Raw genomic sequence first — 115,343 nt, forward strand, 5'->3', positions numbered from 1 at the left:
GAAGGAAAGTATTAATATCGCGCATAAGAACGCCGGTTTGTTAGATGTGTTTGCTCGCACGAACATCATCAATCAAATCGGCGTTCTTGTTTCTGTATTTCCCGGGATTCCGTGAAGAACCTTTTTTTTAAGCGGGCGCAGGTGGCCGGAAGCCAGGACGCGAGCATGACGGCGGGGGCACAAACACTTCACGCCATTGTCGTCGGCGATCAAGGCAAGACATCGTAGCCACGTTGTTGCAGGCAGCTGCTGTAGACGGAGTTGTTGGCGGTGATGCTTTGTTCGCTCTCATTCATATTCTGCCGGCGCTCCTGGCGTTGCCTGGAGCCCCCCACGACGGCGCCGGCAACCGCGGCACTGTGTGCGCGGTTCTGGCGATAGTCTTGCCTGGTATCGTCGTCGATCTGGTCATAGAGGTTTTCATGTTGGCGGCCGCGAACTTCTGCCGCGGTCGCACCGGCTACCGCGGCGGTTGCGGCGCCCTTGACCCGACCACCGGAGGGTACGGTGCTTTGCACCGGATGTTGCGCGTTGGCCTGGGATTGGCAGGCACTGGTGTCCTGTTGGATGGTCTGGGAGGTTTGACCTTTGAGGGGAACCACGGTCGCAGCCAGGGCGCTGGTGCTCAGGGACAGCATCAGGATCGCCAGGGTATGGGCCAGAATTTTCATCATTGAGTCTCGCGTCAGGCGTTGGTACGGCTAACGGTTTGTCAGAGGGAAAACGCGGCGGGGTATCAGATTGAAACCCCATGCCGGTCTGCTTGCGATGGGGTTTGCCTGAACGTCAACGCTTGAGGAGGAGGGCCTGCATGTCGTCCGTCATGCCTTTGAGTGCAACCTTGAAGTCATTGGCAACAATCGGCTGTTCGGCATTCTTGATGGTCTCGCCGAATACCTTGCGCACGATCTTCGCGACCGGCATACCGGTTTTGGCGTCGATCAGGTTGGCTTCGATGTACATCTCGGCGGTCTGGTCCCGATGCCCGGTGGCTGCTTGTGTCGCCCCGACAATGGCGCCGATTGGAACAGCCTCGTACCAGTGCATGCCTTCATTGTTGGCGCTGACGTGAGTGATCGCCGCCTGCAGGATCAGCGACCGCGAATCGGTTGGCGCCAGCTGCGGATAAGGGACGATCGCATAGCGGCGGGCAAAGGCGGTTTTGACGCTGTTGCTGGCCATCAGTTGCAGGTCTTGCAGGGTCTTCAGGCTGACGCGCGCGGTCGGCTGCGGGGATGGATACAGTTCCATCTGCCGGAACACCACAGTGGAATACGCGCGTGGATCGAACCCTGGCGATACCCAGCGCAATACTTTCTGCTCACTCGGCGTAGTTTGCTCCTCCAGGCCCTGGTAATTGCCCAGGAAGCCCGAGTATTGCTCTTGCTGCGCGACTTTCGAGACACAGCCGACCTGAAATACACAGCTCAAAGCAATACCCGCAATCCATTTATTCGACATGCCCATGTTTTTGGTTCTCAAGTGATGAAAGTTGTCATTCGGGTTCCGACCTGGCCCCGGGCATTGGTCCGCGCGCCTTGTATTCAGGCACGGGTACTCGCCGCACGGTTACGCAAAGCAGGTGCTTGCACGCCGGTCAATGCGGGCCGAATGCTGCCTGTAGCAGCGGGATAATCCGAATCAATAACTCTCAAAAACTGTTAAACACGGGGCGGGGGAAATTGCACTTCGATCACAGTTGCCTACGCTAACCCTTTGCAGCGCCGGTTTTGGCGTCTAAAGGTGAGTGAGATGGATTTGAAAGAACAATGGATGGGTACCGCGTCGACACTCGTCGTTGCGTTGGGCTTCATCCCGATGGTTCAGGCCGACGATTCGGCAGAGTTGGCGAAGAAAGCCCTCAACCCGGTCGCGGCGATGTACAGCCTGCCGGTGCAGTACAACTGGGACCAGAAGATGGGACCGACCGGGGAGGGCATGCACAGTGTCACCAATATCCAGCCTGTACTGCCGTTTGCCTTGAACGAAGACTGGAACCTCATCTCCCGAACCATTCTTCCGATTATCGACCAGCACGGCCTGGCCCCCAATGGCGCGGCGGACAAATCCGGCACCGGGGATATCACCCAGAGTTTTTTCTTCTCACCGACCAAGCCCACGGAAAGTGGCTGGATACTCGGTGGCGGCCCGGCGTTGCTGATACCGACCGGCAGTGATGAATTGCTCGGCAGCGAGCAATGGGGCCTCGGCCCGACGGCGGTGGCGTTGAAGCAATCCAATGGCTGGACCCGAGGCATTCTGGCCAACCATATCTGGGGCCTGGACGACAGCCCGCCGGACGACAAGGAAAAGGTCAACCAGACCTTCCTGCAACCCTTCCTCTCGTACACCACTCATACATACACGACCTACGGGGTAAACACCGAGTCGACCTACAATTGGCAATCGCGCGAATGGGCGGTACCGGTCAACCTGACGGTGACTCAATTGTTGAAGATCGGCGGTCAACCGTTGACGGTGCAAGCCGGCCCGCGCTACTGGCTTGACAGTCCGGAAGACGGGCCGCAAGGCTGGGGCTTTCGCGCCGCCGTGACGCTCCTGTTTCCACGCTGATACGCCGTTTCGCACGGCCTGGAGGAGACATCGCATGGACCGATTCACCGGCGGTTGTTTGTGCGGCAAGGTGCGCCTTGTCGCGTCGGGGCGCCCGTTCCGGGTTGGCGTTTGTCACTGCCTCGACTGCCGCAAGCATCATGGGGCGCTGTTCCACGCGTCCGCGATATTTCATCAGGATGCAGTGACGATCGGAGGTGAAACCCGTGACTACGCCGGGCGGCATTTCTGTCCGCAGTGCGGTTCGTCGGTGTTTTCACGCAGCGCAGACGAAGTCGAGGTAAACCTCGGATCCCTGGATGCCCCTGATCAGTTGACGCCAACCTACGAGAGCTGGACGGTGCGCCGTGAGGCCTGGTTGCCGGCGTTCGCGCTCACCCGACGCTATGAACGCGATCGAGAGAGCGCGGGGCGTTTTGAGGACTAGCGGGCACATATAAGACATGCCCCTTTGAACTCAAGGAAGTCGAGTCGATTCTGCCCGAGCCTGGCTGGCCCGCAGCGCTCTGGAGACCTGTGCTTGAATCTCGTAGGCAGGCGCCTCGACGGCTTCGTAATCACGGGTATAACGAGTGGCAAACTCGCGATCGCCCCATTGTTGGTACTGCTGCACGTGCTTCAACTCATGCGCCCACAACGCGACATCGTTAAGTGCATCGTCGGGATTTCGAAAGACGATAATGTCTATCAGGGTGACCGCACGTACATCGGGATTCTGCAGCATGGTGTGTGCGGCGTTCAGCTCCACATCATCGCCGACCTTGTAGCGCGCCGAATCGAGCACTTGAATGTCATAGAAGGGTTCGAGCTGGGCCCGGATATTCAGCGGGATTGGCCGGATATCGCCCGTTGCCGCGGAGTTGCGCGATTGCACGATCCAGCTCTGCAATCCGGAGGCCGCCATCTGGTTCATGTCGTCGAAGATCGATCCAGCTTCCTCTTCGGAACCTGGAGCACAAAAACAAGCGACCATGCAGACCTGGGACTGCCCTGCCGGGCAGGCGAGTACCGAGGACGAGGTGCCTGCGCAAAAGAGCACGATCGCGAACCGGAAAACTTGACGCAAAAATACAGCTGACAATGGGTTCTCCCATGGGCAATGGCGGTCGGCAGGCGATACGTTGGGCATCTCGCGCCCATTGTCCTGCCGCGTGTTGGACCGCCGCGGCACCGTTCGATTCCCTGGGTTGCACAGTATTTTCAACCTTGCCTGAAAGGCCGTGCCAGGCCGAAAGCAGCACGTTTGCGCCGCAAACAGTAACGGGTGTTTAAAAAAATCGCTTTGGCGTGGGAACTTTAGTTCGAAAATCGCTTCCATAGGCTGTCCTGGTGGCCACTCGACATGCCTGCCAGGCCAGGCATGGAGCAACACCAGGGATATCTGGAAGCAACACACCATTCAGGGACTAAAGGACTTATCGAATGAACTCTACAGATCAAGTGCAAGGCAGCAGCAAGTACAGCGCAAAATGGCAGGCGCGTTTTGCGTTCTTCGATGCTCACGGTGCGCCCAATGCACCGGGTTACAAACCGGCACTGCAGCAACTTCCCCTGAAACAGAAGATGAGCATCAACGCAAACATCATTGCGTTCTTCTTCGGGCCGATTTACCTGTTTGTGCTGGGACTTTGGAAAAAGAACCTGACGCTGATTGCGATCATGGTTGCAATTTCCTTCGCTCTGGACGCTGTATTCGCACTGGTCGACTTTGGCTTCACCAAGCAGGTCAACTTTGCCGTGGGCTTCGCTTTCAATCTGCTTTATGCCCTTTCGACCAACTACGCCTACTACCTCAAGGAACAAAAGGGCGAACAGGGATGGAACCCGTTTAAAGGCATGCGCTGGTAAACAATTCTGCAAACACAACTACAGGGTCATGACAAAACATGGCCCTGTAGCTGAGTCGGGATCGAGTGCGTTTTCCTTATGCGCGCTTTCACCTACTTGATTGGTCCCTCATGACACTGACAATGTTCGTCTTTTTCTTTCAGTCCATTGTCGGGGGCATTGGTACTTGTATCGTGATGCCCAGCCCCGGCGTTATCCCGCCATCTACCAAGAACATCGACCATCCCTCCAGGCCATGGCGAATCTTTTACCGGGTCATGGCCATCTGCATGTGCAACCTGGGAGCGGTTGTGATGATCATGATTCCATTGGCCGAACTCGACAATAATTTCGGTAGCAATGACCTGTCGAACGTTACTCGCGCATTGCTGCTGTTGGTCCTGCCAATACCCTTGCTCCTCGTCCTCTACTGGCTGTTTGCTAAGGCCGCGCGCAAGCGGGCCAGGGATTCCAGGTAAGGCTGTCCCATGAAACAGCAAAAAAACGGTTGATGACCAGGCGCTAACGGAACCCAAAAGACTGACGCAACTGCACCGGACTCACACCAAGGCGTTGCTTGAAGGTGGTCGCCATGTGCGCCTGGGAGTTGAAACCGCAGGTGTAGGCGATCTCCGTCAGAGTGGCGGTCGAATCGCGCATCAGCGCGCGGGCCTTGGCCAGGCGTCGGTCGATCAGGTAACTGTGCGGGCTTTTGCCGGTGGCGTTCTTGAAGGCCCGCATGAAATACCCTTCGGACAATCCCAGCAGGCCCGCCATCGCCGGTACGCTCAACGGGCCTTCGAGGCCTGCATCAATGAACTCATCGAGCAAGCGCATGCGGCTGCCGGTTATCGAGCCATGGGGAGCTGTCGACACCGCTTCGCTACCCGTCGCCCGCTCGGACAATGCCAGTGCCCAGACTTCCCAATCATCCTCCACGGAGGGCTGCAACAGCGCGGCGCGCATTCGCCACGCGAGGGCAGTGGCCTGCTGGTCGATGCGATTGTTGAAGGCACGATCCCCGTCCAATGCAACACCATCGGTGCGCATCACCCGCAGGTACTCACCGCCCTGGGGTGATTCGGACAACACGTCACACCCGACGGGAACGAACGCCAGGCCGTTGGGCACGGCCTCGAAGGGGCGTATGCGGTCGCTGCCGATGGCGTGCAGGCCGCGCTGGCTGTCGAAGGCAAAGCCGATTCCCGCCTGGGTCGCGACATATCGGGTCGCGTAAGCGCAGCCGGGGAGCAATTCGATCGCCCAGGGGCCGGCCTCGATACGACGGACCGGTTCGGACAGGGGCTTTGGCGACAGGGGATTTCGAGCACTCATGAACACCATAGTAGTGAAGAGCGGGGACAAAAGTCAGGTCGGTTTTTTGAAAGCCGCAATACGGCATCGTTGTTCAGACTGGGCAAAACCTCAGGGGACCACTCATGCACACACTGACTCGCGAAGATATCGAACAGGCCGCTCGCCACGTTTACCAGGTCATGCCCGCCACCGCCCAGTACCCTTGGCCCTTGCTGGCTCAGCGGTTGGGTTGCACGGTGTGGGTCAAGCACGAAAATCACACGCCTACCGGTGCCTTCAAAGTACGTGGCGGTATCACGTTCATGCATTGGCTCAAACGCGAGCACCCAGGCGCGAAGGGCATTGTCAGCGCTACCCGCGGCAACCATGGCCAGAGCCTGGCACTGGCGGCTCGCACACAGGGTTTGCAGGCGTTGATCGTCGTGCCGCAAGGTAACTCGGTAGAAAAGAACAACGCCATGCGCGGCTTTGGCGCTGAAGTGGTCGAGTATGGCCGGGATTTCGATGATGCCCGTGAAGAGGCTGCACGCCTGGCGCAGGCCCATGATCTGTTCCTGGTTCCGCCGTTTCACACCGAACTGGTCAAAGGCGTTGCCACTTATGCGCTGGAGCTGTTCAACGCCGCGCCGGACCTGGACACCGTTTATGTACCGATTGGCTGTGGATCGGGGATTTGCGGGGTGATCGCCGCTCGCGACGCGCTGGGTCTGCGAACAGAGGTGGTTGGCGTGGTTTCCACGGAGGCGGCGGCCGCACAGTTGTCGTTCGATGCTGGCGCAATTCGCGAAACCGCCTCGGCCAACACCTTTGCCGACGGCCTTGCCGTGCGCAAGCCGATTCCCGAAGCCTTTGCCGTCTACGCGGCAGGTGCGGCGCGGATCGTATCGGTCAGCGATGACCAGATCGCCGAAGCCATGCGTGTGTATTACACCGATACCCATAACCTTGCCGAAGGGGCCGGTGCGTCGGCGCTGGCAGCGCTCATCTCGGAGCGTGAAGCCATGTCGGGAAAAAGGGTGGGGGTGATTCTGTCCGGTGGCAACGTCGACAGATCGGTGTATGCACGGGTGATTGCGTGAAGGGGGCATGACCCCGGTCACATAAATTTGAAATGCGCGGCATTGCTCGACAGAATCACGCCCCGATCCGGCCAAAGGCGCCGGACGTTCGTGGTGAAAGGGGCCGCAGTTGAACGAACAGACATTGTCCATGCGCCTGGAGCGCGTGGCGGCACATGTGCCAGCCGGTGCGCGGCTGGCCGATATCGGCTCGGATCACGGCTACCTGCCGGTGGCGTTGATGCGCCGTGGCGCCATCGTGGCCGCGGTGGCCGGCGAGGTCGCGTTGACGCCGTTCCACGCGGCCAACCGCACCGTGCGCGAGAACGGCCTGGACTCGCAGGTCAGCGTGCGCCTGGCCAACGGCCTGGCGGCAATCGAGCCGGGAGACGGGATTACGGCGGTCAGCCTCTGCGGCATGGGCGGCGAAACCATCCGCGATATCCTCGACAGCGGTAAGGCACACCTGAGCGGTCAGGAGCGCTTGATCCTGCAACCCAACGGCGGCGAGCAGTCATTGCGCCAATGGCTGATGGACAACGGCTACCGCATCCTCTGCGAGGACGTGCTGCGGGAAAATCGTTTCGACTACGAAATCATCGTCGCCGAGCGTGCCGGACCGGTGATCTACACCGCCCAAGAGCTGTACTTCGGCCCGTTGCTGATGCAGGCCCGCAGTCCGGCGTTCCTGGTCAAGTGGCAGCGCAAGTTGCGCCAGAAACAGAAGACCCTGAGCCACTTTGCCCGGGCGCAGCAGGCCGTACCCGAAGAGACGGTGCAGGACATCGCGCGGCAGGCTCGGTGGATCACCCAATTGCTGGCTTGAGCCAGGCCCGGGAGTTGTACGTGTCTGCGCTTACGCGGGTGATGGATCGACCTTTTTCCCGGCCCCATTGCCTTTAGCCTGACGGGCGCTGCGACGCAGTTCCTGTGGCGTGCGCCCCACGACTCGCACGAAGCTGCGGAGCATGTGATCGGCATCACCGAATCCGAAGCACCTGGCGATCTCCTCGAATGTCTGCTGCCCGTCCTCGACCAGTGGCCGCGCCGACTCGATACGCAGGCGCTCGATAGCTTTTGCCGGCGTCACCCCGACCGATGCCGCGAACACGCGGCCAAACTGGCGCACACTCATATGTGCGACGTCTGCCAGGCGTTCGACTGACAGATCGTCACGCAGATGATCGCGCACATAGCTCAACACCGTGCGGATCCGGTCCGAGCCAGGGTCGAAATCCAGCAACGAAGAAAACTGATACTGACCACCGGGTCGCCGATAGTAGACAACCAGCATGCGTGCGACGGAGCGTGACACGTCCTTGCCCAGGTCCTGCTCGATCATCGCCAGAGCCATGTCGATGCCCGCCGACATGCCGGCGGATGTCCAGACATTCCCGTCTTCGGTCCAGATTCGATCTCCATCCACGCGCAGTGACGGATAGCGTGCCTGCAATTGCGGCGCGTAGTTCCAGTGCGTGGTCGCGACACGACCGTCGAGCAGGCCGCTCTCCGCCAGCAGGAAGGCGCCAGTGCAGACGCTGGCTGTACGGCGAGCACGCGGGGACATCTGTCGTATCGCTGCTGCCATCGGCAGCATCCTGTCATCGATCGGCGCGGTGGGGGCGCCGACGATGATCAGCGTGTCGAGGTGTTCGACCACCTGCAAGGCGTCGGTCGCGACTTGCAGTCCGCTCGAAGCGCTGATCAATCCGCCTTCAAGGGAAGCGACAGTGAACCGATAGCCGGGAGGGCGTGCACGATTGGCGTTGGAGAAGGCTTCGAGCGGGCCACTCAGATCGAGCAATACGAAGCCCGGGTAGACCAGGAAGCATATGTGACGTTGCATGCACGGAACATCCACAGTCTGAATGGGGCCATGGTACGCGCTTGCTGTCGGGAAGGTCACGGGGCCGGGCATGTCGGCCGAAATCCAGGGATAAATGTCCATTTCGTGCCGTCTTCTCGCCGTACCGTAAATGCATCACCCCCACATTGCGGACATGCAAAATGACCTTCAAGCGAATTCAACCAGCCAGACTCATCTCCTGCGCCACCTTGCTGGGGGCGATCCTGATGGCGCCCGGCATCGGTTTCGCCGCCGAGAACCCCTACGCCGATCCAGCCAAACCCGCGCTCCCGGCTTCCACCTTTCAATGGGATTCCAGTCGAACCGCACTGGTCGTGATTGACCCACAGATCGACTTCATGAGCCCGGAGGGTGCGGGCTGGTCAATCTTCGGCCAGAGCGTTAGCGAGCAGAACCTGGTGCCGAATCTGACCCGGCTGCTCACGGCGTTCAAGCAGGCCGGAGCGACCGTCGCCATCTCGCCGCATTACTACTATCCCCACGATCATCAGTGGGAGTTTGAAGCGCCGGCGGAGACCGTTCAGCACAAGCTGGGCATGTTCGACCGCAAGGGTGCCCTGACGCTGGATGGATTCCGCAATTCGGGTGCCGACTTCATGAAGGAGTTCAGGCCCTTCATCGAAGACGGCAAGACTCTCGTCGCCTCACCGCACAAGCTGTATGGCCCGCAAAGCAACGACCTGATGCTGCAGTTGCGCAAACAGCGGGTCGACAAAATCATCCTGGCCGGCATGGCGTCCAATCTCTGCGTCGAATCGCACCTTCGCGAGTTTCTGGAGCGTGGTTTCGAGGTGGTAGTCGTACGTGATGCGGTCGCAGGCCCCAAGCTGCCTGACGGCGACGGATACGGGAGCGCGCTGGTCAATTTCCGCTACATCGCCAACGGCCTGATGACCACCGAGGAGGTCGTGAAAAAGCTGGAAGGGCGCTGATCATTGATCCTCCCTGATTTTTCAGCAGCTATCAGCGCGGCATGATCTTTCGCATTTTGATTGGCATCGGCGATGGATAACTCGCCGACAGCCTGGTCGAAAGAGTCCAGTTGGCCCATTTTCGAGAACTTGCACAGGCCTTCGCGGGAAGCAATTTTCGCCGTTGGTCGGGTCTGGCGACGAAAGTTCAGCGAAATAGCGGTATTTTTTTCGGCATATGACAAGAAACGATTCAGCCGCTTAACGCCGCGGGTTTCAGCCAAAGAGGCAGGGATCCCCAGGTGCTGGAAACAGTACCGTTTGTCGATGTTTTTGTTCAAAAATTGAACGATCGGGATATGCTGGGCTCTGATTTCCAGCAGGCGGATCCTTGGGGACGCGCTGCACTCACTAGAAAAATGGACGTATACCTCATCTGCATTGAATGGAATGCACATGGGGATTTTTTTTACCTGAGACCTGGAGTGATAGTATGCCGTCATCACTGACTCGCTGGGCGAGTCGCTCTCTCTTGTAATACCAAATTATTTAGTTGCTTCAATCTTTGCCAACTTGACCTTGCAGATGCGAATAAATAATTCGCATGCCTGGGGCATGGTCATTTTGCACTGCTGCTATAAGTGGAGATGTAAACTTGGATATTAATACAATGATCGGCCTTATCGGCCAGAAAGAATCCATGGAGCTGTTGCGTTTAGGCGTTGTGTACGTTCATCTGTTGGCTTGCTGCGTAGCTATCGGCCTGGTGTTTGCGAGCGATGCCGCCATGGTCAAGGATTTATTGAAAGGTCGTGTTTCGTCGGGACACGATAATGACCATATGGCCAGTCTGCAGAAGTCTGTTGCCAATGCGTTGATATTCTTGTGGGTCACCGGAGCTGCGGTAATAGGCATTGATTACCTTGAAAAAGGCATGACCTATTTTGCCAATCCAAAACTTCAAGCCAAAGTTATTATTGTATTGTTGCTGACGTTCAACGGCATGTTATTGCACCGCTATGTATTGCCTGCAATGTTGAAGGCCGGTTCGTTGCTTGATCTTCAGGTCAATGTACGGATGTTTGCCCTGTTCTCTGGCGCACTGTCGGGCGTGTCCTGGCTGTATGCCGCCATGCTGGGCGTCGGTCGACCGCTGGCCTGGAAGTATTCGCTCACCGAGTTGCTGATGGCCTATCCGGTGTTGATCGTGCTCGGCTTTGCGATGATGGTGGCGCTGACTCAGTGGGCGCGTAAGCGCAACGAAGCAACGCCGGTCCAGGAATCTACCTGGATGTTTGCAGGAATTCCTGCGCTGCGCTGAGCTGACGAGAGTTCGGGAAAGGACGGTTGAAACCGTCTGAACCGTTCAAACATCAAACCCCTCCTTGTGAGGGGTTTTTTGTGTGTGTGGGTATCCGCAAGTCAAAGAAAACCGGTAGGTGGGATTTACTTATTCCTGACGTTTGTGGGAGTCAAATGAGTTTCGGCGGATTTCGTACAGAGCCTAGCAGGTTGGACAGTGAACTGGAGTGCGCATTGCCTAATGTCAGGCTCGTCATCAACTCATGGATTAACCGCTCAGGCCACTAGCATGAGCCATAAAAAGTTCATGTAGGACTTTTCCCAAAGATATATAAGAAACGTCCCAAAAACATACCGGTTATGGTTTTTTTTCAGGCGATTCTTATAAAAATCTAATCGCTGCTGAGGAGGTCATTATTTTTTAAATGGATTGCGATAAAAATCTGGCATTCTTTCTGTGTGGGTATTACTCTTTGGCGGTTGGTTGCTGTTTCTCTATAAGCGCAGATCGGCGGGTTACGAATTGGAAGTAGATGTCATCGGGTCTTTATCCCTCTTTGATGGTTGGGTGCGTGGCCGATTCGTATCTCTTGCAAGCGTATGTGCCAACGGTCGGCAGGATAGCCGATAGATGCCAGGGGGATGCTTGAAGTGACTTGCTGAGGTTGTCTCAGGGGGCTGTGTCTGTTGTAGTTTAAAGGGAATTTATGTGCCGTGGCTGATACGCTTTTTAGTGGCGTCAGCTAACGGTGTGAATTCCAGTCTTGTTTGATTCTTGTGGCGGAAATTTTCTGTCGCGTAGAGTTGTGCCTGGAGGATTTATGGCGTCAAACAGTTTTCAGAGTGAAGTGCCCAAGGCACGAGTGAATATCAAACTCGACCTGCATACCGGTGGTGCACAGAAAAAGATTGAATTGCCCCTTAAGCTGATGGTGATGGGTGATTACAGTAACGGTAAAGAACAGCGTTCGTTATCTGAAAGAAATAAAGTTGGCATCAATAAAAATAACTTCGACAGTGTGCTGGCAGAGTTCTCTCCGAGCCTGAAATTGGCAGTGGAAAACACCTTGGTCGATGGCAGCACCGACACCGCTGTCGCGTTGAACTTCCAGAGCATGAAAGATTTCGAACCCGAGCAGGTGGCGCGGCAAATTCCGCAGCTGCGAGCCCTGCTGGCGATGCGCAATTTGCTGCGCGACCTCAAATCCAACCTGTTGGATAACGCCACCTTTCGCCATGAACTGGAGCGCATCCTCAAGGACGACGCGCTGAGTGACGAGCTACGAGCCGAATTGGCCGCTCTGGCCCCACAAGACGTTCGTTAATTGCCCCAGGTTTGTTAATAAGGAAGTTTTCATCATGTCCGCAGAACAATTATCCGCACCCTCGCAGCTGACTAAAACCCACGATGCAGACAGCGGCCAAGGTATCTATGGCGCCTTATTCGCCAAGATCAATCTCAGCCCGGTTACGCAACTGAGTGGCATCGAAGCGTTTCAACACTCCGAGGCTCTGTCCGAAGCGTCTGCGGATGAACGGGTCACTGCTGCCGTCAGTGTCTTCCTGGATTTGCTCAAACAGTCGGCACATAAAGTCGAACGTCTGGACAAAACCCTGCTGGACGAACACATCGCGTCCCTGGATGCACAGATCAGCCGTCAACTCGACGCGGTCATGCATCACCCTGACTTTCAGCGTGTCGAGTCGACCTGGCGTGGCGTGAAGTCGCTGATCGACCAGACCGATTTCCGTCAGAACGTGCGTATTGAACTGTTGGATATCAGTAAAGAGCATTTGGTCCAAGACTTCGAAGATGCTCCGGAAATCGCCCAAAGCGGTTTGTACCTGCACACCTACACCCAGGAATATGACACCCCGGGTGGCGAGCCGATTGCAGCCGCCATTTCCAACTATGAGTTCGGTCGCGGCCCGCAGGACATTGCTCTTTTGCGTAGTATTTCCAAAGTGGCGGCCGCTGCTCACATGCCGTTCATTGGCTCTGTGGGGCCTGCGTTCTTTGGCAAGCAGTCGATGGAAGAAGTCGCGGCGATCAAAGATATCGGCAACTACTTTGACCGTGCCGAATACATTAAATGGAAGGCGTTCCGCGAAAGCGACGACTCCCGTTACATCGGTTTGCTCATGCCTCGTGTACTGGGTCGCCTGCCGTATGGCCCGGACACCATCCCGGTGCGCAGCTTCAACTACATCGAAAGCGTCAAGGGCCCGGATCACGAGAAGTACCTGTGGACCAATGCTTCGTTTTCCTTCGCGGCCAACATGGTGAAGAGCTTTATCACCAACGGTTGGTGCGTGCAGATTCGTGGGCCGCAGTCGGGTGGCGCGGTCACTGACTTGCCGATTCACCTGTACGACCTGGGCACGGGCAATCAGGTGAAGATCCCCTCCGAGGTGATGATTCCGGAAACCCGTGAATTTGAATTCGCCAACCTCGGTTTCATTCCGCTGTCGTACTACAAAAACCGCGATTATGCGTGTTTCTTCTCTGCCAACTCGGCGCAAAAACCGGCCTTGTATGACACCGCTGACGCCACCGCCAACAGCCGAATCAATGCACGCTTGCCATACATCTTTTTGCTGTCGCGCATCGCCCATTACCTGAAGCTGATCCAGCGCGAAAACATCGGGACCACCAAGGACCGTCGTTTGCTGGAGCTGGAGCTGAACAAGTGGATTGGCGGCCTGGTCACCGAGATGACAGACCCTGGCGACGATCTGCAAGCTTCCCACCCGCTGCGCGATGCCAAGGTGACGGTAGAAGACATCGAGGACAACCCCGGCTTTTTCCGCGTCAAGCTGTATGCGGTACCGCACTTCCAGGTCGAAGGCATGGACGTCAACTTGTCGCTGGTCTCGCAGATGCCCAAGGCAAAAGCCTAAGTCGCGTTGTAGGGAAACAATGTCATGAAAATCGACCGCCCCCTATGGGCTGCGGGGGCTTTGCTGTCCCCGCAACAATTCCAGCAGCAAGCTCGCTGGGAGGCTTGGGCCAACGAGAGTGTGGCTCATTTGTCGCTGGTACATCCCTGGGGTGTCCAGGGGGTGGCGTTCGACCTGCAAGCCCTGCGTTTGGGCAAGCTCAAGGCCACCTGTGTGCGGGTGCGCATGCCGGATGGCACGCTGGTCGATTCCGATCATGTGGATCGGCTGCCTCCTGCCCTAGAGTTAGCTCACCTGCTACCCAACGATACCCAAAACGCAACATTGCTGCTGGCGCTGCCGCTGGAACAAGCTAACGGCAACAACTGTGTGTTCGACGGCGCAAGGGTCGATCGGCCGACACGCTATCGTCAGGATTGGCGCAAAGTTCAGGATATCTACGCAGACGACGTACAGTCGATGGGGGTGCTGGAGCACGCCCTGACCCTACGCCTGACCGACGACGAGAATGCTGATTATTTGACTTGTCCGGTCGCACGTCTGGTGCGTGACGGGCAAGGTGCCTGGGATCTAGATCCTGGCTATGTGCCGCCGTTACTCAGTTTCGCGGCTCATCCAGGGCTGTTGACCCAGCTTGATAATCTCTTGACTCAATTATCGGCCAAGCGTCAACGGCTGATGGGCATGCGCCGTGAAAGTAACCAGCGCATGGCTGATTTTGCCGTGGCCGATGTGTCGTTGTTCTGGCTGCTCAACGCCTTGAATACCTATCAACCGGTACTGGCCGACCTCAAGGCCCATCCTGCACGACACCCTGAGCAGGTGTACCTGGAGTTGATCAAGCTAGCCGGCAGTTTGCTGACCTTTTCGCTGGAACACGACATCGACAAGATTCCAGCCTACCGACATGACTGTCTGGAAAGTGTTTTCCCACCCTTGATGAACACCATCTCCACCTTGCTGGAAGCGAGCCTGCCGTCGCGAGTTATTGCCTTGCAGCTGGAGGAAGTGGGCGCCAACCGCTGGCAAGTTACGCTCAACGATGCACGCCTGCGTGAGCGCGACGGTGCTGACTTCTACCTGTCGGTGCGTTGCCGTATGCCGGCCGCACAGTTGCAGAGCCAATTCCCGCGCCTGTGTAAGGTGGGGACGCCAGACGATGTCGATCACCTGGTCAACGCTGCGCTGGACGGTGTGCCGTTGCAGCCGCTCAGCCATGTGCCAGCAGCCATTCCGTTGCGCCTGGAGAATCAGTATTTCGCCCTGGACCTTGGCCACGCCAAGGGCCAAGCAATGCTGGCTGAAGGAACCTGCGCGTTCTATGTACCGAGCACGCTGGTTGATATCAAACTTGAACTGTTTGCGGTACTGCGCGCATGAACCTGAACGTCTCGAACAAACATTCGGTCGCGGTGGATCTCGATGCACTGCTGCAAGACAGCTACCTGCTGGTTGTCGAGTTACGCCAAGGCGCTGCGGTACACGACAGCGCGGACCTGTGGAAGCGATGCGCGAAGCAGATCGAGCAGGTCCGTCAGAGCCTTAAGGATGCTGGCGTAAATACTCGCAGCATCGAGTTGATCAGCCATGCCCAGTGCGCCTTGCTGGATGAAACCGTACTTGGCTGCGCGAAGGGCGATGCCCATGCCCAATGGGCAAGTGAACCTTTGCAGGCCAAGTTTTTCAGTCGTCACCAGGCCGGTGAGTTTTTGTATGAAGACATGCGCGAGTCACTTCGTCAGCCCTCGCCTGACGTGCTGGTACTAACGGCATTTCAGCGAGTCCTGATGCTCGGCTTCCAGGGCCGATACCGCGACGTGAACGACCCCGAGCGTGAACAGCTGCTGAGCGCATTAAATGCGCGGGTCGCGCCTTTGGAACTCAATCACGTGGTCATGACACAAGGCATTGGCCAGCGCATGAGTTTCTTACGCTGGTTACGGTCGCCCCTGATTCATATCCTCATGGCGGGCCTGTTGCTGGTCGGCGCTTGGTGGGGGCTGGATCACTGGTTGAACGGTCTGATTTCCGCGCTTGTACCTGGCCAGGCGTGAAAAGTGTGATGCCGCTCAAGTTGATACGTGGCCTCTGGCTGTGGGCCGGTGCACTTGCCCTGACACTACTTGCGATCATACCGTTCGCCGGCTGGATAAGTGCGGTGGCTGCCCTGATCGTTGTGCTCATAGTGATCTGGGGCTGGATCCGGGTGGGACACCGTTTTGCTCAGCAGGGCGAGCGCATGGTACTGGCCGACAATTCGTCTCTACCTGCGCTGACTTACAGCCAGCCAGTGGTCCTGGTCTGTGGCGATGGTTTGACGGGGCTGTTCGGCGCGGTGCCTGCTGAGCAATTGGCGCTGCGCACCACCTCGCAAGGGTGTTATGTGCGCATCCCCAGCCTTGAGCAATTATTACCGATCACCACGGGCATTCAGGCTTTACGCCCGGAGTGGAATGGGCAACTGAGCGTGATGTTCATCACCAACCCTGGCGAGCACACTGACTCCGCAGCATTGGCCGGCCGGGTGCGCGCCTTCTGCCATCAGCTCACCTTGGTACGTAAACGCGGTATTGCGTTACCGCTGATGCTGGTGAGCTATCTGCAAGCCGCAAAAGGCGAGGGCGCCTGGTTCAGTTGGGAAGCCGGTCAGCCCAACCCACTCGTGCGCGAGGCCGGTGCCTGCGTCAGCTTGACCGACTGGCAACAGCAGGCCGCTGACGGCGCAACTTGCGCTTCACGTATGTGCAGTAGCGTGCAGCTAAGCAGTGCGGCGACGTGGTTGAAGGAAACGCTACTCCCGCACTTCGATATCCGTGACGCCCGCCATCCACTGGTCTGCGCCATTACCCAGGTACCGATTCTGCCCCAGCGGGTTGCCGGCAGTCTGTGGCAGCAATGGTTACGTGAAAAGGTGGGCTTGAGTGATGCCGGGCAACCTCTGGAGGGGCCAAGTCCCGCCTTGCCGTTTCCTGACCCCTTGCTCAGTTTGCTGCCGCTCCACTCCCGACGCTCCCCGATCCTCTGGGCAAGTGTTGCATCGTTGTGGTTGTTCGCGGTGACCAGCGTCGTGGCCTTGGCCAGCTCGGCCTGGCAGAACAATTTGCTGTTGCGCCAGGTCAGTGATGATCTGCGGCGTTACACCGCCATTCCCCCGGCCGAACGGCGTGACCAGCCGCAATTCACCTTGCGCGAAAACGCCGTGGCCGTGCTGCGCCAGGACGCGATGCGCCTGGACGACTACTACCGGCAGGGCGAACCAGTGGCGCTGGGCCTGGGGTTGTACCGTGGCGAACTTCTGCGACAACCTCTACTGGCGACTATTGCCAGTCATCAACAACCGCCTGCGGCCCCTGTGCTTGCGAAGATCCCCAACCCAGTGCGGCTGGACAGCCTGTCGCTGTTCGCCACGGGCAGCGCCGAACTCAAACCGGGCTCGACCAAGGTGCTGATTACGGCCCTGGTCAATATCAAGGCCCAGCCGGGCTGGTTGATCGTCATTGCCGGGCATACCGACGCCACCGGTAACCCTAAGCAAAATCTTGAGCTATCCCGTGCCCGTGCCGCGTCGGTACGTGACTGGATGCAGCGCATGGGCGACATCCCCGACAGTTGTTTTGCGGTCCAGGGCTTTGGTGCCAGTCAGCCAGTGGCCAGCAATGACACCGAGGTTGGGCGTGCTGCCAACCGTCGCGTCGATATCCGTCTGGTGCCGGAAGTGGGGGCCTGCGCGTTGCCCACGGCGGTGCTGGACAGACACCCCTGTCGCAACCTGCGGCATTCAAATTTTGAGAAAAGGAGCTTCACATGGCTATTCCCGTTTACCTATGGCTGCAAGATGACGGCGGCGCTGAAATCAAAGGGTCTGTAGATGTACAAAAGCGCGAAGGCAGCATTGAAGTGATTGCCCAGGACCACAGCCTGTACATCCCTACCGACAACAACACCGGCAAGCTGACCGGCACCCGGGTACATACCCCGTTCCTGTTCTCCAAGGAAATCGATGCGTCCAGCCCTTACCTGTACAAGGCCGTGACCACTGGCCAGACCCTCAAGAGTGCCGAGTTCAAGTGGTACCGCATCGATGACGCCGGTCAGGAAGTCGAGTACTTCATCACCAAGCTGGAAAACGTCAAGGTCGTAAAAGTCGCGCCAAAAATGCACGACGTCAAAGACCCGACCAAGGAAAAGCACAACCATCTGGAGCAGGTTGAGTTGCGCTACGAGAAAGTCACCTGGACCTACAAAGACGGCAACATCATTCACTCCGACTCTTGGAACGAACGCCAGAGCGCTTGATGTGAGAGGCCAGCAGGCGGGTTGCCGTCTGCTGGTTCGCAGTGTGCTGGGTTGAGCCTCCGTTCGCGGGCGCTGAGCCAAACACATTGAATGGCATGTGCCTTTGACGGCCCGTCGAAAATCCACAACAGGGATGTACCCCATGGCCCAGAACTCCACTCGTTTGCTTCGCCGCCTCAACCCCTATTGCGCCCAGGCACTGAGCGCGGCGGCCTCCTTGTGCCAGAGTCGTGCCCATGGGCTGATCAGTATCGAGCACTGGCTGCTCAAGTTGCTGGAGCAGGGCGAAGGCGACCTGACCCTTATCGCCCGTCGCTATGAATGGGATATGGATGCAATCTGGCGGGGGCTGCTCGACCACCTCGACACCTTGCCGCGCAGTGTGCAGAGCAAGCCGCAGTTATGCAGCAAGCTGCAACAATTGATCAAGAGTGCCTGGTTACAGGCCTCCCTGGACGGTAACAACGACACCCTGCGTTCGGCTCACCTGCTGGGTGCGCTGCTGGAGTCGCCCAGCCTGCTCGCCTGTGAAGCCGCCTGGCCGCTGATTAGCATCAGTAATACCCAGTTGCAGCGTTTGTTTGTGTCACTTGATCAACATTCCGAAGAGCGCCCACAGGTTCAACAGCAAGCGACCCTGAACAGCCTTGAACTAGTGCCAGGCTCACCCGGCACGGAACCGTCCGAGGCCTTGCACGCCATCCTGGAGAAATTCACCCAGGACATCACCGCCAAAGCCCGCACTGGGCAGATCGATCCGGTGTTTGGTCGCGACGATGAAATCAGGCAAGTCATCGACATCCTCAGCCGTCGGCGCAAGAACAACCCCATTCTGGTGGGCGAACCTGGGGTGGGCAAAACGGCTCTGGTTGAAGGTCTGGCGTTACGCATCGCCGAAGGCAACGTGCCGGACAGCCTCAAACCAGTCAGCGTACGCACCCTCGATCTGGGCCTCTTGCAAGCCGGCGCCGGTGTCAGAGGCGAATTTGAACAGCGTCTGAAAAACGTTATCGACGCCGTGCAGCGTTCGCCTCACCCGGTGCTGCTGTTTATCGACGAAGCCCACACCCTGATCGGCGCCGGTAACCAGGCCGGCGGTGCGGACGCCGCCAATCTGCTCAAGCCCGCCCTGGCCCGTGGCGAGTTACGCACCATCGCCGCCACCACCTGGAGTGAGTACAAACAATATTTCGAGCGTGATGCTGCCCTGGAGCGGCGCTTCCAGATGGTCAAGGTCGATGAGCCGGACGACGCCAGCGCCAGCCTGATGCTGCGTGGCCTCAAGGCGCGTTACGCCAGCCACCATGGCGTGCATATTTTGGACACAGCGGTCCAGGCGGCGGTCAACCTCTCACGGCGCTACCTGACCGGCCGTCAACTGCCAGACAAAGCCGTCGACCTGCTCGACACCGCCAGTGCACGGGTGCGCATGAGCCTCGACTGCGAACCCCAGGCGTTGGTCCGTCTCAAGGCCCGGAAAACCGCACTGGAGTTGGAACGTCAGGCCCTGGAAGAAGACCAGCAACTGAGCGGCAGCCCCGCCGATGAGCGTCTGGCGATTATTGCCGCGCAACACGCCGACCTGCACCACCTGCAACGTGAACTCGAGGAGCAATACCGACACGAACTCGACCTCACCCAACAACTGCTCGACGCTCGCCAGGCCGAACCCCCACGAATGGACGTCTGCCTGCAACTGCAACAACAACTGAGCGATGCCCAGGGCAACCAGCCCCTGCTGTCTCTGGACGTCAACGCCCGCAGCGTGGCCGAAGTAATCGCCGACTGGACCGGCGTGCCCCTGGGCAGTTTGCTCAAGGACGAACAAGCCAGCCTACTGGAGTTGGAACAACAATTGGGTGAACAGGTAATCGGCCAGGACCAAGCCCTCGGCGCCTTGGCCCAACGCCTGCGTGCGGCCAAGACCGGCCTCACGGACGAGAAAGCGCCTCTGGGTGTGTTCCTGTTGGTGGGCACCAGCGGCGTCGGCAAAACCGAAACCGCCCAGGCCCTGGCCGACAAATTGTTTGGTGGCGAAAAGTCACTGATCACGATCAACCTCTCGGAATACCAGGAAGCCCACACCGTCAGCCAACTCAAAGGTTCGCCACCCGGCTACGTCGGTTACGGCCAGGGCGGCGTGCTCACCGAAGCCGTGCGCCAGCGCCCCTACAGCGTCGTGCTGCTCGACGAAGTGGAGAAGGCGCACCGCGACGTCCTCAACCTGTTTTACCAGGTCTTCGACCGTGGCTGCATGCGTGATGGCGAAGGGCGGGAAATCGACTTTCGCAACACCGTTATTTTGATGACCTCCAACCTCGGCAGCGATGAACTGCAAGCCTGCCTGCAAGAGTTTCCCGGCGCGCCGGACAGCACCCTGCACGAGCTGCTGCGCCCGATCCTGCGCGAACATTTCCAGCCGGCCTTGCTGGCCCGTTTCCAGACCCTGATCTATCGCCCGCTGCAAGCCGATGCCCTCAAAACCATCGTCACGATCAAACTGGCTCAGGTCGCCAAACGTCTACAGCGTCACTACGGCCTGGATTGCCAGATCGACGCCGCCCTCAATGAAGCCCTGGTGGCTGCCTGCCTGCTGCCTGACACCGGCGCACGCAACATCGACAGCCTGCTCAACCAGCAGATCCTGCCGGTGCTCAGCCAGCAACTGCTGCAACGCCAAGCCGCCCAGCAGAAAACCTTTGGGGTGACCCTGGGCTACAGCGATGAGGAAGGCATCGTCCTGAACTTTATCGACGCCCAAGACACGGCATTACCCGTCGCCCTGGAGGATTGAGCATGCTCAATCAACTGCGTACTTTTTTTGATCACAGCCGGCACACACTCAGTGTTCGCGACCTTGATGCACGGCTTGACGTTCTCGCCTTCGAGGGCCAAGAAGGTCTTAGCCAACTCTTTAATTACCGCGTGGAGTTCACCTGCTTCGACAGTGACATCGGTGCCGAAAAAATCCTCGGCCAGAACGCCAGTTTCAGCCTGCACGGTGCACCGCACAACCTGCCATTCTTGGGTCTGAGTACGCCCACGGTGAAGCCGCTGCGCACGCTGCACGGCGTAGTCACCGGTTTCAAACGTTTGTCCGGCTCTGTTGACGAAGCCCGCTACGAAATCACCCTCGAACCGCACTTGGCCCTGCTGGGGCGGGGTAAACAGTTTCGTATCTACCAACACCAGTCGGTACCGGAGATTGTCGAAAACATCCTGCGCAGTCGCCACGACTTTGAAGGCCAGGATTTTCTCTTCAACCTGGTGCGCGATTACCCCAAGCGCGAACAGGTCATGCAGTACGGCGAAAGCGACCTGGCCTTTATCTCCCGTCTGCTGGCCGACGTCGGCATCTGGTACCGCTTCACCCGCGACGAACGCCTGAACATCGACGTGGTGGAATTTCATGATGACCAGCGCCACTACCAGTTCGACGTCGAATTGGCGTACCGCCCGCAATCGGGGCTGAGCAGCAGCGGACAGGATGGCGTGTGGGCCTTGCAATCCAGCCATCAAGTAGTAGAAAAACACGTCAACATCCGCGCTTACCATCACCGCGTTGCCACGGCCCACCTGAACGGCGATGTTGATCAAACCCGTGGCGCCAGCACCACCTACGGCGAGGCCTACCACTACGCTGAAGCGTATACGGTGCTGGGCGATCCCTATGCCCATGACGAAGACCTGCAAAGCGAAAGCGGTTTTTTCTATGCCCGCCTGCGTCACGAGCGTTACCTCAATGGCCAGACGCAACTTAGCGGCATCAGCAGCAGTGCCACCCTGGTACCGGGTCAGGTGCTCAAGATCTCCGGAGGAGCACCGCAGGCCTTTGCACCGGGTGCGGTGATCACCCAGTTGACCACGCGTGCCGCGCGCGACCGCAGTTTTGAGGTCAGCTTTGAAGCCATTGCCTACTCGGAAACAGTGTGCTTTCGCCCCGCGCTGCACAACAAGCCGCAAATCGCCGGCACCGTCCCGGCCCGCGTCACCAGCCCGCAGGAACACGATCCCTACGGTCATATCGATATCGAGGGGCGCTACAAGGTCAATTTTTTGTTCGACCGTGATACCTGGAAAGCCGGTGAAGAAAGCCTGTGGTTGCGCCTGGCTCGACCGTACGCGGGCGATACCCACGGTCTGCACCTGCCGCTGATTCCCGGCACTGAGGTGGCCATTGCCTTTGAACAAGGTGATCCGGACCGCCCCTACATCGCCCACGCCCTACACGACAGTCAGCACCCTGACCATGTGACCTTGCGCAATTACAAACGCAACGTGCTGCGTACGCCGGCTAATAACAAATTGCGCATGGATGACACCCGTGGGCAGGAGCACATCAAACTCAGTACCGAGCACAGTGGCAAGAGCCAGCTCAATCTGGGGCATATCGTCGATGGCGAGCGCCAGCCGAGAGGTCAGGGTGCGGAGTTGCGCACCGATGGGCATGCCGCTCTCCGAGCGGGCAGTGGCATTTTTATCAGTGCCGATGCACAGCCCAAAGCTCAGGGACAAATGCTAGAAATGGGGTCCGCGTTGGACCGGTTGCAGCAGGCCGGCGAGCAGTTGGAAGGATTGTCGGTCGATGCCGAAGCGGCCAAGGCCGATCCTGCGGATGTGCAGGCACAAATTTCCTTGATGCGGGACCAGATTGAGCAACTCAAGGCCTCGGTCATATTGCTCAGCGCGCCTCAGGGCATCGCGCTGACCAGCGGCAAGCATTTGCAGTTGGCGGCGAAGGACAACTTGATGCTCAACGCCGGGGCCGAGGCCGACATCAGCGTGGTCAAGCGGCTGTTTATCGGTGTGGGCCAGGGCTTAAGCCTGTTTGTGCGCAAACTGGGCATCAAGTTGATCGCCAACCAGGGGCCAGTGAGTGTCCAGGCACAGAACGACACGCTGGAACTGATGGCCCGGCATGGGCTAAGCATCACCAGCACTGAAGACGAAATCCACATCGTCGCCAAGAAGAAAATCACCCTCAATGCCGGTGGCAGCTACATCACGCTCGATCAGAGCCACATCGAGTCCGGTACCCAGGGGGACTACAACGTTAAGTCGGCGCACTTCGACTATCTGGGCCCTGCTCAGCAAGTACTGGAAATGCCACAGCCACCTCAATTGACCGAGCATAAATCCAAGTCCCTGGGGCTGATGGATTTCTCTGGCTGATCCCTTTGCAAAACCCGGAGTGAAGTACACCATGGCCAGCTTGTTCTCTCAGCTTTTTGATCTTTTCAGCAGTGACCGGGGGGCACCGATTTATGTGTCAGATGAGCCGGTCTTGCCGACGCCGGAGTCACCTCCAGTTCAGTCTCATGCACTTGCGCCCGCAAGCACCGCCACACTGCAACCGCTGAAGAACTGGAGCCATCCCTTCAGGGACAAAAATCCCCCGCTGCTGCAATTAACTCAATTGGCCAAGGCGGCGTCCGGTTACTACCCGTTGGGACGCAATGGTCTGTGGCACGGCGGAGTGCATTTCGACAGCGGCACCGCTGGCACAATGGAACAACAATCCAGCGTGCATTGCCTGGCGGATGGTGAAGTGGTGGCGTATCGCATCGACGAGCGCTCGCCGACCACGGCCTACTTCGTCAATACGCTGACTGTACAAAAGCCTTTCTCACGCAATTTTGTGCTGGTGCGCCACCGCCTTCAAGCTCCGAAGGTCGAGGGCAGTCAGGACGTGCCGCCCAGCCTGACCTTCTACAGCCTGTACATGCACCTACAGGACTGGGTGGTTTACCACAATGACCCCGCCATCGCTCGCCCGGCGTTTTGGCCCGAGGGGCAGACCCGTCGGGTCAAGGCAACGGTGAGAGACGTACTCCCTGGCCATCCTGGGCAGCAGGGCTTGAATGTGCGTAACCAGGCGCAGCGGGGCAAGGTGCTTGCTCTTCTGGCTCAGGGCGCGGAAGTGACCCTCAGCGGTGAGGGTGATTACCGCAAACTGGAGAACACCAACGGGCCTGACGTTCTGAAAAGTGCTGATGGTTCACTGCTCGGCTACCTTTCCATTAACTTTTTGAAACCCATCGCCGGGGGCGAGTATCAGGTCAAGGGTAATCCCTCGCTCAACGTCCGCGCCGAGGCGAGCGCTACCAGTACCATTATTACGACGCTGCCCAATGGCACGGAAGTGGCGGTCAGCGGTGAGGGCGAGTTTAGAAAGCTGGAGCGAGTGAACCAATACGTTTATTTCAATTCGCTGGAGGGCGCACGCGAGCCGTTGGCGGACCGCATCGTGGTTCTTGATCAGCCCATCGCTATCAAGGCTGGCGACTTAATCGGTCACATCGGTGAGTATCAAGACAGCGCAGCAGAGCGCCCAGAAAAGAAATTGCACTTGGAAGTGTTCAGTGGCGATGACGTGGAAACGTTCATCGAGGCTAGTCGGGCGTGGGCGCAGCGGCTGCCTGCCACGGGTAAGACCTGGCTGAAACTGGCCAAGGGTGCCGCCGTTGTGACGCATCAAGAGCGTTTCAACATCACACAACCGCCAACCCTGAGCGCAGCCAGCACACCCATCGATGCTACTCTATTGGTTCCCAAGAGCTTGCTCGATGGGCTACCTGCCGAGAATAAAATCGCGATCCCGGCGACGGCTGAGCGCAAAGCTTGCAACTGGTACCGCCTTGAGGGATTGCTCCACGACGCCGACCGTACGTTACTCGACGGCTGGGTGCGCGAGGAAGTGGGAGTCTCCTCCTGGGTCAATCCCTGGTCTTGGGAGGGTTACGACACAATCTTCAATTACGACACGCCTCGGCAAACGTTGGCTTCCTTTCTGCGAACGATTAACCGCTTCAGTGAAGATCAACTCGAACGTCACGGCGCCTTGGCCGACACCTCGGATAAAGGGCCGATGAAGAGTCGGCTGTACGACATCATCGACCGTGACCGTGATGGAAAAATTACGGCTGAAGAGTTGCAAGCCGCAATAAGCCTTCCGGCGCACGCGCAATCGCTTTCGCAGTTGATCATCCACTACGAAAGTGAATGGTGCTACACCCCCAGTAAATGGGACGCGTTGGACGAAGTGCTTGGCCATAGTGGCTCAACCCCGCACCTGAACTGGGTGGCGGAGAAAGAGCGGATCAAGCAGATGAGTTGGTGGAATGAAGTGGCACCGAAAGTTGGACTGCCAGAGAGTGGGCAGGTGTATCACTTGCATCCTGTGGGGTTGCTTGGACGTTTCATGACTAATGCGAACGGAGTCCTGAATTGCAAGAAGTGTGGCGCAACGATCAATTTAACGAAAGAGTTTCTTGAGGAAATATGCGATAGGGACGTCAACTTAGCTTTCATCGCCGCGATGGTGGAGGCGTCTGGAAGCATGTTCAAGAAGTACGGCATAGATAGCTGCGACCAGATCACGCACCTGCTGGCCCAGGCAAAAAAAGAAACTGGTGGATTCCTAAGTTTACGAGAGTCCCTGAATTATTCCAGAAGAACTTATACGGCTGCTAGGCTTTACAGGTTAGCTCCAACGGCAATCAATGCTGGATTCGTAAGAAAAGGGATACGCTTTGAAAATGATGCAGAAAAGTTGAAGTGGATAGATGAGCACTTGATAGGGAATGATGCTGGCTATGGTGAACACTGTTTTGGAAGCAGAGAACAGCCAGGAAAAGACTTTCGAGGTCGTGGATTGATCCATTTGACGCATTATGAAACATACAAAAAATGCGCCAAGGAAACCGGTCTAGAGATTGATTTGAAACCTGAGCTTTTGGAAAGTAGTTTTGCAGTAGCCATAGAGACTGCACTATGGTTCTGGAAGGGCAGGGATATAGCCGCGATTGCGGAAAATCTATCCCTTTCCGGAGATGCCGCTGTTACTGCGGTAACTCGGCCTATCAACACCGGTTTGGCAGGGTTGTCTGATCGCCAACGATACAAGCGGGAAATTACGCTAGCCTTCAAGCATTACTTTAATGGCGGATGCTAAAAATGTTTAAAATATTATCGATGATATTTATATTAGCTTCGATCGCGAGCGCGACTGCAAGTGGCCGCGAGTGCAATGAGCTCGGTCTCGTGCAGGCTTTTAGTAGTATCGATGTGCGGGAGGCGAAGGCATGTTTTTTATATACGAAAACAGGAGCGCTGCATGAGGGTCAGTTATCGCGCGATCCTGATGGAATATCTCTCTATTCAATGTCTAACCCCGGAAAGCCAGTGCTTGTCTATGATTTTCCGTACGCTGGGACAAAAGGAAAAATCAATGATGTCTTTCTTCTCTCTGTAGATGATATGTACGGCGAGATGCTCTTTGTTATTCATAGTGTTGAGACGCCAGGTTCTTGGGATGCGACAAGCGATATTTATGATGTGAGTGCAATGAGGCTTCAGAATAAAGCCTTAGTTAAAGATCAAGCGGTTTCTCGGTTTTTTGATATGGGTGGGGACTTGGTCGACGCTCAAGGAATGCCATCTTACATATATCCATACAAGGATAGAAAGTCTGTGGAGGAAGCGATCCGTTCTCCCATATTTCAAACTGTCAATTCATCCAATTCAATCAAAGGTACAATCAAGGAAAAGACTTTTCTATATGGCGGTGACACCGAGCCGGCCATGCAGGATCCAAGCAAGATGTATTTGATCAAGGGTGACCAGATTACAGTGGAAGACTCAATGGCAGGCTGGTGCAAGGTCTCGTATGCGGTGAAGACAAAACTGATCACGATGTGGGTGCAATGCAAGTCGATAGTTTTTCCAAAAAATTAGCAACACCCCATGAGTAGGGATGTTCGTATTAACGATAAGCGCAGCGACTGTGGCACCGATTTATCAGGTTCCACAGACTTTGGCGTGGTTCGGTAAGGTAACCCGCTGAACAGTCGGATGCAGTTTAGAAAACTTTCGATGACGGCTCCGCTCTTGGGAGTATTGAGTAAAAAAATTCCCGATGGGTAAGTAACTGAATCGTTTTTTGGGGGGGGGGATAAAGCATGAAAAATATCATTCGTATCGGTGATAAAACCACCGGTGGTGGCACTGTTCAGTCGGGCTCCACCGTCATGGTTTTCAGGGGTATTGGCGCAGCACGCCAAGGTGATCCAGTTGATTGCCCAGTTCCCGGCCATGGTCGAACAGTGATTGCCGAGGGACATCCGGTGTTTCGTGATAATGGCGTCCCGGTTGCGTTTCATGGCCATCGCTGCGCTTGCGGTTGCACGTTGATTTCGTCTTTGCCTGAAGCGAGCGCGAGCTAGCCATGTCGGTCAGATTGGATCAAGTCCCTGATCTGGCTCCACGGCCTGCGCGACCGAGGGGCTGGCTTTGGCTAGGCGTATTTCCTGTGCTGCTTTTGCTGCCGGGAGTGTGTGGGACGTTTTTGTTCGGCACTCACGCATTGCGCCAACAGCCATTGAGTTTTTGGGGGCTTGCCGTGGGTGTGCCACTCCTGGGGTGGTCCCTACTGGGTTTTGGGCGTGTTTTGCTGTATTTCGGTCAACAGCAAGTCGCTGATGGGTGGGATCAGGCGCGCGAACACGATTTGATGCGCAAGGTCCGGCGCGGTCGACGCGTTCAGCAGGTGCTGGGTGTAAGTCTGTACACGGCCCTACGAGCGCGAGAGGCGTCACCAGCCACACAACTGAATGCTTTGCTCAGCGGGGTCAAGGCGCTCAAGGCGCAACCGTCCAGACAGGACCAATCTGTGTTGCGTCACAGCCGCATTGTTGGCGACGCGGGTGAAGTCCCCGAACTGGTGCTGCGGCGGGTACTACGACAGCTGCTTTCCGACCTAGCACAAACCCTGACGCAGCTACCTGACGATATGCCGTTAGCTTTGTTGCTGGAGATCGATAGCGCGTTGCCGGAGAACGTGCTGCAACAGGCATGGCGACAGGCCTGGAGCGAGTCCGGTATCCGCCAATCGACCGTGCCTGTTGAGAATCATGGGTTAGAGGTCGTGGATCAGTGGCTTGATCACCGCGTTGCTGATCAGGCGTTGCTGTTGGTGGTGGCGTTCCAGTTTATGCCGCAACAGCCTGAGGGGACGGCTGAGGCGGCCGTTGGACTACTGATGGGCAACCGTTTGACGCAAAACACGTTGCCATCCATGGCCTACCTGCATCGCCCGGAGCAGGAGCGCGAACTGACCACAGATGCCTTGCTCTATGCCGCGCAGCAGGCCCTAGACTGGGTGCCGCTGGATCCGCAATTAATCGAACAGACGTGGCGGGTGGGGATTGACACGCAACGTGATGCCGCATTGACCACGGTCTTGGCTGAAGTGCCCATCCCGGCGAGGCACGGCCAGGGGTTTTATGACCTGGATACCCAGTTAGGGCACCCGGGCAAAGCGTCACCGTGGCTGGCGATTGCCGCTGCAACGCAGGCCATTCAATGCGGCGCTGGGCCGCAGTTCATTTTCAGCGGGGGCGACTGTGTTGATACAGGGCTCTGGAGCACGGTCTTGACGCCTGTGTCATCGCTCTCGAAGTAGGAATTTCGAATGCAGTTTCGACGTGTTGTGTGGTTGACGGTTCTGGTCGTCGTATTGTTGCTGATCGGTACGATCTTGAGTGTATTGGTTTGGCAATACCCAGAAGTCTTTGGATTCAGGCCCGGTAGTGATCGCCAAGCTGTAGGGTTGTGGGTGACATTCGCTACGACCTTAATCCTGGTGATGTGCGTCGGCGGCTACCATTTGTTGGGGCATCAGTTGGGGCGTTCGGCTTACCGCCTGCAGGAGGCGGATGATTTGCCTCTGCCCGTGCAGGTTAGCGCCCCTGAATCTCGTGATGGCCAGGCTGCTTCGATCAATTCGATTAAGGTGCACCTGCGCGACCGCTACGGCTTCTTCTGGCGCCGCAAAGTCCGCCTGCTCTTGGTCGTCGGCGAACCCGCGCAAATCGAAGCCATTGCCCCGACCCTGGCCAAACAGCGCTGGCTGGAAGGCCAAGGCACCGTCCTGTTGTGGGGTGGCAGTGCCCAGGCGTCGCTGGATCAGTCATTCCCTCAACAATGGGCAGGGCTGAGTCGCTCGCGTGCGCTGGACGGCGTGGTCTGGGCGTTGAACACCACCCAAGCCGCCGATGATGCCGCAATGGGAGCGGGCGTTCGCCAGTTGCAGCGTCTGGCCCGTGGCTTGAACTGGCAGTTGCCGCTGTATCTGTGGCAGGTTTGCGACAGCGGGTGGTCACAGAACACCCGTAAGACCCAGCCGGTGGGGTGCCTGTTGCCGGCGCGTTTTGATGCACAGGCGTTGCAAGGCAGTCTGAATCGTTTGCTCGAACCCCTGCGCCGTGAAGGCTTGGCGCAGATAGGCGGTACGCTGGGCCATGATTTCCTGCTGCGCTTGTCCCGGGATTTGCAAGGCGAGGGCATTCATCGCTGGCGTCATACGCTGGTGCCCTTGGCGGGTGAGTTTGCCCGTGGTGTGCCGCTGCGTGGGCTGTGGTTCAGCCTACCGGTGCAGCGCTCTCAGCATGACCTGAAACATGATTGGCCTCCTGCCCCGGTGTGGAGCGGTGTGCTCGGTGATAACGCCGGCAGCCGTCGGCTGGGCTGGAGTGTTCCGCGAGTCGGTTATGCGTTGGTACTGGGATTGGCGACGCTATGGGGGGCGGGATTGTTGCTGTCGTTTGTCAGCAACCGGGTGCAGATCGCCCACGTGCAGACCGCGTTGGCGGCATTGGAGCAACCGGACAATGGCGACGAACAACTGAGTGCCCTCAATGATCTGGTGCGCGAACTGGCACGTCTGGATTACCGCGCCGCACACGGCGCGCCCTGGTATCAGCGTTTCGGCCTGAACCAGAACCAGAACCTGCTCGATACCCTGTGGCCGCGCTATGTCGAGGCCAACAACCGTTTGATCCGTGACCCGGCGGCGGCCAATTTGCAACGCCAGCTCAACGCGTTGATCAGCCTGCCACCGGGCAGCGAGCAACGGGCTGAGCGTGCCCAAGAAGCCTACGAGCAACTGAAGGCGTACCTGATGATGGCGCGCCCGCAAAAAGCCGATGCGATCTTCCTGAGCAGAGTGCTGGGCAACGCTGAGCCGCTGCGCGACGGCGTGTCGCCGGGGCTCTGGCAAGGCCTGTCGCCAACCCTGTGGCAGTTCTATGGCGAGCACCTGGCAACGCACCCGGACTGGGCCATCAAGGCTGACCCGACGCTGGTTGTTCAGATCCGACAGGTGTTACTCGGCCAGTTGGGCCAGCGCAATGCCGAAGCCAACCTGTACCAACAGGTCCTCGACCTGCTCGCTAACCAATACCCAGATATGGGTGTGCAAAACATGGTCGGTGAAACCGACGCCCGGGCGCTGTTTTCCACCGATGCGAGCGTGCCGGGCGTCTTCACCCGCCAGGCCTGGGAAGGGCAGGTACGCCAGGCCATCGAGGACATCGCCGAGGCACGGCGCGAGGAAATCGACTGGGTACTCAGCGACAACCAGACCGACATCGCCGCCGAGCTGACCCCGGAGGTGCTCAGGGAGCGCCTCACCGAACGCTACTTTCAGGATTACGCGAATGCCTGGCTGGATTTTCTCAACAGTGTGCGTTGGCATCAGGCCGACAGCCTGGCCGATGTGATCGATCAGTTGACCCTGATGACCGATGTTCGTCAGTCGCCGCTGATTGCCCTGATCAACACCCTGGCCTATCAAGGGCAGGCGGGCACTCGCAGCCAAGCCCTGGCGGACTCGCTAATCAAGTCCGCACAAAAGCTGATCGACCAGGACAAAGTGTCGGTGATCGACCAGCAAACCCTGACACCACGCAGTCCGCTGGATGCCACCTTCGGTCCGCTGCTGACCCTGCTGGGCAAAGATGCCGAGGGCAAGGCCGATAACGATCGGTTGAGTCTGCAAGTGTTCCTGACTCGGGTCACGCGTGTGCGTTTGAAGCTGCAGCAAGTGAGCAATGCGTCCGACCCGCAGGAAATGACCCAGGCCTTGGCGCAGACCGTGTTTCAAGGCAAGAGCGTCGACCTGACGGACACTCAGTCCTACGGCAGCCTGGTCGCCGCCAGCCTGGGGGCAGAGTGGAGCGGGATCGGCCATACACTGTTCGTGCAGCCGCTGGATGACGCCTGGCAGCGGGTCTTGCAGCCCTCGGCAGCAGGGCTCAACAATCAGTGGCAGCGTGCGATTGTCACGAACTGGCAGGGCGCCTTCGCCGGCCGCTACCCCTTTGCAGACACTGCCAGCGATGCTTCTCTGCCCATGTTGGGGCAGATGATTCGGGCCGATTCCGGACGCATCGAGCAGTTTTTGCAGCGCCAACTCAGCGGTGTATTGCGCAAGGAAGGCAGCCGTTGGGTGGCCGACCCACGGTATAGTCAGGGGTTGCGTTTTAATCCACAGTTTCTGGCAGCGATCAACCAGCTCAGTCAATTGGCGGATGTCATCTACACCGACGGCGGCATGGGGCTGAGTTTTGAACTACAGGGCAAACCGGTGCGCGATGTGGTGCAAACCACCTTCATCCTCAACGGCGCGCAACATCAATACTTCAATCAGAAAGAGCTCTGGCAGCGCTTCAGTTGGCCGGGGCGCGGTGACCATCCGGGTGCCAGCCTGAGCTGGACCAGCATCCATACCGGCGAACGTCTGTTTGGCGACTACCAAGGCACTTGGGGCCTGATTCGCTTGCTGGAAAAAGCCAGGATCACCCCTCTGGACGACGGCGATAGCCGTTACCGCTTGACCCTCAAGGCCCCCGATGGCCTGAACCTGACCTGGAACCTGCGCACCGAACTGGGTGCGGGGCCGTTGGCCTTGCTCAAGTTGCGTAACTTCACGTTGCCGTCGCAGATTTTTCTGAGCGAGGGCGCAGCAGACGTTCCCTATGCGCAACATGGGAGCTTTGAATGAGCCTGCGCACCTTGATCAGTCAGTGCCTGGGCGAGCGCGACGCCCAGGCCTTGGCCCGCAGTCAGGCCGAACGTTGGCAATCGTGGCTCCAGCCCATCAGCGCGGGCTCGCCCGTGGGCGAGGACCCTGGGTATGACGATGACTTTCAGCGCATGCGCGAGGAGGTCAACAAACTGTCCGGAGCGGACGCCGAACGGGTGGCTCAACTGGCAGAGAAGCTGCTCACCCAGACGTGCAAGGATCTACGGGTGGCCACCTACTACTTGTGGGCGCGTTTGCAGAAGGACGGTGAGGCCGGATTGGCTGACGGGCTGACCTTGTTGGCCGCACTGGTGGAGCGTTACGCCGATCAGGTGCTGCCGGCGCGCGCCAATAGTCGCAAGATGGCGCTGGAATGGCTGGCCAGCAGCAAAGTGCTGGACAGCCTGTCACTGTACCCCGAGGTGGTGCGCAGCGAGGCGGAACGTACCGTGGCGGCCCTGGCCTGGCTGGAGCGCGGATTTGCGGTTTGGCCGCAGGATCAGCGTCCGGCCCTGGGCGCGTTGTATGGTGCACTGTCCGCCCGGTTGACCCAGTCCGGTGGGGTGGATGCGCTGGTGCCGCAGCACAGTGCCAGTCATGAAACCAACCTGCACACGGCGGCACCACCCCCCACGGCCATCAAGTCCGGACGTGATTTATTGGACAATGGCCGGGCACTGGCGGGGTATTTACGCGAACAGCCCCAGGGCTGGTTGGCGGCCCATCGGCTGATGAAGAGTTTGCGTTGGGACACGGTGCACCAGGCACCGCCCGAGGAAGCCAGCGGCAATACGCGTCTGGCATCACCTCGTGGCGATTACCGGGCGCAACTCAAGCGCTTGTACCTGCAACAGAGTTGGGCTGAATTGCTCGATCAGGTCGAACGGGTGTACGCCGAAGGGGTGAACCATTTCTGGCTGGATTTGCAGTGGTACCTGTATCAGGCGCTGAGCAAACAACCAGCGCCGTACGACAGCTGGGCCGACATCGTCAAGCGTGACCTGGGCATGTTCATCGAACGCCTACCGGGCCTGGAACTGTTGCATTGGAACGACGGTACACCCTTCGCCGACGAGACCACCCGCGACTGGATCACTCAGCACGTCAGCGGCAATCAACCACAGCAATGGCTACCGGCACCCAAGGCAACTCTGACCACGGCAGATGCCGACATTCTGTCACTGGAGAGCGAAGCACTGGTCCAGGCCGACAGCGATGGCATCGACGTAGCACTCGCCTGGTTGGCAGCGCGGCCCGGTGTGCAAACCGGACGCCAGCGTTGGTTGCTGCGCCTGCTGATGGCACGGGTGGCCGAGCAATACGGCAAGAGCGATCTGGCTTTGCACCTGCTGGGTGAGCTGGACGCTACCGCGCAGCACCACGCATTGGCGGTGTGGGAGCCGGAGCTGAATTTCGAGGTCAAGGCCCGGCTGCTCAAGCTACTGCGCTTGAAAACACAGCGTAACGATGCCGACAAACCCACCCTGGCCCGGCGCATCGAGACGCTACTGGCTGCGCTGGTGGCGATTGATCCGGTACGTGCGGCCGTGCTCTGCGGTTAACCCTCATTCATCAGGACACTTTCTGTGAGCATGGACAATTTGACACTGCGTTACTTTGACGCCGAGATGCGCTACCTGCGCGAGGCCGGCAAGGAGTTCGCCGAAGCATTCCCGGATCGGGCGGCCCAGCTCAACCTGGACAAACCGGGCGCGCAAGATCCGTATGTGGAGCGCCTGTTCGAGGGCTTTGCCTTCTTGATGGGGCGTCTGCGAGAAAAGCTCGACGATGACTTGCCGGAGTTGACCGAGGGGTTGGTCAGCCTGCTGTGGCCGCATTACTTACGCACCATTCCTTCGCTGTCGGTCATCGAGTTGGTGCCCGAGTTGGCACAGATGAAGCGTAGCGAGTCGATCGGCAAGGGTTTTGAGGTGCTGTCGCAACCCATCGGCCCGCAACATACCCGCTGCCGGTACACCACCACCCAGGACCTGACGTTGCAACCGCTGGCCCTGGAATCGGTGCGCCTGGCCTACGAGTCAGACGGTCGTTCGCGGCTCAGCCTGCGTTTTGCCTGTGGCGCGTTGACTGACTGGAGTCAGATCGACCTCAGTCGCCTGCCGCTGTATCTGAATGCCGATGCACCGCTGGCCAGTGCCCTGCACCAGGCGTTGACCCTGAACACTCAGGCGGTGTACGTACGCCTGCCGGGGGAGCAGGAACGCCATGCGATGCAGGGCCATTTTGCGCCCAAGGGCTTCGCTGATGAGGATCGCCTGTGGCCCAAGGGTGACAGCGCGTTCAGCGGTTATCAGTTGCTGCTGGAATACTTCACCTTTCGCGAGAAGTTCATGTTCGTGACCCTCTGTGGCCTGGAGCACCTGAACCTTGCTGCCGGTACACCCTGGTTCGAACTGGAGGTGGTGCTGCGCGAGGCATGGCCTCAGGAATTCAGTGTGAGCAGCGAACACATTCGCCTGCATGCCGTGCCGGTGATCAACCTGTTCCCGCTGGAGGCCGACCCGCTGACCCTGGCGCCACTGCAAACCGACTACCTGCTGCGGCCCATGCGCTTGCAGGATGGTCACACCGAAATCTATTCGGTCGACCAAGTCACCTCGTCAAAAAACGCCGTGCGCCAGGACTATGTACCGTTCACCAGCTTTCGTCACAAGGGCGGCATGCTGCGTGACGATGCCCCTGAGCGCTATTTCCATACCCGTTTGAAACGCTCTGCCAAGGGGTTGCATGACACCTGGCTGATCCTGGGCGGTGATGGCTTTGACAAGGATCAGCTGCGTGACAGTGAAAGTCTGTCGTTGCGACTGACCGGTACCAATGGATTGCTACCGCGTAAAGCGCTGCAGAGTACCTTGCTCGACACCCTGTCGCAGTCCACCCAGACCGGCCTGCGGGTACGCAATCTGTGTGCACCCAGCTTGCCGCGCTACCCGCCCAACCGTGAGCGTTTTCATTGGCGCGTGCTCAGTCATTTGGGATCGAACTTCCTGCCGATGCTCGACAGTGCCGAAGTGCTGCGAGGCACTCTGGCCTTGTACGACTGGACTGGCAGCGAGCTGAACCGACGCCGCTTGGAGGCGATTGTCGAGGTTCGCCATCATCTGGTTCAGCGCTTTGAGAAAGGCTTTCTGCTGCGCGGGGTGGATATCGAAGTCACCCTGGATGCCAATGGCTTTTCAGGGGAGGGCGACATCAGCCTGTTTGGCGAGATGCTCCATCGCTTCTTTGGCCTGTATGCCGACATTCATTTGTTCAACCAGCTCACGCTGATCCTGCAACCTACTGGAAAGTGCCTACGATGGAACGAGAACCACAGTCAGCGTATTCCCGGCTAAAAGCCGCGGGTTTATTGCAAGCGCTGGACGGACGGGTCGCCGAGGCCAACCTCTACCGCTTCTGTCAGTTGCTGGAACAGGCGTTGCCCGATCATCCACCTTTGGGCAGCACCGCCCACCCGGCGGATGATGCGGTGCGCTTTCGGCCCGATCCTGGCATGGGGTTTCCTGCGGGTGAACTGAAAGCCATCGAAACCGATGAAGCCCATCCTGAGCGTCCTGCGACGGTACGCACTCGCTTGTTGGGCCTGTACGGCGTCGACTCGCCGATGCCGACGACCTTCCTGGACGACATCACCCAGCGTCGTGAAGGCCATGAGGCACTGGAAGCGTTCCTCGATATATTCAACCATCGGATGTTCACCCAGTTTTATCGCATTTGGCGCAAGTACTCCTACCCGGCGACGTTTGAAACAGGCGGTAGCGACGCGACCTCGCAATGCCTGTTGGGGCTGATCGGTCTGGGCATTCCCGGCACCGCCCAGCAGATCGCTACGCCTGTATCGCGTTTTCTGGCGTTGCTCAGCGTGATGCGCCTACCTACCCGCAACGCCGAAGGCATCAGCGCGCTGGTCACGTTACTGGCTCCCAACACCCATGCCCGGGTGACGCCGCACTGGCCACAAAAAGTGGCCCTGGCACAGCCGGCCAGTTTGTCCACTACTCATCCGGTGAGCTTGTCCCAGGGCACGCCATTGGGCAGCGCCGGCTTCGATGCCAACAGCCAGTTGCACCTGGCACTATTCACCGAGGACACCAAGGAGGCACGTGGCTGGTTGCCAGGCAATCAGTTGCACAAAGACTTGTTGGTGTTGCTGCGGGTGTATCTCGGTTGGCGCTGCACCGCGAAATTACAGCTGTCCCTGCCGATACACAGCCTGCCTGAACCGGTACTGGGCGGCGGCCCTGTGCTGCTGGGCATGACCGGCGTTTTGGGCCTGGGCAGCGAGGCCTGGCAGGTCGGAGAGCACGACACCATCACCATCAATCTGGGCCGCTACCAAGGCCTGCACAGCAATCCTCAGTACAGAGAGACGCAGCATGTCACGTACCGTTTTTAATCTATTGAAGGTAGCGCTGCTCAGTGCGTTGTTGAGTGGGTGCGGGCTGACTCAGACCCTAACCGACGGCACTGCGTCCATGGTCAAGGCCATCTTCTACAAACAGGTCAAAGTCCTGCACCTGGATTTTACCGGTCGAGCGGCGATGAACACCGACGTGACGGACATGAGTGGCTTATCAGTAGCCACGGTGGTACGTGTGTATCAATTACGTGACAACAACGCCGTGGACAAGGCCACCTACGATACTGTGCTGAGCGATGCGGATAACTTGCTGCGCGCCGATCTACTGGATCAGCAAGCGCTAGTGGTTAAACCCGGAGAGGGCGCAGAACTGAATGTGTCCCTGAATAAAGACGCGCAGTTCGTGACCGTAGTGGCATTGTTTCGCACGCCTGATACGCAAAACAATACCTGGCGCCTGACGTTGAGCCGCGATGACCTGGACCCAGACCGGGCACGGGTGATCGAGCTGGGCAACAACCGCCTGACCCTGCACCCCCTGGAGAAGGAGTAAGCCGTGAGCGATCTGAACCCTTCGCTCTACGAAATGCTGCTGCAGAACTTCGACGGCGAGTTAGACCTGTACCGTGTCCGGGAAGAAGACCAGCACACCCTGTCGGTACTGGACAACCTGCAACGTATCCTCAACAGCCGGGCGGGATCGATCAGTCACTTACCGGACTACGGCCTCCCGGACATGGGTTTGATCCTGCAAGGACTGCCCGCTGCTGCGCATGGGCTGATGGGCACGCTGAAAAATACCTTGCTCAAGTACGAGCCACGCCTGGCTGCCGTGAATATCGAACTGCTGCCGCAGACCCAGCCGGGTCATTTGGAATATGCCCTGGACGTACAACTCAAAGGGGGCGAGCGGGTGACCTTCGGTACGACCCTGGCGCCCGAAGGCAAAGTGTTGGTGCGTCACTTGAAGCGGCAGAACTACCTGCCCAAGCCGTAAACCTGTACGGAAAGGAAGCTGGATGACGGCGTTATTTGAAATGCGTATCCGGGTCGGCGGTGACCCGTCCGGCTTCGGCGAATTCACCGTGCTGCGTGACGAGCTGGCCAAGCTGAGCCATCCGGCGTGCCCTGATGTCGACTGGGCGAAGGTCGAGCAGTTGTGTCTGACGTTGTTTCACAACAACGGCGCAGAGCTGCAAACTGCTGCGTCTTTTGCTCTGGCTCGTAGCCAGCTCCAAGGCCTGGAGGGCATGGCGCAAGGAGTGGCATTGATTACGGCGCTGTGCGGCGAATGGCCGACCGTGTGGCCGCCCATGGCCTCGGTGCGCCTGGATATTCTGGCCTGGCTGTTTACCCAACTGCAGCCGTTGCTACGCAGCCTGGAAATGACGACACAGACGTTATTCTTCCTGGTGCGCCTGGACAGTGAGCTGGCACGTTTAAACGCACAACTGGATCGTAAGACGCACGCTCCGCAGGTCACGTTGCAGGCGTTACGTCACCAAGTGAGCGTTCTGATGCAGCGTCTGGAGCAAAAAATCCATGCAGGTGAAAGGGTGCCGCAACCCGGCAGGGTACCGGCGCTTACGTTTGTGATGCCCGTGGTGATTCCGCCCGTCCGGCCTATACCCGAAGTACCGACAGTGTCTACGGGATCCAAGTGGCACCGTATCGCCCTGTTACTGTTTACCTTGGCCGCGACGCTTGCCCTGGCGGGTGGGCTCTGGGGTTGACCAATACAGACAAGCACCTGATTAAAATCATCCAACAAGCGCCGATAGCGCCCTATCCGGTGTGGCTGGACAGTTTGTTACTGTTTGATGCCGGCAGTACTGAACTCAAGCTCGACTCGATTAGTACCGCAAGCCAGTGTTTGGAGGCAGGGCCGACGCGCAGCTACCAGGACAGCGGATGTACGTAGATAAATCGCACGTCTAATCGCTGTCCGGTGAAGTAAAACCCCAGCCACGGCTACCGGACTCGCAGGCATCCACTACTCGCACCTGATGTTCGGCTTCGATGAGCCCCGGATGCACCTTGATATGTTCGCGCATCGCCGGATCGATGGGGGGGATGACTGTCGTGTTCGTTAATCGCGTTCATGCGTCCATTCGGTCGACCAAGGACAGAGAGTAAGTCGTATCGAGTAAAGTGATTGGGCCGGGATTTCCGAGGGGTACCCCGCAGAGAAGCCCTGGCCCTCCCGTCTGACACCCCCCCGATTTCGGAGTGAGCCCCCCCACTAATGGGTTCTATTGCTCCGCGTTATTTGCATCTTCATTAGCCAGTTACTTCAGTCGCTGGCCTATGTCTGCGGGTCTTTCAGGTCTCCGCGCACATTTTATACAACGCTGGCAGAGTAATTGCTGAGTGAGCTTGCCCCGTTCATGCAAGGTGCAGGGTCGGGATGCTGTGGGACTGTCAGTACGCCATTGAGTGATTGCCTGTAACCATCGGTTTGCATCACGAAGTAGCTCTGGCGACTCGAGACTTGGGCTACTCAATAAAAGTACCGCGGGCAACCATCCAGGGGAAATGCTCATGAGCCACTCCAGACATACGTGTGCGCAGGTTGTGCTGCACCGGTTGTGCTTTCTAACCTGCCTGCTCGCGGTAACACTGGTGGCGGCGGACGAGCCTCAGGGCAATGACAATCAAAGCAATGAGAAGTGGCTGGAGCCGGCACGCTCCAGGCTCATGCATGTGATTGGCGGGATGCCGTTCTTTCCCCATCGGGCCAATACCACCGGCAATCTGGTCTTGAATGTGAAGGACTTCGACAATGCCCAGGTCTGTGGCGCTTGCCATACGGAGATCTACAAACAGTGGCGTTCATCGATGATGTCCCAGGCCTGGGATGAGCCCATCTATCGGGCCTTGCTCAAGCGTGCGAGTACGGCCACCGAGGGTAAGGTCGATAACTTCTGCACCGGCTGTCATACCCCGATCGGTCTCACGACCGGGCAGATCACTTCGCAAGTCAACCGCTCCTCGATTGAAGACAGTGCCAGGAATCATCCGATGCCCGGGGTCGATTGCGAGACCTGCCACAACATCAGTGCCCGCACGGGCCTCGATAATGGCGCCTATGTCCTGAGTCCGCGAGCGAACGGTAAACCGACCAAGTTCGGCCCGCGCAAGGATGCGGTTTCGCCTTATCACGACACTGTGTATTCCGCTCTGCACACCCGCTCGGACTTTTGCGGCACCTGCCACAACGTCACGCACCCCTTCAGCAGCGTGGCGGTGGAGCGCACCTATGACGAATGGCAGGAGAGCAGCTACAGCCTCAACAATGTGACTTGCCAGAGTTGCCACATGCCGGGTTTTGCGGGCAAGGCCGCGATCATGGGGCCAGATCGCGAAGAGGTTGCCTCGCATTGGTTCAGCGGTGCCAACGCGATGATGCTCAAGCATCTCGGTCAGGAGGAGGGCGCGCAACGCGCACGCGACATGCTTGCGCGTGCCGGGGACATAAAGTTCGAGCAAGTGCCGGCAGCCATGACGCCTGGGCAATACACCTCGGTAGCCGTCAAAGTGACGAACGTCGGCGCCGGGCACAAACTGCCGACCGGCTTTCCCGAGGGCCGGGAAATGTGGATCGATTTCCGGGTGCAGGATGCCAATGGTCGTCAGATCTATCGTCTGGGGTCGATCAAGGATGGCAAGACCGAGGTCAACACGCGAAACTTCAAGGTGCACATCGGCGACAAGGACGGCAATCCGTTGGACGTCGAGGTCTGGAATGCCACGCAGATTCTCTCGGACAACCGCATTCTGCCCAAGGGCTACGATATCGGAGAGTTTTCCTTCCTGGTGCCGGCCGACGCCGTCGGACCGCTGACCCTGACAGCCGATCTGAACTACTGGCCGTTTTCCCAGAAACTCGCCGACTACCTGCTCGGCAAGGATAAAGTGCAGGTGGAAATCACCCGGATGGCCAACGTCACGCAGAGCGTACCCCTGTCGACCGGATCCGAGACGGCGAAGCAGGCGGTACCCTCGAAGTTGAAACTCGACGACGCCAGCGCTTACTACAGGGAATGAACATGTCGTCGTAATGCCTAAAAATCCGGCGTGATTCAAGTTTCCTCAACCAGGGTATTCACAGTCTCGCCGTGTTCAAACCGCCTGCCACAGCAGTGGTCATTAAGTGGCACAACCTTCGGGATGAAACTACGCTGATGAAACACTTATTTCCCCCCTGTGGAGCTGGAAAATGAAAAGGATTTCTGCTGCCACTATCGTGCTCACAGTGCTCGTCGCGCTTTCAAATACAGTGTCTGCTGAAACACCCTCTCATAAGGATGCTCGCACATTCGTTGCCCAGGCACAGATAGGCAGAAACCTCTCTATCCTTGCACTTTCGGCAGCGAAAAGAACGAATACCTACGTGATGATCGCCACGAAGCTGGGAAGTGCAGATGCAAACCGTGCCGTGTCTAGTGAAATCAAAGCATTGCTGCCGCAGTATCAGCCTGAGTGGGATGAGAACCTTGCAGCAGCCTATGAGAAGTCATTCTCTCAAGAAGAGTTGTCATCACTCGTATCTGAAGGCCGTGCATCAAAATACGCGGTAAAAGTGATAGAACAGCAATCCGAAATTGGTAGAGATATGCAGTCGAGCTCCGAGCCAATTCTGATTGCTCTTGTTACCGAGGCACTTAAGGCGACCCTGTCCAAATACGTCCCGAAATAGATTGTAAAGCAGGGCGGCCGGCATCGCGGCCTCTATGCTTTTGGGGTATGGGTTTGCGCTGTTTTATTGGTGCCTGGCTAACTTTTCAAGAGTTTTTTCTGTGGGGAGAGAAAATGAATAGCCAGGAAGTTAGTTGTTCTGATTTTGAGACTCATGGATCTATTACAGTCGACGGTTTTCAAGAACATCTCTTTTTGGCCAATTGTCGCCTGTTGTGAGGAGCAGCACTGGACTCAAAATTGGCAGATAGCGACCAAGTGGGTCAACATAATTTAATGGAGTGTCTTTGACATAGAAACTATCCCGCAAATGTTATCGTCGCATCCGTTCGGATTCCATCAAGGCATTTGCAGCACGCTGCCGAATAACCCTGCAAAGTTTTTCCATGGCTGTATTATTATTGCATGTATTGGAATTTAATATAATCCTATTCAGATCATCATCTGAGACAGTCGCGTCGATATGTCGTATTGCCCAACTTTTAAAGTCGGGGTGTGTTTTTGCAAGTGCGACAAATGTACTAAACTGATCCCATTTTTGGGCGAAGAGGTTCGCCACGGCTTCAGAGTAGCCCTCGCCAAGCTCACCATCATCACAAGAAGCGAAGACGCTCTGATGCTTAAAAAGGGAAGACCAATCTCCGCGTACATCAACTAACAAAGCCCCCTGCTCGGCTATTCATCTCGGGAGGGCAGTTTTCGTACGCCGAAGCCTGAGAGAATGGCACACATCCCAATCCAAGCCCGAACAACAAGACGAGGAAGGTCAGGGGGCGAGTACATATAAATCTGATGAAAATCATGATTTTAGCTCTATCGATCACACTGCTGTTGCGTACCAAACCAATGTCTCCTCATGGCGGTTTTCCACCACCCTGATATCCAGGCTATCTGGTCGTATGGCAGTTACCTTGGTAAGGCACGATACGGTCAGCGGCATCGACGTCGAAAATAGAGCGCCAGGGCTCGATGTCTGTATAGGTGACCAGTTTGCCCATATTAACGGGATCGGCTCGGCTAGGACCTGCGATTGGCTTGAAACTGGAAGCAGGCTGCAGCTTCCGTTTCCCGGATGCTGACAGTTCAGTTGGAAGAGTTGTTCAGCCGCTGAAGTTCAAGTTGCTTGGCAGCACTGGCTTCGAGGTTTGTACGCTCTTCATCCAGATACTGATAAATGCTTTGGAGGTTGGCGATTTTCTGTTTGATTTCTGCCATCTTCTTTTCAATTAGCTTAGCGCCGTCAGCACAATCGATCAGCTTGTTCCGCTGCGCATCCAGAATCTCGCCTATTTCCCCCAGGGAAAACCCCATGCTTTGCGCGCGCTGGATAAAGTCCAGATCCTGCAGAGTTTGCACTGTGTAAACGCGATAGTTGTTATTTTGCCGCAGCGGTGAGATCAGGCCGATTTGCTCGTAGTAACGCAACGTATGGCGGCTGGCGCCGCTTCGGGCCTCGAGTTCGCCGATTTTCATGAAAACACCGCTTGACTGTAGAGTTGGGTCGATAGTTTACGCTTGATTTCTCACCTTAAACAAGGAACAGGGAAATGAGCGTGGAGTGCTTTGTTACGGGGGGTACCGGCTTCGTCGGTCAACATTTGGTGGCGTACCTGAGTGCAAAAGGTCACACCATTCGGGTGTTGATGCGTCGCCCGGAGCGACTGGCTGCGCTGCGGGAGCAAGTCGATAATTTGGGAGGATGCGCAACCCGGGTATTTGCCGTAGCTGGCGATCTGGAACGGGACAACCTGGGGCTGAGTCTTGCTGACCGAGAAGTGCTAAGGCGCGCCAGAGTCATATTCCACCTGGGCGCCCACTTCGCATGGGGGCTTTCAGTGGAGCATTCTCGTGCGGTAAATGTAGAAGGGGCAAAGCGCGTGGCGTTGTTGGCGGCTGAGCAAAAAAGCCGTTTGGTGATGATCGGCGGCTACATGCTGAAAAATCATGAACATCTGCAACGCATCGGGATTGATCCTCGTTATCCGGAGCTGACGAATTGGCCTGCCGTCTACCGGCATGTCGGTGGTTACGAGGGGAGCAAGCTGGAGGCGCATTTTGCGACCCTGGAGGTCATGTCCGCCAAGGGCGGGGAGATTACCGTTGTCCACCCCGCGACGGTTTGCGGCCACAGCCGCACGGGGCATATCCTTGACGGTCAGCCACTGGTGGAGCTGATACGCAACCTTGTACAGGGAAAGCTGACTGCGGTGCCCGGTACCGCCGAGCACTGGCTGCCATTGGTCACCGTGGATTATCTGGTTGAACTGGTGGCAGTTTGTGCTTTTGATCCTGCCATGGTGGGCCAGGAACTGCTGGCGCTTGATGACCAGACTCCCAACTTGCGAGAACTCCTGATACAGGTGGCACAACCTTTGGGCTTAAAGTCTCCCAAGCATCACATTTCACTCCGATTGCTGAAATTACTACTGAGTATTCCTCCCGTCGCGTGGTTTTTGAATACAAAACCCGAAGCCTTGGACTTTATCCAGACCACTCGTTTTGATACAGCAGCGGTCGAGCAATTTGCCAACAGGCATGGAATAGCCAAACCGGATATACGCCAGTCTTTGCAGCACACCGCAGCGTTCGTCAACTCATATTGCATAGCCAAGGGCAAGGCCCGCTGACTTCGCCCTTGGCGGCGACACGAAAGCGAATAGCGGACTACTGGGCGATCCAGCGCTTATGCCAGAATAAATACCGGGGTTGGTGGGATCTTCGTATCCTCGAACTTTGCGCCGTCGATGTGGGGCGGCATTCCATCGAACGACAAATCAGCGACAGGGATCGTCATCCATGCAATCTACTTTCAGCAAAGGCGTCATATTTGCACTCTCCGCTGCGGCACTGAACGCAACGATCGGTGTACTCAGCAAAGTACTCATGAGTAATGGTTTCACCGCTAGCAGTGTCGCCGTCATCAAGACCGTACTGGGTTGCGTGCTTCTCTCGATCTTACTGTTTTTCCTCAAGCGCCCGGCGGCGTCGACCAAGTGGACTCAGGCGGCTATCTGCGCATTCCTTGGCATCTTTGTGCTGTTCCATTTCGAAACGTCCGCCTATCGACACTACGCTGCAGCAGGTGTGGTGGTGGTGCTGATGGCCAGTGCCTCAATTTCCTCGATCATTCTGGGGCGCATTTTCCTCAAGGATGCCATCACCGCGAACGCTACCGTGGGCGCCGCACTGGCTATCGCGGGGATCTCGGTGATCTTCGGCGGCGACCTGCAGCAGGGCTTTACCCTGCAAGGTGCTGCGCTCGCCTCCATGGCCGGCTGCGGCTATGGGGCCTTTTCGGTTGCCATGAAGCGTATGGGGGTGTCGGGGGGGCTGCACTTCACCCGACAATTGTTGTTCTTTGGCAGCCTGTACCTGCTGATGCCGGCTGCGGCCGATGGTTTCGCGATGGGCGAGCTATCGCCGCTGGCGATCGCCGCGCTGCTGGCGCTGGCCACGCTGCCGACAATCCTGGGCTTTTTCTGCACCACCAAGGCCATCGAGTATCTCAAGCCATCCCAAGTGCAGGCGCTGGAGCTGACCGAGCCACTGTTCGCCGCGCTGCTGGCGTTTGTGGCGCTCAATGAAGTACCGCGCGAAAGCCTGTACGCGGGAGCGGCACTGATCATCGTCGGCCTGTGTTTCTCCAATGAACTGATCCGCTTGGGCAGCAAAGCATCCGTCCCTTCGACCGAGTGAGCTATTTTCGGATCCTGATTACTTTAGCAATCAGTGGTTTTTAAGTGTTTTGAGCGACTGACCGCTACTGACCGATTCTGTTGAAAAAGTAGCTCCTCTGTCTGGCCTGCGGCAAAATCTCTGCATTGGCCAGCAGGGAAGCACACAGCATGATGGGACAGTTATCGAGTGGGCAGGATCGACTGTTTTACTCGTTCAACCTTGAAGATCACATCCCAGCCAATCACCTTCTGCGCAGCATTGATCAGTGTCTCGATCTGAGCGACCTGCGCCATTATCTTGCCGATTTCTATAGCCCGATTGGGCGTCCGTCGATTGATCCTGAACTGATGATCCGCATGCTGATTGTGGGCTACTGCTACGGCATTCGCTCGGAGCGGAGATTGTGCGAAGAGGTCCATTTGAACCTGGCGTATCGCTGGTTCTGCCGGTTGAGCCTTGAGGATGAAGTCCCTAATCACTCGACCTTTTCCAAAAATCGACACGGCCGTTTTCGGGACAGCGATCTGTTTCGGTGGTTGTTCAATGAAGTGCTGCGTCGCTGTATGGACGCCGGACTGGTTAAAGGCGAAGGATTTGCCGTGGACGCCAGCATTATCAAAGCGGATGCGAGTCGGCAGCGCGGCGTACCAGGTGATGAACCGGTCAACTGGAGCGATCCGACCCTGAGCACCCGCGCCGTGCGTGAGTACCTTGAAGCCCTCGATGAAGAGGCTCTGGCCGAAACGCTACCGAAGCGCCTGTCGCTGACGGATCCTCAGGCCCGCTGGACCGCTGCTCCAGGCGGCCCAGCTTTCTACGCTTACTCCACGAATTATCTGATCGATACCGAGCATGGCGTGATCATGGATGTGGAACCCACACCGGCTCATCGAACCGCAGAAGTCGAGAGCACCAAGACCATGATCGATCGGGTCGAAGCGCAGTTCGACATCAAGCCGGAACGCCTGATTGGCGACACCGCTTACGGAACCGCGCCGATGCTGGCCTGGATGGTGGAGGAAAAAGACATCGAGCCGCATGTGCCAGTGTGGGACAAAACTGAGCGCAAGAACGGCAGCTTTTCGAGTAACGACTTCCATTGGAATGAAGAGACCGAAGAGTACCGCTGCCCAGCCGGCAACGTATTACGCAGCGAATGGCGAGCCTTCAAGAACGAGCGTTCGCACGTCACCAAAGCCAACACCATCATCTTCCGATCCCGACAGACTGACTGCGCTGCCTGTCCGATGAAAGCCAAGTGCTGCCCGAACACTTCGATTCGCAAGATCGTCCGCAGCGTCCATGAAGCCGCGCGTGACGTGGCTCGACGCATTGCCGCAACGCCGGAGTACGTGTGCTCTCGCCACGAACGCAAGAAGGTCGAAATGCTGTTTGCCCACCTCAAGCGCATCCTGAAACTGGATCGCTTGCGCCTACGTGGCATGAGTGGTGCGACTGATGAATTCACCCTGGCCGCCGCAGTGCAGAACCTGCGACGGCTGGCCAAATTTACCTCTCAAGGGCCGCCGCTCACGGGATAGGTGCGCCTGCACGAAGTAAAACCCCCAAATTAACCCACTAACAAAGCAGCAAAGATCAACGAAGGGCCGAAAAACCACTCAATGTGGTGAGTAGGTTCTCCGGTGGTGGTCGTACCTGAGTTCAGGCCGGCTGAAAATCAGACTTTTTCAACAGAATCGACCGGTTTCTGCCTCTGACGAGGGGCAGCTACCGCCCCATAGCCGACCGTGATGACAGTCGGCTATGGGATTGAAACGATCATGCAGCCGGTTCTTTGCGTTTGCTGACGACATGACCAGCCGTTCGACAGACGACGCTAGCCTTTGTCTCCGCTGTCTCCGCTGTCTCCACTGCCGCTGCTATCTTCCTGGTTATCGTTGACCCCCGACCTGTGGCCCGACACCATCTCCCGTACGGAATGTCGGTAGCGCAACCGAGTTCACGAATTTCACGCCGTCCCAGCTGGGCAAGGGTGTGGGCATCAATTGGATCTGGCCCGGGTGCTCGGAGTCCCAGCGCAGCAGCATCGCCGTGTCCTCATGCTGGGTGTTGTGGCAGTGTTCCATGTAGGTACCGGCAAACTCACGGATGTGTAAGGCTATTTCCACATTGTCGAGACTCTCGGGATGGCGGCCTATATTGTAGATATCCTTGCGCGCGCCTTTTTCCCATTCGGGCGGTGGTTTGCCACCTCGAGTGAGAATGATGCCTTCCTCGAAATGCACATGCACCGGGTGACTCCAGCCATTGCCGCCGTTCTGGATCTTCCAGACTTCCAGCGTGCCTTCGCCCTTGAACCCCGCCGGTGTCGGGCCAGTGGCCAATTGCGGCGCGGCTGAAATCCGCCGCGGGTCCATGTTGAAGCCTTGGCCGCCATCGGTCTTGATCGTCCAGGGTGTAAAATCCGTGCCGTTGGAGCGGCCAAAGATAAAGGTGCGGTGCCGCGCCTGGGCAAGCCGGGCGATATCGGCGGGGTCATCACGGTGCAAGGGCAGGGGGATCATGACCTTGCCCTCGGGCTTGCCGGGCTTGGCGGGCTCGAAGTCGACCGGGTTCATGCTGACATCCTGGCCGGTGTAAGGCTGGACGTTCAGTTGCAGGAACAGGCCCACGCCCGGATCACCGTTGACCCACTGTGGCCCCTGGCTGGTTTGCCTGACAACGGGCAGGTAGTTCCCGGAGAGGACATCGGCCAATGGAATGTCGCGTTCGGGACGCTTGCCGTTTTGATGTTCTTCGATGTTGACGAAGAAAATCCTGTCGCCCGGGCTGATGCCATTTTTCGCGAAGTCGATGACGATGTCATAGCGTTCGGAAATGCCCTGTATCGGCAGGATGGCGTTATGGTTCTGTGTGTCACCGTCGCCATCGAGGTCCAGGCTGCCATCGAACGGCACCGCGTGCTCCATGATATTGCCGTCGTTGGCAATCATGTGGAACGGCACCCGGTCATAGGAAACTCCGGAGCCGTTCAGGCCTGGAAACTCGCCACCATTGCCATTGACCTGACGCACCACCGCCAGCTTGAAGTAGCGAGAAACCGATCCGTTGAGAATGCGGAAACGGTAGCGGCGGGCGCGTACGTCCAGGAAGGGCTTGTACTCCCAGTTGGTCAGCACCTGGTCACCGAGAAAACCGTCGGTGTTGAAGGGGTTGAACCACAACTGACCGGCCTGGTCCCAGGCCTTGTCGGTGATCATCAGGTTGACGTCATAGTCACGGTTACCCCAGCCCAGCCCAGAGCCGCTGGGCAAGCGCAGATTGACCCCGTCGTCAACCGCCTCGTTGCCACGGTCCACGGCGCTGTAGTAGTTCATCATCGTCGCATTGCCCTTGTAGACATTCTGCGCGGTGAAATCGAGCATGTGGTCGTGGAACCAGTGGCTGCTCATGGTTTCGCGCCAGTCGCCACGGATCTTGATGGTGCCGTTGTTACACGTCTTGAGGCCTGGCGTTGCATCGTTGACGAACAGGGTTTCACCGGGGTCGCACGGGAATGCTGCCCGTGGGTCCTCGGCGGTGGTGTTGATGGTGTCGTAACCGGCCAACTGGATCGGCCAGCGATAGTCGTAGTACTGGCCCGGGAAGAAGAACGCGTTGGTAAAACCGTCGCTTTCCGCGGGCGTGTGGCCGTTGTGTTCATGGGTGGTGAGAGTGTGCAGGCCAAAGCCCCGGTTGGCGGACGGGTCAATGGGCAAGGCATCGTAATGACGCATCAGCATCGCCTGGCCATAGCGTACCAAAAGCAGTTTGGGCGGAAAGGTGCCGTCGAAGGTCCACAACGCATTATGGTCCTGGACAGGGAAGTTGGCGTGAAACTGCACTTGAATACCCTTGGTGGTGCCCTCGTTGTTCGGGTTGCCGTTGGTGTTGTGGTAGAGCCCGCCTGGCGCAAATTCCCCCACGGCGTAGTTATGCCGTTGCATGCGATCACGCAGGCCGCTGTTGACGTGAGCGCCGGCTTGCACAGTCTTGAAGGCGTCGCGCGGGAAAAACTCATTGAAACGCTGGTGCGACCAGCCTTTTCCCGGTGGCCGGCCTTCTGCGGGCGAATCGACCCGGCGATTGAGGAAAAGCTCGATCTGCGCCTTCCAGGGGTTGCGGTCCAACACATTGGAGAACTCTGTCGGGAAAGGCGTCAAGGCCGGCTGCCTGAGAAAGGCATCCAGTTCCGCCGGCGACGGGCCGCTTCGCGCCACGTTCAACGGGTCTTGCGCCGGTGCGGGTCCCAGCGTCGGAACCGGAAACGGAACGGGTGATGGCGGGTCGGTCGCATCCAGTTTGTTCGAGCCGAACTCCTCGAACAGTTCAAGCTTCTGGGTGAACGGTTGAACCCCGAACACCGGGCTGGCGTTCCCGTTGGTGGGGATATTGAAGCTGGGCTGCAGATCGGGTGGCAGCACATTGTCGACCAAGGGGGTCCGGCGGTTACCGACCACACCATTAGGCAGGTCGAAGGCCCCGACGTTTGCGAGAGGCGGCTTGAGCAAGTCCCGCAATGCGGCATCGGTGTCGGCGGGCGGGTTGGTGAACGCCGATGGGTCGGTGGGCGGCGGTGGATCGGTGTTGTCGAGGGGGGCTGCCCGGGTCTGGGACAAACCCAGCCCAAACACGATCACGGCAGCAGAGATACTCAGCGCCAGCCTGGTTTTGGACAATGGACTAGGTTTGAGCCTTCCGGCATCTAGTTTCATCGCAAACACCTCTGACGTGTTCCTCGGAGTGTGGCAGTACCTGGGTTACGAGCCACTGCTTCCAGTCCCGGCTGGTAAAACATTTGACTCCGAGCCGGGATGAAAACGATGCAAATTTCCCACCAAAATTGACAGGAAGCGACTAGTGGCTCTACGCCACGCCCCCATTATCCGCTGGCTTTACGCTTGCGTAGGGTCAGCCAGGATGAATGCCCCAATGACGGGGTATATCCCCCAATACCGGGTGCAAGTGTGCGGGGCCGGCGGGGCTTGAGGCTGCGGCGATTTGAAATGACGCAGGTCACCTTCAGAAAATACAAATGAGAATACGTATCAAAACGTGATGACGTGGTATACCATGCGCCGCAATTTGTTGGCATGTATGCCGCCCCATTTGGCTATTTTCACAAGGTTTCCTAGATGCGTCGTACTCTGGTGTCTATTTGCGTGCTTCAGGCATTCTCCGCTGCCTCTTGGGCGGAGCAAGCAACTACCGATAAATCCAGTCTGGAGTTGCAAGCGACTGACATCGTTGGCACAGCAGACTTTGAAACCGCCATGGGACCCGTGGACGGGTATCGCGCGACGCGTTCGGCCAGCGCCACGCGCACCGACACGTCGATCCACGAAACGCCCCAGTCCATCAGTGTGGTGACCCGGGATGTTGTGGAGGACATCAGTGCCACAAGGTTGCAGGACGCCCTCGATTACGCCGGCGGGGTGGGGCGGGCCAACAATTTCGGCGGCCAGGGCCTGACGACCTTTACCGTGCGCGGCTTTACCACCGGGGAGTTCTATCGCAACGGGTTTCCGATCAACCGTGGCTATCCGAACATGCCCGATGCCAACACCATCGAGCGACTGGAAGTGCTGCGAGGGCCGGCGACCATGCTCTATGGCCGAGGCGATCCGGGCGGTACCTTCAACGTCATTTCCAAACAACCCCTGGCCGTGCCCACGGTGACCCTGGGCAGCCAACTCGATGACCAGGGCATGAAGCGCGGCACGCTGGATGCCTCCGGCCCGTTGGACGAAGAGGGGCGCCTGGCCTATCGCCTGAATGTGGTGGGCGAGGGCGGAGATACCTTCCGCGATCATGTCCAAACAGAACGTTACGGCGTGACACCGGTGCTGTCCTGGCAGGCCACCGATGACACCAAGGTGATTTTCGAAGGCGACTTCATGCGCAACAATCACCCGCTCGATCGCGGCCTGACGCGCTTTCCAAACCAGATCGGCACGGCCTCGCGCGATACCTTCTTCGGCGAAAAAGACGCTGGCAAATTGCACAACGACAACAACATGGCGCAACTGCGGTTCGAGCATCTGCTGAGCGATAACTGGACGTTGGGCGGCGGATTCCAATGGCTCGACGGGACCCTCGAGGGTAATGCGGTCGAAGCCAACGGTGTGGCCGCGGACGGACGCACCCTGGGCCGCAACTTCAATTACCGCAAGCTGGAGTGGACGGACAAAGACACCCAGCTCAACCTCACCGGCCATTTCACCGAGGGCGGTTTCGATCACACCCTGCTGACCGGCGTCGAGTACGAGGATTACGACTACCAGTCGATCATCCAGCGTTCGAGCGGCGCGGTGAGTGCCTACCCGATCGATATCTTCAACCCGGTGTACGGCCAGCCGCGTCCAGCCTTGACCCGCACCCCGACCAACGACAAGGAAAACCTCAAGACCTACGCGGCGTTCGTCCAGGATCAGGTCGCCTTGACCGAGCGTTTGCGAGTCCTGGCCGGGGCCCGTTTCGAGCGCTTCGAGCATGACTACCAAACTTTTGTGCCAGGCGGCAGAAGCTGGGAGGCCAGCGACAATGCGGTGACCCCGCGTGTCGGGGTGACCTATGACCTCACCGACACCGTGGCGATCTATGCCGACACGGCGCGCTCGTTCAAGCCCAATGCCGGCGCCAGTCGCCAGGGCGGTGGGTTCGAACCGGAAAAGGGCAAGTCCTATGAGCTGGGTATCAAGTGGGAGGCGCTGGACAGTCAGTTGAGTGTCGACGCGGCGATCTACCAGATCGAAAAGCGCAACGTACTCACCACCGATCCTGTGGACTCGACCTTCAGCGTGGCGGCAGGCGAGGTGCGCAGCCGTGGTTTGGACCTGAATATTGCCGGCAACCTGACCCCGCAATGGCGGGTGATCGGCGGTTACGCCTATGTCGATGCCGAAGTGACCAAGGACAATGTCATTCAGTCCGGGACCCGGCTGATGAACATCCCGCAGCACAGCTTCAGCCTGCTCAATGTCTACGAATTCCAGGATGGCGCGCTCAAGGGACTGGGGCTTGGCACCGGGCTCAAGTACGTCGATGAGCGTGCAGGGCAAACGGCCAACACGGCGTTTTCGATGGGCAGCTACACCGTGGTGGACCTGCTGAGCTACTACAAGGTGAACGACAGGATCAGGCTCAACCTGGATGTGAAAAACCTGACGGACGAAGATTATGAAGAGGGCGCATTCGGCAACGTGTACGCCTATCCAGGGGCGCCGAGAACCGTGCAGGTTGGTGTTTCCTACACGTTGTAGCCCGGCGGAATGTAGCACTCCAGCGTCGTTCGACATTCCTTGTACCGGTGCCTGCGGCGACTATTGTTTTGTCAGCTTCAGACTTCGTTAAGAAATGCCTTTGATACTTCTCCCCCAATTGATCCGGGGGAGATGATTTTCAATGTCCGATTTCAACTGGAACGTTCAGTTGCCGCTGCACTTTGGCCTGGCCGAAGCGCAGCAGATGTATCTCGTCAAGGCCTTGCCGGACGCCCCGCAACGGAGCGCATTCGAAGCCTTTATCCAGCAACGTTTTCGTAAGGCCCACGGTGCCGATATTCGCCATTTCATGCCGCAGCTGTTTGGCATGAGCGATGCGTCCGGCGCGCTTTGTGCGGTGGTCGGGGTACGTCTGGCGAGCGCCGGGCCGCTGTTTCTGGAAGGTTACCTGGACGAGGCGATCGATCCGCTGATCAGTGCCGCGGCCGACCATACCGTAAGTCGCTCAGCCATTGTCGAGGTAGGCAACCTGGCTGCCAGCGACACCGGCAGCGCACGGATGAGCATCATCGCGATGACCTACCTGCTCGCCATGGGGGGGCTGGAATGGGTCGCCTTCACCGGGAACCTGGGGCTGGTCAACAGCTTTCATCGCCTTGGCTTGAAGCCCGTGACGCTGTGTGCTGCCGACCCGGCGCGTCTGGGCGAGGACCGCCACGCCTGGGGCAGTTACTACGAAAGCAAGCCGTGGGTTCATTTCGGCAATATCCGCTCCGGTTTCATCCATTTGCGCAACATCGGCCTGTTCAGTCGCCTGGGCTTGCCAACCTCTATTGAAGGGTCTTGCCATGTCGCCTGAAATGGAGCGTTTCAAACAGACCCTGCGTCATCATGCCGAGCAAAAAACCAATGCCATTGCCTTGTGGGGCGATCATCTGAAGGTGGACTACGCCACGCTGTATGCCCAGGTCATTTATCGCCAGCAGCGCCTGCGCGATGAACAGGTCAGGGTGGTCGGCCTGGCCCTGGACAATGGCGTCGAAGCCATGCTCTGGGACCTGGCCGCGTTGTTCGAGGGTTTGACCTGCGTGGCCTTGCCGCCTTTTTTCAGTCCGGCGCAACGCAAGCATTGCCTGGAGCAGAGCCAGGCCGAACTCGTCATTGCCGAGCCGCAACTGGACGACGAACTGCTAGCGACCGGGTATGAGAAGCGCGGCGAGTTCTGGCACCGCACCGTCAGTGGCCCGAACCGGATGCCTGAAGGCACCGCCAAGTTGACCTTCACATCGGGCACCACAGGCACACCCAAGGGCGTGTGCTTGAGTGGCGACAGCATTCTGCGGGTCGCTCGCGAGCTCCACCTGGCCAGCCAGCCCACCGATCCGCAACATCACCTGGCGCTGCTCCCGCTGGCCATTTTGCTGGAGAACATCGGTTGTTACGCCGCATTGTATGCCGGCGCCACCTTGAGCCTGCCGGGCCAGAAAACCCTGGGGATTGAGGGCGCCAGTGGTGTGAATGTGCCGACATTGTTGGGTTGCCTGGCCAGCCGATCGCCCCAGAGTCTGGTGTTGGTACCGCAGTTATTGCTGATGCTGGTCAATGCTGCCGAGCTGCAGGCCTTCGATCCACAGCACCTGCGCTTTGCCGCCGTGGGCGGTGCCCGGGTCAGCGAAGATCTACTGAATCGCGCTCAACGGCTGCGCATCCCCGTCTATGAAGGTTACGGGCTGTCCGAGTGCGCGTCGGTGGTGTGCCTCAATCGCCCGCAAGCACGGCGTCCCGGCAGTGTCGGACGGCCATTGCCCCATGTGGAGATTCGCCTGGCGGACGACGGCGAAGTGCTGATCAAGGGTTCAACCTTGCTGGGCTATCTGGGAGAGGCGCCGCACACCGCCCAATGGTGGCCCAGCGGCGATCTCGGCGAGTTCGACGCCGAAGGTTTTCTCTACCTCAAGGGACGCAAGAAACATCAGTTCGTCACCAGTTTCGGTCGCAACGTAAACCCCGAATGGGTGGAAGCCGAATTGACCCAGCGCGGGCCTGTCGCCCAGGCCTTCGTCCATGGCGAGGCCATGCCCCGCAACCATGCGCTGCTCTGGCCCCATCGCCCGGACTGCACTGACGAACAACTGGCCGCCGCCGTGGCTCAGGCCAATGAGGCGTTGCCCGAATACGCCCAGGTCCATCACTGGAGCCGGCTCGACCAACCCTTCACTGCCACCAACGGCATGCTCACCGCCAATGGCCGGCCCCGCCGTGATGCCATCGTCGAGCGCTACCGGGGGCAACTGAGCGAATCTGCATTTTCCGAGGAATCCGCACCATGAGTTTTTTTGACAGGCTGCAACAAGCCACTGAGCAAGAACGTATTGAACTGTTCAACCTGCCGATCATTCGTGATGCGCTGCTGGGCGACGTCAGCCTGGAAAGTTACCGGGCGTTTCTGGCACAGGCCTATTACCACGTGCGCCATACCGTGCCGTTGATGATGGCTTGCGGTGCGCGCCTGCCATTGCGTCTGGAATGGCTGCGCAAAGCGGTATGTGAATACATCGAGGACGAATACGGCCACGAACAATGGGTACTCGATGACATTCAAGCCTGCGGCGGTGACAGGGACGCTGTACGCGACGGGCGCCCGTCATTGCCGATCGAGTTGATGGTCAGCTTCCTCTACGACCTGATCGCCAGGGACAATCCGGTGGGATTGTTCGGCATGGTCAATGTGCTCGAAGGCACGAGCATCGCCTTGGCCACCCACGCCGCCGGCAGTATTCGCCAGCGCCTGGACTTGCCGGAAAGCGCCTTCAGCTACCTCAGCTCTCACGGCTCGCTGGATATCGAACATATGCAGACCTACCGTCGACTGATGAACAGCCTTGAAGACCCGGCCGACCAGGCTGCCGTCATCCATGCCTCCAAAGTGGTGTACCGGCTCTACACCGATATGTTTCGTGGCTTGCCGCGTAACGGGGAGAACCTGCATGCGCCTGTCTGAAGCTCGCGTCGTATTGACCGGTGCCAGCGGCGGCATCGGCCTGGCCATCGCCACCGCACTGTGCGCCAGTGGTGCCCAGGTGCTGGCCGTGGCTCGACATCGGGAACCCTTGGTGCCGCTGCTTGAGCTCTATCCCCGGAACCTGTGCTGGGTCCGTGCGGACCTGACGCTGCTCACCGACCGCCGCGAGGTGCTGGCGCGGGCCCAGAGCATCGGCGGTATCAACCTGCTGATCAATGCCGCCGGGGTCAATCATTTCGCCATGCTCGAACAGCTGGACGACAGCGAGATCAATTCGATGCTCGCGGTGAACATCAGCGCGCCGATGTGCCTGACAAAACTGATGTTGCCACTGCTCAAGCAAGCCGACAGTGCCATGGTGGTGAACGTCGGTTCGACCTATGGCTCCATTGGCTACCCCGGTTACGCCAGTTACTGCGCCACCAAGTTCGCCCTGCGCGGGTTCTCCGAAGCCTTGCGCCGGGAACTGGCAGACACCCGGGTCAGTGTGCTTTACGTTGCCCCGCGAGCAACCCGTACCAGCATGAACAGCCCGGCGGCCCAGGCACTGAACGATGCGCTCAAGACCAATGTCGATGATCCGCAAACCGTGGCGGCCGCGGTGATTCACGCCATTGCCGGTGAACGTCGCGACTTGTACCTGGGCTGGCCCGAGCGTTTTTTTGTACGGCTGAACAGCCTCCTGCCCCATCTGGTGGACCGTGGCTTGCGCAAACAATTGCCACTGATCCGCCGCCTGAGCCAGAAAACCGACCAGGAGAATCTCGAACCATGAAAACGATCATCGCTTGCCTGCTGCTCGGCGCATTGAGCCAGAGTGTCTGGGCGCTGGATGCTGCCGACCAGCAGCGTCTCAACGGTATCCAGCAAAGCTGGGCGCATATTCAATACGAGTTGCCCGAAGGGCAACGAACCGCGGCTTTTGAAAAACTGGCCGCCCAGGCTTCGAGCTTCAAGCTGGAACGCCAAACGCTGGCTGAGGCCTGGATCTGGTCTGGCATTGTCACCAGTAGCTGGGCGGGCGCCCAGGGAGGGCTTGGGGCGCTGAGCAAGGTCAAGGATGCCAAGGCAGACCTTGAAAAAGCCCTGACACTGGACCCCAAGGCATTGCAAGGTTCAGCCTATACCAGTCTGGGGGCACTCTATGACCGCGTACCGGGTTGGCCCATCGGTTTCGGCGATTCGGACAAAGCCGAACAGTTACTCAAGCTGGCATTGCAAATGAACCCCAATGGTATCGACAGCCTGTACTTCTGGGGCGATCACCTCTACCGTCAGAAGCGTTATGTCGAAGCTAGGGCAGCGCTGCAAAAAGCCTTGCTGGCTGCGCCTCGACCTGGCCGCGAGAGCGCCGACACCGGGCGCCGCAAGGAGATCGAGACACTGTTGGTGGATGTGAACAAGAAACTCGGTTGACGGGATAATGCTGGAAAATGCAGGAGCGAGCTTGCTCGCGATGGACTCATGAGCGCCGCGTTTAGCCAGTTAATACGCGTTATCGTTAACGACCATCGCGAGCGAGCTCGCTCCTACAGAGGACCACATTCGCTTAACTGAACAGCATTACGGCTAACAGGAGACCCTGTGCGCTTATTACTCATAGAGGACGACGTGGCGCTCGGCGAGGGCATTCATCAGGCCCTCGGCCGTGAAGGTTATACCGTCGACTGGTTGCAGGACGGCAATAGCGCTTTGCACGCGTTGCTCAGCGAAATCTTCGATCTGGCGGTGCTCGACCTTGGCTTGCCACGCATGGACGGTCTTGAAGTGCTGAGGCGCTTGCGGGACAGCGGTTCCAATCTGCCGGTGTTGATCCTGACCGCGCGCGATGCCACCGAAGACCGCATCGCCGGCCTGGATGCCGGCGCCGACGACTACCTGATCAAGCCTTTCGACCTGGCAGAGTTGAAGGCGCGCATACGTGCGTTGCTTCGGCGTAGCGCCGGGCGTGGACAATCGCTGATCGAGCACGCCGGTATCAGCCTGAATCCCGGTACACAGCAAGTCAGCTACAAAGGCGAGCCGGTGGCCCTGACACCCAAGGAATACCAGTTGCTCCACGAACTGCTCTCGCCACCTGGCCGGGTAATGACTCGCGATCATCTGATGCAGTTGCTGTACGGCTGGAACGAGGAGGCCGAAAGCAACACCCTGGAAGTGCACATCCATCACCTGCGCAAGAAGTTCTCCACCGATCTGATCCGCACCGTCCGTGGTATCGGTTATCTGGTGGAGGAGCGTCGATGACCTCGATCCGGCGTCGCACCCTGACCCTGATCATCGGCCTGATGCTCGCCGGCGTGGCCGTGATCAGTGTGTTCAATCTGCACGACAGCAACCATGAAATCGCCGAAGTCTATGATGCCCAGCTGGCCCAGAATGCTCGCCTGCTGCAAGGCGTCATGCGTATGCCCATGGTGAGCAAGGACCATGCGGATCTGTACAAGGCTTTCAACCAGGCCCTGAACGAGGCGACGCCCGGGGGCGGGGGGCATCCGTATGAAACGAAGATTGCGTTTCAGGTGTGGAACGCCAGGAACGAAGTGCTGGTGCATACGGCCAGTTCTCCGTCCTTCAGCACACCGGCGGTCACACCAGGCTTCAGCGATGTAGTCGACCTGAACGACCGGCATTGGCGCGCCTTCCTGCTTGAAGACAAGCAGAACAACCTGCGCATCTGGGTGGGTGAACGGGACGACGTGCGAATGGACCTGGTGGACCGGATCGTACGCCACACGCTGTGGCCCAATATCCTGGGGAGTCTGTTGCTGGCCGCCATGATCTGGCTGGCCATCGGCTGGGGATTGAAACCGCTGGTCAATATGGCTGCAACGCTACGAGCCCGTAAGCCCGGCTCGCTCGAACCCTTGCAATTGACACCACTCCCCACTGAACTCGAGCCCATGCAGGCCGCCCTCAATCGCATGCTCGCGCAAATTCAGGAAGTCATGGGGCGCGAGCGACGCTTTATCGCTGACGCCGCCCACGAAATGCGTACACCACTGGCGGTGCTCAGGATCCACGCGCAAAACCTGATGGAGGCGGGGAGTGAAGAGGATCGTCGCGCATCGCTCGAATTCTTGATTGCCGGCGTGGACCGTACCAGTCGACTGGTCAATCAATTGCTGACGATGGCTCGCATAGAGCCTGGAGCAGGGACTGAACCGCCTGCGTCCATTGATCTGGCCAGCACCGTTCGCGACAGTCTGATTCAGTTGACGCCCTGGTTGCTGAGCAAGGGGCTTGAATTGGTTTTTGATGTCAGCGACGACATCAGCCTTGCGCGAGTCGACCCGGCCGCGATCGATATTGCCTTGAACAATCTGGTGACCAATGCGGCGAATTTCTCCCCCCGGCATGGAGTCATCACTGTCAGGCTGGTCGAAAAGGAAAATAGCTACGAACTGTCTGTCGAGGATGAAGGGCCGGGCATCAACGAGCAGGATCGCGATCGGCTTTTCGAGCGTTTCTACAGCCGAGGAAATGCTCAGGGTGCAGGGTTGGGGCTGACCATCGTCAAAGCCATTGCCGATCACTTGGGTGGGCAGATCAAGCTGGAGAACCGCAGCCCTGGAGGGTTACGCGCCACATTGGAAATTCGTCGTTCCTGACGTTGCTCCTGGTATTGCCTGATGGCCCTGGAGGAGGCGGGTTTTGCATTTTGATGGCGGTGCCAGTGCGGCGGTCACCGAGAAGCTTCGGTGACCGCCGCAGCGCATACACCCACCTGTTTTCAGGCTTGCGCGGCGCTGACCTTGCCAGTGATCGTGGCGTTTTTGCGGACCGCTTGATACAGCAGGCTGGACACCATGAACCCGACAATGGCCAATACGCTCATCAACGAGAACACGTAGTTGTAGCCTTGTTGACCCGGGAAGTGGTCAAGGATGGCGCCATAGATGACGTAGGCAAACATGCCAGGCGCATAACCGATCAGACAACCGATCCCGAAGGCTGAACCGGTGATGTGCTGGGGAATGCCGACTTCACCCATGGGGGCCCAGAACACGCCGCGCATGGAAAAGACAATCAGCGCGAAGGAGAGGGTGGCCGCCATGCCTGCGTAGATGTAATCCGGGCTTTTCGGGATGAGCATGATGACGCCCATCAACGGCAACAACGCCAGGAATGCCCACTTCAGATAGCGGCTGGAACTCTTGAACTGTTTGTCGGCGATGAAGCCACCGGCAGGGCCGCCCAGGATCTTGAGGAAGTACTGGTTGATGATGCCGTAGGCGCCTATCAGGGCCACGGGCAGTTCGTACATTTCCTTGAGGTAGGGAATGAAATAGGTCAGGCCGCAGTACACGATGTAGACCATGAACACGTTGAGGCTGACCAGCCAGATGCCCGGCACCTTGATGGCTTCGAACAGGTTCGACAACCCGTTCTTCGGCTTGACGGTCGACTGGGTTTTGCCGCTCTTGAGCAGCAGCCAGGTCAGGGTACCGGCAAGAATGTCGATGACCGAGTAGAACAGGATCGCCGACTTCAGGCCGTTTTCACCGGAGCCCATGGCGACGAAGACACCCAGTGCAGAGAAGGCGACCAGGGTATCGATGACGCCACGTCCGCCTTCGAGCAGGCCGAACAGGCGACCCTGTTCCTTATCGTCGCCCAGGTTGCGGATGGCTTTGAGCAGCGAAGGCCAAAAGAGGCAGTCGGCACACACGGCCAGCAGGCAGAACACCACCAGCAGATTGCTGAAGGGCGGAAAGGTCGCCAGGTAGAGCCCGAGGCCGCCGGTACCGATCAGGCCGAGGGGGATCAGCTTGCGCGTGTCATACCGGTCGGCGAGCATGCCGCCCACCACGAACAACGCGGTGGCGATGATGGCGTTGGCGCTCAGCAGCACGCCGATTTCAGTGTGGGACAGCCCCATGAATTCTTGCATGGGGATGTAGAAGGCGTCTTTGAGATTCGCCAGTTTGTAGATGGTGCCGCCACCGAGGATGAGAATCAGGAATCTGAGCCATTTGGCCTTGTCTTGGGATGTCATTATTGTTCTCCAGGCGTAATTGGGTAGGCAGTGCTGGTCGGCACGCCAGGTTCAGTCGTTAGCGCAATGGGCCAGGGTCAACTCGGCCAGGGTGCGGAACTCGGCCAGCAGACCGCGTATGTAGGCGACCTGGTTGTTGGCCCAGCGGTGTTCATCGGCCAGCATTCGTTCCAGCGAGAAGCCTTCCGGCAGCGCTGTTTCACTCATTTCCCGGTACGCAATGAACGGGTCGGCGGCTTCGTCGAGCTGGCGGAACGCCGGGGCCACGTAGTGGTTTTCCTGCTCGAGAATGAAAGCGATCACTTGCGGGGTTGATTCGCCGAGCATCAGCAGTTCGAACAACATGCGTGCGCTGGGCAGGTCGTCTTCGTTACTGCCTTGCAGCACGCCGTAATGCCCGAAGCCGTTTTGCTCAGGCACGATGCGCACACCCTTGAGGTGGGTCTGGCGTATGTGCGGGGCCAGGGCGCGCAGTGCCGCCAGGGGCTGTTCGCAGGCATTGATCATGTTGCCGAAGTCGAACAGGGCGTGCAGGCGAGGGTGGTTCAGCCGGCTCAGCAGTTGCGCGATCTCGCCGCTCTTGAGTTCTTCATGCTGCTCGAAGTCGAAGAACAGGTCGTGCTCGTCTGCCTGTTGCGCGAGGTAGTGCAGGTCTGACTCGATCACGTCCATGACCCGGGACAGCGCCCCTTCGTAGCGTGAGTAGACACGGATGTTGCGGGTACCCAGCGCCTTGGCGATGGCGATCACTTGGTCGACATCTTTTTTCAGGGTGCTGCTGATTTCCAGATGCACGTCCAGCCCGAGGGCATTGGCCTTGGCCGCGAACGCCTGAAGCTGCGCGACGGTCATTTGGCTCAGGCTGTTTTCCTCGCCGTCGAGCAGGTGCAGGCTCAAGCCCTGCAGTTCATGGCGATAGGCGAAGTCCAGCAGGTCGCCAGGGGTGACACGACCGTGGGTCAGATTGGTCAGCAAGGGGTAGGCATGGGCAAACAGGCGCAGTTGCGCCAGTCGGTCGAGCAACTGGCGGGCCAGTGCCTCGGTCAGTAGGGGGGGAGCCTCGGCCTCGACAGCCTTATGGCTGAGCAAGGCGTTGAATCGTTCCTGGATCTTATTGTTCATTCGAGTCGTTCCTGGTTCAGACACCGGGTCTACCGGCGCAGCCTTTATCGCGCCAGTCAGGAACTCTCGATAGATCCATTATCAGTTAATTCATAAGACCACTTGCCTTGGATCAAGTGGCCGGTTGCAGGTAGCCCATTTCGTCCAGGGCCTGGGCCAGCGCTTCGACACGCGCTTCGGCCTGGTCCTCCGGGGTGCTGGCAAAGCCGATCAGCAGCGCCGGCGGCAAGACATGTTCGACGCAGTAGTCGCTCAGGGGATAGGTATGAATGTCATGCCGGCCGAGTTCCCTGGCAAGGGCGTCGTCATCGAGATGCGCGGGTAACCAGGCGATCAGGTGCATGCCGGCTTCCACCGGCGTGATCCTGAAGAAAGTCCCCAGCCGTTTCTGCAGCTGTTCGACCAGTGCCTGCTGGCGAGCCTGGTACAGGGCGCGCATTCGACGAATATGGCCGAGAAAGTGGCCTTCGCGCATGAAGTCCGCCGTGACGGCCTGGAGCAGTGTGGGCGGGCTGCGATCCATGACCGCCCGCAGGGTGCAGAAGGGCTCGATCAAGGCGTTCGGCAGTATCACGTAACCCAGTCGTAGCGAGGGGAAGAGCACCTTGCTGAAGGTTCCGGCATAGATGACCCGGGCCCATTGGTCCATGGCATAGAGTGCCGGCAGGGGACGCCCGTTGTAGCGAAACTCGCTGTCGCAGTCGTCCTCGATGATCCAGCTTTGATTCTGGGCGGCCCAGTCGATGAGTTCCTGGCGCCGCCCATAACTCATGGTGACGCCCAGGGGATGCTGACGCGAAGGTGTGGTAAACACCAGGCGGGCGTCAGGACACACAGCCAGGCCTTGCCGGACATCGATCCCCTGTTCGTCGATACGCAACGGCACGACCCGGCCACCTTGGGCCTGGAGCGCAATGCGCGCCGCGATATGCCCCGGATCCTCCATCCAGAAACTGTCCTGCGGATTGAGCAACAGCATGCCCAGCAGGTTGAAGGCTTGCTGGGCGCCGGACACGATGACCACCTGATCGGCACTGCAATCAATGCCCCGGGCATCGAAGACGTACTCGGCAATCGCCTCGCGCAGGGCCAGCAATCCCTGTAGTTCGCCATAGCCGAGCATGGCCTTGGTGGGTTTGTGCAGGTGGCGGTTCAACAGGCGCTTCCAGACCGATTGGGGGAACGCATCGTAGGCGCAGTGGCTGGGCAGGAACGAGGTAGGGCTCCCGGTCGCCCAGCCGGCATAGGAAACACCGCGGAAATGATCGCTGCGCAACGACAGCATGGACTGGCTCAAGTCGGACAGGCGAGGGGGCTGGCGCTTGTGCTCATCGTCATCGATACTGCGGTTTTCCCACTCATGGCCGACATAGGTCCCGGCCCCGGTCCGCGACGTCAGAAAACCTTCGGCAATCAGTTGATCGAACGCATTGAGAATGCTGATTCGCGACAGCTGCAGCTCCTTGCTCAGGGTCCGGGTGGACGGCAGGCGCACGCCTCCCTGAATCCTGCCACCGAGGATCTGTTTGCGAATCTGCAAGTAGAGTTGGCGGTACAAGGGGATGGAACTGGCACGGTCCAGCTCGATACCTGACAACAACAAACCTGCGGAGGATTTCATTTTTGGTTCGTCTGGATGAAGTGTGGTTTGGCCTGAATTGCCGTCAGGCACCCGGGTGCGAAAGGGTATCGAGGGGTGCTGGATAAGTCATCCACCACAGCGTCACAATGATAGGGCTGCTGAGTACGGCATTGCACTAACCGATCTTGTCATGGTCCATACACCTCGCTCGACCCTCGGCCGTCGTACCCACCGGCCCGCATCGATAACTTGATCAAGGACAGCGAAAGCATGAACGCCGCCACATAGTCAGTAACGCCCTCCACCCGGTTCCGTGAATCGGGCCCGCCGTACGTTTACCCCTCAATTCCTTTCGAAGATTTAACCCATGTACCTACGCAAAATTGCAGTTGGGCTGTCGGCCCTTGTTTTGCTCTCGTCCGGGGCACAAGCCCGCAGTCTGCTGGACATCCTCAAGCCACCCACCGCGCAACATGAGCAAACGTCCCGCTCCGGCTCGATCAGCCGGAACGCGGCACTGGACCTCTATTCAAGCAAACAGAAACAGGCCTCGTTTGATGGCTGCGCCGATCTGTTCCCGGCAGCGAAACCGATCAACACGGCCACAGTGCCTGCATCGATGAAACCCCTGGCGCTGTGTTCCGACAACTTCGCGGTGCTGTACTCGCAAACCAGCAAGACCCCGCTGGTGGTGGTCGAGCGCCTGAATGCCGCCCAGTTGCAGGATGCCAAAGGGGAGGAGCGCACCAATCAATTCTACCCGGACCCACGCATTCCCAAGGGAGGGCGCGCCGAGTTGAGTGACTACCGCAGCCAGCATCCGGCCGTGGACCGTGGCCATCAATCCCCGGTAGCCGATGCCCCGAGCCCCAAGGCCATGGCCCAATCCTTTGCGCTGTCGAACATGGTGCCGCAAGACCCGACCAACAACCGCAAGATCTGGAGCAAGGTCGAGTCTGATGTGCGCAAGTTTGCCAAGCGCGCCGATGGCAATGTGTTTGTCTTCACCGGCCCGCTCTTTGATCCCGGCTACTCGACCATCGGAGACAACCAGGTCTGGGTGCCGAGCCGCCTGTTCAAGTTGGTATACGACGCATCGTCCAAACGTGCCTGGGCCTACGTGCTGCCTAACGCAGAAACCCGTATTCAGAAACCCATGGACTATGAAACGTTCGTGAAGAGTACCGGGCTCAAGCTGCTCGGGAACCTGCCCGTCACCGGTTCGGCCGGGCGTACCTGATGGCTGGATGAGCAGCGCCCCCAAAACCTGCACCCTCGACCAAATGGAACAATCGTTCTTATTTACGCATAGGAATGATTTTTATTTACTTACAAAAGATAATCGTTATTATTCGCGCGATAATTCATACAAAGGTGTCCATGGTGGCTCGATCGCGCATTTACCCAGCCTCTCTGTCTTTGCTGGGTGTTCTGGTTGTACCTGATCTACAGGCAGAAACGGAGTCTGCTCTAACCCTACCGGCAACCGCTGTGAACAGTGAGTACAACGAGCTGAGTTACATGCCGACCGAGAGCAGGAGCGCACTGAAGATCGATGCTCCGCTACGTGATATCCCGCAAACCGTCAACGTGGTTCCCCAGAGCGTCATCAAGGATCAGGGGGCACGGTCGATGGAGGACGTGCTGAAGAATGTCCCTGGTATCGGACTGTCCAATGGTGACGGACAGCGCGACCAGGTCACCATCCGTGGATTCAGTGCCATTGGCGACATGTATGTCGACGGCATTCGTGACGATGCGCTGTATTTCCGGGATCTTTCCAATGTCGAGCGGGTGGAAGTGATCAAGGGGCCGGCTGCGGTGCTCTATGGCCGCGGCTCTTCGGGGGGCCTGATCAACAGCATCAGCAAGGCACCCAACTTCGCACCCAGGCAGGAGGTCGGCGTCAGTGTCGACAGCGAGGGCGAAAAACGCACTCAGTTCGATGCCGGTTGGGCCGATCAGCAGCACGGCGATAAGGCCTTTCGTGTGACAGGCGCACTGGAGAACAGTGACACCTACCGGGATGACGGCTACACCGACCGCAAGGCCATCGCGCCTTCGGCCTACTTCAAGCTTTCGGATGATCTGGAACTGAACCTGGGCGCTACCTATCTGTATGACAAGCGTCTGATCGACTTCGGCATCCCGGCATTCGGCGACCGTCCGGTCGATGTGGACCGCGACAAGCGCTTCGGTGCCGCCGACCCGGATGATGACTACACCCGCAGCGAAGTGTTCTCGTTCACGGCGGGTGTCGATTACCGCATCAATGACGACTTCACCCTGAGCAATACCAGCCGCTACTACCACTACGACCTGGATCGCAACAACACACTGGCTGACTCCAGCCCGACACGTTTCGTCACTGCGCCCAATGGTGAGCTGCTGGTGAAACTGAACCGCGGCAACGTACAGCGCAAGGAAGACGGCTGGTTCAACCAGACCGAGCTCAAGCAGCGCGCCGTGCTCGCCGGGATGAATCATAACCTGCTCTATGGTGTGGAACTGGGGCGCCAGGTAAAGGATCAGTCCGTATTCAACCAATCCAATGTGGCCAGGGTGCCGGTGTACCGCGATGGCCTGGTCGACGTGCCGTTCCAGGCCAATCGGCAAACCGCCAAGGGCACCAACACCCAGGACACCGCCGGCTTTTACGTGCAGGACATGATCGAACTGGCACCACAGTGGAAGGCTCTGTTGGGTGTGCGTTATGACGTATTCAACCAGGAGTACGCCGATGACCTGACGCACAGCGAACTGTCCCGCACCGATACGACCTGGAGCCCGCGAGTCGGCCTGGTCTACCAGCCTGATCAAGTGCAGTCCTATTACGTGTCGGTGAGCCGTTCCTATCAACCCTCCGCCGAGATGTTCGCCCTGAGTACGACGAACCAGGACCTTGAACCAGAGGAGACCACCAACTTCGAGATCGGCGGCAAGTGGGACCTGCTCGATAATCGCCTGGCGTTGACGGCGGCGCTGTTCCGCCTGGAACGCACCAATATGAAAACCAGCGATCCGGCGAACCCGACCAAGCTGGTGCTTGCGGGTGAGCAACGCACCGATGGCCTTGAGCTGACCGCCAGCGGTCAGTTGAGTGACAAATGGCAGGTCTATGCCGGTTACGCCTTTCTGGATGCCGAGATCACCAAGTCCAACAGCTTTACCAATGGTGTCGCCAACGAAGGCCAGGTACCCACCTTGACGCCGCGCCACAGCGCCAACCTGTGGCTGGTGCGTTCGCTGACCCAAACCTGGCGTGTGGGCATGGGGGCCAACTATGTCGATGATCGCTATACCGCGCTGGACAACAATGTGGTCATGCCGGCTTACACAACCGTGGATGCCGCGCTGCTGTACAACGAGCCGAAATGGGACATGGCCCTGCGGCTGCGCAACGTTTTCGACAAGGACTATTACGCTTCGGCGCATGGTTCAGTGGATCTGATCACACCCGGTGCTCCACGGACGCTGGAGCTGAGCACCAACTATCGCTTCTGAGTGCAGACCTGAAGTACAGGCGCCCGGCATTGTCGGGCGTTTGTTTGGGGGGATTGCCCCTGAAGGGATAGTCAGTTTCTCAGGGGGGGCGCTTTCAAAAAACGCTGTTCATGATCAGGGTCCGGCAACAGGCAGGAGTCGTATTTCCCGAAGAGCCGATAACGATTAAGCGCAATGCGGTCGTATGCCCAATCTCGAAGCTTGCGAGGGACGATGCGCAACAGGTTCACAGGGCGCCAGAGTGCGGGAAGCAGGGCGATGATTTCGAAAAAAGCTTGCGAACGCTCCCAGTAGCGTCGATCGCGGATCACCAGCATGGTGTGGAATTGATCCACGGGCAAACCTGCCCACGCAAGCAAAGCCTGCCCCTCGGGTGACTGAACCGTCGCCAACCGCAAGCGCCGCTGGCGGTCATGGCGAATCAAGAACCTCACCCAGCCATTGCATAGCTTGCAGACACCGTCGAACAAGACCACGGTCTCTCCTGGCTTGAGCAGTGGCGCGGGGGAGGGGAGGATTTGCGAGGCGTCCATTTGAGCCTTGAGGCCGCACATTTCAGTTAGCCGAGGGGACGCTATACAGGTCAGCCTTTGACGCGGTCGGTTGCCTTGGCCTTGCTTTCAGCGACAGCGCCTTCAGTCTTCTGTTTCTGCGCGACCTGGTAGGTTTCCATCGAGACTTTCCGGGCCGCTTCCATGCGTGCGAAGGTCTTGTCACCGCCGCCTGTGGCCATGGCCAGAGAAGAAGCGGTCAGAGCGGCAATAACGAAGAGAGTTTTCATGGATTTCATTTGGGTATCCTCAGATGAGATGTTGATAACAGCTAAAACGTGATTCATTTACTGACGCTGAACGTCCTTGTTCAACCTGGCTTCACCATCCAGCCAGGGCAGCGTTTCCTGGTGACCAGGTGCCTTGTTCCATGCGCGCTTGAGCGTCTCTGCTTTTTGCCCAGGCAGTGAGCAGTACCATCGCCCCGAATCCACCGACGATGAGCACCGGATAGGCGGCCAGCAACTCCACCAGCGAGTACTTCCAGGCCAGCGGACGACCCACACCGAGCATGGCGGCATAGAACCACGACACGGCCGAGAGGGCGCCGGAGAACAGCGCCAGCATGCGCAGGCTGAAGGAAAGTTTGAGCAACGAACCGGCTTTTTTCAGCGCCGGCAATACAGCGCTATGCAACAGGAAACCGTTAAAGGTCAACAGCACAACGATGCCGATTTTGGCTTGCAATTTTGGATTGAGGAAATACTCCATCCCTTTGCCGGCATAATCGATCCCGACAATGCCAATGCCCGTAATCCAAAGCGCTACAAGTGCAAGTGATACGGTTTTTTGAAGGCTTTCCATGTGCGCGTCATCGTGGTGACCTGACGCATCCCCCTTCAGGAGTTGCTTGACCATTGCAATGTCACTGGTCAAAACCAGTCCGATTGCCACACAGCAGGCGATAAGATGAAAATATACAACGCCCAAACGCACATATTCCACGGTGGACGAAGAGAACATACTAAGTTCCATGGTTGCCTCTTGATTGTAATGGTGAATCAATTGACTCTCAGCACGGCTTGATTGGAGTTTGCCGCTGCTGATTTCAATTAATATCCAGCAATTACTATTAATTAATCTTGCGACATGACGCCGCCAAGATAACGGTGAGTTTCTCGAATGAACTTTTAGTCATTCGATGATGTCCATTTTCAGGTAACAAAAAACATCATCCGCACTGAGTGCATATGAGGTTTAACTTCCGCTTCTGGGGGGCAGACGAGGCCCGGAACGCTATCGACGAGTTGATCAGACAATGCTGGCGGGGTTGGCCGGGCTTGCGCCCCATTCGAGGAAACGAATCTTGTGAACCTCGCCCTCGCTGTCTTCGTAGACCAGGGTCACCGGCACTATGCCGGTCTTGTCGGATGTATCGGTGCGCTGCAGTACCTGCTTCACATCGATGTCCATTCCGTAGTGGTAATCGACGGCCGAAACATGCGCGCCGGGCTCTTGCAGGCCGTTCTGGTCGAAGACGCTTGGTGCGAGACTGGAAATCACGGCACTGACAATTGTGGCCATGCTCATTAGGCTGTACCTCTGCTGAAGTTCGCTTGACGGGGACCTAATGTGACACGTCGAGAAGGTGAAGTTCACTTTACCGCGACGAACGCGCCCGCCTGAAAAGCCTGTAGTGGCTGCAAACTCCCGGCAATTCCCCGCGCTTGACGCCTCTCGACCATTCGTCCTTTAAACCCCGTATTTGTTGGTCAAAGTCCATTTTTTGAGGGAGGTCATGACATGTCATGATGGATTTTCACGCAAGGTGAATCCGTGTTTCAACTCAGTCGGCTGAGTCCTCGCGATGCGAACGCCTGCTATCTTGCCACGGGAGAAATGTCGGATATTGGACGGATACTGCCCTTTGGCGAGAGGCAGAAAACGACCCAAAGTTGACTGTCGACAAACAGCTGAATCCGCTCAAGCAAACAGCAATTTTTTGCTCCATGCATTCCTTGCAGGAATACGCCACATAAAATTAATGAATTTTTATTATTGCTGTGTCTGGCGTAGCTTGATTTCAGGACATGGAGAACCGCCTTGAAATCATCCCCTCTAAACTCAGCTGAAAAATTTGATACCTCACGAGCCAATGAGTACGGACGACAGAGCCGTATTGCACTAGCTGGATATGACGCCTGCCAAGACTTGGCTGCGTGCATGTTGGCGGCAAGCCTGGGCAATACAAGTTCGGCAAAAATACTTGTAGTTGGCGCTGGCGGTACGGCGCAGGAAATTGTTGCTATGGCCAAGCTTGAGCCGGGTTGGCGCTTCACGGCGGTTGATCCATCCGAGCCGATGTTGGAGGCTGCGAAGCAGCAATTAGAGGCAAACAAACTGCTTGAAAGAACGACCATGCATCCTGGGCAAGTTGAAGACCTGGCAGCAGACGAGTCATACGACGCAGCGACCTTGATTGGTGTACTCCATCATCTCGATGGAGATGAAACCAAGCGACAAATTTTACGATCCATTCGAGCTCATCTAAAACCGGGTGCGCCGCTGATTGTCGCGGGGAATCAATACGCATATGCCAGCCAGCCGTTACTGCTTGCGGCTTGGGGGCAGCGGTGGCGGCAGCATGGAGCCAGCGCGGATGAAGTGAAGGTCAAGCTTGGGAAAATCCTTCAAGGTGCTGACCCTCCACATTCCGAGGCGGCGGTTCAAAAACTCTTGCATGACGCCGGATTTGGAGACGCTACCCGTTTCTTCAGCAGCCTTTTCTGGGGGGCGTGGTTGACGTGCAAAGTGGTCTGAACTTGGCTTCGAATGACTGCTTCTGGCCGATTCTGTTGAAAACAGTCGCTCTGCCCAAACTGCCTGATCATTGACTGGTTAAAACGTTTTTTTTTGCACGCTGCTACGAGAAATCCGAGATTGCCGAGGGCAACACTGCGACCATCGGCAGGTCACAGGCCTGGGCGGTTTCCCAGGCCGCGCGTTCAGAGAGGATTTTCGAGCGGTAGTACGGGTTGTCCTGGTCGTTGTTCCAGCTGCTTTCATCCAGGTGCTGGCCGTTGTGTCCCACCGCTGCCACGGAGCTCACATAGACCACGCGCCGGACCCCGGCCTCTGCCGCGGCCCGTAGTACATTGCGCGTGCCTTGTACGTTGACGTCGACGATCTCGGCCTGCGGGTTCCTCGCCCAGTGCTTGAACACTGCCGCTACTTGATACAGCACGTCCACCCCTTGCAGGGCTTGGCGCAGGGAGTCAGGGTCCTGCAGTTCGGCGCGTACCACCTGGCAGTCGAGCCCGTTCAGGGCTGCGCTTCGCTGCGGGTCACGGACCCCGGCGCGCACCTGTTGCTCCCGGGCGAGCAGTGCCCGGATCAGGGTGTTGCCCAGATGCCCATTGGCACCGGTGACCAGCGATAACGTATTCATGGATTGCCTTATCCGCTGACGGCGGAACCTGAAATGGACAAGGCAGGGTAGGGGTTGCCCCAAGGGGCAGAGTCAAGCGCTGGCGTCAGGACCAGGCACTTTGAAGATCATCGTTTTTGTGAAATCACACCACTCATGTATTGATTCAAATCGCGCAGATCCTTAACGCTCCATGAGTGCGGCGATAGCTTTACTCCATTCTCACGCAAGGTTCTTGGAATCAAGTCGCCATTTGGGCGAAGTATTATCGAAGAGACAATCACGCCCGGATAATCATTCAATCGCTTTTTGAAAGCGGACGTTGTCAGATCAGGCGTAGGCGGATTGCTTTTTTTGGCCAGTGGTCCTGTTGCCTTGAGACCTGTTCCGTGGCACATGCTGCATCGCTGTAGATAGAGATTTTTTCCATTGGCATTATCCGCGAAGGCCAGTGAAGTTTGAGTCAGCGATAAAATTCCTAGCGAAGCGATGAATAGTATTTTCATTGTTTTTATCTTCCTTGATGGGCTCAGCGTCGATCGGACGCGATCTGGTGCGCGGGAAAGATATCAGCCGTCGCGTCGGCCCCCAAGCGGTCTGATCGACCCTTGGCTTGGGTCGATCAGGGGAGTGTCCTAAAAACTCCATTCCTTAGCCTGGACGACTCGGCAGAATGGCCCCGCCAAAGTTGCATTGTGGTGGGCAATGATGGCCTCTGCTTTAAGCGTTGGAGTATCAGAGCAGGTATGCCCATCGGCGATGAGTACAGCATCGAAGCCCAAATCGCCCCATTTGCCCCGGCTGGGTGACCGTCTGGACGGCCATGATTGCTCCGTGTATGGCGCTGGGCCACACGATGAACCAGATCAGGCTCAGATTGGCTAATGGATCACGTGCGGCCAGGATCAAGAACACGCCAAGTGTGGCGTAGATGCCAACGATCATCATCGGGTAGTCCGAGTGACCGACGTGCCAGGCCCAGCCGGACGGCCAGAACAACATAAGAGGGTAGAGAGCAAGGCACGCGAGCCGGTGCCTCTATAGAATCTTAGGTGTCGAGTGCCGCTGTCCACCTATTCAAGACAGGTTTGAGGGCATTGGGGGCAAGTTATCAAGAAATACGGCAATCTGCCGGCGATGCCGCAAGTGCACCGTAGGAATCTGAAGGCCCAAGGCCAGACGCACCGCCTCGATACCTGGGCGGTAGCCTCGATCGAAATTCCATACGAAGCTCAGAAAGGTAAAGAACGCTCGGTCGAGCTTCTCTTTACAACCTGCTGCAAGGTCGGACCGAGGGCGATTCAATATGCCGCGCATGATCACCCGGGTGAAACAGGTGAGTCGCGGTGTATCGAGCCAGATGATCAGGTCGGCACGGGGCAGGCGAAGATCGAAGGTACGCCGGGCATAATTGCCTTCGCAAATCCAGGCAGTCGGTGCGATCGCTTCGCTGACCCGTGCGCGGAACTGCTCGGCGTCGGGCTCGACCCAGTCGGGCTCCCAGAACAGTGTGTCCAAGTGCACTACGGGCAGGCCAAGGCGCTTACCGAGGGCGCGGGCGAGGGTAGATTTGCCGCTACCAGCATTGCCCAGAATTACAATCCGTTGCATGGTCGGACTTCCTGTCGCGAAAATAGCCGGCAATTGTGCAGGTTTCGAGGGCATTAGTTAAAGGCTAAAGATATCAATCTCGGACGCATACGTTTTGCTGCGCAAACCATGGCCGACTTTCTCAACAGAATCGGCCATAGGCAGCCAGTCGCAAATGTCCACGAAACCATGGGCGATTAACTCTGGGGTACACAGGCATTCAGCTTCCCTCCGCCCTCGGTTCCCGACCGGGGGCGCGGCGCCTACAAAGTTGCCATTATCATTTGTCGTCCTTCCTTGTCGACGATTGTGGTCGGCGGTCAGTGCTCTCTTCGGCATTGGGCGCTTCTGGAAAACTCCCTGGCGTGAACACATGGGTCTGCAGGTCGCTGGCATCGACGTCGGCGACACCATGAACCGAACGGGCCAGACCAATGGCCTGTTCACACTGTCTATGAGTGTTGACGCGACCGCTTAACTCCACTTTGCCCGCATGGGTTTTGACATTGATATGCAGGCTAAGGGTCGGATCGGAAAATGCCAGGGCCGACTTCACCTTGGCGGTAATCCATGCATCGTGAACGGCCATTTCCAGACCATGAGAGTAATGCTGGAAGGAGTGAATTTTCATGGCTGAACCCTCTCTCGCGTAATCAGACGTACTGTCCATCCCATTTGCTGTGCTGCCCAGTGCCTGTCAGGTGAACGCTATGGATACCTGGTTGGTTTTGGAGCGCTCGCCACGCAGACATTGACAGACATTAATTATAGTACGGCCGTTGCCTGCGGTCAGAGCGCTGTCCCCGTGAACGTTCGCCTTTGCGCCAGGCGCAACACCTACAAAGGGCCTGTTGCCCGAATGCAATAGGGTCAACAGGCGCCAATGGCTATCGGCTGAAACGTTCGGCCAGGCTGTGCAGGTAATCGGCCATGACTTCCAGATCCTGGCTGATGGCGGCACCTTGCTTGGCCTGCCCGGCACTGTGATCGCACAGTTGGGCAATGCGGGTGATCTGTTGATTGATGTCTTCAGCCACGTGACTTTGTTCTTCAGACGCCGAGGCCATCTGCTGGCTCATGCCGGTTATCCGGGTGACGGCCTGGCTGATGCCGACCAACGCCGACTGCACCGCCTCGACACTTTGCATGCTTTCGCGGGAAATCTGCTCGCCACGATTGGCCGTAGATACAGCGCGATCGGCACCGACATACAGTGAAGCGATGATGCCGTGGATCTGTTCGGTGGAGGTGCGGGTGCGTTGTGCAAGGGAACGCACCTCGTCGGCAACCACGGCAAAACCGCGTCCTTGCTCGCCGGCCCGGGCCGCCTCGATGGCGGCATTGAGCGCCAGCAGGTTGGTCTGTTCGGCAATGGAGGTGATGACGTCCACGACACTGCCGATCGATTGCGTTTCGCTCGCCAATGCATTGACCGCCTGGCCAATCTCGTTGACTGCCTCGTGCATGGTTTTCATGGCGCTCAGGCTTTGCCGGGCCAGTTCACTGCCGTCACGGGTCAACTGGTCAGCCTCCGAGGCGGCATGTGCGGTGCTGATGACGTTTTGCGTGACCTCCTGAATGGTGGCGGCCATCTGTGAAATGGCGGCGGCAGACTGATCGGTTTCACTGCGCTGGCGATCCAGCGACTGCGCCTGGGAACCTGAAAGCTCGGATGACTGCGCCGCCTTGGCCTTGACGTTGACCCCGGCATCGACGAGCCGGCTCAGGGCTGTCTGCAGGCGCGCTTCCTCACTGACCATGGCCATGTCCAGTTGCCCCTGGGGGCCGTGATTATCGCTATAGGTGAGTGCGACCAACGGATCGGAAAAGGCTTTCGGATGCTCGGCCAGGGTGCGCTCGATGACCCTGCGATTTCGGGACTCGATCAGGTACCAGGCAACACCAAGGCTCGCGACCAGGAGCCCTTGTGCCGCTGTTTGAGGTAGCCACTGACTCCCCAGCAGTGAAACCCCGCCAGCCATCAATATTGGCCAACCCTGTTGCAGTGGCCGGAAAATCCGTGCGTTCAGCGAAACGATCGGCTTGCCGGCCCGCATCCTTGAATAGAGCGCTGATGCCCGGCGGACCTGGTCGCGGCTGGGCACCGAGCGGACCGACTCGTAACCACTCATGCGTCCGTTTTCATAGATGGGCGTGACGTAGGCACTGACCCAATAGAAGTCACCATTTTTCGAGCGGTTTTTAACAATACCCATCCAGGGTTTGCCTTGCTTGATGGTGTGCCACATATGCACGAATACCCCGGGTGGCATGTCGGGATGTCGAACCAGGTTATGGGTCTGACCAACCAGTTCGTCGTAGGTGAAGCCGCTGATGGCAACAAAGGCGTCATTGCAGTAAGTGATTCGGCTATCCAGATCGGTCGTGGAGATCAATCGCTGTTCGGTGGAGAAAACTCTTTCATGCTCGGTTACGGGTAAATTCACACGCATACACTGCGACCCCTCGAATTATTATTTTGCTGAGCATATAAATCGCAAAGGCGCCCAGTTGTAGCGCCAACTGGGCCTGGCATCAAATCGCGGGATTCAACGCGTGGGCCCGAAGAGGAATTTATGGACGGGGGAGGCGGTGGACCCTTCATTCGACGACAATTTCTTTTCATTTCATGACAAGTCGGCGATATCAAAGTGGAATCATGACTGTAGCCAGCTTTGAGTCGCGCTGCGCATGATCACCGGGTCCAGCAGACGAGTGGCTGTGTGTCGAGCTATATGATGAGGCCGGCCCGAGGTCGAAGGTTCGCCGGGCCGGCTCGTTCGTGTTTCAGGCGGATGCGCCTACGCCTTCGGCTTTCTCCTGCGACGCAACGTCATGCAGGGAAATCCTTGAAGTCTCCGGTAATGCCAGCCCGCCCGCCAATGCGAGCAATGCAATCGCGATCAGATAGAACGCCGGCGACAGGTTGCTGCCGGTGGTGCTGATCAGCCACGTCGCTACCAGCGGCGCGGTGCCGCCGAACAGGGTGTACGCCATGTTGTAGGTAATCGCCGAGGCGGTGTACCGAGTACGGGTAGGGAAGGTTTCCGAGAGCAAGGCCGCGGTGACCACGCCACACAACACCGCGCCAATCGCCAGGAGCATGACGCCGACGATGGACGCGGCGAACGAACCGGAGCTGGCCATCAGGAACGATGGATACACGACCACGATCAACAGCGCGCAAGCGGTCATTACCGTGATCCGACGCCCGACCCGGTCCGAATACAGCCCGGCCAGCGGGCAGATCGCCGCAGCGAACAGCAATGCAATCAGTGACACCAGCAAGGCTGTGGCGCGACTCAGGCCACCGGCGACTTGCAGGTAGGTCGCGAAGTAGGTGGTGAACATATAAAACGAGAGTGCCGTGAGTGACACAAAAGCGCCCAGGCAACAGATCGCCGCACCATGGTTGCGCAAAGTTTCCTTGAGAGGAGAGTGTGCGACAGCGTGTTCCTGAGTCACCGCCTGGAATGCCGGTGTCTCATCGAGCTTCCAGCGCAGGTAAAGCCCCACCAGGCCCAGGGGCGCGGCAATCAGGAACGGCAGGCGCCAACCCCAGCTCCCCATTGCTTCGGCCGACAATGAAGCCTCGAGCGCGTAGGCCACCACGGCGGCCGCGGCGAAGGCGGAAAATGTCGACACCGGAATGAAGCTGCCATACCAGGCGCGTTTATCACTCGGTGCATGCTCCATCAGGTAGGCACAGGCACCTGCGTATTCCCCCCCGGCGGAAAAGCCCTGGGCGCAACGGATTAGGGACAGAAGAATCGGCGCCATGACCCCGATCGCCGCATACGTGGGCAGCAGACCGATCAAGGTCGTGGCACCGGCCATCAGCAGGATGGTCATCGCGAGGGTGCGCTTGCGGCCGATCCGGTCGCCCAGCATGCCGAAGAAAATCCCGCCAAGGGGCCGAAACGCAAAGGCCACGGCGAACACCGCAAAGGTCTTGAGCAGCGCGGCACTGGCATCGCCGCTGGGGAAGAATTGTTGGGCGATGGTCGTGGCCAAAAAGCCGTAGACGGCAAAGTCGAACCACTCGACGAAATTGCCGATCCCGGCGGCCACAATCACTCTTCTCAGCGTTTGTGGGCTGACTTGTTCCATAGTTGCGCTCGTCATGCTTGACCTCGACAGTTCGTCAGTAAGCTATCGATTATCGGGGCTGGCCCTGAGGTGGCTCACTTCAAAAGTGTCATCCACATAGTCAGTACCGACTTCATGCCGTTGAGTCAGGCAGGATTCGCGCCAGATTGGCCGAGGGAGAGAAAAGGGCGATTTTTTCGTAAATTTGAAAAGCGTTGAGGGTATTGTCGGTCGCAGGGATCAGATCAATCAGAAGGGATGAAGATGACATTGACTGCCGAAAGCCTGCTCAGGATCGCAATGGCCAATCCGGTAAACGCAGAAATTTCCGCTCGCTTGCCTGAGCTCGGTTTGAACCAGTGCATGCTCACGGCCGGTTGCCTGTTCCAGGCCGTCTGGAATCATCAGGCACAGCGCCCGCCGGAGTGGGGCGTGAAGGATTACGACGTCTTTTACTTCGATGATGACCTGTCGTGGGAAGCCGAGAATGAGGTCATCCAATCAGGTCAGCGTCTGTTCCGCGACCTCGACGTGAACATTGAGTTCAAGAATCAGGCTCGCGTCCACCTATGGTACGGCCAGCGCTTTGGCGGGGACTATCCAAGGCTACAGTCGGCAAAAGACGGGATTGACCGCTACCTGGTTGCCGGCACCTGCATAGGCCTGGATATCGAAACTGGCGAGGTCTATGCGCCCAACGGCCTGGCCGACATAGAGCGCGGGCTGCTTCGAATCAATCCAAGGAATCCGAAGCCGGAGCTGTTCGATCAGAAGGCGAAAAGTTATCAGGCTCGTTGGCCCTGGCTCAGGATCGTGGAACACCAACGTTGAATCGGGCCAGTAAATTTAGCTGGTATCATTCAAAAATTACTGGCTGAGTAGAACAACATGAACCGTCAAAAAAAACTGAAGCAGCTGTTCAAGGCAAAGGCCAAAAAGGCCAGTGCCAAACTGGCACCGAAAAGCAAACCTAAATACATTTGTAAAGCCGACCGATTGAAGCTGGCGACTGAATCCAGTCATGCCCCAGTCATTTGCGCTGAGAGCTGATCTTTGTAGCTCGCGCACCACTCGAAAACTCAAGCCCCTGGTTCTTTAGAACCCGGGGCTTTGTCTTGTATCGGTCATGCATCATCGATGCGTTGCATCACGGCAGACCTAGCGGATACCGGCACCCGCCATGGACTCAGGCACCCACTGCGCCGTCGATAGCGGCTCGATGTAGCGGATGCCGCCATGCGGGCCCACCACGCCGTTGATGTTGTAGGTGCCTTTGGACAGGTCGTAAGTCATGAAAGGGGTGGCGTCCGGGACCTGCTGGTCGTAGCTCTGGCTGAAGAACGCGAAGGAGCCACGGTACAGCTGGCCACGGGTGTCGTACTGATCGGAGGCCACCGCGGCCCAAGTGTCTTCATCCAGGTAAAAGCGACGCTTCTGGTAGATGTGCTTCGCCCCGGGCTTGAGGTTGCCCTCCACGACGTAGACCCGGTGCTTTTCCCAGCGTACGAAGTCCGGGGCAACGAAGTTGGGCGTGGTCAGCGACTTGGCGGCGCGGGCGTAGGTGAGTTTGTACGTGTTGTAGGGCACGATCATTTCCTGCTTGCCCACCAGTGTCCAGTCGTACAGTTCCAGCGCACGGGCAGTACCGGGGTTGGGGGTGTCGTAGGCCAGGATCGAGATCTGTTTGACGCGGCGCTGGGCAGGCATGTACTGCCAGGCGCGGCCAGGGAACTGCGTCGGGTTGGTGGCGTTCTTGAGCATGATCGACTCGCCGGCTCGGCGCGCAGGTCCGGTATAGGACAGTTTCAACTGATAGTAGATGTCGGAGCTGTTGAACGGCTTCGACAGGTTCTCGTAGATCGGGAAGGAGATGAATGCTTCGCCGGTGACCGCCAGGCTCGGTACGCCCGCCGTGTCGACGCTCCAGGAGTCGTACTTGGAATGGATGTTGACGCCCTGGTAGCGCAGCAGGAAATTCCACATCGCTTCGGCGCCGGACTGCGGGATCGGGAAAGGCACCCCGGGCATCACATTGTCGATGGCGATCCCGCCGTTGAGGGACCTGGCATTGGTGGCATTTTTGCGGCTGTTGTCCAGTATCGCCTGTGGCAGCGATGCCGTGCGGTGGGTCGGGTAGACGTCGATGCGAAAGTCGGGGTAGCGCTTGGCTAATGCCACCGTGGTGGCGGTCAGCATGCTTTTGTACGCGTCGACGTTCCTGCCGTTGATCACCAGCAACGGTTTTTCGCCCGCAAAGGGGTCCGGCCGCATGCTGTCGCCGGTCTTGAAGCTGGAGGGGGCCGTGGTCAGGCCGCCGTTGTAGGGCGGTATGGAACCATCGGCATTACCGGCCTTTTCGGCTCCCACCCACGTCAGGCTGGTGCCCAGCCGGGTGGCTTCCTGGTTCGATACATAGGCTTGGGCATCGATGGCCAGCGCCATGAGGGGGACAGCAGCCAGAAGACTTTTCACGAATTTCATATTGTTATTCTCCTGCCTGGCGTACCAGGCAACTCGTGACTCAGGCGCAGCGTCGCTTACGTCGACTCATCGCCAGAGACCTTTTCAGTTCTGCCATTAGATAGCCCCCGTATCAGGGGCGCTTTTCATTTGACGACAGCCCCTTGGCTATTGATGACAGGCCTGAGTTGCCTCGGCGCGCACCCGATGGGGAGAGCGACCATCACTTGATTGTATTTCTCAAAGGAATCATCGGGTTACTGAATGGTCATAGCCATGACCCTTCCATACTTCCAACGTTTAGGACGTTCTTATGAATCGCGCAGCAATCTTGATCGTGGCCATTTCCAGCGCCGTCTTGTTGGGAGGCTGCGGCCCGCATTGGGATGACGGAGAACGGTACGGCCGATATCACGATCATGACCATCGACGTGGTTACGACCAGAGAGGGGACGATGATCGAGGTTATGACCGTGACTATGATCGTCGTGACTATGATCGCGACCACCGTCGCTACCGTGATCGCGATGACAACGACGACTGATACGTTAGCTTCGAGTGATAGACGCCAGGTCTGGACAACACAGCGAATAATTTGCAGCCCGTCTCATACCTGGCACTAAAGTGAACAAAATCATTGAAAAAAACCGCCATAAGCTTTAAACGGAAAGCCAAATGGCACATTGCAAGCAATCAGCCAGTGAGTTTCAGCAGTTTTGGCTCAGGGAGCGCTGATGAGTTTTCGTACACTGACCGGCTCCCCGCGGCAATCGAGCAATGACGCAGTTGCCGCATTTCACTCCCCAGGGAAGCCGGATACTGTCGGCAGGGTTTGCGCCGGCAACGACGACAGGATCGGACAACTGCTGGACTCGGCGCGCAACTGGGCCCATACCACCGCTTGGGCGTTTTACCGCGCCGGTGAACAGTTGCATCGGGTTGGCCAGGGAGACCCACGGGTACATTGGCCTTTAAGCGTTGCGAATGATGAGTTTGAAGCCTTTTGCCTGGCTTCGAACCTGCACCGCTGGCCCACCGGCAGGGGCGAAAGTGAGCTGGGTTGGCTGCTCGCGCCAGCCGCCGATGCCGCGGAACCGGCGCTTGCTGAACTTGCCCAGCGCCTGGGCATTGAGCTACAGACCAATACCCTGGCCCGTGCGCAGATCACTCAGCGTGTGCTGTATGAAATCACCTATCTGGCCAGCTCGACCCGTGACCGGTCAGAGTTTCTGGTGGGGGCTCACCGGCTGCTGGCCAGTCTGATCGACGCCGAGAACTTCTATCTCGCGTTGTATAACCCGCACACTGGCAAGATCGACTACCCGTATTACGTCGACATCATCGACGTTGATGCCCTGGAATCCGAAAACTACGAATACCTTGATCCTTCGCGCCTGTCGCTGACGGGCCAGGTGTTGACCTCCGGCCAGCCGTTGCTGATCGATGCCGCCGGTATTCTCGCGGCCCAGGCCGAGAACCGTTTCCACTGCGTGGGTGATCGTCCCGAGTTCTGGATGGGCGCGCCGTTGAAAAATGCCTCGGACGAGGTGTTTGGCATGCTGGCGATGCAGGTCTACGACGTTTCTCGCATCTACAGCGCCGAAGACCGCGCGCTGTTCCTGGTGGTCGCACGCCACGTGGCCATGGCGCTGGACCGGATTCTGCACCGGGAGGACCTGGAAGAAACGGTGTTGCGTCGCACCCTGGAGCTTTCGGCAGTCAACGACGCATTGCGCCAGGAGGTCGCAGACCGGGAGCGCGCCGAACATCTGCAAAGCGCGCTGTTCCAGATTGCCGAACTGTCGAGCCAGCCGGGTGACATGACCGAGTTGTTCCAGACCCTGCATGGCATCGTCGGTGATCTGCTGTTCGCGCAGAACTTCTACATTGCGCTCTTTGACGTCTCGACCGGCGAAGTGACGTTTCCCTATTACGTGGATGAACGCCAGACCACTTGCCCGGCGGCACGCCGAGGGCGCCGGGGCTTGACCGAGTACGTCATCCGTCAGCGCCGCCCTTGCCTGATTGACGTCGGTGAAGCTGAGCGATTGTCCGCGCAGGGTGAAATCGAAATTGCCCAGGAGTCCGTGCGTTCCTTCTCCTGGCTGGGCATACCCTTGTTCGAAGACGACGCGGTACGTGGTGTGCTGGCGGTGCAGAGCTATACCTCGCAGGTGCGCTATACCCTGCGTGACCAGGAACTGCTGACATTCGTGTCACGGCACATAGACACCGCGCTATCGCGACGCACGGCCGCCGAAGCGATCCACGTCGCCAACCTCAAGCTCGAAGCCCGGGTGCAGAGCCGCACCCGCGAACTCGATCATGCCAATGCCAAGTTGCAGCACGAAAACTCCCACGATGCGCTGACCGGGCTGCCCAATCGCACCTATCTGCAGCAGCGCCTCAACCTGGCCTGGTCACGGTTCGGCAGAGAAGGCGGGCACCTGGCGGTGATGTTCATCGACCTCGACCGTTTCAAGATGGTCAACGACAGCCTCGGCCACCATTTTGGCGATCTGCTGTTGATGCAGGCCGCCCACCGTTTGCGCGGTTGCCTGCGCGGCACCGACATGCTGGCGCGCCTGGGAGGCGACGAGTTTTCGGTGCTGGCTCCCGAGGCGTCGCTGGAGGTGGTGATAGAAATCGCCGAACGGATCCTGGTGGCATTCGATCTGCCGTTCTTCATCAATGGCCATGAAGTTTTTTCGTCCTGCAGTATCGGTATCGTCAGCGCCGACAGTCAGTTTCATCACGAACCCGCCGACTTGCTGCGCGATGCCGATGCGGCGATGTACCGGGTCAAGAGTGCCGGACGCGACAGCTACGCGGTGTTCAACCAGGAAGTGCGCCGTGAAGTCTCGGACCAGGTCGAGCGAGAAGGGGCCTTGCGCAATGCACTCAAACGCACCGACGAACTGCTGCCGTATTTCCAGCCGATCGTCAGCGTCGAAACCGGCGAACTGTTGGCCCTTGAAGCGCTGATCCGCTGGCACCAGCCGGGCGGCCGGGTGATCGCACCGGGCGAGTTCCTGCCGGATGTCGAGGGTTTGCGCCTGATCGGTCGACTGGACCTGTACATGCTCACCAGCATTGCCACGATCCTCGCACAGCCCGAACACGCCGACTGGCCGCCGGTGCACGTCAATTGCTCGAGCTACAGCATGACGCGTCCGGATTTTGCCGCCGAGGTGCTGGCACTGTTGGCGCAGCACCGGGTCTCGCCATCGCGAATCTGCCTGGAGCTGACCGAAGGGGCACTGGTAGCCGAACCGGCGATTGCCCGCCAGACCATGCAGCAACTGGCCGACAACGGCATGACGGTGGTGCTCGATGACTTCGGCGCAGGGTTTTCATCCTTGAGCTATGTGCATCAGTACCGTTTCAGCGGCTTGAAAATCGACAAGTCATTCATCTTCGAACTGACCACCAGCCCCCGCAGTCGCGCGATCGTCCGGGCCATAGTACGGATGGCCGAATCGCTGGACCTGAGTGTGGTGGCCGAAGGCGTCGAGGATCAAGCGACGCTGGAGTTGCTGCGTGAAATAGGGGCAGGGCAGGCCCAGGGTTATCATTTTGCCAAGCCGATGGCCTTGAAGGCACTGTTGGCCAGTTCACTGCTCGGTCCCCGGGGTTGCTGACAAAACCACAGCACGAAGGCCGCTGCACTGATCAAGGCACCCAACAGGCTGACGGCAACCCAGCCCCATAACGCATACACCTGGGTCGCGGCGGCGGCACCTAGTGCGCTGCCCGCCGAGTAAAAGCACATGTAGGCGCCGACCATGCGACTTTGGGCGTCGGGTCGCGCCGCAAAAATCAGGCTCTGGTTGGTGACGTGTACGGCTTGCACCGCGAAGTCGAGCAAGACCACTCCGCCAACCAGCGCGATCAGTGACGACGGTGCAAAGGCGATAGGCAGCCAGGACAGCGTCAGGATCGCCAGCGAAATGCCGGTGACCCGTTGCCCCAGCCCCTGGTCGGCCCAGCGTCCGGATCTTCTGGCAGCAAGCGCGCCGGCGATGCCAGCCAGGCCGAACAGGCCGATGACCGTGTGTGAAAGCGACAGCGGTGGGGCGCTCAACGGCAGCACCATGGATGTCCACAGCACGGAAAAAGCGGCAAAGATCAGCAAGGCCAGCAGCCCTCTGGTTCGCAACACCGGCTCGGTCATGAACAACGTGAAGACCGAGCGGATGAGTGCAGGGTAGGTGTATCGACTGCATGGCGTCACTGCGGGAGGCAAGACTTTCCAGAACACCGCCGCGAGGGTCAGCATCAATCCCGAAGAAACGAAATACACGGCGCGCCAGCCCGCCAGATCGGCGATCAGCCCGGAGGTGAACCGCGCCAGAAGAATGCCCAGGACAATGCCGCTGGTGACGGTCCCCACGGCCTGGCCACGTTGTGACGGCGTTGCCAGCGCGGCGGTGCAGGCCACCAGCACTTGAACCATCACGGCCAGCAAACCCACAGCAATCATGGCGCCCAACAGGGTCAGCCATTGCTGCGCGGCACCGACTCCCGCCAGCGCAATCGCAGACAGCAGCATTTGCGTCAGAATCAGCCCTTTACGGTTCAACAAGTCGCCCAGAGGGACGATGAACAGCAAACCCAGCGCGTAACCGGCTTGAGTCGCCGTCACCACAAACCCGATCATGGATGGGGCAACATCCAGGCTCCGGGCCATTGAGTCGAGCAAGGGTTGGGCGAAGTAGACGTTGGCGACGGCGAGCGCGCAGGTGACCGAAAACAGAAACGTGAGCTGCGCAGAAAGCCCCGAAGCCTGCGCGACGAAAGGATGGGTGGCTGAATCGGTATCTGCTTTCACGTGAGCCTCCGTGGCGCTAAACTGGTTTCAATTAGCAACTTGATTCATTGTTATCGAATCAGGTTTCATATTGCAACCACATTGCTCAAGGCCAGGTGACAGACCTGGCAGTCCTTATCCGAAAGGTAAACACGATGGTCGTAGACCCTACCTCGCAAAACAGCGAATGCCCGGTGGCACGAACACTGGAAGCCATTGGGGATCGTTGGTCGCTCATGATCATTCGCGACGCATTCGACGGCATTCGCCGATTCAGCGAATTTCAGAAAAGCCTGGGGGTGGCCAAGAACATTCTGGCATCACGCCTGAAGACGCTGGTTGAGGTCGGTGTGTTCGACGTTCAACCTGCGTCGGATGGAAGTGCCTACAAGGAATACGTCCTTACAGAGAAAGGACGGGAGATCTTTCCTGTGGTGGTCAGTATGAGGCAGTGGGGAGAACGGTTTCAGTTCACGCGGGAAGAGACGCGTTCGGTGTTGCTGGACAATGCGTACGGCCAGTCCCTGATGCCGATGGAAGTTCGCTCCGCGAGCGGCCAAAAACTTGGACCGTCCGACTGCCACAGAGTGAGGGTGGTTGCCGACGAGTCGTGAATCGAACGGTTGAAGGCGAATCAGTCGAGCAGCGACACCAGCCGCGGTTCGATTGACTGGGCAACCACTTCCAGCACCGCCAGAGTGACAGGCAATTTGAAACGTCGGCGCCCGGCGCTGCCTGGATTCAGGAACAGCCGTTCACCGCGCCAGTCGATGCAGGGTTTGTGCGAGTGACCGGTGATCACCAGCTTGATCCCGTCATCAAGATTGAGCGCCACGTCGGCGATGTCATGCACCAGCAGAACCGCCCAGCCATTGAGCTCCAGGCGCAGACAATCGGGTAACTCCCTGGCCCAGGTGGCGTCCAGGTCATTGTTGCCACGCACCGCATCCACCGGCGCGATTGCGGCCAATTGTTCGAGGATCATCGCGCTGCCGATGTCGCCCGCGTGAAGGATGCGATCACAGCCTTGCAGGGCGGCAATGGCCTCGGGGCGGAGCAAGCCGTGAGTGTCGGAAATGACGCCGATTTTCATCGCGGGCGGCTCGAGCGGCATTCTGTTTCCAGGTTCAAAGGGATGTCTCCTGAGCGGAGCTTTGTTGACCGAAGCGCTCAATCAACCACCTCGCAGCCGGCCCCGGCGGCAAATCCGTGCGGTAGATCACGTCGAAGGGGTAAATTCCGCTTTTGTATTCCGGTATGTTCAACTGAACGAGTCGGCCGCTCTCCAGGTCTTCCCGGACCATCGGGGCTGGCATGTTCCCCCAACCGATGCCTTCACGCAGCAGCATGTGTTTGGCGCCAAGGTCCGCCAGGCGCCAGGTGCGGTTGCTGAGCACGGCGAAATCCTTGTCCTTGGTCAAAAGCGAGCGATCGGACAGCACCAGTTGCGTGTGCTCTCGCCCGGCACCCGGAACATTCGCGTCGTTTGAAGCCAGCGGATGATTCGGGGCCGCCACGGGAATCAACTCGACACTGCCGACCCCCATTCTCTCGATACCGTCGATGCCCTCGTTCATGGGGCCGCTGACACCGATGATCGCACCACGGTTGACCACACGCTCAGTGACGGCGCCGAGGGCTTCCATGTGCAAGTGCAGGGCAACGGTCGGAAACTCTTCGCGAAAGGATTTGAGTGCGTCGACCACACGCTCGGGGGGCAGCATGACATCGAGCACCACGTGCACTTCGGCTTCGAGCCCCTGAAGCAGGCCCTTCACTTTGGCACGTAGTCCATGAACCCCGTTGGCGATGGTCCGGGCTTCGGCCAGTACGGTGCGACCGGCATCGGTGAGCTGGGGTTTACGGGTTGTCTGGCGGTCGAACAGCGACACACCGAGCTGCATTTCCAGGTTGGCGATCGAGTAGCTGACAACCGAAGTGGCGCGGTGCAGTTTTCGGGCGGCCGCCGCGAAACTGCCGACTTCCACGACCGTCAGGAACACTCGCAGTTGGTCCAGTGTCGGTGTTCCCGGGTCAGAGATCATGCCTGTTTCCTTGATCCAGACGTCGCTCGGAAAATTGCACGATTGATTTCTCCTTACCGGTTGAGCGGGTGTGCTTTTCTAATAAATCGAACTTAATGATCTAAATTAGTCAGCTATTCAGATTAGCTGATGCAGCGCAACATTTCCTCACTAAGGCGGTTCCTGTTGAATCGCACCCAACTGAAGGAAATACCCCATGACGAATTCTGCAAACATCGCTCAAACAACCACGTCTGAACAGAGCCGCTCCGACGTCACCCAAGCCTCGGCCTCGTTGATCGGCCGCGTACTGCTCAGCGCAATCTTCATCCTTTCCGGTTTTTCGAAACTCGCCGCTCCGGCAATGATGGTCGGCTACATCGGTTCGGTCGGGCTTCCGTTTCCTCAACTGGCACTGGCGGTGGCGATCATTGTAGAGATCGGCGGTGGCCTGGCACTGATTGCCGGATACCGCACCCGCACGGTCGCCGCCGTACTGGCCGTGTTCAGCGTGTTCACTGCGCTGGCGTTCCATAACGCACTGGGCGATCAGAACCAGTTCATCCACTTCTTCAAGAACATCGCCATGGCCGGTGGCCTGTTGCAGGTCGTGGCCTTCGGTGCCGGTCGCTTCAGCCTCGACGCCCGCCGTGGGCGTTGAGGTGGCCGGCACCGTGGTCGCGCTGGGCAAGGGCGTCACTGAACTCAACATCGGCGATGAAGTGTTCGGCTTCATCAACATCGTCGGCGGTTACGCGACCAAAGCCGTTGCCCAGGTTTCCAAACTGGCGTTCAAACCAAAATCACTCAGTGCCTTGCAGGCTGGCGCTGTCCCGGCAACGGCCCTGACGGCCTGGCAGGCGCTGATCGAACACGCTGGCGTGCAACGTCGCCAGAAAGTGTTGATCCATGCCGCGGCCGGTGGCGTGGGCAGCATGGCCGTGCAGATTGCCAAGTACCTGGGCGCTGAAGTCTACGCAACGGCCTCGGCACATCATCATGCCTACCTGAAGAAAATCGGAGCGGACTACACCATCGACTACACCACCCAGGCTTTCGAGGAACTGGCATCCGGCCTCGATGTGGTACTGGATCTGGTGGGTGGCGAAACACAAACCCGTTCGTTTGCGGTACTGAAAAAGCACGGTGTACTGGTATCGCCGGTGAGTGCCCCAAACATGTCGCTGGCCAATGACTACGGCGTAACCCCCGTGAACTTCGCCACCCGCTCGGATGGCCGGCAGCTTTCGCTCATCGCCGAACTGTTCGATAAGGGACACCTCACGGTCAATGTAGAGACTTACCCCTTGAGCGAGGCGAAAGTCGCGATCGAGAAAAGCATGGGTCGTCACTTACGAGGCAGGCTTGTTCTCGATACCGCGAAGTAAGTGGTTGCCAGTGGTAGTTCCTGGAGTTGGGCGTCGATACTGGAGACGCCCACCAATCCCAGTGCTGGGTGGCGAGTGTTACTCGCGTTCCCGATCTATAGCTTGCCTCACCTGGTTCAACAGGTGATCGACATCCTCGGCGGTGGTGGCGAACGAGGTGACAAAGCGAACGACGTTCGGTCCCCAACGATCGTGATAGAACCCGAAGCCGGCCTTTAGCAGCGCATCGATCATTGCCGAGTCCAGCCGACAGAACAGGATGTTCGCCTCGGTACCGCCGAGCACCTCAACGCCGCTCAGGCCAGCAAGCCCTTGCGCCAGGCGCTGGGCGGCAGCGTTGGCCTTGCATGCGTTGCGCAGCCAGAGATCGTCGGTCAGGTACGCATCGATCTGCGCCGACAGAAATCGCATCTTGGAAGACAGATGGCCTGCGCGCTTGCGCCGATAACTCATCTCGGCGGCCAGGGAGGTGTTGAACAGGACGATGGCTTCCGCCGCCAGCACGCCGTTCTTGGTGGCACCGAACGACAGGGCATCCACGCCGGCCTTCCATGTCATCTCCGCCGGGGAGCAGCCAAGCGACACCAGGGCGTTGGCAAAACGCGACCCATCCATATGCAATCCCAGGGAAGAGGACTTGCAGACGTCACCAATGGCTGCGATTTCATCCAGGGTGTAGATGCTGCCGACTTCGGTGGCCTGGGTGATGCTGACGCAGGCGGGTTGAGTCGTGTGCACGTCGCCGACTTTGTCGCGAGTGCGCTCGCGCAGTCGAACGATATCCAGTTTGGCCGCCGGGCCGTCGACGGTCATCAGCTTGGCACCGTTGGAAAAGAACTCCGGCGCGCCGCATTCATCGTTGTTGATATGGCTGGCCGGATGGCAGTAGATGTTGCCCCAGGGTGGCGTCATCGCGCTCAGGCACAGGGCGTTGGCGGCGGTGCCGGTGGGCACGAGAAAGACCTCCACGTCGCGTTCGAAAATCTCGCAGAACTTGCGCCGGACCTGTGCCGTCAACTCGTCGGTGCCATAGGGGCTCGCCTGGCCCGTGCTGTGTTTGACGAGGGCTTGTACCACCTCCGGTGATGCGCCGGCAATGTTGTCACTTGAAAAACCCAGCGCGGGCGGTCTGTTTGTTTCACCGTTCATCTTCCAGTTCTCGGCTGCGCAGGCGAAGGTGTTTCGCCCGGATTGGCGCATCCTATGGAGAGGGAAGGTTGTTGCGCTTGTAAAAAATTGACGGCCGACGGACTAAGTCCTGTAACGCGATGGCGCGACGCCGAATGCCTGCCGAAAGGCACGGTTGAAATGGCTTTGATCGTAGAAGCCGACGGCGTGGGCGACATCGATGATCGGTTGCTCGCTGCCAGACAGCAGGCCACAGGCCCGTTCGAGACGCAATCGAAGCAGCCAGGCGTGTGGCGTCATGCCGATGGTCCGCTTGAACTGCTTGAGGAAGGGGAAGCGGCCCAGCCCGCACAGGCCAGCGAGATCATCGAGGGTGATTCGCTGATCAATGTGGCTGAAACAATAGTCCCTGACGCGAGACCATTGCAGCGGCGATAGCGTCCCTGTCACCGTTTCGGGCCTGATCGCCCGTGACTGGTTCAACAGGTGTTCAAGCAGGGTGAACCATTGCGTCTGCACCGCAAGGGTGCCGGGGCCGACGACCTGCTGCATCGCTTCGTGAAACCCCCGCAGGTTACCGACAAGCCCGGTGTCTTCGAGCAGCACACCGGCCAATTCAAGCTCTTTCGGTTGACCGCTGATCTCCTCGGTCAGGCTCGCGACCAGCGCCTGGGACAGACGGAATGTCTTGAGCGTATAAGCGCCGCCGCCCTCGGACACGCCATCGTGGATTTCGCCCGGAGGCATCAGGGCAACATTTCCCGGACCCAAAAGAAACGACTCGCCCTTCGAACGATGACGCTGGATGCCTTCGGTGACAAAACCGATGTGGAAGTCGAGGTGGTAATGGCGATCGAAGCCGACATTCGCAAAACGTGCGGACCCCAGCACCAGGCCTGGTACTTCGGGCACGTGATGGTAATTGGCATGCTCAGTCATGAAACCCGTTCAATAATCGGCGAGGAGGGCAGGGAGCACAAAGTTTAGGTCCACAGGACACATAGATCCAAGGGTTGCCAGCAACTGGCATGAGTTCGTGCATGACTCATTGAGTGTCAACCGAACTTGCTCGACATGATGATGTTGCGCAGCAAGTGACTACGGCCACTTGTCCGCTGCGCAACATCCTGTAGCCGCCCCTAGCCTTGTGGCACCACCCGCGCTTCGTTTCCGGCACCCTCGACATACACGTTCATGCCTTTTCTCAGCGCCGGATTGATCGGCTGGGTCACCTGAACCAGTACGCCGCTCTGGGTGCGAACGATGATCTGCTGTGCGTCCACGGGCTGATCATATTTTTTCTTTTCGACGTAGTTGCCGCCTGCCGCACCCGCGAGGGCACCGGCGACCATCGCCACATCCCGGCCGGTGCCCCCGCCGATCAGGCTACCCAGGGCCAGACCGCCAATACCGCCCATTATGGCACCGACACCGCTATCGTGATTGGTCTGCATCTGGGTCTGTGTAATCTGCTCGATTTTCCCCGAGCGAATTTCCATCTCGCCAGCGCCCCCGCTCCCGGCACCCACCGCGGCACAGCCGCCAAGCACCAGACCAAAAAGCGTAATCGTCAGCCAGGAAGCGATTGTTTTCATCGTCGAACTCCATTTTCAGAGGAAGTGGATCATGCAATTGCATCCAATGACGTTAGACGAAAATGGAGAATCGGTGCGATTCAAGTGGGCTCTACGTCTACCGCGAGGTTTAGTGAGATAATGGCAGCGTAAGACTTCGGACTTCCCTTTTTCTGCATGGATTGCACCTCGTTTGAAAACCATAGCCTTTGCCTTCGCTTTACTTATTCCCATCGGCACCCTGCACGCACTGCGCATTGAGAAACCCGAATGATGTTTACCAAGCGACGCAGTTCGCTGGTGGGGTTCATTCTTTTGGCGGTCGGACTGGTTGGTTTTTCGACCCTGCTACTGCTTACATCCGAGACGGAACGCCGGGAAACGCGTTTTTCAGAATACGTACAGAACATCTCTGGCATCGTGCGCAACCAGCTGGATACCAATGAAGCGGTATTGGCGGGTTTTTCAGCATTTCTCCAGGCCGTCGACCAGAGCGATACGGAAGCAGCCGTTCGTTATGCTGCAGCGGTTTTATCCGCGTACCCTCATATTTACATGCTCGAGGCGGCGAGGGCGGTACCCATTGCCGAGCAGACTGCATTTGAAGAGCTGTTGAGACGCACCTGGCGCCCGGACTTTGCACTCAAGGATTTCCCGAGCCTCGCTCGGCAACCCGCCCAGCATCAGGTCCATCTCAATGAGACCTGGCCCGTGCTGTTCATGTACCCGCCACTCCCGGAGTCCAGTTCAATCTATGGTGTCAGGCTGGAAACCGTTGGGCATCTTTCATCTGCACTGGCTCGAGCCCGTAGTCACCAGAAACCCGTCGTATCACCCGTTTTCTCGATGTTCGAAGGTGGTAATGCCTACATTCTTATGCAGTCTGTCCGTCGAACCGAGGACGCAAGAGAGAGCACGCGCCCCAATTTTTTCGGCAGCACGATGTTGTCCTTACTGTTGATCAGAACGGACTCGTTATTGGAAGCCGTGAACGATGCGAACGTTGATCCTTTCGTCCATATCAGCGCTGTTCTGAAAACCGGTGCCGGTTCAGAAAACAACGTGTTTTCTACGGACACAGAACAGGCTGGTTTCCTGGATCAACTTTTCCTGCCGCGCCTGACCGATCGGGTCGACATTAAAAACGCTTCACAACCCATGACGTTGCTGTTTGAGCGTCAGCTGCGGTTTGGGGATGTTCTGACTGCCGAAACGTTGGTGATCCTTGCCGTGTTGGCCGGGGCGCTTGTCCTCATGCCGCTTGTGTTGATTCGGCATTTCAAGGCGATAGAAAGGGCTGAAGTCGAGCACGAACGAGCAACGTACCTGGCAACCCATGACGTACTCACAGAATTGCCCAACCGCTACCTCTTTGCCGATCGTTTTGAGCAGGCCATCGACAGCTGGAAAATGGATGGGACACAGTTTGCCGTGTTGTTGATCGACCTGGATCACTTCAAGGAAATCAACGACGAATGCGGCCATGAAGTCGGCGATCAAGTGCTTCAAACAGTCGCAAGTCGCATGCTTCAGGCAACTCGCTCGCGTGACACCGTCGCACGCTATGGCGGGGATGAATTTGTCATTCTGCTTACGGACATTACCAGCGCTGAGAGTGCTGAAAAAAAGGCGGGGAGGTTGTTTGAAGCCATCGCGCAGCCAGTCATGACAACCGCTGGAGAACGATCGCTCTCGTGCAGTATCGGGGTTTCGCTATTTCCTGTTCACGGCCAGAGTCTCGACACGTTGCTCAAGGCGGCGGATCAGTCCATGTATGGCGTCAAGCAATTGGGTCGCAAAGGCATTGCAATGACGGAAACGCTAGAGGCCTGATCTCTTCAGCCCAGGAACAAGTGCGATGATCGTCCGCCCGGCAACGCCTGACGATCTGTCGGTTCTGCTGGATTGCGTTTGCCTGATCAGAAAATCTCCTGAAATGGATGTGGTCAGCGCTCGTTGACCACAGCTGTGCTATTGCGCAACGTCAACTCAAACGGCAATACCACATGACGCTGTGCAATCGGTTTCTTCTCAATCAGAGAGATCAGCATATCGACGGCTTTCTGGCCGAAGACTTCGGCGGGTTGCGCGATGGTCGTCAGAGGCGGATCGCAGTACGCCGCGAAGGGGATGTCGTCGAAACCCACCAATGAAATATCCTCCGGTACCCGCAAGCCCTGTTGCTTGATTCGCTTCAACGCACCGATGGCCATTTCATCGTTTTCGCAAAACAGCGCGGTGGGACGATCAGACAGCTCCAGCATCGCTGCAGCACCGTCATGACCCGCCTTCAAACTGAAATCACCGTGGCAGATCAGGGCGGGATCGGACGCGATGCCGGCTTGGCGCAATGCATCCTGATAGCCGGCCACACGGTCGCGGGTCAGCGGGCTGCTTTTCGGGCCTTTGATCAGACCGATCCGCCGGTGGCCCAGTTCGATCAGATGCTCGGTCATGGCCTTGGCGGCCGCGCGGTTATCGAGGCTGATCGTCGGATGGCGGCCGCCTTGAATCACCTCACAGGCGTTGACGATAGGTGGTAGCTCAGCGCTGGGGAAGGGGGCTTCAAAAGGGTCGTAGGCGCGCAACTGAATCACGCCGTCGGCCTGATGGGCGTACACCAGCTCGGCGAATTCCCGTTCTACTTCCTCGCGGCCCTGGGTGTCGCACAGCAGCAGTCGGTACCCGGCGGCCTGGGCAGCCTGTTGGGCACCGCTGATCACCCGGGCGAAAAAGGTATTGGCGATGGTCGGCACCAGAATCACCAGATTGCCGGTTCTGCGCGAGCGAAACTGCACCGCCATCAGGTTCGGTCGATAACCGGCCTTTTCCACGGCGGCGTTGACCTTGTCCCGAGTGTCGGGGAGCACGCGCTCAGGCGACTTCAGTGTTCTGGATACTGTGGCCACCGAGACGCCGGCAAGCCGGGCTACTTCACGGATATTGGACAAGACCACCTCATTATCGAACTGTGTGGTTGGCGAGCTTAGCGCAGGTCGGCCGAGCCCTGAAATGTTCGTGGATTTTAATCCGGGTATTTGACACCTCGCACAACTGCGCCTAAATTCTCGCCATGATGTAACCGGTTACATCGTGGTGAAAGATAAGCCTGACACCGCCTCAAACAGAGAAAAGTCGCGATGAATGTTCCAGTGCCAAAAATAAGAATGGGGTTTGTCGGTGGCGGCGAGGGCGCCTTCATTGGCAAAGCCCATCGTCAGGCCGCCGCGCTCGACAGTCGTTTTGAACTGGTGTGCGGTGCGTTTAGCCGAGACGCCCGCAACAACCAGGACACAGGTGCGGCGCAGGGATTGCCCGCTTCGCGCTGCTACAGCGACTGGCAGCACATGCTCGATGCCGAGCACGCGCTACCCGCCGATCGGCGAATGGAACTGCTCGTCATCGTCACCCCTAATCACCTGCATGCCCCGATTGCCGCTCAGGCGCTGAGCGCAGGGTTTCATGTGTTCAGCGAGAAACCCGCGGCGCTGAATCTGTCTGAGCTGTTACCCCTCAAAAAGCTGCTGGAGAGTAGCGACCGCCTCTATGGATTGGCCCACACCTACCTCGGTTATCCGATGGTCTGGCAGGCTCGGGAAATGGTTCGCGACGGTGTGATCGGCACGGTGCGCAAGGTCATCGTCGAGTATCCCCAGGGCTGGTTGAGTCAGGATGTGGCCGGGCAGGGCAACAAGCAGGCGGGCTGGCGCGATCAACCCGAACAGTCAGGGTTGGGAGGCTGCATTGGCGATATCGGTACCCATGCCTTTTCATTGGCCGAATTCGTGGCAGACCAACCCATCAAGCACCTGTGTGCGATGTTGAATACGCACCTTGCAAGCCGGCAACTGGACGACGACGCCGCGATGCTGTTCAAGATGGCCGACGGCGCGAGCGGTGTATTGATCGCCAGCCAGGTCTGCGCTGGCGAAGAGAACCCGTTGAAGATCCGCGTCTACGGTGACAAGGGCGGGCTGGAATGGCGTCAGGAAGACCCGTCGAGCCTGATTCATCGCTCTATTGATCAACCCTTGCGCATCCTGCGTTCGGGTGTCGGTCAACCCTGGTTGTGCGAAGCCGCGACCCGACGCATGCGTCTGCCCGCCGGACATCCCGAAGGCTATCTGGAGGCCATGGCCAACCTCTACGGCGACTTCGCCAGCGCAATCCGCAGCAACGTCGAAGGCAACGATGCCCCCGGCGTACCAGGCATCGAAGTTGGACTGCGCGGCATGGCGTTCATCGAAGCCGTGATCGCCAACCATCGTGGAGACACCAAGTGGACCGAACTGGTCTGCCATCCGTGAACCCGGAGAATCCCCCCGTGAACCCTACGCCCCAACCCCCGACAGGCTTGCGCGGGCCAGGTATTTTCCTGGCGCAGTTCATGTCCGCTGAAGCGCCATTCGATACACTGGCCAATATTGCTCGTTGGGCGGCGTCCCAAGGGTACAAGGCCATTCAGTTACCCACGTCGGGCACGCAATACATCGACCTGGCGCGCGCCGCCGACAGTCAGGACTATTGCGACGAATTGAAAGCCATCTGTGCTCAAGCGGGCGTTGAAATCAGTGAGCTGTCGACGCACTTGCAAGGCCAACTGGTAGCGGTGCATCCGGCGTTCGATGCCTTGTTCGATGACTTTGCCCCGGCGCACTTACGTGGTCAGCCGCAGGCGCGGACCGAATGGGCCATCGACCAATTGAAGCTGGCGGCCCGCGCCAGTCAGCGGTTGGGGTTGAAGGCCCATGCGACCTTTTCCGGCGCGCTGCTCTGGCCGTATCTCTACCCTTGGCCGCAGCGGCCGAGCGGTTTGGTCGAACAGGGTTTTGCAGAATTGGCCAAGCGCTGGTTGCCGATCCTCGAGTGTTTCGAAGAGGCCGGCGTCGACCTGTGCTACGAGATCCACCCCGGCGAAGACCTGCACGACGGCGCCTCGTTCGAGCGTTTTCTAGAGGCTGTCGACCATCATCCACGCGCCGCCATTCTGTATGACCCGAGTCATCTGCTGCTCCAGCAAATGGACTACCTGGGTTTCATCGATCGCTACCACGACCGCATCCGCATGTTCCACGTCAAGGACGCCGAGTTCCGGCCCGATGCCCGCTCGGGTGTCTACGGCGGGTATCAGGCATGGGTCGATCGACCGGGCCGCTTCCGTTCTCTGGGCGATGGCCAGATCGACTTCAAATCGATCTTCAGCAAACTGACGCAATACGACTTTGCCGGTTGGGCCGTGCTGGAGTGGGAGTGTTGTTTGAAGGATTCGGCACAGGGTGCCGCGCAAGGAGCGGCGTTCATTGAGCAGCACATGATCACCAAGACACAAAAGGCGTTTGACGACTTCGCCAGCGTGACGTCCGACGAAGGTTTCAATCGTCGACTGCTGGGTTTACCCGATGCCTGAATAAAACGTTGCTCGTTCCTCTCTCCAAAAAGAAAAACAATAAGACGGTGATTGTTATGACCATGATGACCGCGCGATTAAGCGCCATGATGTTCCTGCAGTTCTTTATCTGGGGCGGATGGTTCGTCACCCTCGGTACATTCCTCGCCAGTAATCTGGGCGCCAGCGGCGGGCAGATCGGCATGGCATTCTCGACACAATCCTGGGGCGCGATCATCGCGCCGTTTGTGATCGGTTTGATCGCCGACCGTATCTTCAATGCCGAGCGCATCCTCGCCGTGCTGCACCTGGTGGGCGCTGTGTTGCTATATCAGCTTTATCGAGCGCCAGATTTCAGCACGTTCTATCCGTTCGTACTGGCCTACATGATGACCTACATGCCGACCCTGGCATTGGTCAATTCGGTCGCGTTCCGGCAGATGAGCGACCCGGCCCTGGAATTTTCCCGTATTCGCGTGTGGGGCACCCTCGGTTGGATTGTGGCCGGTGTGGTCATCAGCTTTGTGTTTGCGTGGGACTCTCAAGTCGCAATTTCATCAGGCGGATTACGCAATACCTTTCTGATGTCGGCGGTTGCTTCTCTGGTTCTGGGCCTTTACAGCTTCACCTTGCCGCGCACCGCACCCCTGAAGCCAGCGTCGGGCAGCGGTGGCTTCAAGCAAATGCTTGGGCTGGACACCTTGGGCTTGCTCAAAGACCGCAGCTACCTGGTATTCTTCATCGCCTCCATTTTGATCTGCATTCCGTTGGCGTTTTATTACCAGAATGCCAATCCGTTTCTGGCGGACATCGGCATGACCAACCCCACGGCGAAAATGGCCATCGGTCAGGTCTCGGAAGTGCTGTTCATGCTGCTCCTGCCGCTGTTCATTCAGCGCTTCGGCATCAAAATCGCGCTTTTGGTGGGGATGCTGGCGTGGGCCTTGCGCTACCTGTTGTTCGCCTACGGAAACAATGGTGACTTGGCCTTTATGCTGTTCACCGGCATCGCCCTGCACGGCATCTGCTACGACTTCTTCTTCGTTTCGGGCCAGATCTACACCGATGCCAAAGCCTCGGAACACTTCAGAAGCTCTGCCCAAGGCCTGATTACCCTGGCGACCTATGGTCTGGGCATGCTGATCGGCTTCTGGGTCGCCGGGCAAGTGACCGATCACTACGCGTTGGCGGACAGCCATGACTGGAAAAGCATCTGGTTGTTTCCGACAGGTTTTGCCTTAGCGATTTTTTTCTGTTTTTCGCTGGCGTTCAAGGGACAGAACGTTGAGACGCCAGGTACTTCGCGCGCAGACGGACGAACCAGTAGGGTGCCGCTGCACAAACCCTAGCGTCTCGGAATGTTCGTTCTGAGTATAAAAAACTGACTGGTGAGGGCAGGGGAGAGAGCTGTTGGATGTGGCGATAGCTCATGAGATAGTGCTCGACGTACTCGTCTCTCACGCTGATCCGCTGCAAATCTCCCATTGTTGGCCGCCAGTTATCACGGCCGACCAGATGGAAAAAAAACCGTATATCAATCGTTATGTGAAGAATGAATCGTCCGCTGTTTGTTTCTCTAGATGGGCCCAAGGGCGCCGGCAAAACCACACTGTTGGAGGCCGTTACGAAAGTACTGAGGGCAGACAACAAAAAGGTGATCCGACTTTGCGAGCAAAAAAGCGATCCCTATAGGGGTGAAACAATGGCCCTCGTGAACAAACTCGTGAGAAATCCCACCCGGGATTTGGAGTTGGAGGTTTGTGAGCGCTTTGCCGATAGCCGTACCTGGATTTCCCGGCACGTGCTGGCTAAACAGCCACCAGACAGCATCATCTTGATCGATCGCTGGTACCCGTCTGATGCCGCGTTTCGCCGGATAGTCCCGTTTGCAGAGATTCTACAGTTGAACATTGATCGAAACGTGCGAGTGCCAGACCTGCATGTCGGGGTTGTCACCACGCCTGAAATTTCATGGGCCAGGGCCGCGGCACGACGGCGTGGGCTGAGCAGTACCGTGATCCATAAGCTGGAAGAACATGTCGCTTGTACCAAGGCGTTCGAGCGAGCGATTGCAGATCAAGGCTGGGTTTTATGCCGTAATGAAGGAACGATCGAAGACGCAACGATGCAGGTGGTTTCTGAGATCTATAGAGTCCTTCGATGCCCCGTAGGCGAAGTTCGCTGCGCCGGTCTTGTCGCCTTAGGGTAGCCGGCTGATGTTTTGTAACGCTTCGGGAAAGGGCATTCCTTTTTTATCGAAAGCCACAATTTTTTGAGAATGTGGACCTCTGAACGTGAAGCGGGGATCTGCCTCAATACACGATTTAACATAATATACATTATGCGTAACGTCCAATACGGATGTGGGAGCATCTGGTGGCCAGATTTGAAGCACGCCCAGGCCTCGATCACTACCGGGTCGGAAAATTTCCGCTGCTCGACTCATACCGATACCGGCTGTTGGTGAACACGTCGCGGAATCTCTCAAAGGAACCTTCCTGGCTGTCCAGGGCCAAGCTGCTCCGAATCGCTTCGAGCATCGCATGGAACAACGTCAACAGATCGTGCTTATCAGGAGTTTTACGGCTGGCTTTGTCGGCGCTTTGCAGATGCTGGTGAGCTTCGGCCAACGCTACGGCGTCGAGTTTGTAGGTCTCGCCGGATGTACCTTGATGCTGGTACGGAAATAAAGCTCTTGAGCAGGATTTCCATGCCAATCGCCGCATTGACCTGGACAACGTGCGGTAGGTTTTGCGCATTCAGAACCTCAGCGGCTTTCAGGTAATTGTGAGCGCGTTGAAGCATCCAGCTAGGAAAATGATCCATTGCATACTCCTTTGAATGGCCGCCGTGGATGGCTGGAGCCATTTATTTACGGGGCTTGTTATCGATTACACCTGTGCTTTGAAGATATCGCACATATTTGGAAGATAGCGAATAAGGATGAGTTACCTCTGGATCATCTGGTCAACTCCCCTCCTTCATTAATAACCAGAAATTATAACTAAACTAAACAACCATTTAGTTGAGCTAAGTTATAGGTCAGTATCGATGGTATTCGACTGGAGCTTCCACTCTTCCTCTTCCTAACTAATAGCCTTTAGACCGATCAACCACATTCAACAGAGGCATTCCTTCACGCTCTCTTCGAAGATTCTCAACTATCACTGCCACACCACCTTCAATCTGCACATCGCTTGCAACATGAGGGGTCAGGAGCACTCGAGGGTGTTTCCAAAGTGGGTTGTCTTGAGAAGGAGGCTCTTGTACCAGTACATCCAGTACGGCTCCTCCCAAACGGCCTTCATCCAACGCGGAAAGCAAAGCCGTTTCTATAACGTGGGCGCCACGTCCCACGTTAATCAGTCCAGCTCCATGAGGCAGGCAATCGAGCCTCGCGGCATTGAGTATTCCGTCTGTTTCGGGGGTCAGTGGCAACATGTTCACTAGGATGTCGCACTGCCCTAAAAACGCCTCCAGTTCGTCCGGGCCGACGTAACAGTGACCACCGGGCACTTCCTTCAAAGAGCGATTCCAGCCACTGAGCTGAAATCCCAATGGCTGAAGGCGATCAAGCGCGGCGCGTCCGAGATTGCCAACCCCCATGACACCAACACGCCGCTGTGAAGCATGCACGATTGGTCGAGGTTGCCAGCGACCACTGCGCTGATCCACTTGGTAAGCGAGGATGTCTCGATGCAAGGCAAGAACACCAAACAGAACATACTCGGCCATAATGTCAGCCATCGAGCTATCTACCAGCCGTATCAGCGACACGTTAGCAGGCAAACGAGCCAGATCGAACTGATCAACTCCAGCCCCGGCAGCGTAGAGGAGTCGAAGATTACCAAACTGCTCCGCAATGTCGGCAAGAGGCACCCAAGCCAGGATGTAGTGCACCTCTGCCGGGTTACCGATATCAGGCCATTGGCGGAACTCTAGTTCGGGGGCGAGCGTTGACAGGCAATCTCGCCATTTCTGCGCATCGGCGGGGTCGGCCATATACAGGATGCACATAGAAAACGCCCTATTCGACTTTCAGATGCGCATAGCTATCAACGAAACGCTTAAATTTGTGTTTACCACAAGTGTACGCTTCATACTTCGCGGGTAGAGCCTCACTCACGCAGGTTGGCACAGGCTCAACAACCGCATCGAAGTCCAAATCAATAAAGAAAGGAATTGAATAGCGCTCTAGACCGCTCGTATTGATGACGCGATGCATTGTCGAGGTGTAGCGATCGTTGGTGAGGGTTTGAACCAGATCACCAATGTTGACGATAAAAGTGCCTTCAACGGGTGGGGCAGTAACCCACTCCCCTGCTCGGTTCTTGACTTGTAAACCGCCAACTGTGTCTTGAGACAGGACTGTCAGGAAGCCGTAATCCGTGTGTGCACCAATACCGATCTCTTCCAGGGAGACCTTTCCTGTCTGAGGCGGATAACGCAAAACGCGCTGAATAGTGATGGGCTTGCGTTGGCGTTGTTCAAAATAATTGTGCGGCAAATCCAGACTCAGCGCGATGCCGCCGATGAGCGTTCTCGCAAGCGCCAATACAGCTGAATGATAAGCCTCGGCAACCGTTTCGAATTGCGGCAGTCCGGACGGCATTTGATTAGGGCCAAAAAACGGAGAAACTTCATCGTAATGGGCGCCGTAATCAAAGCACTCTTTGAAGTCGCGCGTATTGGCAGGATCTACGTTTTCCGCATACATCGGGATGTAACCACGTAGCGTTAGCCCGGAGTTCACGATATTAAGTGTGTTCTTCTCTTCGGATGGAAGCTTGAAAAAAAGTTTGGTGAGCCTGTACATCTCGTCTATCAGTTGCTGCGAAACGCCATGGTTTTTTATATAAAAAAAACCCACCTTTTCACACGCTTCGCCTATCTGGCTTGCCACCCGCAGCGGATTTTCGCCGTTTATGAGTGGCGAAATATCTATGACCGGGATTTCAGTGAAGGCAGTTTGTTTGCTGGCCAAACGAATATCAAATAACTCAGTCACGCTTCTCTCCTTCTAAATGGATGACAGACGCGGACGAGCTACATTCGTCCTTGTTTGGGCGGATGTTAATCCTGGTTTTTTCGGCACGCAAGCAAAATGTACACCTGTGTCATCGATCGTTGACACAGGTGTACATTTATCCTAATTTTAAGTCACCGAGCCTGATGAAGCCCACTTTGGAGCGCACCACGATGTCCAGCGATCCCTTGCTGCAACCTTATAAAATCAAGAATCTGACCCTCAGAAACCGGATCATGACCACCTCCCATGAACCGGCCTACCCTGTGGACGGCATGCCCAAGGATCTCTATCGCGCCTACCACGTGGAGCGCGCCAAAGCCGGTGTCGCCCTGACCATGACTGCCGGTTCCGCTGCCGTATCCCGAGACAGCCCGCCGGTGTTCAACAATGTGCTCGCCTACAAGGACGAAGTAGTTGGTTGGTTGAAGGACCTGACCGATGAATGCCACGAACATGGCGCGGCAGTGATGATCCAGTTGACTCACCTGGGCCGTCGCACTCGCTGGGACAAGGCCGACTGGTTACCGGTGGTGTCGCCGTCACACCGTCGCGAGGCGTCGCACCGCTCCTTCCCGAAGAAAATGGAGGAATGGGACATCGAGCGGATCATCAAGGACTATGTAGACGCCGCGGAACGCATGAAGGCGGCAGGTCTCGATGGCCTGGAGCTTCAGGCTTACGGGCATTTGATGGACCAGTTCTGGTCGCCGTTGACCAATGATCTCGACGGCCCTTACGGCGGGTCGCTGGAAAACCGCATGCGCTTTACCTTCGACATCCTGCGTGGCATCCGCCAGCGTGTAGGCGAAGATTTTCTGCTGGGCGTTCGTTACACCGGTGATGAAGAACTGCCTGGCGGCTTCACTGCCAGCGAGGGCATGCAGGTTTCTCACATGCTCAAGGACAGCGGACTGGTCGACTTCCTGAACGTCGTGCGCGGTCACATCGATACGGATGCAGGGCTGACCGATGTCATCCCGATTCAGGGTATGCGCAACTCGCCCCATCTCGATTTCGCTGGCGAGATCCGCTCGTCGACAGGCTTTCCGACCTTCCACGCGGCGAAGATTCCCGATGTCGCCACCGCGCGCTACGCGATCGCCTCGGGCAAAGTGGACATGGTGGGCATGACCCGCGCGCACATGACCGATCCGCACATCGTGCGCAAAATCATCGAGAAGCGCGAAGAAGACATTCGCCCCTGCGTGGGCGCCAACTATTGCCTGGATCGCATCTACCAGGGCGGCGCGGCCTACTGCATCCACAATGCAGCGACGGGGCGGGAAACCACCATGCCTCATGACATTCCCAAAGCCGCCGTCAAGCGCAAGGTGCTCGTGGTCGGTACCGGCCCTGCCGGGCTGGAAGCGGCGCGGGTCGCCGGTGAGCGCGGTCATGACGTGACGGTGCTTGAGGCCGCTGACCAACCCGGTGGGCAAATTCGTCTGACCGCGCTGAGCGAGCGTCGTCGCGAGATGATCAGCATCATTGATTGGCGGATGGCGCAATGCGAACGGCTGGGGGTGAAGTTTCACTTCAATACCTGGGCCGAAGCCGACACTGTGCAAGCCTTCGAGCCTGACGTGGTTATCGTCGCGACCGGCGGCCTGCCGGATACCGAGGTGCTCAGCAAAGGCAACGAACTCGTGGTTTCAACCTGGGACATCATTTCCGGCGACATCAAGCCCGGTCGCAACGTACTGATCTTCGACGATGCAGGGGATCATGCAGCCCTGCAGGCCGCCGAGGTCATCGCGCAAAGCGGTGCGAGAGTCGAAATCGTCACCCCTGATCGCTCGTTCGCACCTGAAGTCATGGCCATGAACCTGGTGCCCTACATGCGCAGCCTGCAGGATCTGGACGTCACCTTCACCGTGACCTACCGGGTCGATACCGTGGAAAAACGTGATGGCGGGCTCGTTGCAACCTTTGGCAGCGATTACGGACAGGTTCACAAGCAGCGCGTGGTCGATCAGGTGGTCGTCAACCACGGCACCCTTCCGCTGGACGATTTGTACTTCGACCTGCGTCCTCTCTCCACCAATGGCGGCGCAGTAGAGCAGCATGACCTGATCGCCGGCACGGCACAGAACATCGTCACCCATCCCGAAGGACGCTTCCAGCTGTTCCGGATCGGCGACGCCGTGTCTGCTCGCAACACCCACGCGGCCATCTACGACGCTTTGCGCCTGGTGAAAGAAATCTGAATCCCTGGCACGTCTGGCGCGGTCAAGGGCCGCACGGAGCGTCCCATGACGCCTTCTGCAGTGAAGGCCCTTCAGCGGGCCTTCACTGTATATCCCCTGCCCCGGCTACATTCCCCGCCGCGCAACCTCAGCGCCTGCATTGACTGCCCGCCCCACAATGGATTCGATATCCTGATCGGCCATCGACTGCAGCGCTGCTGCCGTCACACCACGGTAAGCCATCAACGACTCAATCATTTGCCGCGGATCGCGGCTGGCAAGCATCTGGCCGCCCCCCACCACCACGCCTTGTGCAGCGCGCTGGGCGATGGCAAGGGGAATTCCCGCAGCCACCGCCTGATTAGTCAGTGCCATTTGCAACATTGCCGGAAAGGCCGGCCCAGTCCCGGACAGCGCGCTGAGGTAATCGATACAGTCTTCATCAGGCACTTCGTCCGCTGAACCCACGCACTCGAACAGTCGTTGCACCCACTGGCGATCGCGTTCAACAAGGTTTCCGGTACAGTGCCAGGGCGTGAACGACTGCCTGATGTCCACGGCCGCATTCGGCATGGCCCGCACCACTGCATCCGCACCGGTGGCCGCGCTGATGGTTGCCGCCGGAACTCCGGCCATCAGGGAAATCACCAGCTTGCCGCGAACGTTGATCCGCAGTTCACGAAACTGCTCCGGCCGAATGGACAGCACGACAATATCGCTGAGGTCCACCAACTGCTGGTTGTCGGCCTGCAGTCTCACGCCTGGCTCGAAGGTACTGACGCCGGAGCGGTTCGAGATCAGCAAACGGTCAGGCCCGATGAACCCGCTATCGAGCAGCGCCTGGGCGATAGCGCGGCCGAGCCAGCCGGTGCCCCCGATGATGCCCAGAGTTCTATTCTCCATCGGCAGTCGACTCCTCGAATGTATCGACCAAGGGAACGAAAACGCCAGGCTCTTTTTCCGCGTAGCCGAACTTTCCATAAAAGCGGTCCAGCTCGCGCCGCTTGGGTACTTTGCCGGTAAACACACTCACGTACTGAGGAATCCGTCGAAATCGTACGACGATATCTTCATTGGTTTTCATGGAGATGTAGCCGATCTGCGTGAGGTAGATCGTCCTGGCCCGAACATCGGCCCCCTCGCCGTCGTAGCCAAACCGTCGAAACATCGCGGCCAGGGCATTCATCCGGGTTTCATCGGCCAGAGCGATTTCAGCAGTGACCTCGTCCGATTGCAGCGCCCAACTGCGCACGGCAAATTCGAACTGCGAGTCGAACAGTTCAGGGTTCACCCAGCATTCGAAGACATTTAGAATCGCTTCGGAAATACTTTCTGCGTAACTCTCGCATTGGCTGACCATACCGCCGGTGTTCTTGTCCCGCCATCGAGCCAGGAGTGCCGCGAGCAGCTGTTCGCGATCTTCATAGAACCAGTAAAAGCTGGTACGGGACAAATTCAAGCGTTTGGCCAGCGGCATCACCCGCACAGCATCCACACCCGACTCTTTAAGAGCATCGTAGGCGGCGTCCAGCCAAACATCGACGGAGCCTCGCCAGCCGGCATCCTGCGCTTTGGTTTTCGCCCTTCCTGTCTGTGACATTCGGGTGCACCTTTATTTGAAAATTCTTCGCCACTGTACACCTCAGGATCCGTGGCGTACACGGCATGTACAGGGGCGTACATTTTCGAGACGATCAATCGCCAAATCAATTGAGCACGTCATCAATGATCCGAATCAATTAACTTTTTGAAAAAGTGCGGACACTTTTATCAAGACTTCGCGGACACCAGAAAAAACTATCGAGTCAAAAATTTCAGGATAACGCCACGTTATCTTTGGCCCTGTAAAAAAGTTATTGGACGCTGCATTCCATTGAAATTAAATAATGGCTGCACCAAAAACTATTAGGTTGCCCTATGAAATTCAATAATAAGGTGGTGGTCATTACCGGCGCTGCTGGCGGTGTCGGACAGGCATTGGCGTTATTGTTCGCCCGAGAAGGCGCAAAGCTTGTTTTATCTGATCTTGACGAAGCCGGTTGCAAATCAATCTCAGCCAAAGTTCGTGACCTGGGCGCCGAAGTGCACTACGTGGCAGGCGATTTACGCCGAAAAGAATATTGCGAAGCGATTGTCCAAACGGCCGTCGATGTTTTTTCGGGGATCGATATCGTATTGAACAATGCGGGCATCATTCCCCGCGGCACGATAGAGGAAACCACTGACGACATGTGGTTCGACGCCATGGGCGTAAACCTGAATGCGGTGTTCTTCATCTGCCGTGCCGCGATACCGCACATGAAAAATCGCCCGGGCGCCGCAATCGTCAACACATCATCTGTCTGGGGAATTTATCCAGGCCCCGCCCACGTGGCGTATTGCACAAGCAAAGGGGCCGTCGCGGCTTTGACCAAAAATCTGGGCCGCGATTGCGCCCCTTTGGGCATCCGTGTCAACGCCGTGTGCCCGCACGAAATCAATACCCCGATGATACGCAGCGGCTTTGAACGTCGCGGCCTGGATCCGGACAAAGCCGTGCAAGAGTTAAACAAGAGCGTGCCGCTAGGCCGTATCGCCGAGCCCGAAGACATTGCGGATGTCATCGCATTTCTGGCGTCCGACGAGGCCAGGTACATCGCCGGTGAAACGGTAGAAGTCACAGGCGCCAAGCCGGTGTCCGGCTAAGGAGAAGTAGCTATGCTCAACGGTAAAAATGTAGTGGTGACCGGGGGCGGCAGAGGGATTGGCCGAGGCATCACCGAACAATTGCTTGTGGCGGGAGCTACGGTGTTGATCGCTCAGCGTCAGGCACTGGACGCCGACTTGCAAAATCACCCTCAGGTCTATTTCGTCGAGGCAGATCTCGCTGCGGTGGAGTCCCCCGGTTTGATCGCGCAAATAGCCCGGGAGCAGCTCGGCGGAGTCGATGTCCTGGTGAATAATGCAGGGTTCATGTTCGAAAAATCGATTGATGAGATGACCGAGCAGGACTGGGATCGCATGATGGCTGTCAATCTGCGGGCACCAGCGTTCTTGTGCAAGGCGTTGGTGCCTCAGATGCGTCAGCGAGGCGGTGGCAGCATCATCAACATCGGGTCGATCGAAGGAATAGGCGCCAACCCTGAACATGCCGCGTACTGTGCCTCCAAGGCTGGCATCCATGGGCTGACCCGAGCCTTGGCAGTCGATCTCGGACGGGACGGCATTCGCTGCAATGCCATTGCTCCAGGGTGGATAAACTCCGAGTTGAGTGATGCATATCTCGCCGCTCAAGCTGATCCGCACGCGGCGCGCCAGGCACTCCAGCGCCTTCACCCGGTCGGACGCACCGGGTTGCCGGCGGATGTCGGCGGGACAGTCGTTTTCCTCGCTTCGCAGTCATCGGCCTTCATTACCGGGCAGGTGCTCGTGGTGGATGGGGGGCGCACAGCGAAACTGCCACTGCCGTTTTGATCGAATCAGCCTGACAGCCTGACTTGCAATGGAGGGAGTCACTGACTCTCCTGCGCTGCAAAATTTCGTGACGGGCACGCGTTGAGTGCTCACGCCTTGGCTTTAATCGCATACAGCCCACCGATAATCACCAACGTTGCTCCGACAACTACCCATGTGTCGGGGCGCTCGGCAAAGACGATCACACCAATCAAAGTGGCGAACACCAGAAGCGCATAGTTGAAAGGCTGCAGGGTAGAAGCGGTTGCGTATTTCAGTGCTTGAATGAACAGAATCTGAGCGACTACGCCCGTCAATGACAGGATCCCCATCAAGAGGCCCTGGACCGGAGTCGGAGAAACCCATGCGGGTAGCCCCGCAAATGTGACTGTCAGGGCACCCACACTTGCCATAAAGAGCATGTTCGTAGCAAAGGCGTCGTGCTGGCTAATCCGGCGCGTCAGTACGTTGAACACCGCGAATGCTAAAGCAGCCAGCAGGGGAATCAGCGCCGCGAGTTCAAAAACGCCCGCGCCTGGTCGAAGGATGATCAGTGTCCCGGTGAACCCTATGGCGGCGGCAATCCAGCGCCGCAGACCTATGAACTCCCCAAGCACGGCCCCCGCCAATGCCAGTGCCATCAGCGGAAATACGGCATAGAGCGCATGCATTTCGGCCAGGCCCAAATATCGTAGCCCCACTGCAAACAGTATGGTTTCACCCACGGCTAACAGCGCTCGAATGATTTGGAGCCAAGGGTGCTTACTGCGAAATGACTCTTTGCCCCTACCTTGGTAGGCGGCATATCCGAGGGCAAAAACGACAAACACCCAATAGCGCACCATGACCAGTTGGGCAACCGGGAAGTCATTGACAAGCAACTTGGTTATTCCGTCCTGGCTCGCAAAGATAAGCATTGAAAGCAGGCATAAAAAAATCCCGAGTTGGGGCCTTGCGACGCCAGGACTCGCAGCAACGGTGGGCGCGGCATTTTTTGTTCGGTCACACTTCAATCGCAACTCGGTCATGCCCTCCTCCCTGATTTTTTTTCGACAGCCCGGTTTTTACTTCACCATCCGCGTTTCTCTCGAAGGCCGGTAACCGAAGTACGAGCTGTAGCATTTACTGAAATGGCTCGGTGAAACAAAGCCGCACGCAACCAGCACGTCAACCTGAGACAGCTCTGTGTGCTGAAGTAATCGCCGTGCTTCGGTAATACGCAATTCCAGGTAATACCGTTGCGGCGTGGTACCCAGTTGCTCTTTGAACAAGCGCTCTATTTGTCGACGGGAGCGTCCGGCATAGACCGCCAGTTGGTCCATTTGCAACGGTTCTTCCAGGTTGGCGTCCATCAGCTTGACCACCTCTTTGAGGGGGGCACTCAACGAGATATTCTGTGTCGGTTTGATACGCCGATACCGCGACTCTTCGAAAGACAGAATGTCTTCGATGCCCTCGACAAGTGCCTTGCCGTGCAGTCCTTTGATCCACTCGAGAGCCATATGATAGGCACCCGCCGGACTCGAAGCCGTCAGCCGGTCTCGATCCATGACAAATGCTTCACTGGTGACATGCGTGACTTTTGAAATTTCTGCGAGCGCAGGTCGGTGTTCGGGATGAATCGCACAACGATACCCCTCAAGCAAACCTGACACGCCCAAAAACCACGCCCCATTCCACAGTCCGGCCAGGGTGATACCCAGTTCCGATGCCGTTTTAAGGATGCTGATCAGCTCGTGATTGACTTTGAGTTCGGTGCGATAGCCGCCGCATATCACCAGCAAATCAAGGTCTTTGAGTGCCGCCACGTCCAAACGCGCATCCGGTCGAATGACCAGGCCAAGGTCGCTGGTCACCTCTCCGTCCTGCACCCCGAAGGTTCGTGAAGAGAACAACGTTGGACGCAAAAGGTTGGCAGTGACTATCGTATCGAGCGCTTGCGTAAATGCAGGCAACGAGAAGTGCTCGAGCAGTAAAAATCCTGCCCGGGCATGGGCCGTCGGCTCACTCCGGGTCTCTTCCACATAGCGCAGGTTTTTACCTTTCATACACCCGCTGAAATCTCGTCGTTCGATCACTTTACGTCTCGCTTCTTTACCCTGACCTGTTCTTTGGTACACAGGGTAACAAATGGCCAAGAGCGCTGCGTGCAGCTTATGGCTCCTCCCCTGCCATTCTTGACCTCGGCACCCATCGCAATGATGTCCGTGATAGGCACATAAACACTGGCAGTTCACGCACGCGGATCTGAATCGAAAAAATGCTCTCCATATAGGAAAAGCCGCCAACTTAAACTTGTTAACCTTCTCGCCCGGCCCAAAATTCATGCCAGCGAATGACCGAACTGACACCCAGCTTCGTTATTATTTGGGGGGGGAGCCTGCTGGGCCCTGGCGCGTGACTGATACTTTCCAGAAAATCAGAACGTATACCCGAAGCCAATTCCGCCGCCATTACACCTGCCAGAGTGCTCTTGACCGTTCCCAACCCATTTTCGCAGCAAGCCGAATACAGGTTTTCTTCGATCTCGCCAAATGCAGCGGCGCTGTTACGACTCAAACACAGACGGCCGGCCCAACTGAATTCCAACGCAGTGGATTTCAATTCCGGAAAGCGGGCGTCCAAGGAGTGTCGCTGCTCCTTGGCCACCGCCGCTACACGCTCTGGCGTTACCTGGATACTCGGGTCATAGGTGAACTTTGTCCGGATGACGATACGCGAGAGACCGTCCGTAGAGATTTTACGAACAGTCGCTCCCATTGGATCGGCTGGCAACAATGCCCACTTGGCTCTACCCGGTACGTCTTTCTTGAATGCATCATCACTGTACGCGGCCGTCATGGAGGCGTAAGTGAAGACGTGCAACAGGCGTCCTTGATAATGTCCAAAATCTTCAATGTGCCCGTTAACCCCCAAAATGACCTTGGGTGCGTGCACCGTCCCGTTATGAGATCGAGCGCTCCAACCGCTTCCCTGCCTGGTCAACTCAATAATCGGAGAGCGTTCGAACAGCGTGATTTTCCCTTCGAGCCCTGCTGCCAGGTCTCTAATGTATTGCGCGGGTTGAATCAACACTGCGCCGGGCGTGTAGATCCCACCGTGGTAATAGGTGGACCCGGTGATTTCGCGCATTTGCGCGGCATCAAACATCTCGAACTTCTCGCCGATGCGCTCAAGGGATTGAGCGTAATTGACGTTCAGCTTCAATCCCCGCTCAGTGGCGGCCGCGTTGATCTTCCCTGATGGGTCAAAGGTGTTTGTGGACATGCCGTACTCGCGTGCGGCTTGCGCGGCAAAATCAATAGCAAAACGATTTTGCGTGATTTCCAGCGCCGTTGCAGACTCACTCGCCACAGAGTATTCCCCGGACGACAGACTGTGCGGCACATCGATCATGAAACCAGAGTTCCTGCCTGCCGGCCCCTTGGCGACTTCATGAGCATCGACCACAACAATGCTGTCACCGGGGTGTAACTGTGAAAGTCTGCGAGCGGCGGACAAGCCGGCAAAACCGGCACCGATAATCAGCCAATCCGCCGTCACGTTTCCATCAAGCATGCGGACAGGCGCAGTGCGTGCGGAAATCGCCTCCCAACCCGAAACCCCGGTATCTACCGGCAGGCGCTTGATGGTATGGGTGCTCATTTTTCGGTCTCTTCATCCGACCGATCAGACACATCGATCCAGATTGTTTTGATTTCGGTGTACTGGTCATGGGCAAAAATGGATTTGTCCCGACCGCCGAAGCCCGACTCCTTGTAGCCGCCGAATGGCGTCGAAGCATCGCCCTCACCAAAGCAGTTCACCGTGACGATGCCCGCGCGAATTTCCCGCGACAACCTGATCGCCCGGCGCAGACTGGCGGTGTACACCGAGGCTGCCAGGCCGTAGACCGTGTTATTGGCCAGGGCAATCGCTTCCGAGATCGTATTGAAGGTGGTGACCGAAAGAATCGGGCCGAAGATCTCTTCCTGAAACAGACGGTTGTCTGGACCGACACCGTCTATCACGGTCGGCTCTACGAAGGCACCGTCTTTGGTCGCACCACCGTAAACCACTTCAAGCTTTCCGGCGGTGGCGTGCTCAAGGTACGACTTCACTTTTGCGAAATGCTCAGGGCTGACCAGCGACCCTACGCGGTTTTCCGGATCAAGTGGGTCGCCCATCTTCCATTCGCGGATGTAGGCGCCCATGCGCTCCAGCAGCTCGTCTTTAACAGACGCATGGACGATCAGACGCGAGGTCGCGGAGCAGTTCTCGCCCATATTCCAGAACGCGCCATTGACGACATGCTGAGCGACGAGATCCAGGTCTTGCGCATCGTCCATCACCACGGCCGGGTTTTTCCCGCCGCACTCAAGGACGATGCGCTTCAGGTTCGAATCGGCGGCGTAATGCAGGAAGCGGCGGCCGGTCGCAGTGGAACCGGTAAAGCTCACCATGTCGACGTCGTTATGCAAGCCAATGGGCTCGCCGACCTCTTTGCCCGTGCCGGTCACAATGTTGAGGACCCCGGCGGGTATACCGGCTTCAAACGCCAACTGAGCAACGCGCAACGTGGTCAGTGATGTTTGTTCGGCAGGTTTGACGATGACCGAACAGCCCGCAGCGAGCGCCGGGCCGATTTTCCAGGCCAGCATCAGCAGCGGGAAGTTCCAGGGCAATACGCAGCCCACCACGCCGATCGGCTCCCGGACCACCATGGTCAGCGCGTCGCTGCCCACCGGGGCGGTGTTGTCATAAATCTTGTCGATCAGTTCTGCGTGCCAGCGGATCGTGTGGATGGTGTCCGGGATGTCGACCAACTGACATTCACTGACCGGTTTGCCGCTATCGAGACTTTCGAGAACGGCCAGTTCGTGTTGATGGCTTTCAAGCAGGTTTGCAAACTTCAACAGAACCGCTTTGCGCTCCCGAGGCGAAACAGATCTCCAGCGTCCATCCTCAAAGGCCTCCTTGGCATTGCTCACCGCGAAGTCGACATCATCGGACGAACAAGCTGCGATGTCGGTCAAAAATGCACCGGTTGCCGGATTGTTCGTGGCGAAGGTTTTGCCAGAGATCGCGGGCTTGAACGCGCCATTGATGAACGCCCTGGATGGCAGCGAAATGTCTTTGGCCAGAGCAGCGTATTCGGCCTTGCTCAGAAGATCACCCATGGCTGGCTCCCGAAGTAATGTTGGCTACGTTACGTTTGAGTTCAGTAATGACCGACGCGAAACGCTGTTTTTCGTCCGCTTCAAGTGGCTGCAACGGCAGGCGCACGTTACCGACGTTCAATCCGGCAACTTCACAGCCGTACTTGATCGACTGCACGAACTTGCCACCGTCCAGGGCATTCATCAGCGGCATCATTGCCGACATGATTTGACGGCCTTTGTCGAAGTTCTTTTCGATCACGCAGGCTTCATAAAGCGCAACGTGTTCCCTGGGCAGGAAGTTGGAACCTGCGCACACCCAACTGCGGGCGCCCCAGGCAAAAAACTCGAGGGCCTGGTCGTCCCATCCGCAGGACAAGGCGATATTGGGGAACTGCCGGGCCAGCCTATGCACCTGGGCCATGTCGCCGGAGCTTTCCTTGATGGCGATGACGTTTTTCGATTGGCTGACACGCGTGAAGTATTCTTCATCCATCGAAACGCACATGCGCCCCGGATAGTTGTAAAGCATGATCGGCAAGTTCGCTGCGCGATCGATAGTGAGCGCGTGAATCGCGTTTTCCTGTGAGGTTGGCAGCGCATAAGGCGGGGACGTGACAAGAATGGCGTCCGCTTTGATCGATTTGGCATCCTTGGCGTACTGAACCGCATCTTCGGTGCGAATCGCCCCGGTACTGACGATCAGTTGCACCCGCGTGCCAATCACGTCTTTGGCGTAGGCCGCCAACTCGGTGCGTTCTTCCGACGTCTGCGCATAATACTCGCCGGTCGACCCGCCGATAATAATGCCGTGCACCTTCGCCTCAATCAGCGACTCCAAAACTTGGGAGTACACATCCCAGTCAATCTCCCCATCAGAGTTATAAGGAGTTACTGCTGGCGTATAAATACCTTCAAATTTCAAGATAAATGCTCCGAATGGGAGTTAGGTGGAAGATCAACGAACGCGTCAGCTTTAATGCCTTGAGGCGCGATAAAGATCTCTATGCTTTACGGGACAGTTCCCAATGCTCAAGCACGAGATCGCCAGAGGTTGTTTTACTGACTAAGTACCGTTAGCTGTTGAATCCAGACTGGCATGGGGCAATAGAGTGGTCAATAGCGTGTCTTCCTCGCATAGACATCTTTAAAGCGATATAGCGCACAGAGTCGAAAAATATTAATCCTTTAAAATCAATTGGTTACGAACAGCATCTTAAAGCTACGCTATCGATCGATAACATTTGTTTATGCATTGATAAGCGTAAAAGTTTCTTGTTGGGGTGTGATTGCAGACGTAGTCTTTACAACAGCGATATTTTATCGGCGAAATGACGTTACCCAATATCGAGATTGATGCAAACAATGGTCTTTTGTCGTCCCTTTGGTATTTTGGAGTGTGTTGACCGTGAGCACTAAATCGGCAGTTTCAAATCTTGTTGCGCAGCGCAAGCCTGACCATGCGCTGCCAGGTACCCTCTATAGCGACCCAGATGTCTACAGGCAGGATCTGGAACAGATCTGGCACAAAAGCTGGATCTTCGCCGGGCACACATTTGAGCTGGAGAAGTCGGGTCAGTACCTGTCGCTGCAAATCGGCGATTACCCTGTCGCGATCGTCCGTGGCGCAGACAAGCAGATTCGTGCATTCCACAACGCTTGTCGTCATCGCGGCTCCAAGGTATGCCCGCAAGCGAGCGGCAAGGTCGCCAAGCTGGTGTGCCCTTACCACAAATGGACATTCGAACTGGATGGCAGACTGCTTTTCGCCGGAAACATGGGGGAGGACTTCGACAAGTCACAGCATGGCTTGAAGTCCGTGCATTGTGAGGTCGTCGAAACGTACATCTATGTGTGCGTCGCTGATGTGGCGCCTGACTTTTCGTCATTCAGAAAATCTCTGACGCCTTTCGTTGCGCCTCATAACCTGGACGACTGTAAAGTCGCGTTTGAGTCGAACATCATCGAGAAAGGTAACTGGAAACTGGTTTTCGAGAACAACCGCGAGTGTTACCACTGCGATTTTACTCACCCGGAATTGATGCACTCATTCGTCGACAACCCATCAGTGGGTGGCGCCGGAGGCGATGAGGATCTTGAACTCAAAGAGCATTGGGATCGTTGCGAAGCGGCAGGCCTGCCCAGCCGATTGGTCATGGACGAAGACGGTCGCTTCCGCATGACGCGCATCCCCCTTTTTTCCGGTGCCGTCAGCTACACAATGGATGGCAAGCCTGCGGTTGCCGGTCGCTTGGACACAACCGGTGAAGCCAACATCGGTGCGCTGCTGTATTTCAACTACCCATCGACCTGGAACCACTTTCTGGGCGATCACGCGCTGAGCTTCCGCGTTCTGCCCATCGGTCCGGGCGAAACGTTGGTCACTACAAAATGGATCGTCAAGAAGGACGCGCAGGAAGGTGTCGACTACGACATCGATCGCCTGACCAAGGTTTGGCTTGCAACCAATGACCAGGATCGCACCCTGGTTGAAGGCGCACAGGTCGGCGTCAGCTCTCCTGCTTACGAGCCGGGCCCATTGTCGGTGGCCAGCGAAATTGGTGTGTGTCAGTTTGATGATTGGTACTGCAAAACGATGCTTGAACAGCTCAATGACACGATCCCGTTAAGATCTGTCGGCTAAGCAAAACTGCCGGTGGTGAGAACCACGAATGATCACCACCGGCATACCCAAACTTCTCCCCTCCTCGCACCCCGAGTCACGGCTCAATCAGCACTCCTGCCTTCCAGACAGCTCAGGAAAACTGGGCGAGAATCCAGTCTCGTAACCGACAACACGCGTCGTCATTGATCCGGTCCTCACGAAATGTCAGATAGTGCTGACTTTCATGGAGAACCACTTCCTCTTCGATCGGCCGAATCAGCGTGCCGTTTTCGATCAGGTTTGCAACCAGGTGATTCCATCCGAGGGCTACACCCTGATGGGTCAACACCATGCTGATGACCAGGTTGTAGTCGTTCGCGTTGAAAACGTGAGGGCTGTCGTGGGGGCGTTTCTCGATATCAACATCGTGATAAGCCAGCCAAACACCCCAGTCAACGTGCTCCGCTACCTGGGATCGGCCATAGGGGCTGAGGTTGAGCAAAACCCCGTCGCGTAACCCTTCCAGGCTGGACAGCTCAGGGTGCTCCTCTTTGTAGCGAGGTGTGCACACAGGATAGATGACGTCATGAAACAACGGATAACTGCGGTAGCCATCCTGAATCCTGGCCATTTTGGTGATGAAGATGTCCGGAGTGACACCCGGTTCCATTGACAAAAAGTTTTGAGTGGTGACCAGATTGAGGTCGATGTCTGCGTTCTTGGTAAAAAAGCCTGGCAGCTTCGCTGCGAGCCAAAGAGCTGAAAACGCGGGAGAACAGCAAAGCGTCAACGTGCGCTTGCCTGCATTGTTGGTGCGAATGCGCTCCGCCGCCTGGGAAATGTTGACGAAAGATAGCTGTGCCGCATCAAAAAAGATCGATCCGGCTTCCGTCAACTCGACAGCTCGCCCCACCCTCTTGAAGAGATCCACCCCAAGGTACGCCTCAAGCTCACGAATCTGACGGCTGATCGCCGCTTGAGTAACACACAGCGCTTCAGCCGCACGCGTAAAGCTCTGATATTTGGCGGCGGCTACGAATGACTTCACTGCTTTCAGAGACGGCATTTTCAGCAGCGTCATGTCTGGATCGATGTGCTTAACCATAACCTAGAGTATTGAATATCCGGTTCGGGGCCCTTTGAAGGGCCGTTAGGGACGAGATCGGCGGGAAGGTTCCACCTGGAGCCAATGCTGGAGCGTAGCTGAAACAAAGGGTCTAAGACAGGGCCAGGCGTACTCGTCTTCGCAACTAGCACTGCCGCAGTCGCAAATTGACTCGATTCAATAATTGATAACATGGCGTTATTGATTGGCGGGAAGAAATGTTGTTAGACGCTGACTCTATAAGGTAATAACTTGGTTCTCAAGGAACTGCTTAATTCAGCGCCGACAAAAACAAAAATAATAAACATCACATAATAAAGAGGATGGTCACTATGACTATTTCCCAATCTTTCTCCCAGCTTGACTGCCCCTACAAGCACCGTCTGAATTGATCAAGACACGTACACCTGAATTCTTGATCTTATGTCGTAATTGCAGCAGGAGGGATTATGAGTCTTGGTGACGAGATACTCTCGGTAAAAAACATTTACAAGGTCTTTGGTGCTCAGCCAAAACTCGCGATGGAGATGCTGGCGCGCGGTGCTGATAAAAGTGAAATTTTCAGCAAAACCGGTCAAGTCGTTGGCGTTTTCGACGCCAGTTTCTCCGTAAAACGTGGAGAGATTTTTGTCATCATGGGGCTTTCCGGTTCCGGGAAATCGACGATGGTGCGCTTGTTCAATCGACTGATCGAGCCAACCTGCGGAACAATCCATCTCAACGGCCGGGAAATCACCGGTCTGTCGGATGCCGATCTCCTCAGCGTTCGTCGCAAAGACATGAGCATGGTGTTTCAGTCGTTTGCCCTGATGCCCCACATGAGTGTGATCGACAACGTTGCTTTCGGCCTGGAAATCTCGGGGGTCGAGGAAAGCGAACGGCATAAACGTGCACTCGAGGCACTTAAACAGGTGGGGCTCGATGGCCACGCCTACAGCTACCCGCACCAACTGTCCGGCGGTATGCAACAGCGGGTAGGCCTGGCCCGAGCGCTGGCCAACGACCCAGCCATCCTGCTGATGGACGAGGCCTTCTCGGCGCTCGACCCGTTGATTCGCCACGAAATGCAGGGCGAACTGATCCGCCTTCAGGCAGAACAGCATCGCACCATCATCTTCATCTCCCATGACATTGACGAGGCGATTCGCATCGGCCATCGCATAGCGATCATGGAGGGTGGCCGGGTCGTACAGATCGGTACCCCGCAAGAGCTGCTTTGCAACCCGGTGAACGATTACGTCAGGGCTTTCTTCAAAGGGTTCGATGCCTCGAAGATCCTGAAGGCTGGCGATGTTGCCAGGATTTGTGCAGAGCATCCGTACGCCGTGGATCAATCCACGCCTACGCTGCGCGAC

At 57.7% G+C, this 115,343-nt stretch carries 99 protein-coding genes and 5 pseudogenes (1 of these 104 running past the window's edge); 60 read left to right on the forward strand and 44 right to left on the reverse strand.

Features of this window, described 5'->3' with window-relative positions; all coding sequences use genetic code 11:
* Window positions 1-209: 209 nt before the first annotated feature.
* Together BSF44_RS02215 and BSF44_RS02220 are read right to left on the reverse strand one after the other, a co-directional pair.
* Window positions 210-671 (reverse strand): YMGG-like glycine zipper-containing protein, encoded by a 462-nt coding sequence (locus BSF44_RS02215; RefSeq protein WP_095942072.1) that lies wholly within the window; start codon window positions 669-671, stop codon window positions 210-212.
* Between the two features lie 115 nt (window positions 672-786).
* Window positions 787-1,467 (reverse strand): DUF3313 domain-containing protein, encoded by a 681-nt coding sequence (locus BSF44_RS02220; RefSeq protein ID WP_095942073.1) that lies wholly within the window; start codon window positions 1,465-1,467, stop codon window positions 787-789.
* A gap of 306 nt (window positions 1,468-1,773) precedes the next feature.
* On the opposite strand from BSF44_RS02220, the gene BSF44_RS02225 reads away from it, so the two are divergent.
* The gene (locus BSF44_RS02225) at window positions 1,774-2,574 is read left to right on the forward strand and encodes a transporter (RefSeq protein ID WP_371918210.1); all 801 of its coding nucleotides are present in this window, start codon (window positions 1,774-1,776) and stop codon (window positions 2,572-2,574) included.
* 34 nt (window positions 2,575-2,608) lie between these two features.
* On the forward strand, window positions 2,609-3,001 hold the full coding sequence (locus BSF44_RS02230; RefSeq protein ID WP_095942075.1) for a GFA family protein: 393 nt from the start codon (window positions 2,609-2,611) through the stop codon (window positions 2,999-3,001).
* A gap of 30 nt (window positions 3,002-3,031) precedes the next feature.
* Here BSF44_RS02230 and BSF44_RS02235 read toward each other — a convergent pair whose 3' ends face one another.
* A complete protein-coding gene (locus BSF44_RS02235; protein ID WP_371918211.1) occupies window positions 3,032-3,703 on the reverse strand; it encodes a DUF4157 domain-containing protein in 672 nt (223 codons plus the stop codon).
* A 293-nt stretch (window positions 3,704-3,996) separates the two neighbouring features.
* Here BSF44_RS02235 and BSF44_RS02240 point away from each other — a divergent pair, with 293 nt between their 5' ends.
* Both BSF44_RS02240 and BSF44_RS02245 read left to right on the forward strand, forming a co-directional pair.
* Window positions 3,997-4,422, forward strand: coding sequence for a DUF2628 domain-containing protein (locus tag BSF44_RS02240; protein WP_095942076.1), 426 nt, complete (start codon window positions 3,997-3,999; stop codon window positions 4,420-4,422).
* Window positions 4,423-4,544: 122 nt separating this feature from the next.
* Entirely contained in the window at window positions 4,545-4,880 is a 336-nt protein-coding gene (locus BSF44_RS02245; RefSeq protein ID WP_141249985.1) for a hypothetical protein, read from the forward strand.
* A 43-nt stretch (window positions 4,881-4,923) separates the two neighbouring features.
* Here BSF44_RS02245 and BSF44_RS02250 read toward each other — a convergent pair whose 3' ends face one another.
* A complete protein-coding gene (locus tag BSF44_RS02250; protein ID WP_371918212.1) occupies window positions 4,924-5,745 on the reverse strand; it encodes a helix-turn-helix transcriptional regulator in 822 nt (273 codons plus the stop codon).
* Window positions 5,746-5,840: 95 nt separating this feature from the next.
* Between BSF44_RS02250 and BSF44_RS02255 the strand changes: the two genes are divergently transcribed.
* Together BSF44_RS02255 and BSF44_RS02260 are read left to right on the forward strand one after the other, a co-directional pair.
* A complete protein-coding gene (locus BSF44_RS02255; protein WP_095942078.1) occupies window positions 5,841-6,797 on the forward strand; it encodes a threonine dehydratase in 957 nt (318 codons plus the stop codon).
* Window positions 6,798-6,906: 109 nt separating this feature from the next.
* Complete coding sequence (locus BSF44_RS02260) at window positions 6,907-7,602, forward strand: tRNA (adenine(22)-N(1))-methyltransferase TrmK (RefSeq protein WP_305886982.1); 696 nt, start codon at window positions 6,907-6,909, stop codon at window positions 7,600-7,602.
* A gap of 30 nt (window positions 7,603-7,632) precedes the next feature.
* Here BSF44_RS02260 and BSF44_RS02265 read toward each other — a convergent pair whose 3' ends face one another.
* Complete coding sequence (locus BSF44_RS02265) at window positions 7,633-8,622, reverse strand: GlxA family transcriptional regulator (protein WP_095942080.1); 990 nt, start codon at window positions 8,620-8,622, stop codon at window positions 7,633-7,635.
* 161 nt (window positions 8,623-8,783) lie between these two features.
* On the opposite strand from BSF44_RS02265, the gene BSF44_RS02270 reads away from it, so the two are divergent.
* A complete protein-coding gene (locus BSF44_RS02270) occupies window positions 8,784-9,575 on the forward strand; it encodes a cysteine hydrolase (protein ID WP_172435292.1) in 792 nt (263 codons plus the stop codon).
* On the opposite strand, the gene BSF44_RS02275 is transcribed toward BSF44_RS02270, so the two are convergent.
* A complete protein-coding gene (locus BSF44_RS02275; RefSeq protein ID WP_095942081.1) occupies window positions 9,515-10,057 on the reverse strand; it encodes a hypothetical protein in 543 nt (180 codons plus the stop codon). The genes BSF44_RS02270 and BSF44_RS02275 overlap by 61 nt on opposite strands.
* A 167-nt stretch (window positions 10,058-10,224) precedes the next feature.
* Between BSF44_RS02275 and BSF44_RS02280 the strand changes: the two genes are divergently transcribed.
* The 20 genes from BSF44_RS02280 to BSF44_RS02375 all read left to right on the forward strand — a co-directional run bounded on the left by BSF44_RS02280 (window position 10,225) and on the right by BSF44_RS02375 (window position 38,031).
* Complete coding sequence (locus tag BSF44_RS02280; protein WP_095942082.1) at window positions 10,225-10,875, forward strand: hypothetical protein; 651 nt, start codon at window positions 10,225-10,227, stop codon at window positions 10,873-10,875.
* A gap of 802 nt (window positions 10,876-11,677) precedes the next feature.
* Window positions 11,678-12,181 carry a type VI secretion system contractile sheath small subunit gene (gene tssB / locus BSF44_RS02285; protein ID WP_095942083.1) on the forward strand — a complete coding sequence of 168 codons (504 nt, stop codon included), beginning with the start codon at window positions 11,678-11,680 and terminating at the stop codon, window positions 12,179-12,181.
* A 34-nt stretch (window positions 12,182-12,215) separates the two neighbouring features.
* Complete coding sequence (gene tssC / locus BSF44_RS02290; protein WP_095942084.1) at window positions 12,216-13,757, forward strand: type VI secretion system contractile sheath large subunit; 1,542 nt, start codon at window positions 12,216-12,218, stop codon at window positions 13,755-13,757.
* A gap of 24 nt (window positions 13,758-13,781) precedes the next feature.
* Window positions 13,782-15,137 (forward strand): type VI secretion system baseplate subunit TssK, encoded by a 1,356-nt coding sequence (gene tssK, locus BSF44_RS02295; protein ID WP_095942085.1) that lies wholly within the window; start codon window positions 13,782-13,784, stop codon window positions 15,135-15,137.
* Complete coding sequence (tssL, locus tag BSF44_RS02300; RefSeq protein ID WP_095942086.1) at window positions 15,134-15,811, forward strand: type VI secretion system protein TssL, short form; 678 nt, start codon at window positions 15,134-15,136, stop codon at window positions 15,809-15,811. The genes tssK and tssL overlap by 4 nt, the downstream gene beginning before the upstream one ends.
* Window positions 15,812-15,819: 8 nt before the next feature.
* Window positions 15,820-17,625, forward strand: coding sequence for an OmpA family protein (locus tag BSF44_RS02305; RefSeq protein WP_256588934.1), 1,806 nt, complete (start codon window positions 15,820-15,822; stop codon window positions 17,623-17,625).
* Entirely contained in the window at window positions 17,562-18,053 is a 492-nt protein-coding gene (locus BSF44_RS02310) for an Hcp family type VI secretion system effector (protein WP_095942225.1), read from the forward strand. Before BSF44_RS02305 ends, BSF44_RS02310 begins: the two co-directional genes overlap by 64 nt.
* A gap of 142 nt (window positions 18,054-18,195) precedes the next feature.
* A complete protein-coding gene (tssH, locus tag BSF44_RS02315; RefSeq protein ID WP_095942088.1) occupies window positions 18,196-20,847 on the forward strand; it encodes a type VI secretion system ATPase TssH in 2,652 nt (883 codons plus the stop codon).
* 2 nt (window positions 20,848-20,849) lie between these two features.
* Window positions 20,850-23,225, forward strand: a complete 2,376-nt coding sequence (locus tag BSF44_RS02320) for a type VI secretion system Vgr family protein (protein ID WP_095942089.1) — start codon at window positions 20,850-20,852, stop codon at window positions 23,223-23,225.
* A gap of 31 nt (window positions 23,226-23,256) precedes the next feature.
* Window positions 23,257-26,007, forward strand: coding sequence for a glycoside hydrolase family 19 protein (locus BSF44_RS02325; protein WP_256588937.1), 2,751 nt, complete (start codon window positions 23,257-23,259; stop codon window positions 26,005-26,007).
* A 2-nt stretch (window positions 26,008-26,009) separates the two neighbouring features.
* On the forward strand, window positions 26,010-26,789 hold the full coding sequence (locus tag BSF44_RS02330) for a hypothetical protein (RefSeq protein WP_095942090.1): 780 nt from the start codon (window positions 26,010-26,012) through the stop codon (window positions 26,787-26,789).
* Window positions 26,790-27,013: 224 nt separating this feature from the next.
* On the forward strand, window positions 27,014-27,277 hold the full coding sequence (locus BSF44_RS02335; RefSeq protein WP_095942091.1) for a PAAR domain-containing protein: 264 nt from the start codon (window positions 27,014-27,016) through the stop codon (window positions 27,275-27,277).
* Window positions 27,278-27,363: 86 nt separating this feature from the next.
* Window positions 27,364-28,515 carry a hypothetical protein gene (locus BSF44_RS02340; RefSeq protein ID WP_224789997.1) on the forward strand — a complete coding sequence of 384 codons (1,152 nt, stop codon included), beginning with the start codon at window positions 27,364-27,366 and terminating at the stop codon, window positions 28,513-28,515.
* A 9-nt stretch (window positions 28,516-28,524) separates the two neighbouring features.
* Complete coding sequence (locus BSF44_RS02345; RefSeq protein WP_172435293.1) at window positions 28,525-31,896, forward strand: ImcF-related family protein; 3,372 nt, start codon at window positions 28,525-28,527, stop codon at window positions 31,894-31,896.
* Window positions 31,893-33,479 carry a type VI secretion system protein TssA gene (gene tssA, locus BSF44_RS02350; RefSeq protein WP_095942093.1) on the forward strand — a complete coding sequence of 529 codons (1,587 nt, stop codon included), beginning with the start codon at window positions 31,893-31,895 and terminating at the stop codon, window positions 33,477-33,479. The genes BSF44_RS02345 and tssA overlap by 4 nt, the downstream gene beginning before the upstream one ends.
* Before the next feature lie 24 nt (window positions 33,480-33,503).
* Window positions 33,504-35,273 (forward strand): type VI secretion system baseplate subunit TssF, encoded by a 1,770-nt coding sequence (gene tssF, locus BSF44_RS02355; RefSeq protein ID WP_095942094.1) that lies wholly within the window; start codon window positions 33,504-33,506, stop codon window positions 35,271-35,273.
* Window positions 35,237-36,334: a type VI secretion system baseplate subunit TssG gene (gene tssG, locus BSF44_RS02360; protein ID WP_095942095.1), complete on the forward strand. Its 1,098-nt coding sequence runs from the start codon at window positions 35,237-35,239 to the stop codon at window positions 36,332-36,334. Before tssF ends, tssG begins: the two co-directional genes overlap by 37 nt.
* Complete coding sequence (tssJ, locus tag BSF44_RS02365; RefSeq protein ID WP_095942096.1) at window positions 36,315-36,851, forward strand: type VI secretion system lipoprotein TssJ; 537 nt, start codon at window positions 36,315-36,317, stop codon at window positions 36,849-36,851. Before tssG ends, tssJ begins: the two co-directional genes overlap by 20 nt.
* A gap of 3 nt (window positions 36,852-36,854) precedes the next feature.
* The gene (gene tssE, locus BSF44_RS02370) at window positions 36,855-37,295 is read left to right on the forward strand and encodes a type VI secretion system baseplate subunit TssE (RefSeq protein ID WP_095942097.1); all 441 of its coding nucleotides are present in this window, start codon (window positions 36,855-36,857) and stop codon (window positions 37,293-37,295) included.
* A 22-nt stretch (window positions 37,296-37,317) separates the two neighbouring features.
* Window positions 37,318-38,031: a type VI secretion system ImpA family N-terminal domain-containing protein gene (locus BSF44_RS02375; RefSeq protein WP_095942098.1), complete on the forward strand. Its 714-nt coding sequence runs from the start codon at window positions 37,318-37,320 to the stop codon at window positions 38,029-38,031.
* A 201-nt stretch (window positions 38,032-38,232) separates the two neighbouring features.
* Here BSF44_RS02375 and BSF44_RS02380 read toward each other — a convergent pair whose 3' ends face one another.
* Window positions 38,233-38,352, reverse strand: a complete 120-nt coding sequence (locus BSF44_RS02380; RefSeq protein WP_371918208.1) for a DNA polymerase beta superfamily protein — start codon at window positions 38,350-38,352, stop codon at window positions 38,233-38,235.
* A gap of 487 nt (window positions 38,353-38,839) precedes the next feature.
* On the opposite strand from BSF44_RS02380, the gene BSF44_RS02385 reads away from it, so the two are divergent.
* A complete protein-coding gene (locus BSF44_RS02385) occupies window positions 38,840-40,345 on the forward strand; it encodes a multiheme c-type cytochrome (RefSeq protein ID WP_095942099.1) in 1,506 nt (501 codons plus the stop codon).
* Window positions 40,346-40,517: 172 nt separating this feature from the next.
* The gene (locus BSF44_RS02390; protein WP_095942100.1) at window positions 40,518-40,997 is read left to right on the forward strand and encodes a hypothetical protein; all 480 of its coding nucleotides are present in this window, start codon (window positions 40,518-40,520) and stop codon (window positions 40,995-40,997) included.
* A gap of 1,082 nt (window positions 40,998-42,079) precedes the next feature.
* On the opposite strand, the gene BSF44_RS02395 is transcribed toward BSF44_RS02390, so the two are convergent.
* Window positions 42,080-42,469, reverse strand: a complete 390-nt coding sequence (locus BSF44_RS02395; RefSeq protein WP_095942101.1) for a MerR family transcriptional regulator — start codon at window positions 42,467-42,469, stop codon at window positions 42,080-42,082.
* Between the two features lie 74 nt (window positions 42,470-42,543).
* Between BSF44_RS02395 and BSF44_RS02400 the strand changes: the two genes are divergently transcribed.
* The 3 genes from BSF44_RS02400 (at window position 42,544) to BSF44_RS02415 (ending at window position 46,215) form a co-directional block, all read left to right on the forward strand.
* Entirely contained in the window at window positions 42,544-43,623 is a 1,080-nt protein-coding gene (locus BSF44_RS02400) for an SDR family oxidoreductase (RefSeq protein WP_095942102.1), read from the forward strand.
* Between the two features lie 169 nt (window positions 43,624-43,792).
* Window positions 43,793-44,692 carry a DMT family transporter gene (locus tag BSF44_RS02410; protein WP_008023518.1) on the forward strand — a complete coding sequence of 300 codons (900 nt, stop codon included), beginning with the start codon at window positions 43,793-43,795 and terminating at the stop codon, window positions 44,690-44,692.
* 149 nt (window positions 44,693-44,841) lie between these two features.
* A complete protein-coding gene (locus BSF44_RS02415) occupies window positions 44,842-46,215 on the forward strand; it encodes a transposase (protein WP_095942103.1) in 1,374 nt (457 codons plus the stop codon).
* A gap of 351 nt (window positions 46,216-46,566) precedes the next feature.
* On the opposite strand, the gene BSF44_RS02420 is transcribed toward BSF44_RS02415, so the two are convergent.
* Window positions 46,567-49,389, reverse strand: coding sequence for a multicopper oxidase domain-containing protein (locus BSF44_RS02420; RefSeq protein WP_256588939.1), 2,823 nt, complete (start codon window positions 49,387-49,389; stop codon window positions 46,567-46,569).
* A 420-nt stretch (window positions 49,390-49,809) separates the two neighbouring features.
* Between BSF44_RS02420 and BSF44_RS02425 the strand changes: the two genes are divergently transcribed.
* The 8 genes from BSF44_RS02425 (at window position 49,810) to BSF44_RS02460 (ending at window position 58,530) form a co-directional block, all read left to right on the forward strand.
* Window positions 49,810-51,936, forward strand: coding sequence for a TonB-dependent siderophore receptor (locus BSF44_RS02425; protein WP_095942104.1), 2,127 nt, complete (start codon window positions 49,810-49,812; stop codon window positions 51,934-51,936).
* 142 nt (window positions 51,937-52,078) lie between these two features.
* The gene (locus BSF44_RS02430; protein ID WP_095942105.1) at window positions 52,079-52,756 is read left to right on the forward strand and encodes a thermostable hemolysin; all 678 of its coding nucleotides are present in this window, start codon (window positions 52,079-52,081) and stop codon (window positions 52,754-52,756) included.
* On the forward strand, window positions 52,746-54,227 hold the full coding sequence (locus BSF44_RS02435; RefSeq protein ID WP_095942106.1) for an AMP-binding protein: 1,482 nt from the start codon (window positions 52,746-52,748) through the stop codon (window positions 54,225-54,227). Before BSF44_RS02430 ends, BSF44_RS02435 begins: the two co-directional genes overlap by 11 nt.
* Window positions 54,224-54,898: a TenA family transcriptional regulator gene (locus tag BSF44_RS02440; protein ID WP_095942107.1), complete on the forward strand. Its 675-nt coding sequence runs from the start codon at window positions 54,224-54,226 to the stop codon at window positions 54,896-54,898. The genes BSF44_RS02435 and BSF44_RS02440 overlap by 4 nt, the downstream gene beginning before the upstream one ends.
* Window positions 54,885-55,694: an SDR family oxidoreductase gene (locus BSF44_RS02445; RefSeq protein WP_095942108.1), complete on the forward strand. Its 810-nt coding sequence runs from the start codon at window positions 54,885-54,887 to the stop codon at window positions 55,692-55,694. Before BSF44_RS02440 ends, BSF44_RS02445 begins: the two co-directional genes overlap by 14 nt.
* Entirely contained in the window at window positions 55,691-56,335 is a 645-nt protein-coding gene (locus tag BSF44_RS02450; RefSeq protein WP_095942109.1) for a tetratricopeptide repeat protein, read from the forward strand. The genes BSF44_RS02445 and BSF44_RS02450 overlap by 4 nt, the downstream gene beginning before the upstream one ends.
* A 168-nt stretch (window positions 56,336-56,503) precedes the next feature.
* Window positions 56,504-57,166: a response regulator gene (locus BSF44_RS02455; protein WP_095942110.1), complete on the forward strand. Its 663-nt coding sequence runs from the start codon at window positions 56,504-56,506 to the stop codon at window positions 57,164-57,166.
* On the forward strand, window positions 57,163-58,530 hold the full coding sequence (locus BSF44_RS02460) for a HAMP domain-containing sensor histidine kinase (RefSeq protein WP_095942111.1): 1,368 nt from the start codon (window positions 57,163-57,165) through the stop codon (window positions 58,528-58,530). Before BSF44_RS02455 ends, BSF44_RS02460 begins: the two co-directional genes overlap by 4 nt.
* 122 nt (window positions 58,531-58,652) lie before the next feature.
* On the opposite strand, the gene BSF44_RS02465 is transcribed toward BSF44_RS02460, so the two are convergent.
* From BSF44_RS02465 to BSF44_RS02475, 3 genes are all read right to left on the reverse strand, one after another.
* The gene (locus tag BSF44_RS02465; protein WP_095942112.1) at window positions 58,653-59,918 is read right to left on the reverse strand and encodes a nitrate/nitrite transporter; all 1,266 of its coding nucleotides are present in this window, start codon (window positions 59,916-59,918) and stop codon (window positions 58,653-58,655) included.
* A gap of 51 nt (window positions 59,919-59,969) precedes the next feature.
* On the reverse strand, window positions 59,970-61,040 hold the full coding sequence (locus BSF44_RS02470; protein ID WP_095942113.1) for a sugar phosphate isomerase/epimerase: 1,071 nt from the start codon (window positions 61,038-61,040) through the stop codon (window positions 59,970-59,972).
* Window positions 61,041-61,152: 112 nt separating this feature from the next.
* A complete protein-coding gene (locus BSF44_RS02475) occupies window positions 61,153-62,661 on the reverse strand; it encodes a PLP-dependent aminotransferase family protein (protein WP_095942114.1) in 1,509 nt (502 codons plus the stop codon).
* 328 nt (window positions 62,662-62,989) lie between these two features.
* On the opposite strand from BSF44_RS02475, the gene BSF44_RS02480 reads away from it, so the two are divergent.
* Together BSF44_RS02480 and BSF44_RS02485 are read left to right on the forward strand one after the other, a co-directional pair.
* Window positions 62,990-63,862, forward strand: coding sequence for a DNA/RNA non-specific endonuclease (locus BSF44_RS02480; protein WP_095942115.1), 873 nt, complete (start codon window positions 62,990-62,992; stop codon window positions 63,860-63,862).
* A 140-nt stretch (window positions 63,863-64,002) separates the two neighbouring features.
* Complete coding sequence (locus tag BSF44_RS02485) at window positions 64,003-66,126, forward strand: TonB-dependent siderophore receptor (protein ID WP_095942116.1); 2,124 nt, start codon at window positions 64,003-64,005, stop codon at window positions 66,124-66,126.
* Window positions 66,127-66,197: 71 nt separating this feature from the next.
* Here the strand turns inward: BSF44_RS02485 and BSF44_RS02490 are convergent, their stop codons facing one another.
* The 4 genes from BSF44_RS02490 to BSF44_RS02505 form a co-directional block, all read right to left on the reverse strand.
* Entirely contained in the window at window positions 66,198-66,659 is a 462-nt protein-coding gene (locus BSF44_RS02490) for a thiol-disulfide oxidoreductase DCC family protein (RefSeq protein WP_095942228.1), read from the reverse strand.
* Window positions 66,660-66,709: 50 nt separating this feature from the next.
* A complete protein-coding gene (locus tag BSF44_RS02495; protein WP_095942117.1) occupies window positions 66,710-66,916 on the reverse strand; it encodes a co-regulatory protein PtrA N-terminal domain-containing protein in 207 nt (68 codons plus the stop codon).
* Window positions 66,917-66,998: 82 nt separating this feature from the next.
* Entirely contained in the window at window positions 66,999-67,652 is a 654-nt protein-coding gene (locus BSF44_RS02500; RefSeq protein WP_095942118.1) for a hypothetical protein, read from the reverse strand.
* A 276-nt stretch (window positions 67,653-67,928) separates the two neighbouring features.
* Window positions 67,929-68,207 carry a DUF2790 domain-containing protein gene (locus BSF44_RS02505; protein WP_095942119.1) on the reverse strand — a complete coding sequence of 93 codons (279 nt, stop codon included), beginning with the start codon at window positions 68,205-68,207 and terminating at the stop codon, window positions 67,929-67,931.
* 513 nt (window positions 68,208-68,720) lie between these two features.
* Between BSF44_RS02505 and BSF44_RS02510 the strand changes: the two genes are divergently transcribed.
* Entirely contained in the window at window positions 68,721-69,437 is a 717-nt protein-coding gene (locus BSF44_RS02510) for a class I SAM-dependent methyltransferase (RefSeq protein WP_095942120.1), read from the forward strand.
* A 118-nt stretch (window positions 69,438-69,555) separates the two neighbouring features.
* Here the strand turns inward: BSF44_RS02510 and BSF44_RS02515 are convergent.
* From BSF44_RS02515 to BSF44_RS02550, 9 genes and pseudogenes are all read right to left on the reverse strand, one after another.
* Window positions 69,556-70,065: pseudogene (locus BSF44_RS02515) on the reverse strand (NAD-dependent epimerase/dehydratase family protein); the annotation flags it as partial.
* A gap of 107 nt (window positions 70,066-70,172) precedes the next feature.
* On the reverse strand, window positions 70,173-70,550 hold the full coding sequence (locus BSF44_RS02520; protein WP_095942121.1) for a c-type cytochrome: 378 nt from the start codon (window positions 70,548-70,550) through the stop codon (window positions 70,173-70,175).
* 129 nt (window positions 70,551-70,679) lie between these two features.
* Window positions 70,680-70,829 (reverse strand): annotated as a pseudogene (locus BSF44_RS02525) (cysteine hydrolase); the annotation flags it as partial.
* 1 nt (window position 70,830) lies between these two features.
* Window positions 70,831-71,073 (reverse strand): annotated as a pseudogene (locus BSF44_RS30590) (DUF6632 domain-containing protein); the annotation flags it as partial.
* 48 nt (window positions 71,074-71,121) lie between these two features.
* Window positions 71,122-71,655: an AAA family ATPase gene (locus tag BSF44_RS02535; protein ID WP_095942123.1), complete on the reverse strand. Its 534-nt coding sequence runs from the start codon at window positions 71,653-71,655 to the stop codon at window positions 71,122-71,124.
* A gap of 259 nt (window positions 71,656-71,914) precedes the next feature.
* Entirely contained in the window at window positions 71,915-72,265 is a 351-nt protein-coding gene (locus tag BSF44_RS02540) for a BON domain-containing protein (protein WP_095942124.1), read from the reverse strand.
* A gap of 256 nt (window positions 72,266-72,521) precedes the next feature.
* Window positions 72,522-73,496: pseudogene (locus BSF44_RS30960) on the reverse strand (methyl-accepting chemotaxis protein); the annotation flags it as partial.
* 282 nt (window positions 73,497-73,778) lie between these two features.
* Window positions 73,779-74,087: pseudogene (locus BSF44_RS30965) on the reverse strand (PAS domain-containing protein); the annotation flags it as partial.
* Between the two features lie 334 nt (window positions 74,088-74,421).
* Entirely contained in the window at window positions 74,422-75,759 is a 1,338-nt protein-coding gene (locus BSF44_RS02550; RefSeq protein WP_095942126.1) for an MFS transporter, read from the reverse strand.
* Between the two features lie 228 nt (window positions 75,760-75,987).
* On the opposite strand from BSF44_RS02550, the gene BSF44_RS02555 reads away from it, so the two are divergent.
* Window positions 75,988-76,554, forward strand: coding sequence for a nucleotidyltransferase family protein (locus BSF44_RS02555; protein ID WP_172435294.1), 567 nt, complete (start codon window positions 75,988-75,990; stop codon window positions 76,552-76,554).
* Between the two features lie 57 nt (window positions 76,555-76,611).
* Window positions 76,612-76,773 carry a DUF2986 domain-containing protein gene (locus BSF44_RS02560; protein WP_095942127.1) on the forward strand — a complete coding sequence of 54 codons (162 nt, stop codon included), beginning with the start codon at window positions 76,612-76,614 and terminating at the stop codon, window positions 76,771-76,773.
* A gap of 108 nt (window positions 76,774-76,881) precedes the next feature.
* On the opposite strand, the gene BSF44_RS02565 is transcribed toward BSF44_RS02560, so the two are convergent.
* A complete protein-coding gene (locus BSF44_RS02565) occupies window positions 76,882-78,204 on the reverse strand; it encodes a DUF1329 domain-containing protein (protein ID WP_095942128.1) in 1,323 nt (440 codons plus the stop codon).
* 292 nt (window positions 78,205-78,496) lie between these two features.
* Here BSF44_RS02565 and BSF44_RS30595 point away from each other — a divergent pair, with 292 nt between their 5' ends.
* Window positions 78,497-78,727, forward strand: coding sequence for a hypothetical protein (locus tag BSF44_RS30595; protein ID WP_095942129.1), 231 nt, complete (start codon window positions 78,497-78,499; stop codon window positions 78,725-78,727).
* Window positions 78,728-78,917: 190 nt separating this feature from the next.
* Window positions 78,918-81,824 (forward strand): EAL domain-containing protein, encoded by a 2,907-nt coding sequence (locus BSF44_RS02575; protein WP_095942130.1) that lies wholly within the window; start codon window positions 78,918-78,920, stop codon window positions 81,822-81,824.
* On the opposite strand, the gene BSF44_RS02580 is transcribed toward BSF44_RS02575, so the two are convergent.
* Complete coding sequence (locus BSF44_RS02580; protein ID WP_095942131.1) at window positions 81,755-83,014, reverse strand: MFS transporter; 1,260 nt, start codon at window positions 83,012-83,014, stop codon at window positions 81,755-81,757. The genes BSF44_RS02575 and BSF44_RS02580 overlap by 70 nt on opposite strands.
* Before the next feature lie 134 nt (window positions 83,015-83,148).
* Between BSF44_RS02580 and BSF44_RS02585 the strand changes: the two genes are divergently transcribed.
* Window positions 83,149-83,607 carry a helix-turn-helix domain-containing protein gene (locus tag BSF44_RS02585; protein ID WP_095942132.1) on the forward strand — a complete coding sequence of 153 codons (459 nt, stop codon included), beginning with the start codon at window positions 83,149-83,151 and terminating at the stop codon, window positions 83,605-83,607.
* A gap of 20 nt (window positions 83,608-83,627) precedes the next feature.
* Here the strand turns inward: BSF44_RS02585 and BSF44_RS02590 are convergent, their stop codons facing one another.
* Complete coding sequence (locus tag BSF44_RS02590) at window positions 83,628-84,086, reverse strand: metallophosphoesterase family protein (protein ID WP_095942230.1); 459 nt, start codon at window positions 84,084-84,086, stop codon at window positions 83,628-83,630.
* Window positions 84,087-84,120: 34 nt separating this feature from the next.
* Window positions 84,121-85,038, reverse strand: coding sequence for a LysR family transcriptional regulator (locus BSF44_RS02595; RefSeq protein ID WP_095942133.1), 918 nt, complete (start codon window positions 85,036-85,038; stop codon window positions 84,121-84,123).
* Window positions 85,039-85,234: 196 nt separating this feature from the next.
* On the opposite strand from BSF44_RS02595, the gene BSF44_RS02600 reads away from it, so the two are divergent.
* Both BSF44_RS02600 and BSF44_RS02605 read left to right on the forward strand, forming a co-directional pair.
* Entirely contained in the window at window positions 85,235-85,678 is a 444-nt protein-coding gene (locus BSF44_RS02600; RefSeq protein WP_095942134.1) for a DoxX family protein, read from the forward strand.
* A complete protein-coding gene (locus BSF44_RS02605) occupies window positions 85,638-86,405 on the forward strand; it encodes an NADP-dependent oxidoreductase (RefSeq protein ID WP_256588945.1) in 768 nt (255 codons plus the stop codon). Before BSF44_RS02600 ends, BSF44_RS02605 begins: the two co-directional genes overlap by 41 nt.
* A gap of 78 nt (window positions 86,406-86,483) precedes the next feature.
* Here the strand turns inward: BSF44_RS02605 and BSF44_RS02610 are convergent, their stop codons facing one another.
* The 3 genes from BSF44_RS02610 to BSF44_RS02620 all read right to left on the reverse strand — a co-directional run bounded on the left by BSF44_RS02610 (window position 86,484) and on the right by BSF44_RS02620 (window position 89,128).
* Window positions 86,484-87,554 (reverse strand): low specificity L-threonine aldolase, encoded by a 1,071-nt coding sequence (locus tag BSF44_RS02610; protein WP_095942135.1) that lies wholly within the window; start codon window positions 87,552-87,554, stop codon window positions 86,484-86,486.
* A gap of 102 nt (window positions 87,555-87,656) precedes the next feature.
* On the reverse strand, window positions 87,657-88,472 hold the full coding sequence (locus BSF44_RS02615) for an AraC family transcriptional regulator (RefSeq protein ID WP_095942136.1): 816 nt from the start codon (window positions 88,470-88,472) through the stop codon (window positions 87,657-87,659).
* 200 nt (window positions 88,473-88,672) lie between these two features.
* Entirely contained in the window at window positions 88,673-89,128 is a 456-nt protein-coding gene (locus BSF44_RS02620) for a glycine zipper 2TM domain-containing protein (protein ID WP_095942137.1), read from the reverse strand.
* A gap of 252 nt (window positions 89,129-89,380) precedes the next feature.
* On the opposite strand from BSF44_RS02620, the gene BSF44_RS02625 reads away from it, so the two are divergent.
* The gene (locus BSF44_RS02625) at window positions 89,381-90,940 is read left to right on the forward strand and encodes a sensor domain-containing diguanylate cyclase (protein WP_172435298.1); all 1,560 of its coding nucleotides are present in this window, start codon (window positions 89,381-89,383) and stop codon (window positions 90,938-90,940) included.
* A gap of 113 nt (window positions 90,941-91,053) precedes the next feature.
* On the opposite strand, the gene BSF44_RS02630 is transcribed toward BSF44_RS02625, so the two are convergent.
* Window positions 91,054-92,058, reverse strand: a complete 1,005-nt coding sequence (locus BSF44_RS02630; RefSeq protein ID WP_095942139.1) for a LacI family DNA-binding transcriptional regulator — start codon at window positions 92,056-92,058, stop codon at window positions 91,054-91,056.
* 189 nt (window positions 92,059-92,247) lie between these two features.
* Here BSF44_RS02630 and BSF44_RS02635 point away from each other — a divergent pair, with 189 nt between their 5' ends.
* The 4 genes from BSF44_RS02635 (at window position 92,248) to BSF44_RS02650 (ending at window position 96,702) form a co-directional block, all read left to right on the forward strand.
* On the forward strand, window positions 92,248-93,414 hold the full coding sequence (locus BSF44_RS02635; RefSeq protein WP_095942140.1) for a Gfo/Idh/MocA family protein: 1,167 nt from the start codon (window positions 92,248-92,250) through the stop codon (window positions 93,412-93,414).
* An 80-nt stretch (window positions 93,415-93,494) separates the two neighbouring features.
* Complete coding sequence (locus BSF44_RS02640; protein WP_256588951.1) at window positions 93,495-94,514, forward strand: sugar phosphate isomerase/epimerase; 1,020 nt, start codon at window positions 93,495-93,497, stop codon at window positions 94,512-94,514.
* A gap of 56 nt (window positions 94,515-94,570) precedes the next feature.
* Window positions 94,571-95,842, forward strand: coding sequence for a nucleoside permease (locus BSF44_RS02645; protein WP_095942142.1), 1,272 nt, complete (start codon window positions 94,571-94,573; stop codon window positions 95,840-95,842).
* 203 nt (window positions 95,843-96,045) lie between these two features.
* On the forward strand, window positions 96,046-96,702 hold the full coding sequence (locus tag BSF44_RS02650) for a dTMP kinase (RefSeq protein ID WP_095942143.1): 657 nt from the start codon (window positions 96,046-96,048) through the stop codon (window positions 96,700-96,702).
* Between the two features lie 202 nt (window positions 96,703-96,904).
* Here BSF44_RS02650 and BSF44_RS02655 read toward each other — a convergent pair whose 3' ends face one another.
* From BSF44_RS02655 to BSF44_RS02665, 3 genes are all read right to left on the reverse strand, one after another.
* Window positions 96,905-97,252, reverse strand: a complete 348-nt coding sequence (locus BSF44_RS02655; RefSeq protein WP_224789994.1) for a hypothetical protein — start codon at window positions 97,250-97,252, stop codon at window positions 96,905-96,907.
* 331 nt (window positions 97,253-97,583) lie between these two features.
* Window positions 97,584-98,510: a glyoxylate/hydroxypyruvate reductase A gene (locus BSF44_RS02660; protein ID WP_095942144.1), complete on the reverse strand. Its 927-nt coding sequence runs from the start codon at window positions 98,508-98,510 to the stop codon at window positions 97,584-97,586.
* A 10-nt stretch (window positions 98,511-98,520) separates the two neighbouring features.
* Window positions 98,521-99,501, reverse strand: a complete 981-nt coding sequence (locus BSF44_RS02665) for an isopenicillin N synthase family oxygenase (RefSeq protein WP_095942145.1) — start codon at window positions 99,499-99,501, stop codon at window positions 98,521-98,523.
* A gap of 191 nt (window positions 99,502-99,692) precedes the next feature.
* Between BSF44_RS02665 and BSF44_RS02670 the strand changes: the two genes are divergently transcribed.
* Window positions 99,693-101,729: an NADH:flavin oxidoreductase gene (locus tag BSF44_RS02670; protein ID WP_095942146.1), complete on the forward strand. Its 2,037-nt coding sequence runs from the start codon at window positions 99,693-99,695 to the stop codon at window positions 101,727-101,729.
* A 105-nt stretch (window positions 101,730-101,834) separates the two neighbouring features.
* On the opposite strand, the gene BSF44_RS02675 is transcribed toward BSF44_RS02670, so the two are convergent.
* Both BSF44_RS02675 and BSF44_RS02680 read right to left on the reverse strand, forming a co-directional pair.
* Window positions 101,835-102,611 carry a pyrroline-5-carboxylate reductase gene (locus BSF44_RS02675; RefSeq protein ID WP_095942147.1) on the reverse strand — a complete coding sequence of 259 codons (777 nt, stop codon included), beginning with the start codon at window positions 102,609-102,611 and terminating at the stop codon, window positions 101,835-101,837.
* Complete coding sequence (locus BSF44_RS02680; protein ID WP_095942148.1) at window positions 102,601-103,308, reverse strand: TetR/AcrR family transcriptional regulator; 708 nt, start codon at window positions 103,306-103,308, stop codon at window positions 102,601-102,603. Before BSF44_RS02680 ends, BSF44_RS02675 begins: the two co-directional genes overlap by 11 nt.
* Window positions 103,309-103,625: 317 nt before the next feature.
* Between BSF44_RS02680 and BSF44_RS02685 the strand changes: the two genes are divergently transcribed.
* Together BSF44_RS02685 and BSF44_RS02690 are read left to right on the forward strand one after the other, a co-directional pair.
* Complete coding sequence (locus tag BSF44_RS02685; RefSeq protein WP_095942149.1) at window positions 103,626-104,393, forward strand: SDR family NAD(P)-dependent oxidoreductase; 768 nt, start codon at window positions 103,626-103,628, stop codon at window positions 104,391-104,393.
* Window positions 104,394-104,405: 12 nt separating this feature from the next.
* Window positions 104,406-105,161: an SDR family NAD(P)-dependent oxidoreductase gene (locus BSF44_RS02690; RefSeq protein WP_095942150.1), complete on the forward strand. Its 756-nt coding sequence runs from the start codon at window positions 104,406-104,408 to the stop codon at window positions 105,159-105,161.
* An 89-nt stretch (window positions 105,162-105,250) separates the two neighbouring features.
* On the opposite strand, the gene BSF44_RS02695 is transcribed toward BSF44_RS02690, so the two are convergent.
* The 5 genes from BSF44_RS02695 to BSF44_RS02715 all read right to left on the reverse strand — a co-directional run bounded on the left by BSF44_RS02695 (window position 105,251) and on the right by BSF44_RS02715 (window position 111,203).
* Window positions 105,251-106,168 carry a DMT family transporter gene (locus BSF44_RS02695; RefSeq protein WP_095942151.1) on the reverse strand — a complete coding sequence of 306 codons (918 nt, stop codon included), beginning with the start codon at window positions 106,166-106,168 and terminating at the stop codon, window positions 105,251-105,253.
* A gap of 36 nt (window positions 106,169-106,204) precedes the next feature.
* Window positions 106,205-107,218, reverse strand: a complete 1,014-nt coding sequence (locus BSF44_RS02700; protein ID WP_172435295.1) for a GlxA family transcriptional regulator — start codon at window positions 107,216-107,218, stop codon at window positions 106,205-106,207.
* A gap of 220 nt (window positions 107,219-107,438) precedes the next feature.
* Complete coding sequence (locus BSF44_RS02705) at window positions 107,439-108,785, reverse strand: FAD-binding oxidoreductase (RefSeq protein ID WP_095942153.1); 1,347 nt, start codon at window positions 108,783-108,785, stop codon at window positions 107,439-107,441.
* The gene (locus BSF44_RS02710) at window positions 108,782-110,299 is read right to left on the reverse strand and encodes an aldehyde dehydrogenase (RefSeq protein ID WP_095942154.1); all 1,518 of its coding nucleotides are present in this window, start codon (window positions 110,297-110,299) and stop codon (window positions 108,782-108,784) included. The genes BSF44_RS02705 and BSF44_RS02710 overlap by 4 nt, the downstream gene beginning before the upstream one ends.
* A complete protein-coding gene (locus tag BSF44_RS02715) occupies window positions 110,292-111,203 on the reverse strand; it encodes a dihydrodipicolinate synthase family protein (RefSeq protein WP_095942155.1) in 912 nt (303 codons plus the stop codon). The genes BSF44_RS02710 and BSF44_RS02715 overlap by 8 nt, the downstream gene beginning before the upstream one ends.
* Window positions 111,204-111,686: 483 nt before the next feature.
* On the opposite strand from BSF44_RS02715, the gene BSF44_RS02720 reads away from it, so the two are divergent.
* Window positions 111,687-112,922, forward strand: coding sequence for an aromatic ring-hydroxylating dioxygenase subunit alpha (locus BSF44_RS02720; protein WP_095942231.1), 1,236 nt, complete (start codon window positions 111,687-111,689; stop codon window positions 112,920-112,922).
* A 112-nt stretch (window positions 112,923-113,034) separates the two neighbouring features.
* Here the strand turns inward: BSF44_RS02720 and BSF44_RS02725 are convergent, their stop codons facing one another.
* Complete coding sequence (locus BSF44_RS02725) at window positions 113,035-113,988, reverse strand: LysR family transcriptional regulator (protein ID WP_172435296.1); 954 nt, start codon at window positions 113,986-113,988, stop codon at window positions 113,035-113,037.
* Between the two features lie 449 nt (window positions 113,989-114,437).
* Here BSF44_RS02725 and BSF44_RS02730 point away from each other — a divergent pair, with 449 nt between their 5' ends.
* A protein-coding gene (locus BSF44_RS02730; protein ID WP_095942156.1) for a glycine betaine/L-proline ABC transporter ATP-binding protein crosses the window boundary here: on the forward strand, window positions 114,438-115,343 show its 5' portion. Its footprint extends 132 nt past the window's final position; only the first 906 of its 1,038 coding nucleotides appear in the window; the start codon lies at window positions 114,438-114,440; its stop codon lies beyond the right edge, outside the window.

The organism is Pseudomonas sp. ACN8, from assembly GCF_002303925.1.
Taxonomy (GTDB): domain Bacteria; phylum Pseudomonadota; class Gammaproteobacteria; order Pseudomonadales; family Pseudomonadaceae; genus Aquipseudomonas.

Bases quoted from the DNA above. Each gene is read 5' to 3' on its own strand.
- BSF44_RS02215 (WP_095942072.1), bottom strand. From the start codon at position 671: ATGAAAATTCTGGCCCATACCCTGGCGATCCTGATGCTGTCCCTGAGC.
- BSF44_RS02220 (WP_095942073.1), bottom strand. From the start codon at position 1,467: ATGGGCATGTCGAATAAATGGATTGCGGGTATTGCTTTGAGCTGTGTA.
- BSF44_RS02225 (WP_371918210.1), top strand. From the start codon at position 1,774: ATGGGTACCGCGTCGACACTCGTCGTTGCGTTGGGCTTCATCCCGATG.
- BSF44_RS02230 (WP_095942075.1), top strand. From the start codon at position 2,609: ATGGACCGATTCACCGGCGGTTGTTTGTGCGGCAAGGTGCGCCTTGTC.
- BSF44_RS02235 (WP_371918211.1), bottom strand. From the start codon at position 3,703: ATGCCCAACGTATCGCCTGCCGACCGCCATTGCCCATGGGAGAACCCA.
- BSF44_RS02240 (WP_095942076.1), top strand. From the start codon at position 3,997: ATGAACTCTACAGATCAAGTGCAAGGCAGCAGCAAGTACAGCGCAAAA.
- BSF44_RS02245 (WP_141249985.1), top strand. From the start codon at position 4,545: ATGTTCGTCTTTTTCTTTCAGTCCATTGTCGGGGGCATTGGTACTTGT.
- BSF44_RS02250 (WP_371918212.1), bottom strand. From the start codon at position 5,745: ATGGTGTTCATGAGTGCTCGAAATCCCCTGTCGCCAAAGCCCCTGTCC.
- BSF44_RS02255 (WP_095942078.1), top strand. From the start codon at position 5,841: ATGCACACACTGACTCGCGAAGATATCGAACAGGCCGCTCGCCACGTT.
- BSF44_RS02265 (WP_095942080.1), bottom strand. From the start codon at position 8,622: ATGCAACGTCACATATGCTTCCTGGTCTACCCGGGCTTCGTATTGCTC.
- BSF44_RS02270 (WP_172435292.1), top strand. From the start codon at position 8,784: ATGACCTTCAAGCGAATTCAACCAGCCAGACTCATCTCCTGCGCCACC.
- BSF44_RS02275 (WP_095942081.1), bottom strand. From the start codon at position 10,057: ATGACGGCATACTATCACTCCAGGTCTCAGGTAAAAAAAATCCCCATG.
- BSF44_RS02280 (WP_095942082.1), top strand. From the start codon at position 10,225: ATGATCGGCCTTATCGGCCAGAAAGAATCCATGGAGCTGTTGCGTTTA.
- tssB (WP_095942083.1), top strand. From the start codon at position 11,678: ATGGCGTCAAACAGTTTTCAGAGTGAAGTGCCCAAGGCACGAGTGAAT.
- tssC (WP_095942084.1), top strand. From the start codon at position 12,216: ATGTCCGCAGAACAATTATCCGCACCCTCGCAGCTGACTAAAACCCAC.
- tssK (WP_095942085.1), top strand. From the start codon at position 13,782: ATGAAAATCGACCGCCCCCTATGGGCTGCGGGGGCTTTGCTGTCCCCG.
- tssL (WP_095942086.1), top strand. From the start codon at position 15,134: ATGAACCTGAACGTCTCGAACAAACATTCGGTCGCGGTGGATCTCGAT.
- BSF44_RS02305 (WP_256588934.1), top strand. From the start codon at position 15,820: ATGCCGCTCAAGTTGATACGTGGCCTCTGGCTGTGGGCCGGTGCACTT.
- BSF44_RS02310 (WP_095942225.1), top strand. From the start codon at position 17,562: ATGGCTATTCCCGTTTACCTATGGCTGCAAGATGACGGCGGCGCTGAA.
- tssH (WP_095942088.1), top strand. From the start codon at position 18,196: ATGGCCCAGAACTCCACTCGTTTGCTTCGCCGCCTCAACCCCTATTGC.
- BSF44_RS02320 (WP_095942089.1), top strand. From the start codon at position 20,850: ATGCTCAATCAACTGCGTACTTTTTTTGATCACAGCCGGCACACACTC.
- BSF44_RS02325 (WP_256588937.1), top strand. From the start codon at position 23,257: ATGGCCAGCTTGTTCTCTCAGCTTTTTGATCTTTTCAGCAGTGACCGG.
- BSF44_RS02330 (WP_095942090.1), top strand. From the start codon at position 26,010: ATGTTTAAAATATTATCGATGATATTTATATTAGCTTCGATCGCGAGC.
- BSF44_RS02335 (WP_095942091.1), top strand. From the start codon at position 27,014: ATGAAAAATATCATTCGTATCGGTGATAAAACCACCGGTGGTGGCACT.
- BSF44_RS02345 (WP_172435293.1), top strand. From the start codon at position 28,525: ATGCAGTTTCGACGTGTTGTGTGGTTGACGGTTCTGGTCGTCGTATTG.
- tssA (WP_095942093.1), top strand. From the start codon at position 31,893: ATGAGCCTGCGCACCTTGATCAGTCAGTGCCTGGGCGAGCGCGACGCC.
- tssG (WP_095942095.1), top strand. From the start codon at position 35,237: ATGGAACGAGAACCACAGTCAGCGTATTCCCGGCTAAAAGCCGCGGGT.
- tssJ (WP_095942096.1), top strand. From the start codon at position 36,315: ATGTCACGTACCGTTTTTAATCTATTGAAGGTAGCGCTGCTCAGTGCG.
- BSF44_RS02375 (WP_095942098.1), top strand. From the start codon at position 37,318: ATGACGGCGTTATTTGAAATGCGTATCCGGGTCGGCGGTGACCCGTCC.
- BSF44_RS02380 (WP_371918208.1), bottom strand. From the start codon at position 38,352: ATGCGCGAACATATCAAGGTGCATCCGGGGCTCATCGAAGCCGAACAT.
- BSF44_RS02385 (WP_095942099.1), top strand. From the start codon at position 38,840: ATGAGCCACTCCAGACATACGTGTGCGCAGGTTGTGCTGCACCGGTTG.
- BSF44_RS02390 (WP_095942100.1), top strand. From the start codon at position 40,518: ATGAAAAGGATTTCTGCTGCCACTATCGTGCTCACAGTGCTCGTCGCG.
- BSF44_RS02395 (WP_095942101.1), bottom strand. From the start codon at position 42,469: ATGAAAATCGGCGAACTCGAGGCCCGAAGCGGCGCCAGCCGCCATACG.
- BSF44_RS02400 (WP_095942102.1), top strand. From the start codon at position 42,544: ATGAGCGTGGAGTGCTTTGTTACGGGGGGTACCGGCTTCGTCGGTCAA.
- BSF44_RS02410 (WP_008023518.1), top strand. From the start codon at position 43,793: ATGCAATCTACTTTCAGCAAAGGCGTCATATTTGCACTCTCCGCTGCG.
- BSF44_RS02415 (WP_095942103.1), top strand. From the start codon at position 44,842: ATGATGGGACAGTTATCGAGTGGGCAGGATCGACTGTTTTACTCGTTC.
- BSF44_RS02420 (WP_256588939.1), bottom strand. From the start codon at position 49,389: ATGAAACTAGATGCCGGAAGGCTCAAACCTAGTCCATTGTCCAAAACC.
- BSF44_RS02425 (WP_095942104.1), top strand. From the start codon at position 49,810: ATGCGTCGTACTCTGGTGTCTATTTGCGTGCTTCAGGCATTCTCCGCT.
- BSF44_RS02430 (WP_095942105.1), top strand. From the start codon at position 52,079: ATGTCCGATTTCAACTGGAACGTTCAGTTGCCGCTGCACTTTGGCCTG.
- BSF44_RS02435 (WP_095942106.1), top strand. From the start codon at position 52,746: ATGTCGCCTGAAATGGAGCGTTTCAAACAGACCCTGCGTCATCATGCC.
- BSF44_RS02440 (WP_095942107.1), top strand. From the start codon at position 54,224: ATGAGTTTTTTTGACAGGCTGCAACAAGCCACTGAGCAAGAACGTATT.
- BSF44_RS02445 (WP_095942108.1), top strand. From the start codon at position 54,885: ATGCGCCTGTCTGAAGCTCGCGTCGTATTGACCGGTGCCAGCGGCGGC.
- BSF44_RS02450 (WP_095942109.1), top strand. From the start codon at position 55,691: ATGAAAACGATCATCGCTTGCCTGCTGCTCGGCGCATTGAGCCAGAGT.
- BSF44_RS02460 (WP_095942111.1), top strand. From the start codon at position 57,163: ATGACCTCGATCCGGCGTCGCACCCTGACCCTGATCATCGGCCTGATG.
- BSF44_RS02465 (WP_095942112.1), bottom strand. From the start codon at position 59,918: ATGACATCCCAAGACAAGGCCAAATGGCTCAGATTCCTGATTCTCATC.
- BSF44_RS02470 (WP_095942113.1), bottom strand. From the start codon at position 61,040: ATGAACAATAAGATCCAGGAACGATTCAACGCCTTGCTCAGCCATAAG.
- BSF44_RS02475 (WP_095942114.1), bottom strand. From the start codon at position 62,661: ATGAAATCCTCCGCAGGTTTGTTGTTGTCAGGTATCGAGCTGGACCGT.
- BSF44_RS02480 (WP_095942115.1), top strand. From the start codon at position 62,990: ATGTACCTACGCAAAATTGCAGTTGGGCTGTCGGCCCTTGTTTTGCTC.
- BSF44_RS02485 (WP_095942116.1), top strand. From the start codon at position 64,003: ATGGTGGCTCGATCGCGCATTTACCCAGCCTCTCTGTCTTTGCTGGGT.
- BSF44_RS02490 (WP_095942228.1), bottom strand. From the start codon at position 66,659: ATGGACGCCTCGCAAATCCTCCCCTCCCCCGCGCCACTGCTCAAGCCA.
- BSF44_RS02495 (WP_095942117.1), bottom strand. From the start codon at position 66,916: ATGAAATCCATGAAAACTCTCTTCGTTATTGCCGCTCTGACCGCTTCT.
- BSF44_RS02500 (WP_095942118.1), bottom strand. From the start codon at position 67,652: ATGGAACTTAGTATGTTCTCTTCGTCCACCGTGGAATATGTGCGTTTG.
- BSF44_RS02505 (WP_095942119.1), bottom strand. From the start codon at position 68,207: ATGAGCATGGCCACAATTGTCAGTGCCGTGATTTCCAGTCTCGCACCA.
- BSF44_RS02520 (WP_095942121.1), bottom strand. From the start codon at position 70,550: ATGAAAATACTATTCATCGCTTCGCTAGGAATTTTATCGCTGACTCAA.
- BSF44_RS02535 (WP_095942123.1), bottom strand. From the start codon at position 71,655: ATGCAACGGATTGTAATTCTGGGCAATGCTGGTAGCGGCAAATCTACC.
- BSF44_RS02540 (WP_095942124.1), bottom strand. From the start codon at position 72,265: ATGAAAATTCACTCCTTCCAGCATTACTCTCATGGTCTGGAAATGGCC.
- BSF44_RS02550 (WP_095942126.1), bottom strand. From the start codon at position 75,759: ATGACGAGCGCAACTATGGAACAAGTCAGCCCACAAACGCTGAGAAGA.
- BSF44_RS02555 (WP_172435294.1), top strand. From the start codon at position 75,988: ATGACATTGACTGCCGAAAGCCTGCTCAGGATCGCAATGGCCAATCCG.
- BSF44_RS02560 (WP_095942127.1), top strand. From the start codon at position 76,612: ATGAACCGTCAAAAAAAACTGAAGCAGCTGTTCAAGGCAAAGGCCAAA.
- BSF44_RS02565 (WP_095942128.1), bottom strand. From the start codon at position 78,204: ATGAAATTCGTGAAAAGTCTTCTGGCTGCTGTCCCCCTCATGGCGCTG.
- BSF44_RS30595 (WP_095942129.1), top strand. From the start codon at position 78,497: ATGAATCGCGCAGCAATCTTGATCGTGGCCATTTCCAGCGCCGTCTTG.
- BSF44_RS02575 (WP_095942130.1), top strand. From the start codon at position 78,918: ATGAGTTTTCGTACACTGACCGGCTCCCCGCGGCAATCGAGCAATGAC.
- BSF44_RS02585 (WP_095942132.1), top strand. From the start codon at position 83,149: ATGGTCGTAGACCCTACCTCGCAAAACAGCGAATGCCCGGTGGCACGA.
- BSF44_RS02590 (WP_095942230.1), bottom strand. From the start codon at position 84,086: ATGAAAATCGGCGTCATTTCCGACACTCACGGCTTGCTCCGCCCCGAG.
- BSF44_RS02595 (WP_095942133.1), bottom strand. From the start codon at position 85,038: ATGATCTCTGACCCGGGAACACCGACACTGGACCAACTGCGAGTGTTC.
- BSF44_RS02600 (WP_095942134.1), top strand. From the start codon at position 85,235: ATGACGAATTCTGCAAACATCGCTCAAACAACCACGTCTGAACAGAGC.
- BSF44_RS02610 (WP_095942135.1), bottom strand. From the start codon at position 87,554: ATGAACGGTGAAACAAACAGACCGCCCGCGCTGGGTTTTTCAAGTGAC.
- BSF44_RS02615 (WP_095942136.1), bottom strand. From the start codon at position 88,472: ATGACTGAGCATGCCAATTACCATCACGTGCCCGAAGTACCAGGCCTG.
- BSF44_RS02620 (WP_095942137.1), bottom strand. From the start codon at position 89,128: ATGAAAACAATCGCTTCCTGGCTGACGATTACGCTTTTTGGTCTGGTG.
- BSF44_RS02625 (WP_172435298.1), top strand. From the start codon at position 89,381: ATGTTTACCAAGCGACGCAGTTCGCTGGTGGGGTTCATTCTTTTGGCG.
- BSF44_RS02635 (WP_095942140.1), top strand. From the start codon at position 92,248: ATGAATGTTCCAGTGCCAAAAATAAGAATGGGGTTTGTCGGTGGCGGC.
- BSF44_RS02640 (WP_256588951.1), top strand. From the start codon at position 93,495: ATGTCCGCTGAAGCGCCATTCGATACACTGGCCAATATTGCTCGTTGG.
- BSF44_RS02645 (WP_095942142.1), top strand. From the start codon at position 94,571: ATGACCATGATGACCGCGCGATTAAGCGCCATGATGTTCCTGCAGTTC.
- BSF44_RS02650 (WP_095942143.1), top strand. From the start codon at position 96,046: ATGAATCGTCCGCTGTTTGTTTCTCTAGATGGGCCCAAGGGCGCCGGC.
- BSF44_RS02655 (WP_224789994.1), bottom strand. From the start codon at position 97,252: ATGCGCAAAACCTACCGCACGTTGTCCAGGTCAATGCGGCGATTGGCA.
- BSF44_RS02660 (WP_095942144.1), bottom strand. From the start codon at position 98,510: ATGTGCATCCTGTATATGGCCGACCCCGCCGATGCGCAGAAATGGCGA.
- BSF44_RS02670 (WP_095942146.1), top strand. From the start codon at position 99,693: ATGTCCAGCGATCCCTTGCTGCAACCTTATAAAATCAAGAATCTGACC.
- BSF44_RS02675 (WP_095942147.1), bottom strand. From the start codon at position 102,611: ATGGAGAATAGAACTCTGGGCATCATCGGGGGCACCGGCTGGCTCGGC.
- BSF44_RS02680 (WP_095942148.1), bottom strand. From the start codon at position 103,308: ATGTCACAGACAGGAAGGGCGAAAACCAAAGCGCAGGATGCCGGCTGG.
- BSF44_RS02685 (WP_095942149.1), top strand. From the start codon at position 103,626: ATGAAATTCAATAATAAGGTGGTGGTCATTACCGGCGCTGCTGGCGGT.
- BSF44_RS02690 (WP_095942150.1), top strand. From the start codon at position 104,406: ATGCTCAACGGTAAAAATGTAGTGGTGACCGGGGGCGGCAGAGGGATT.
- BSF44_RS02695 (WP_095942151.1), bottom strand. From the start codon at position 106,168: ATGACCGAGTTGCGATTGAAGTGTGACCGAACAAAAAATGCCGCGCCC.
- BSF44_RS02705 (WP_095942153.1), bottom strand. From the start codon at position 108,785: ATGAGCACCCATACCATCAAGCGCCTGCCGGTAGATACCGGGGTTTCG.
- BSF44_RS02710 (WP_095942154.1), bottom strand. From the start codon at position 110,299: ATGGGTGATCTTCTGAGCAAGGCCGAATACGCTGCTCTGGCCAAAGAC.
- BSF44_RS02725 (WP_172435296.1), bottom strand. From the start codon at position 113,988: ATGGTTAAGCACATCGATCCAGACATGACGCTGCTGAAAATGCCGTCT.